We start from the raw sequence: 113850 nt of genomic DNA on the forward strand, positions 1-113850 counted from the left end.
ACCCGACCGGCTGCTCGAGGGCTTGCGGACTGAGGCCGCGCGATGAGCGGCCTCACGATCCTCACGGCTTACGACGAGCGGCCCTCGGGCACAGGGGACTTCGTCTACCGCGCGGGCGGCACCGACCTGCAGGAGCGGCTGCGGACGACCGGGGCGACTCCCCACGTCCTCGACCTCACCGGCGTGCCCGGCTTCGCCGGCATCGAGCGCACCGACGCCGGCACGGCCATCGGCGCCGGCACGACCGTGGCGACCCTCGCGCGTGACCTCGCAGCTGACTACCCGGCGCTCGCGCTGACCGCCGCTGGTCTGGCCACGCCGCAGGTGCGCGCCACTGCGACGATCGGCGGCAACCTGCTCCAGCGCACCCGCTGCTGGTACTTCCGCCACCCGCACACCACCTGTCTCAAGTCCGGGGGCGACAGCTGCCCGGCGCGCGAGGGGCGCCACCTCTACGGCGTCGCGTTCGACACGGCGCCGTGCGTCCACCCGCACCCGTCGTCCCTCGCGATGGCCCTGCTGGCGTATGCCGCCACCGTCGACACGACCCAGCGCGTCGGTCTAGCGGTGGGGGCCGTCCTCGGGGATGGGTCCGACCCGAGCCGTGACCACCTGCTCGCCGATGACGAGGTGCTGACCCGCGTCACGCTGCCGCCTCCCATTCACGGCGAGCGGGCGGCCTACTTCCGCTCGATCAGCCGCTTCGAGGCGGAGTGGCCGCTCGTCGAGGCGGTGTGCCGGGTGGTCCGGGACGACGCCGGGACGGTCACGTCGTGTGCGGTTGCGATCGGTGGTGTGGCGCCGGTTCCCCTGCGCCTCGACGCTGTCGAGGAACTTCTGTCGGGCACCGTGCTCGACGACGACACGGTCTCAGCGGCCGCCGTCGAGGCGACCCGTGGCGCGACACCGCTGCCGGAGACCGGCTACAAGGTCCAGCTCGTCGAGGCGACCGTGCGCGAGGTCCTCGAACGCGTGCGGTCCTGAGGCGAGGCGGCATGGCGAAGGAGCGGACGGTCGAGCGGTCGATGCTGGGCGCGTGGCTGCTCAAGTGCAACCCCGCCCTGTGGGACCTGCGCGGCCTGCTCGACTCCGGCGAGGGCCGGCTCACGTCGTGGGCGGTGCAGCCGGGCTACCGGGCCCGGCTCATCGCACCGGGTGACCCCCTCGTCTTCTGGGTGTCCGGTGACGGCCGCGACGGCCTCCACCGCGGCATCTGGGGCCTCGGGCACGCCACCGCCGAGGCCGAGCCGTGGGTCGAGACGAGCCGAGGACGGTGGCGCAGCTCGTCGCACCACGGCGTCAGGGCGCGCGTCGAGGTGGACGTGCGGCTGCTGGACGAGCCGGTGACCGACGAGGAGCTGCGGGCGGCCGGCGTCGACGGCCTGGAGGTGCAGCGGCAGCCGTTCATGTCGAACCCGTCGTTCGTCTCGCGCGACCAGCTCGTGGCACTGCGGGAGCTCCTGCCCGAATGGCCGTCCGCATGAGGGTCCTCGTGCTGTCGGACACGCACGCGCCTCGGCACTGGAAGGCCTGCCCACCCGCGCTGCTCCCTCACCTGTCGGCGGCCGACGTCATCCTGCACGCGGGCGACGTGTGCACCCCGGACGTCCTCGACCTGCTGGCCACGTTCGCGCCCGTGCACGTCGTCATGGGCAACAACGACGGGCCGGAGGTCGCCGAGTGGGGTGCGCCCGAGACGCTCGAGGTCGAGCTGGAGGGCGTGCGCATCGGGATGATCCATGACAGCGGGCAGCGCCAGGGGCGTACGGCCCGGATGCGGCGGCGCTTCCCGACCGCCGACCTCGTCGTCTTCGGCCACTCGCACATCCCGCTCGACGAGGCGGGCGACGGCCTGCGGATCCTCAACCCCGGGTCCCCGACCGACCGGCGGCGGCAACCGGCCGGCACCGTGGCGCTCCTCGACCTGCGCGACGGAGCGCTCATCGAGGCCCGCATCGAGCAGCTGCCGCGCTGAGCGAGCTCGGAGTCCCGGGCCTGCCGGGAGAAGTGGCTCCGCCTGCGCGTGACCGGCTCAGTGGGCGCCGAAGGTCTCCATCATGACCTGGCGCTCGCCGGCGGTGAGGTTGGTGGTGACGAGCTTGCTGTGCATCCCGTGGAAGCGCTCGCCCACCCGGTCCAGGTCGCCCTCCTCGGTGACGAGGAAGAGGGCCGAGGTTCCGGGCGTGAGCCCCGTGCGGATGGTCTTCAGCTGCTCCTTGGTGATCCCGGCGTCCTCGGTCATCTTGCTGATGGCGCCCAGGGACGCGCCGACGACACCGCCGATCACCGGGACGAAGAAGAGGGCGCCGATCAGCACTCCCCACAACGCGCCCCACCCCGTGCCGCGCCACTTCTCCTCGTTGCCGTGGATCGTCGTGGGATGCGACTCCCCCTCGGGCCACGTGACGATGGCGTGGTCGACGATCTTGAGGAAGCCCTCCGCCTGGCAGCCGTCGAGGACGGACTCGGCCTGTGCGGCGCCGCCGGTGCTGTCGAACTTCCATACCGTGAAGGCAGCCATGTGATGCTCCTCTGCGTGCGCCGCTGGTCGGTCGGCCGGCGCGCCTGGTCGAGTGGTGTTGTCAGGCCGCGCGCATCGACTGGCCCGTCCCAACCACGACTAGCCTGCCGCTGGTGGCCGCGGCGATCCTCCCCCTCAGAGAGTGAGGTGTGAGGTCACCAGCCCCAGGAGCCGGGGCCGCCCTTGAACGGCCCGACGACGCGGTCGGTGATCCAGCCGCCGTAGAAGCCGCCGTCCTGCGGCCGCACCTGCGCACCGTCGACGAAGCACCCGTCCACGAGCCCGGGCATGACAGCGACGTGACCGGCCAGGACGGCATACGTCGGCACGGGCTCGGGGTAGGTCCACGCGGCCCGCGCCGCGCGCCGGCCACCGCCGGCGAGGTCGTAGTAGGCCGCTTGCCCCTTCCACTCGCACACGCTGCTGCCCTCGACCGGGAGGAGGGCGCCCTCGACGAACGCGTCGAGCGGCAGGTAGTACGTCGGCGGGTGGCTCGTCTCGAGGACGCGCAGCGAGGAGGTGGTGCGGGCCACGACCTCGCTGCCGAGGTGCACCTCGACGAGCTCGTCGCTCGGATCGACGGCCGGCGGGCGCGGGTAGTCCCAGACCGACTCCTGGCCCGGGCCGGCAGGCAGCGGTACCGGGCGGCTCACCGGGCAACCGCGCAGATCTGCTCGAGGCCGGTCGCGAGCCGGTCGATGTCCTCGGCGTTCGTGTAGGGCGCCAGGCCCATCCGCAGTCCGCCGGCGGCGCCGAGGCCGAGGTGGTGGCTGCACTCCCAGGCGTAGAAGTGGCCGGCCGGGGCGTTGACGCCGCGCTCGGCGAGGCCCGCGCGCAGGTCCTGCGGGTCGTGGCCTTCGACAGTGACGAGCAGCGTCGGGGTGCGCCGCTTCGCGTTGCTGTATGCCGTGAGGCCGGGGATGGCGCGCAGCCGCTCCTCCAGCGTGGCGAGGAGTGCGTCCTCGTGCTCCTCGAGCGCGGCGAAGGAGGTGGCCAGGCGCTCGCGGCGCGGCTGCGAGGGGTCATTCAGCGCGAGGTCCGCGAGGAAGTCGACGGCGGCGGTCGTGCCGGCGAGCAGCTCGTAGGGCAGCGTGCCGAGCTCGAACCGCTCCGGCACGGCGTCGGACGACGGCACCAGCTTGGCGGGGTGCAGTGTCTCGAGCAGGGCCGGCGACGCGGCGAGGACGCCGAGGTGGGGCCCGAGGAACTTGTACGGCGAGCACACCCAGAAGTCGGCGCCGCTGGCCGGCACGTCGGTCAGCACGTGCGCGGTGGCGTGCACGCCGTCGACCCAGAGCAGGGCCCCGGCCGCGTGGGCGATGTCGGCGACGGCCGGGATGTCGGGACGGGTGCCGATGAGGTTCGACGCGGCCGTGACGGCGACGAGCCGGGTGCGCTCCCCGACCACGGCCGCGACGGCCTCGGGCGCGAGCTCGCCGGTGTGGGGGTCGAAGTCGGCCCACCGGACAGTGGCGCCGTGGGCCTCGGCCGCCAGCACCCAGGGCCTGACGTTGGCGTCGTGGTCGAGGCGGGTGACGACGACCTCGTCGCCGGGACCCCAGCCCGTGGAGAGCGTCCGCGCGAGGTGGAAGGTCAGCTCGGTGGCCGAGCGGCCGAAGACGACGCCGCCCGGGTCGACGGCGAGCAGGTCGCCCATCGCGGCCCGCGCATCGAGGACGATGCGGTCGGCCCGGCGCTCTGCGGGCGTCACGGCGCCACGGTTGGAGATTGCCGCGGTGAGCGTCTCGACGACCGCCGTCGCGACCGTGTCGGGCACCTGCGACCCGCCGGGCCCGTCGAAGTGGGCCGCCCCCTCGCGCAGGGCCGGGAAGTGCCAGCGGATGCGGTCGACGTCGTGAGCCGGGATCGCCTGGGGTGCCATGGGGCCATCTTCGCCGAACCGGGGCCGGTAGTGGCGATCGGGGCACGAAGGCGGCCGTTCCGTCCTACCGTCGGATGGGGTGGTCGCACGTCGATCTGTCCGCATGACCTCATGGAGGTGACCCGTGACGCGACCCCTGCTCCTCGTCGTCGATGCCGACCTGGACGGCCTCGCCCGCACGGAGGGCGAGCTCGCCCGCCGGTTCGGCTCGGACTTCCGCATCCGCGGGGAGTCCGACAGCGCCGTCGCGCTCCAGCTGCTCCGGGTCGCCGCCGAGCGCGGCGACGCCGTCGCGCTCGTCCTGGCGAACCCGTGGCTGCCCGGGGTCGGGGGCGCCGAGCTGCTCCGCGCGGTGCGCACGCTGCACCCGGACGCCGGGCGGGCCTTCCTCGTGCCGTGGGGTGCGTGGGCCGACCGGCGCACCGCCGAGCAGATCCTGCAGGGCATGGCGAGGGGGGACATCAACTACTACGTGCTGGAGCCATGGACCTCGCCCGACGAGCTCTTCTGCCGCACCGTCTCGGAGTACGTCCAGATCTGGTCGAGGACCGTCGCGGACGGTCGGCGTGAGGTGGTCGTCGTCGGGGCTGCACGTGACCCGCGCGGGCACGCGGTCCGAAGCCTCCTGTCGCGCAACGGGATCCCGCACGCCTATCTGGACCGCGGCACACCGGAGGCGACCGCGGTGCTCCAGCGCGTCGACGCACCAAGGCCCGCCGAGGCCTCCGGACCGCTCGTGATCTGGCTCGCCGCGCTGGGTGGGCGGGTGCTCGTGGACCCGACCGACGTCGAGATCTGCCAGGCCTGGGGCATCCACACCGACCTCGGCGACCCGGGCAGCGACGACGAGGTGCGCGAGGTCGACCTCCTCGTCGTCGGCGCGGGCCCTGCCGGTCTCGCGGCTGCGGTCTACGGCTCCTCGGAGGGCCTCTCCGTGCTCTGCGTCGAGGAGCAGGCGCTGGGCGGGCAGGCGGGCACGAGCTCGCTCATCCGCAACTACCTCGGCTTCTCCCGCGGTCTCTCCGGTGCGGAGCTGGCCCAGCGCGGCTTCCAGCAGGCCTGGGTCTTCGGCGCGCGGTTCGTGCTCACCAGACGGGTGACCCAGATCGAGGCGGCGTCGGACGAGGCCGGCGTCCCGGGATTTCGCGTCACCCTCGGCGACGTCGGACAGGTGTTTGCCCGGGGCGTGCTGCTCGCGACCGGGGTCGCCTACCGACGGCTCGGGGTGCCGGCGCTCGAGGCACTCGTCCGTGCGGGCGTCTACTACGGGGCCAACGTCTCCGAGGCCCACGGGCTCATGGGCGCGCACACCGTCATCGTCGGGGGCGGCAACTCGGCCGGCCAGGCGGCCCTGCACCTGCAGCGGTATGCCGCGGACGTGACCATCGTGATCCGGACCCCCGACCTCTCCTCGACGATGTCGCGCTACCTCATCGACGAGATCGAGGCATCGCCGACGATCACGGTCGTGGGCAACGCCGAGGTCGTCGACGGCAGCGGCGACGGGTGGCTGTCCGAGGTCGTCGTCGCGGACCGGACGACGGGTGAGCGGCAGTCCCTCCGCGCCGACGGCCTCTTCGTCATGATCGGCGCCGAGCCCCACACGGAGTGGCTGCCCGAGGCCGTGGCCCGCGACCGCTGGGGGTTCCTGCTCACCGGGGCCGACGTGCTGAAGACCGCTTGGCCCCTCGAGAGGTCGCCGTGCTCCCACGAGACGTCGCTGCCGGGCCTCTTCGCGGTGGGCGACGTCCGGGCCGGGTCGGTCAAGCGCGTCGCATCCGCCGTCGGCGAGGGCTCGGTCGTCGTCTCCGAGGTGCACCAGTACCTCGCCCTGAGCGATGCCGAGGCCCGGGTCGAGTCCAGTGGCTGAGCAGGTCGCCGGGCCGGCAGCCACGCCGGCGCGACGCGGCCGGGAGGCACGGCCCGGGGTCCGCCGCCGCGTCTCCGTGGGCGCCGTCGCGCTCGCCGTGCCGATCCTCGGCCTCGCCCTGCTCCGGTCCGCCACGGCGCTCGACCGCCAGTGGCAGCACGAGTCGACGCACTTCTGGATCGTCCTCGGCGCCGCGCTGCTCAGCGCCGTCACGGCCTACGGGACCGGCGCTGCGGCCGTGCGTCGTGGCGACGTCCGGGTCATGTACGTCTCCCTCGCCTTCCTCTCTTCCGCCGGCTTCCTCGGGCTGCACGCGCTCGCGACGCCGCACATGCTCCTGGAGACCGCATCGGCGGGCTTCAACATCTCCACCCCCGTCGGCATCGCGATCGGCTCGCTCTTCGCGGTCGTCTCCGTCCGCGAGGTGGCGGCGGACCACGCGGCCGCCGAGATGCGTCGGGCCAAGGCGCTGCGGGTCGCGCTGCTCGCCCTCATGGTGGTGTGGGGGATCGTGTCGCTCCTGCGGCTGCCGCCCTTCGACGTCGGCCCCGGCCCCGACCGGCTCTCGCCGCCGATGGTCGTGACGGCGGTGCTCGCCGTGCTCCTCTACGGCGCGACCGCCGTGACGTACGTGCGGCTCTGGTGGCGTCGCGGCGGGCTGCTCCCGGCGGCCATGGCGGCCTCGATGGTGCTGCTCGCCGAGGCGATGGTGGCCATCGTCTTCGCCCCGAACTGGCACTACACGTGGTGGGAGTGGCACCTGCTCATGCTCGCGGCGTTCGCCCTCGTCGCGTGGGGGGCGCAGCAGTCCTGGCACGAGGAGCGCTACGCCGACCTCTACACCGCCGACACCCTCGCCGGGCGCCGCGAGATGTCGATCCTCTTCGCCGACCTCAAGGGCTTCACGACCTTCTCCGAGGCGCACGACCCGGCGGAGGTGACGGAGATGCTCAACGCGTACTTCACGGTGGCGATCCCGGCCGTCGTGAAGCGGCACGGCGGCACCATCGACCGCCTCATCGGCGATGCGATCATGGCGACCTTCAACCGGCTCGGCGACCAGCCGGACCACGCCCGCCGGGCGGCGCAGGCAGGCCTCGACCTCCAGGCGGAGACGGCCCGGATCGCCGACGCGCACCCCGGCTGGCCCCGCTTCCGGGTCGGGGTCAACAGCGGCGAGGTGCTCGTCAGCGTGCTCGGCAGCGAAGGCGGCCGCACCCACACCGTCATCGGGGACGTCGTCAACGTCGCGTCGCGCATCGAGGGCCAGGCGCCGGTCGGCCGCGTCGCCGTCACGGCAGACACCCTCGCCATGATCCCGGACGCGACGACCGAGCCTCTCGGGGCACTCGAGCTCAAGGGCAAGGGTCAGCCGACCGAGGCGTTCGTCCTGGTCGGCTTGCCTCCCGCGGGTTCGAGGTGATCCCGACAGCCACGTCGGCGTCGGGATCACCTCGAACGGAGAGCCGGCCGCTGGGTCACGCGGTGACCTGGCCCTCCTCGAAGAGCCGGGGCACGCGGTGGTTGGCCAGGAAGCGGTCGTCCGGGTCGTAGGCCGACCGGATGCCCTTGAGCTGCAGCCACGTCGTCTCCGTGTAGCCGGTGCGGGCGTCGACCGCGTTCTCGGCGAAGTTGAGGTAGCTGCGGCCCGTCGACCACGGCTCGAGCGAGCCGGTGAGCCGGTGGGCGTCGAGCTCCCCCTGCGCCGCCAGCTCCGGCGTCGCCGCGATGGCAACCCCGAAGACGGCGTATGCCGCGTCGATCGTCGCGAGGGCACCGTGCTCCTCCGGCTCGCGGCCCAGGGCTCCGCCCAGCTGGCGCAGCTCTGCCGACAGCAGCGACGAGGTCGAGCCCGGACCGACCTGCTCGAGGAGCGTGTCGATCGTGACATCGGCGAGCTCACCGATGAGGGTGCTGTCCGACACGCCCGGGGTCGGGCCCTCGGGGTCCAGGTGCAGCCGGGTCAGCGTCCGGGTCGGCACGCGGTCGAAGGTGTCGATCTCCGGCTCGAGGCCACGGAGCAGGCCGAGGATCGAGCGGGCCTCCGCGTCGCAGCCGAGGACGGCGCCGTCGATGACGACGAGCGAACGGCCCCGCAGCGGCGCGGGGATCATCGGCAGCGGCGGCAGGTTGAGGAAGCGGAACGACGTCGTGACGGCGTCAGGTGCCTCCGGCGCCCAGTCGGCCCAGCGACGCAGCACGCGCTCGGCGTCGTCACGGTCCCAGACGAGCATGCCGGCATACGCGGTCTCGATCGGGTAGAGGCGGAATTCGAGCGCCGTCACGACGCCGAAGTTGCCGCCGCCGCCGCGCAGCGCCCAGAAGAGCTCGACGTTCTGCGTCGCGTCGGCGCGGACGTGCTCGCCGTCGGAGCTGACGAGCTCGACGGCCGTGAGGCTGTTGGCGGCCAGGCCCAGCTTGCGGGCGTACCAGCCGATGCCGCCGCCCAACGTGTAGCCGGCGATGCCGACGTCGGGCGAGCTGCCGTGCAGCGCCGCGAGTCGGTGGTCGGCGGCAGGCTCGGTCGCGTCGATCCAGAGCGCGCCACCCTCGACGCGGGCCATCCGGCGGGTGGGGTCGATCGTGACGCCGCGCAGCTGCTCGGTGCGTACGACGACGACGTCGTCGAGACCCCGGGCGACGAGCGGGCCGGCGTTGTGGCCGGTGGTCTGCGGCGCGACGCGCAGGCCGGCGGCTGCTGCGACACGAACGACGTCCTGGATGTCCTTGACCGAGCGCGGGAGGGCCACTGCGGCGGGTCGCTGGTCGAGGGCGACGTTCCACGGCATACGCGCCGCGTCGTAGCCCGGGTCGCCGGGAAGGTGGACCGCACCGTCACAGAGTCCGGCGAGGCTCGTGGCCCGTCGGGCGGTGGGGGCGAGGCTGATCGTCATGCTGGTCTCCTGGTTCGTGATCGGCCCTCGTGGTGGGCACGGCTGTTCAGAGCGCCGCTGCGCTGCCCAGATACATCGACGCCGAAACATCCGGTTCGTCCGGGGCCGCATCACTGCATGCTGGGTAGATGGACGACATGACGACCACCGACCCTGCCCGTGACCTCCTGCTCGACGGCTTCGGCCGCATCCACGACGGCCTGCCGGTAGTCGTCGACGGACTGTCCGTCGACGAGCTGCTGTGGCGACCTGATGCCGACGCCAACCACATCGCGTGGTTGCTCTGGCACCTCGCGCGCCAGCAGGACGACCAGGTGGCGCAGCTGGCGGACGCCGACGACGATGAGGGCTCGGTGTGGCGCGGCAACGGCTGGGTCGACCGGTTCGACCTGCCCTACCCGGCGGAGGCGCACGGATACAGCATGAGCTCCGCCGACGTCGGCCGGTTCACCGTGGCCGATCCCGACCTCTTCGCGGGATATCACGCGGCGGTTCACGAGCGCACCGTCGAGTTCGTCGCGGAGCTCGACGACGCGGCCTACGCCCGCGTCGTCCACGACAGCTGGGACCCGCCGGTCACTGTGGGGATCCGCTTGATGTCAGTGGTCAACGACGCCGCCAAGCACCTCGGCCAGGCGGAGTACGTCCGCGGCCTCGTCCAACGCCGGCGCTGACCTCAGAACGTCCGGTGGTACCTCTGTGACAGCTGTGGTCGGCGGTGCCAACGACCGCCCGACGCAAAGGTCCTGCACAGGTTGGCGTGCGAAAATGGTTTCGATGAGCGCCCCTTCCGTGAGCCCCACCACCGCCGCCGTGTCCCCGACAGGCGGCGGCTCCGCGAGGTCCCACGCGGTCGTCCGGAGTCACCGGCCGGCGCTCGTCACCCGTGGCAAGCGTGCCCGGCTGGCCGCCACGGTGGCCGTCGTCGTGGCGCTCGCCGGCGTCAACGTCGCCGACCACGTCCTCGGCTGGGACACCATGTGGCTCGGCCCGGTCGGGGCCCTGGCGCTGCTGGCCTTCGCGCGGTGGCAAGGCCTGACATGGCACCAGCTCGGCCTCGCCCGGCACACCCACGCCCGCGGCATCCGGTGGGGACTCGGCGTCATCGCGGTCGTCGGGCTCGTCTACCTCGTCGGCATCCTGCTGCCGACGACCCGCACCGCCTTCCTCGACGCGCGCTACCACCTGCCGCCGGCGGGTGCGCTGCTCACGGCGTTCGTCATGATCCCCGTCGGCACGATCCTGCTCGAGGAGGTCGCCTTCCGCTCGGTGCTCTGGGGCTTCCTGTCCCGGCACGCGCGGATGTGGCAGGTCCTGGCCGGCTCGTCACTGCTCTTCGGGCTCTGGCACGTCCTTCCCGCGATGGGCTCGGCCACCGGCAATGCCGCGATCGGCTCGGCGGTCGCCGGGCTGGGCGCGTTCGCCAAGGTCGCCGTCGTCGGCGGCACGGTTCTCTTCACGGCTCTCGGTGGCGTCCTGGCCGGCGAGCTGCGCCGCCGCAGCGGCAGCCTCTTCGCGAGCGTCGGCATGCACTGGGCGACGAACGCCCTCGGCGTGCTGTTCGGCGTCCTCGCCTGGCGCCTCGCCGCCTGAGGATCTCGCCGCACCAGGCCCGCGAGACGTCGCCGATCAGAGGACGACCTGCGCCCCCCTGACCACGGTGCGGTGCTCCGGCAGGCTGAAGTACTGGCTCGGGTTGGCGGCGTTGTGCGCCAGACCGATGAAGAGCCGCTTGCACCACGTCGGCATCCCGGGGGCCGTCCCGCGGAGCACGCTGATGCGGGAGAGGAAGTAGAACGCCTCGTCGCACTCGAGCTCGAGGCCCTTCGTGCGTGCGACGCCGAGTGCGGCTGGCACGTCCTGCTCGTCCTGGAAGCCGAAGCGCAGCCGAACCCACGTGATCACCCCGTGGGCGCTGTCGAGCTGGTCGAAGGTGCTGCGCTCGGCGTTGCGCCGCCGTAGCGGCGTGGCCACCCAGCGGGGTGCTGGGTGGCCACGACACGGCATACGCGATCGGTCAGTGGACGAGCTGGCCGACGAGGTTCGAGACGTCCGGTGAGCCGAGGCCGGTCGGGTCGTCGTAGCCCGCCTTGGCGTCGAGCCCGGGGCCGTCCCAGGCGTTGTTGCCGGTGGTCACGTCGTGGAACGCGAGCCCGCTGGTCGCGCCGGTGCCGATGGCGTACAGCGCCGGGTTGAGCGCGCCGAGCCGGTGACCGGCCTGCTGGTCGGCGAGGGCGCCGATCGCGGCCCACTGCGGGGAGCCGGAGCTCGTGCCACCGTAGAAGTAGAAGCCGTTGTCGGCGGGGTCGGCGTTGAAGCCCTCGTAGACGAACACCGACGTGTAGACCGACGCGTTGTAGGACACGTCGGAGGTCGTGCGCATCGGGTTGCCGTTGACGCCGGCTTGGTAGGAGGGCGCGGCGAAGATGGTGCTCGGGGCGCCGCCCGTCGCGCCGATCGGGCCGAGGGTGCACCCGAAGGGCTGGTGCACCGCGCACGACGCCTGGTCGCCCCAGACGGTCTCGGCCTGGTAGGCGCCGGTGTCGCTCGCGAAGAGGTTCGTGCCGCCCACCGCCGTGACGAGCGGGTCGGATGCCGGGTAGCCGGCTGAGAGGCGCGGCCCGCCGTTGGAGGCGCCGTCGTCACCGGAGCTGGCAAAGAGCGAGATGCCCTTGGCTGCGGCGGCCGCGAAGTTCTCGTGCGACTGCTGGAGCTGCAGGTTGTTGCCCTTGCCGCTGATCGCCGCCTCGTCGGCCCCGTAGCTCATCGACAGGACGTCACCGAGGTCGTGGTCGACGGCGTACCGCACCGCGACGTTGAGCGCGTTGCCGTAGTTGTTCGGCGCGACGACGAGGTTGATCGTCGCATCCGGGGCGATGGCGTGGGCCCACTGCAGGTCGAGGCTCGTCTCGCCGGCCCAGCCGAGCGGCTGTCCCTTGTGCGCGGTGCTCGTCTGCGGGCTGCCGCCGGGGTAGTAGATGTTGAGGTCGGCCTTGGGCAGGCCGAAGGTCTGGCTGAAGACGTCGAGGTCCTGGCGGGCCGTCGGGCTGCCGTATGCGTCGACCACGACGATGCGCTGTCCCTCGCCGGTCCAGCCGTCCGGGATGTCGTACGCCTTGCGGGTCAAGGCGGGGGTGTAGCAGGCGAGCCCGATCGCGGCGACGCACTGCGAGGGGGTGGGCAGGGCGCCCGGTTTCGTGCCGGTGGAGAACTGCCGCGTGAGCGGGTGGACGGTGTAGACGATGTCGCCGTTGTCCGCGCCGGCTGCCGTGGCCGCGGACCCTGCGGCGAACGTCGTCCCGAGGACGAGGGCCGTCGAGGCGAGCCCGACCCCCGCGATCGTTCGTCTGCGCGTGCTGTGTGTGCGCATGGTGCCCCTTGTCTGATAGCCCCCGAGCCGGCTCGCTCGAGCCGAATCGGAACGTAGGTGCGCTTTCTGGGAACCCTCTGGACACAACCTGCCGAATCCATGTAAATGCGGACGCGACTGTCTGGGACGGGTCCGTCCGGCTGCGCCCGGTTCTGCGGCCGGTTCTGCAGCCGGGTCCTGCAGCCGGCGGACCGGCTGCGAGACTGCGCCGATGGACGAGTTCATGATCCGCGCGGCCGCGCCGGAGGACTACGAGCGGCTCGGTGAGCTGACCGCCGCGGCGTACCTCGACGACGGCCTGCTCGACTTCGGCGCCGAGGATTCCTATCTGGAGGTGCTGCGGGACGTCGGCCACCGGGCGGAGCACGCAGAGGTGCTCGTCGCGGTGGGCCCGGACGGCGCGGTGCTGGGCGGCGTGGCCTTCGTCGGTGGGTCCGGCCCGTTCGCCAACATCGCAGGCGAGGGCGAGGCCGAGTTCCGGACGCTGGCGGTTGCTCCGGCCGGGCGGGGGCGCGGCGTCGGGACCGCCCTTGTCACTGAGTGCATCGAGCGGGCCCGGGCCCTGGGCCGACACCGTCTCGTGCTCTCGACGCAGACGATGATGCACTCCGCCCACCGGATCTACGAGCGCCTCGGTTTCACCCGGGCGCCCGAGCGCGACTGGTCCCCGGTGCGTGACCTCTTGCTGCTCGTCTACGTGCTCGAGCTCGACCGGGACTGAGCCTCCGCGGCCGACTGGTCGATGAGGTCGCGGACAGCGGTCACCATCGTCGGGTCCAGCTCGACGTGCGCCTCGAGCAGGGCGAGAAGGGTCGCGGCCGCGTGCGCGTTGCGCTCGTAGCCCGGCACGAGGTCAGCGAGCGGCAGCAGCTCGGGGCCGAACCGGCCCTCGACGCCACGGTCGACCACGAAGACGTCCTGCTGGAGGCCGCGGCCCAGCCCGAGATGGCCCAGCACGGTGACCCAGCGGTCGACGGCATACCCCTGGATGAAGCGGGTGGCGGTGAGGCGCTCGCCGCGGAGGTCGCGGTGCAGCCCGACGTAGAGGTTGGTGATCGCCTCGCCGACCTGGTGCTCGAGCGAATCTGGCTGGGGCACCGGGACCTTCGGGTTCTCGAGGCCGGTGGGTGCGTCGCCGCGGCTCCAGTGCACGCGGCCCGGCGGGTAGCCCGCGCTGTCGAGCTCGGCGAGCGAGAAGACGGCGTACTCGGCGAAGAGCCCGTCCTCGAGGAGAGCCTTGCGGCCGGCGTCGCTGTTCTCGAACGACCAGACGACGGGCTGCACGGCCTCGAGCCAGTCGAGGTCGGCGAGGTAGCGGTCGCGCGCGGCCGTGTCGTCGACGACGACGAAGAAGTCCGCGTCGGAGTGCTCGTCGAGGCGGTGCAGGTCGCGCCCGACCGAGCCGAGCCCGAGCAGCGCCACGGCGTCGCCGCGACGGTCGAGCTCGGCGCCGAGGCGGTCGAGGAACGCGAGCAGGCGTTGCGGGACGGTGGGCGGGATCGGCACAGGGACGGTGGGCTGGCTCTGCTGTGACGGCATCCGTCGTCTCCTTGTCGCGTCGTGGAGTCGACGTTTCAGCCCGCCCGGCCCGGAGGCCGTCGAGGTCGCGACAGCGGCAGGGTATGCCGTCGGGCATGTCGGCGGAAGGGGTGCGTCGGGCGGCCAGGCGGCGCGGTTCACGATCCTGTCCATATGTGCTCGATCGAGTCGTCACCCGCGCACGAGCGCTCATAGACTGCGCGTCGTGAAGTGCGAAGCGGTGGTCGGGATCGACGTCGGCGGCACCCGGATCAAGGCGGTCCTCGTGACCCCGCAGGGCGAGGTCCTGGCCGAGGCCGTGCGGCCGACCCCGGAGAGGGTCGGCGACCAGCTCGGCGAGGTCGCCGCCACGGTGGCGGCGGAGCTGACCGGCCGGGTCGGCGAGGCGGCCGAGCTGCTCGCGGTGGGCGTCGTCGTGCCCGGCCTGGTCGACGAGGCGAACGGCATCGGCGTGTGGTCGGCCAACCTCGGCTGGCGTGACCTGGACCTGCACGGCGCCGTCGCGGCGCACGTCGACGTCCCGGTCGCCATCGGGCACGACGTGCGCGCCGGCCTGCTCGCCGAGCACCGCCTCGGGGCGGCCCGGGAGGCGGACAACGTGCTGTTCCTGCCCTTGGGCACCGGGCTCGCCAGCGCGCTCCTCAGCCGGGGCCAGCTCGTCACCGGCTCGCGCTGGACCGGCGAGATCGGCCACGTCATCGTCGTGCCCGACGGCCCGCTCTGTGGCTGCGGCCAGCGCGGCTGCCTCGAGGCGCTCTCCAGCGCCGGCGCGATCGGACGTCGCTGGTCGGAGGCGACCGGCCTCGTCGGCGACGCCGCGGAGGTCGCTCGCCGCGCCGAGGCTGGAGAGCTCGAGGCTCGCCGCGTCTGGCAGGAGGCCGTCGACGCACTCGCGTCCATGGTCGCCCCCGTCGTGGCGGCAGCCGGCACCGAGGTCGTCCTCATTGGCGGCGGCCTCGTCCGGGCGGGCGAGACCCTCCTGTGGCCGCTGCGCACGGCCCTGACCGCCCGCCTCGGCGGCCGCGACGACGTCGCCGTCAGGGCCGCCGCCCTCGGCGACCGGGCCGGCTCGCTCGGCGCCGCCACCATCGCGCTCGACCTCGTCGGCCGATGATCCTCACCCTGACGCCGAACCCGGCACTCGACATCACGTATGCCGTCCCGTTCGTCGCGCTCGGGGAGTCCCACCGCGTCGCCTCGGTGAGCGAGCGGGCGGGCGGCAAGGGCCTCAACGTGGCCGCCGTGCTCGCGTCGATGGGCCGGCAGGCGGTGGCGGTGGCGCCGGTGGGCGAGATGGATGCCGGCCTGTTCCGCAGCGACCTCGGCGCGCGGCGCGTGCCGCACCGTCTGATCGCGTCGCCGTGCCCGACCCGGCGCTCGGTGGCGGTCGTCGAGGCGACCGGGCGCGCGACCCTGCTCAACGAGCCGGGCTTCGGCCAGTCGCAACGCGTCTGGGACCGGGTCGTCGACGAGATCGCGGCGCTCGCCGCGGACGCGTCGGTGCTGACGGTCTCGGGCAGCTTCCCGCCGGGCACCGACGCTGAGCTCGTCCGGCGGGTGACCCGGGTGGCGCACGAGGCCGGCCTGCGGGTGGTGCTCGACGTCAGCGGCCCCCACCTGTCGCGCGCGCTCGGCATCGGTCCGGACCTGGTCAAGCCGAACCGCGTCGAGGCGGCACAGACCGTCACCGGGCTCGGCCGCGGCGAGGTGCCGTCGGTCCTCGGCGCGGCGCGGGCGCTCGTGGCCGCCGGTGCCCGCGCGGCCCTCGTCAGTGACGGCATCAACGGCCTCGTCCTCGTCCACGGCGAGGTCGCGCTGCGCGCCTTCTTGCCGCGTCCGCTCTCGGGCAACCCCACCGGCGCGGGGGACGCGCTCACGGCCTCCCTCGCGGCGGACCTCGACGAGGCAGGCGACCTGCCGCCGGGTCGGGACGCATGGGCGGGCGTGCTGCGCCGCGGCGTCGCCTGGTCTGGCGCGGCGGTGCTGCAACACGTCGCCGGCGCCGTCGATCCGGACGACGTCGACCGCCTGCTTTCCACCGTCGAGATCGAGGAGATCCGTTCGTGACCCGCTCTGCCCTGACGCCCGTGCTCGCCGAGGCGTCAGCCGCCGGGCGTGCCGTCGCTGCCTTCAACGTCATCCAGCTCGAGCACGCGGAGGCGTATGCCGCGGCGGCCGAGCGGGTCGCCCTGCCCGTCGTCATGCAGATCTCCGAGAACTGCGTGCGCTACCACGGCTCGCTGGCCCCGATCGCCGCGGCGACGCTCGCCATCGCCGACGGGTGCGCGCAGCCCGTCGTCGTGCACCTCGACCACGCGGAGGACGTCTCGCTCGTCGAGGAGGCGGTCCGGCTGGGCTTGACCTCGGTGATGTTCGACGGCTCGACGCTGCCCGACGAGGAGAACCGTGCCGTCACCCGTCGCGTCGTCGAGCTGTGCCGCGCCGCAGGGGTCAGCGTCGAGGCCGAGCTCGGCGAGGTCGGCGGCAAGGACGGCGTCCACGCGCCGGGGGTGCGCACCGACCCGGGCGACGCGGCGCGGTTCGTCGCCGACACCGGGGTCGATGCGCTCGCCGTCGCGGTCGGCAGCAGCCATGCGATGACCGACCGCACCGCAGAGCTGGACACGGATCTCATTGCGGCACTGCGCCGTTCGGTCCCCGTGCCGCTGGTGCTGCACGGCTCGTCCGGCGTGCCCGACGATGGCCTGGTCGCAGCGGTGCGGGCCGGCATGACGAAGGTCAACATCGCGACCCACCTCAACCAGGTCTTCACCCGGGCGATGACCGCGCGGCTCGAGCAGTCGCCGACCGTCGACACGAGGAAGTACCTCGGCGCCGCCCGCGACGCCGTCACCGACGAGGCCGCCCGCCTGATGACCCTCCTCGCCCTCCGCTGACACGACTCAACCGTCGAAAGGCCACAAACCGGGCTCCCAACCGTCGAAAGGCCACGAACCGGGGCCTAATTCGTGGCCCTTCGACGGTGTCGGTGTCGGATGCCGCCAGGTGCGGTCAGGTGAGGACGATGCTGCGGGTGAGGTTGCGGGGGGCGTCGGGGTCGAGGCCGGCGGCGTCGGCCTTGCCGAGGCACAACCGGTGCAGCCGCACGAGGTCGGCGAGGGGGTCGACGCCGCGGTGCTCGAAGTGGGCACCGGTCGCCCGCACCTGCTCCTCCAGCCCCTCCGGCACCTCGCCGAACGCCCACACGGCCCGACCGGGCGCGGCGATGCTGATCGGCCCGTGGCGGTACTCCATCGCCGGGTAGGACTCGGACCAGAACTGGGCCGACTCGCGCAGCTTGAGCGCCGCCTCGTTGGCGAGACCGACCGTCCAGCCGCGCCCCAGGAACGTGACCTGCTCGGTGTCGACGAGCGGGCCGTATGCCGTCGCCGCGTCCTCCGCGAGCACCGCGCGGGCCTGCTCGGCCGCCGGCGAGAGGTCCTCGCCGAGGGAGGCGCGCAGCAGGGCAAGCGAGGTCGTGGCGAAGCGGGTCTGCACGACGCTCTGCTCGTCGACGTCGTCGAGCAGGATCGTGGCGTCGGACCTCTCGGCGACGGGCGTGCCGGCGGTGGCGACGATCGAGACGTGCGGCGTGCCGGCGGTGCGCAGCTGCTCGACGACCTCCATGACCTCCGTCGTCGTGCCGGACCGGCTGATCAGCACCACCCGGTCGTAGCCGCGCGCGAGGTGGTGCTCCGAGGCGGCATACGCGTCGGTGGGGCCTTGGCCGAGCTCCTCGCGCCGGGCGGCATACGCCTGCCCCATGAACCACGACGTGCCGCACCCGATCGTCGCCACGCGCTCACCCGGACGGGGCAGGTGGCCGGCGACCTCGTCGAGGCGTGCGATGACGCGCTCCCAGTCGTCGGGCTGGGTGGCGATCTCCTGGGCGAGGTGAGTGGTCTGCGGCATGGCGGCTCCCGGCGGTGGTGAGGGCGGCGGCACCAGCCGCCGCGCTGAGGCTCTGACTGTCTGTGCGCGAATCACAGCGTATTCGCGCACAGATGGACATGTCCATTGCCCGATGCGAGCGGTATCGTCAGCGCGTGACCGATGAGATCGATCTCGCCCCCAACCGCGCCAGCCGATGGTCGATCATGCTCGACCGCCTGGCGACGACCGGTCGCCTCGGCGTCGGCGAGGCCGCCGAGCTGCTCGCCGTCAGCGAGGCCACGATCCGGCGCGACTTCTCCGAGCTCGCCAAGCGCCAGCTCGTCGCGCGCAACCACGGCGGCGTGGTCGCGACCTCGGTCGCCTACGAGCTGCCCTACCGCTACCGCAGCAGCATGGGCGACGACGACCGCACCCGGGTGGCCGAGGCTGCCGCCGGGCTCGTCGAGCCGGGTCAGGTCATCGGCCTGAACGGCGGGACGACGACGACCGCCACCGCCCGAGCCATCACCGCTCGCGACGACCTCGCGGTCGAGGGCGAGCTCACGATCGTCACCAACGCGCTCAACATCGCCGCGGAGGCGGTGCTGCGTCCGCACGTGCAGTGCGTCTCGCTGGGCGGCGTCGCCCGGCCCGAGTCCTACGAGGTCACCGGCCCCCTCGCGGCGCTCGTGCTCCAGCAGCTGTGGATCGACGTCGCGATCGTCGGGGTCAACGCCCTGTCGGTGCGCGAGGGTGCGACCTGCCGGCACGAGGAGGAGGCGGCGATCATCCGGAGCATGATCGAGCGCTCCAGGCAGGTCATCTGCGTCGCGACGGGCGACAAGCTCGGCACCCGGACCTTCGCCTCGATCTGCCCCGCCGAGCGGATCGACCACCTCGTCACTACGGTGGGCGCAGACCGCGACGAGGTGGAGGCGCTGCGAGAGGCGGGCGTGCGGGTCCTCCAAGTCTGAACCGCAAAACGCCTGCGTGATTGTGATCGAATTGATGAAGATCCGGTCATCATTGCTCTTGAATGACCCGGGGCCGCCGCTCTAGGTTGGGCGTCACCGCGTGGCCGGGTCGGCGTGTCACCACATCGCCACCAGTTCCGGCACCGAACCAAGGGAGAGACATGAGGACGACGAAGAAGTCCGTGGTCGTCGCAGGGATGGCCATCGCAGGCCTCGCCCTCGGCGCGTGCGGCGGAGGCAGCGGCGCCGGGTCGGCAGGGGGCGCCGGTTCCACCGGTGGCAGTGGTCAGGACGTCAAGACGATCAAGCTCGTCGCGGCCGAGTACTCGAAGGACCACACCAAGGCGTTCTGGGACGCCTTCGCCAAGACGTACAAGGAGAAGACGGGCTACACGCTCGACGTCCAGGTCGTCAGCTGGGACAACATCGACCAACAGTCCTCGACGATGATCCAGAACAACCAGGCGCCCGACATCCTCAACCTCAACGCGTACGCCAGCTACGCCAAGGACGGGCTGCTCTACAACTCCGACGAGGTCCTGCCGGCCGCGGCCAAGAGCGACATCCTCGACACGTTCGTCAAGTACGGCACCTACCAGGGCAAGATGTACGGCTTCCCCGACCTCAGCTCGGCGCGAGCGCTCTTCTACAACAAGGCGATCTTCAAGCAGGCCGGGATCAACGAGCCGCCGAAGACGTGGAACGACCTCGAGGCGGATGCCAAGAAGATCGCCGCCACGGGCAACGTCGGTTACGCCCTCCCGCTCGGGCCCGAGGAGTCACAGGGTGAGTTCTCCATGTGGCTGTTCAACAACGGCGGCGACTGGAAGGCCGACAACAAGTGGACCATCAACTCGGACAAGAACGTCCAGACGCTGACCTTCCTCAAGAAGCTCTCCGACGAGAAGGTCACCCAGAACAACCCCGCCCGCACCAACCGCGCTGACGCCTTCGACCTGTTCAAGTCCGGCAAGGCCGGCATGGTCATCGGTTTCAGCCCGCTGGCCGGCGCCCTCGACCAGGACAAGAAGGTCGACTACGGCGTCGCGCCGTTCCCGACGAACGACGGGACCGAGAGCAAGACGTTCGGCGTCACCGACTACCTGATGGCCTTCAAGAAGCAGGGCAACGAGAAGGCGGTCAAGGCGTTCTACGACCTCTACTACCAGCCCGACCAGGTCAACACCTTCATCAAGGCGGAGGGCTTCCTGCCCGTCACGAAGTCGGGCGTCCAGCAGTTCCAAGGTGACCCGAAGCTCAAGGTCTACCTCGACACCCTGCCCAACGCGCGGCTCACGCCGACCGACGACCCCGCCTGGGACAAGGTCAAGCTCGCCGTCCAGCAGAACCTGGGCAAGGCCATGACCGGTGACCCCAAGGCCGTGCTCGACGATCTGCAGAAGACCGCCGAGAGCGCCGGCTGAGGCCGAGTCCCGAGATGAGCGAGAGCACTGCCGTGACCCCCGACCCCCCCCCCCCGGCCGGGTCAGCGGGTCGGCGTCAGGCGGAGGATGACCCGGGCCTTGTCGTCGGAGACGAAGACCCGATGCGCCCGATCGACGAGCAGTCCCTGCGGTTCCAGCAGCCCGCCGCGTACGAGCACTGTCGGGGTGCCGCCGGTCACAGGCCAGCGGCGCACGTCGTGCCGGGTGTGCCGCACGTCCGTGACAAGCAGGGAGCCTGATCCGTCGAGGGCCACATCGTCCGGCATGACGGCGGTGGCCACCCGGATGTGGCTGCCGGCCGAACCCAGGCGCCACACGCCGCCTCCGCACTCGTCGGCGATGTAGACCCGGCCGTCGGGTCCCACGTCAGCACCGACCGGGTGGACGAAGCCCGTCGACAGCACCTGCTGTGAGCGCCCATCCGGCGACAAGCGGTAGACGGTCCCCGTGACGGGATCGGGCACGACCAGCGTCTGCGTGCTGGCGTCCCAGGCGATTCCGTCCACGCCCTCGTGGCAGGTGCTCCTCACCGGACGACCCGGCAGGGTCACCAGCACGGTGGCGGCGCTCCTGCCCGGCGCGAACGCGAGCAGCCGGTTGGTGTTCTCCTCAGCCACCACGAGGGTCCCGTCGGCAAGCAGCGCCATCCCCTCCGGACCGTCGATCCCGCGGTGCAGCACGGTTCGCGTGCCGTCGGAATTCAGCCGGCTGATGGTTCCGTTCGTGTAGTCGCTGTAGAGCAGCGAGCCCGAGCGGTCGAGGACGAGGTCGTCCGGGTGGTCGCCGCCGTGGTGCAGGACGCGGGTCCGGTACGCGACCGGCGGGCCGCCGTGCGCGGCCGTGGTCCGGCTCGAGGGCGTCGTGAGCGGGCGCGGCGTCGTCGTCGCCGGCGTGGTCGGCGCTCCAGTGGGAAGAGGCGATGCTGTGGCCGGTCTCGTGGCCGAGGCGGACCCCGTAGGGGCCGGCACTGCGGCCGAAGAGCAGCCGGTCAGCGCGATGACGACGCACGCCTCGGCGGTCAGCGAGGCGAGACCCCTCATGCGCCGAGAGTAGGTGGCGCGAGCCTTCATGCGCCGAGAGTAGGTGGCGCGCCTGTGACGAGGGCATAGGCGGCCGCAGCGGTGGCCCGGCGAAGGCGCGCACACGGCATACGGCATACGGCACACCGCGGACTCTCCACCCCTGGGTGGAGGCGCGAAGGTCCACCCGTGAGGCGATGCCCGGCCGGTGGGGGTCTCTACCGTTGCGGTGTCGGCTCGAAGTGAGCCGCCTTCTACCGGAAGGGAACGCCCAACCGGGGCGGCGGTGGCGGCATGAACCGTGGGACGGGTGCACGGCTGCGGCGCTGGTCCACGTTGACCTCTCCACGCACTGGGCGGCAGGCGCTCACCGACGGCCGGGCATCAGTCGCCGGGACCCTCGCCGTCACGGTCGTCGGCGGCCTCGTGACCAGGCTCCTGATGCCCGACGCCTCCGGCATGCTTCGCGCCCTGGTGGTCGTCGCCCTCCTCACGGCTGTCGCCGTGGCCGTGCCTCCGCGTTACGGCTCCTGACGACAGCTGGCGTCGCGCCCTCGACGCCTGGATCGGGCTCGCGCGCCTGGGCAACGTGCTCCATCGCGACAGCGTGGCCCTCGTCCTGGGCCGAGTGACCGCGGCCGGCCTCAGCCCGCCAGGGGGCACACCGCGGTCAGGGCTTCGTGCGCGACCGCGTCATAGGGAGGCAGGGTGTCCAGACCGGTCTTCCACATCACCCGCCACGCCGCCTCAGCCGCCGCTGCCGTCATCATGCCCATGGCGAAGTGGGTCTGGTCCTTCAGGTGGCGCTCCCATGGGGCGATGGCGACGCGCGCCTTGACCAGGGCGTCGTCGACAACCTTCATGGACGCCGCGCAGCCACGGATTGCGTCGGCGGCGCGTCCGGTGGCCGAGTCGTCGACGGCGCAGATGGCCGGCGAGGAAGCAAGGGCAGCATCCGCGGAACGGAACGCAGCCTCGTGGTCCACGGCCTTGTACGTCGTGATGGGCCATTGAGCTTTCGCCGTTGCCAGGCTGATCCGGCCATCCTGGAGCTCGTTCATGATCTCGAGGTGCCGCCGCCACTGTGAGAGCGACCGGTCTGCGTCCGCGAGAGCGACGGACTCGAGCCGCCACCGCGTCTGACAGGAGGACACCGACGCTGCCAGCTTCGACGGGATGCTGCCGACGGCCGCCGCCGACGTGTGCGCCGACTTCGTGGTCGACACCTCTGGCGGAGGGGCCCCTGTGAGGGTTCCGTTCATGGCCTGCACCAGGTCGGGAGCGGTTGAGGGCTGGACCGCGCTCGTCGGCGGGGGCAGGTTGGGGCGTGCCGCCGGAGGTGACGTGTCGCCGAAGACGGCTGAGCCGAAGTACACGGCAGCGCCGACCAGCACGATCGCCACCACGACGCCCGCCCGCCGGACGGTCGCGGCGCGGCGCTCCCTCACGATCAGGGCGTGCCGCGTCGGCGGTTGTTGCACCCCCATGGTGACCCCCCGCTTGCTCGACAGGTCGCGGCGGAAGCTGGTGTGCCCCTAGTTGTCAACGATAGACCGCCGACCAGCCGTTTGAGTCGGAGCAGCCTTTCCATTCGGCGCACGCGACACGCCGGCGTCGGCCGTGTGTCCCGACCCGCTGGGCCGCGCAGGTCAGAGCCCGTTCCACTCCGGTTGAAAAGGGCGGGACTCAGATGTCGCGGAAGACCTCGATCGTCGCGCCCAGGGCGTTGAGGCGCTCGGCGAGGTCCTCGTAGCCACGGTTGATGACGTAGACGTTGCGCAGCACCGACGTGCCGGGCGCTGCCAGCATGGCGAGCAGCACGACGACGCCGGGACGCAGCGCCGGCGGGCAGACGACCTCGGCGGCACGCCACCGCGTGGGGCCCTCGACGATGACGCGGTGCGGGTCGAGCAGCTGCACCTTGGCGCCGACCTTCGTCAGCTCGGTGAGGTAGATGGCGCGGTTCTCGTAGACCCAGTCGTGGATCATCGTGCTGCCCTCGGCCGCCGCCCCGATGAGCGCGAAGAACGGCAGGTTGTCGATGTTGAGGCCGGGGAAGGGCATCGGGTGGATCTTGTCGGTCGGGGCGTGGAGAGGCCCCGCGATCGTGGTGAGGTCGACGAGGCGGGTCTTGCCGTTGGCCGAGGTGTACTCCGGCGTCAGGTCGTACTTCATCCCCATGCCGTCGAGGGTGGCCAGCTCGATCTCGATGAACTCGATCGGCACCCGCCGGATGGTGATCGAGCTGTCGGTGACGACGGCGGCCGAGATGAGGCTCATTGCCTCGATGGGATCCTCGCTGGGGGAGTACTCCACGTCGACGTCGATGTCAGCGACGCCGTGGACCGTCAGGGTCGTCGTGCCGATGCCCTCGATACGGACGCCGAGCTTCTCGAGGAAGAAGCAGAGGTCCTGCACCATGTAGTTGGGGCTGGCGTTGCGGATGACCGTGACGCCGGCGTGACGGGCGGCCGCCATGAGGACGTTCTCGGTGACGGTGTCCCCACGCTCGGTCAGCACGATCGCACGCTGGGGCCCGACCGAGCGGTCCGAGCGAGCCTCGTAGAAGCCGTGGGTCGCGGTGACCTCCAGGCCGAAGGCGCGCAGCGCGGCCAGGTGCGGCTCGACGGTGCGGGTGCCGAGGTCGCAGCCGCCGGCATACGGCAGCTGGAAGGCCTCGTGCTCGTGCAGCAGCGGGCCGAGGAACATGATGACCGTGCGCGTGCGGCGGGCGGCCGCGACGTCGATGTCGTCCAGGTTGAGCACGGCCGGCGGGATGATCTCGAGGTCGTTGCTGTCGGGCAGCCAGCGCGTCCTGACCCCGATCGAGGCGAGCACCTCCAGGATGCGGTTGACCTCCTCGATGCGGGCGAGGCTGCGCAGCGTGGTGCGACCGCGGTTGAGCAAGGAGGCGCACAGCAGCGCGACAGCGGCGTTCTTGGAGGTCTTGACGTCGATCGAGCCGGTGAGCTTCTGGCCGCCGACGATGCGCAGGTGCTGGGGGCCCGAGTGGCCGAGCGAGACGAACTCCGAGTCGAGCGCGTCACCGATCTTGGCGAGCATGTCGAGGCTGAGGTTCTGCTTGCCCTGCTCGATGCGCGTCACCGCGCCCTGCGAGGTCCCGAGCAGCTCCGCGAGGTCTGACTGCGTCATTCCCTTGTGTCGACGAGCGTCGCGGATGAGTCCGCCGATCCGGGTCAGGTAGGTCTGAGGCACGACCACGAGGCTAACTCATATATGAGTTACGGCAAATCCGGTGCCGGCGGGTGCGGCGCCCGTCATGACCTCGCCAGGTCGGAGAGAGGCGTGAGGGGGAGCCATGGGTACTCGGCGTGCGCAGGTCCGGGGTCGGTGCCCATCGGGATGCGCTCCATGACGAGCGCCTGCCGCGCCACCCGGGCGAGGCTCGGGCGGAACGGTCGCAGGACCTGCCCGACGGCCCACACCACGGGCGTCGGAATGTGTGCCGGTCGCTTGCCGGGCGGAGTCACGAGGGCAGCCAGATCGGTCTCGCTGAGGTCCTCGCCCGCAACCTCGATGATGCGTCCCCGGAGGGAGAGGTCCGTGGCGGCACGCGCTACGGCCACGGCGACGTCGGAGGCCACGACGAAGTTGACGGCATTGCGGCCGGGTCCCATGACCTTGGGTACGCCGGTACTGCCCGCCGTGCTCCGGAACACGTCCAGCCACATGTCCGCGAACGCAGTCGCCCGCACGATCGTCCACCGGGGGCGCGAGGTCGAGACTTCCTCGCGCACAGCCGCCTCGGCGGCGGCCTTCATGCGGAAGAGCTCGATGGGATGGTCCGCCCGGGCGCCGACGATGGACACGAGCACGATGTCAGCGCCGATGTCTCGCGTGGCCGCGACGAGGTTGCGGTTGCCGTCGCGGTCGACAGCTGCGGGCGACTCGCCGGCACCCGGATCCATGCCGTGCATGGCGGAAATCACCACGTCGGAGCCGGCCACTGCAGAGGCGAGTGCGGCAGGGTCTCGGACGTCGGCCACCACGAACTCGGCGCCAGGCACAGGGATGCGAGGTGCGGATCGCCCGACCACCCGTACCGCCCGACCGTCGGAGACGAGCCGAGCACTGACGAGACGGCCCAGCCTCCCGGTGCCACCCACGACGGTGATCATGGCTTCCCCGGCACGTGCTCGGTGGCCTCGTCGGCTTGAGACCTTCGGGCGGGGATGGCGCCGGCCATGCCCGCGAAGACGGCGTCGATGCCGGGCCCGCCCGGTTCGACCGGAGCCGCATACATGTGTGCACTGGTGATGCGACCGCCATGGACGGCCGCGATGAAGACGGTCCGGGTCTCGAGGTGCAGCCCATCCCGTCGTGTTCCCGCCTGGGCGGCCTCGAGCCAGAATCCTCGGTCCGTCAGGGCGTGGTCCTCCACGTCGAGGTGGATGTCGGGCACGGCGGTGAACATGGTGGTCCAGTTCTTGCGCACCTGCGCCGCGCCGGTGAAGGACCTTGCCGGGTGAACCGGATCGGTGAGCTCGTAGTCGCCGGCGAAGCAGTCGACGAGGCCGTCGATGTCGTGGGCGTTGGTCGCGGCGACCAGTCGGTCGAAGACCTGCGCGGGAGTACGAGGGGTCTCCATGGTGCTCTCCCTTGATTCGATACAGTGATCTGCATCTGATTGAAAGGGTGCTCCTGATGCCGCCATCCGTCAAGGGTCCGGCCGCGAGCCGGCCGCGACGCCGTTATGACGCGTCGGGCCGTCGGGCGCGTGCGGTCGAGCGCCGCACTGCGGTCGTCCACATGGCTCGCAGCCGCTTCCTCACCCAGGGCTTCACCGCCACCACGGTGGCCGAGGTGGCGGCCGATGCCGACGTCTCTGTGGAGAGCGTCTACAAGTGGTTCGGGTCGAAAGCGGGACTTCTCAAGGCGGTCTGGGACCGGTCCCTCGCTGGCAGCGGAACCACCCACGCCGAGGGACGAAGCGACGCCGCAAGTTCTCAGGCGCCGGATGGGGCTGCCATCATCCGCAACTGGGCGCGCCTGGCCGTCGAGGTGGGCGCCGTGGGCGACCCCGTGCACCGCCTCATCGAGAGGGCGGCGCTCGTCGATCCCGGGGCCGCCGAGCTGTACGCCACGATCGAGCGGGAGCGAGCGTCACGCATGGAGCACAACGCTGCCTATCTGGTCGACCGTGGCTACTTGCGTGACGACGTGACCGCGGAGCAGGCACGCGACGTGCTGCTGCTGTACTCGACGTTCTACGAGCGGCTCGTGACCGGCGCGGGGTGGACGCCGGAGCAGTTTCGCGCCTTCGTCGAGCGCGGGCTCTCCGCGCACCTGCTGCCCTGACCGACGCCTGCCCTGGCCCACCCCCCACGCGTATCGCCGCGTCCGGGAAGGGCCGGCGGAAGGCCCCGCCCGGTGGGCTCAGTGGGACGCGTCGGCGACGCCCGGCGGCAGGAAGCGGGCGCCCGTCACGGCCTCGGCGACCCCGGTGCGGTCCAGCAGCGGCGTGATGCCGCCGTTCCAGAACTGGAAGCCGGCGCCAGTGATCATCGCGAGGTCGATGTCCATCGGCGCCTGGGCGACACCCTCGTCGAGCATCCGTCGCGCCTCGTCGGCGAGCACGGTGAGCACCCGCTGTCGCACCTGCGCCACGTCGAGCACGACCGGCTCGGCCGGCTTCTCGATGAGCTCGGCGACCTCCGGGTCGAGCACCGGCCGGCCGGAGCTGAAGTCGTAGAAGCCGCGCTTGCCGGCCGCGACGATCCGCTGCAGCGTCGGCGACGCGTAGAAGCGGTCCGGGAACGCCCTGACCAGCGTCTCGCCGTTGTGCAGCGCGATGGCCGGGCCCACGAGCCCGATGAGGACGAAGGGCGGCATCGGGGCGAGACCGCCGAAGGCGCGGTCGACGACGTCGATCGGCGTGCCCTCGTCGAGGATCCTCGCCGCCTCGCCCATGAAGCGGCCGAGGAGGCGGTTGACGATGAACGACGGCCGGTCGGCCGCCCGGACACACGTCTTCCTCAGCGCCTTGCCGACGGCGAAAGCCGTTGCGAGAGTGGGGTCGTCGGTGCGCTCGCCAGGGATTATCTCGAGCAGCGGCATGACTGCGACCGGGTTGAAGAAGTGGAAGCCGACCACCCGCTCCGGGTGCTGGAGCATCGAGGCCATCTCGGCGACCGACAGGCTCGAGGTGTTGGTCGCGAGCACGCAGGCGGGCGAGACGACGGCCTCGACCTCGGCGAAGACCTGCTGCTTGACCGACATCTCCTCGAAGACGGCCTCGATGACGAAGTCGGCGTCGGCGAAGCCCTCCTTGCCCGTCGACCCGGTGACGAGGGCCTTGTAGCGGTTCAGCTTGTCGGGGCTGAGCCGCCCCTTGCCAGCTAGCTTGTCGAGCTCGGCGTGGACGTAGCCGACGCCCTTGGCGACACGCTCGTCGTCGATGTCGGTGAGCACGACGGGCACCTGGAGGCGCTGGACGAAGAGCAGCGTCAGCTGGCTGGCCATGAGCCCGGCGCCGACGATGCCGACCTTGGTGACCTTCCGGGCCAGCGCCTCGTCAGGGGCGCCGGCGGGACGCTTGGCCCGCTTCTGCACGAGGTCGAACGCGTAGAGCCCGGCCCGCAGCTCGTGGCTCATGAGCAGGTCCGCGAGCACCTCGTCCTCGGCGGCGAAGCCCTCGTCACGGGTCGCGGTGCGAGCCGCCGCGAGCAGGTCGAGCGCCGCATACGGGCTCTTGGCCTGTCGGCCGGTCTTGACGTCGGCGACACCCCTTGCCTTGGCGATCGCGGCGTTCCACGCCGTCTCGTCGCGGTCCACCTGGGGACGCTCGACGCTGAGCTCGCCGGAGAGGATGCGGGCGGCCCATGCGATCGACTCCTCGAGGAAGTCGGCTGGCTCGAAGAGGGCATCCGCCACGCCGAGCTCGTGGGCGTCGACTCCCTTGAGCATCCGGTTCTGGCTCAGGGGGTTCTCGATCACGACGGTGACCGCCTTCTCGATGCCGACGAGGTTGGGCAGCATCCAGCAGCCGCCCCAGCCGGGGACGAGGCCGAGGAAGACCTCGGGCAGCGCCACGGCCGGCACGCCGGCGCTCATGGTGCGGTAGGTGGCCGACAGCGCCAGCTCGACGCCCCCACCCATGGCGGCGCCGTTGACGAACGCGAACGTCGGGACCGGCAGGTCCGCGAAGCCGGCGTATGCCGTGTGGCCGGCCCGGGTGATCTCGAGCGCCTGCGCGCGTGAGCCGATGAAAGGCACTCCCGTGAGGTCGGCGCCCACGGCGAAGACGAACGGCTTCCCGGTGACGGCCACGGCGGCGATCTCACCGGCCTCGGCGCGATGGCGCAGATCGGCGATCGTGGCCGAGAGGCCGGCGATCGACTGGGGGCCGAAGGTGTTGGGCTTGGTGTGGTCGAAGCCGTTGTCGAGCGTGATGAGCGCGAGGGTGCCGACCCCGCCGGGCAGCGAGACGTCGCGCACCGGGGTGTGCGTCACGACTTCGGAGGCGAAGTCGCTTGCAGCCGTGGGCTTTTCAGTCGTGGCAGTCACGCGACGGACTCCTTCTCGTTCGTGGTCATCGAGGACACGTAGGCCTCGTGGTGGGGGTTCTCCCAGATGACGGCGCCCCCCATGCCGATGCCGATGCACATGGCGGTGAGGCCGTAGCGGACCTCGGGGTGCTCCTCGAACTGGCGTGAGAGCTGGGTCATGAGGCGCACGCCGGAGCTGGCCAGCGGGTGGCCGATGGCGATGGCGCCGCCGTACTGGTTGACGCGCGGGTCGTCGTCGGCGATGCCGAAGTGGTCGAGGAAGGCGAGCACCTGCACGGCGAACGCCTCGTTGAGCTCGAAGAGGCCGATCTCCTCGATCGAGAGGCCCGCCTTGGCGAGGGCCTTCTCCGTGGCGGGCACCGGGCCGACGCCCATGACCTCGGGCTCGACGCCGACGAAGGAGAACGACACGAGGCGCATCCGCACCGGCAGGTCGAGCTCGGTGGCGGCCTGCTCCGAGGCGAGCAGGCAGGCGGTCGCGCCGTCGTTGAGGCCGGCGGCGTTGCCCGCGGTGACGTTGCCGTGGGCACGGAACGGCGCTTTGAGCAGGCCGAGGTCGTCAACGGTCGTGCCGGGGCGCGGTGGCTCGTCGGCAGTCGCGAGCCCCCAGCCCTGCTCGACGTGCCGCGTGGCCACGGTGACGAGGTCGCGCTGGATCTTGCCGTCGGCATACGCCTGCGCGAGCTTGTCCTGGCTGCCGACGGCGAAGGCGTCGGAGCGCTGCTTGGTCAGCTGCGGGAAACGGTCGTGCAGGTTCTCGGCGGTCTTGCCCATGACAAGCGCGTCCGGGTCGACGATCTTCTCGGCGATGATCCGCGGGTTGGGGTCGACCCCCTCACCCATCGGGTGGCGGCCCATGTGCTCGACGCCGCCGGCGATGGCGATGTCGTAGGCGCCGAAGGCGATCGAGCTGGCGGTGTTGGTCACGGCGGTCATGGCACCGGCGCACATCCGGTCGACGGAGTAGCCGGGGGTCGTGTTCGGCAGGCCCGACAGCAGTGCGGCGGTGCGGCCGAGGGTCAGCCCCTGGTCGCCGATCTGGGTCGTCGCAGCGATGGCGACCTCCTCGACCCGGTCCTTGGGCAGGCCCGGGTTGCGGTGCAGCAGCTCGCGGATGCACCGGATGACGAGGTCGTCGGCGCGGGTCTGGGCGTACATGCCCTTCTCGCCCGCCTTGCCGAACGGCGTCCGGACGCCGTCGACGAAGACGACCTCATTGAGTGCGCGGGGCACAGTGCCTCCTGATGTGGTTCTCCAACGGTCAGGTCGAGACTACTGCTGGGTAACTTCAGCACCAACAGGCCTCTGGGTGACCATGCTCACGACCGTCCGGCTGGGTCACCAACCGAGCACGCAACCCGAGGAAGTGCTCTCGATCGAAACAGCAGCGCGGTCAGGTGGGCGGGTTCTCGCTGCACGCCAGCGAGACGAGCGGTGCAGCGATCGTCGTCTGCCAGCGGCGAGCGCCCATGCTCGAGAGCGCCTCGGCCACCTCGGTCGTCGCCGGGGCCGCCGGCCCCTCCCACAGGAAGCGGCGCAGCAGGTCGGGCGTCAGGAGGTTCTCGACCGGGACGGCGAGCTCTTCGGAGACGGCGCCCAAGAGCTCGCGCGCCCGCGTCAGCCGCGCGGCAGCGACGGGGTCGCGGTCAGCCCAGGCCTTCGGCGGCGGCGGCCCGGTGGGTGGTAGCGAGAGCACGGGCAGGTCGGCCTCGGGCAGCTCGAGCGCTCGGGCGACCACCTCGATGATCGCCTCCTGGTGGCGCTTGACGGACCGGGCGAGGCGAGGCTCGCTCGAGGTCACCGTGCGCGGAGGCTTGGTCGCGCGCTGGTTGGCGATGGCGATCTCGCTGATCGCTGCGTCGGGCAGCACCCGGCCGGGGGAGGTGTCCCGTTGCTGGGCGACCGCGTCACGCCACAGCCACAGCTCGCGCACGATCGCGAGTCCGCGGCGCCCACGCACCTTGTGCATGCCGGACGTGCGGCGCCACGGGTCGACCCGCGGTTCGGGGCCGGTGAAGTCGAGCAGGTGCGCGAACTCCTCGGCGGCCCAGGTGGCCTTGCCCTGGGCGGCGAGCTCCTGCGCCACCGCGTCACGCAGCTCCACGAGCACCTCGACGTCGAGGGCGGCGTAGCGCAGCCACGGCTCGGGCAGCGGCCGCACCGACCAGTCGACGGCCGAGTGCTCCTTGGCCAGCTGCAGCCCGAGGTAGTGCTCCACCATCGCGCCGAGCCCGACCCGCGGCAGCCCCGCGAGGCGGCCGCCGAGCTCGGTGTCGAAGAGGGACCGCGGTCGCAGACCCACCTCTGCGAGGCACGGCAGGTCCTGGGTGGCGGCGTGCAGCACCCACTCGGCGTCGCCGATGGCCTCGCCGACGGGGGACAGGTCCGGACAGGCGATCGGGTCGATGAGCCAGGTGCCCGACCCCTCCCGGCGGATCTGCACGAGGTAGGCGCGCTGCCCGTAGCGGTAGCCCGAGGCGCGCTCGGCGTCGATGGCCACCGGCCCGGAGCCGGCGCCGATGGCCTCCGCCGCCCGCATCAGGGTGCGCTCGTCGACGACGACGTCCGGGACGCCGTCGCTCGGGTGGGTCAGCGGGACCAGATCGGCTGCGGTGTCGACGGACGGGTCGGCAGCAACGCCTTCTGCGTGCTGGTCGGTCGCCTGATCGGTGGCCCGTTCGGTCGCCCCTTCGTCGGGCTTGTCGTTGGGCTCGCGCGGCTCTGCCGTCACCGTCGCTGCCCCGGCAGGGGGACGACACCCTCGGGCAGGGGAGGGATGCCGGCGATGGTGCACAGCAGGTCGGCCCACGCGCGCAGGTGCTCGACCACGTCGCCCTTCACCGGCGTCCACGAGGCGCGGATCTCCATCTCGACGCTGGCCTCCCGGTCGGCGAGGCCGGCGAAGCTCTCGCTGACCACGCGGGTGACCGTGCCGGCCTCGGCGGTCCAGGACAGGTTGCGGCCCGTGAGAGAGTCGCTGAGCCACGACCATCCGACCGCCCCGAGCATGGGGTCGCCGGCGAGCTCGGGCTCCAGCTCCGCGCGCGCGAACGTGACGACGCGCCACTGCCCGTCCCACGTCTCCGGGGCCGCGGGGTCGTGCAACAGCACGAACCGGCCGGTGGCCAGGTCCTCCTCGGGATCCACCACGTCGATGACGTCGGCGGTGAGGGCAGCGGCGTACGGTGCGATGCGCGACGGGGCCGGCACCTCGGTCAGGCGCACCTCCGAGCGCAGACGGACGTCCCGCAGCGCGCTGAGCGTCTGCGCGAAGACAGCGCCGTGGCTGCCCGGCAACGTTCTCGTGTGCACCCGACGAGGGTATGCCGCGTTCGGCCGATCTGTCCTCAGGGCGCGCCGGATGTGCGTGGCGCGGGCACACCCGGGCGCCATGGCAGGATTGACCGGTGCCGACCACAGCCCCACCAGACACCCGCCAGAGCGACCTCGTCCGCGCTGCGCGCCGGGAGTCGGTCACCCGCACACCGGTGTGGTTCATGCGTCAAGCCGGTCGTTCCCTGCCGGAGTACCGCGCCGTCCGCGAGGGAATCCCGATGCTCGAGTCGTGCATGCGGGCCGAGCTCGTCACCGAGATCACCCTGCAGCCGGTACGGCGCCACGGCGTCGATGCGGCCATCTTCTTCAGCGACATCGTCGTGCCGCTCAAGGCCATCGGCGTCGACCTCGAGATCGTGCCCGGCGTCGGTCCCGTCGTCGCGCACCCGATCCGCATCGCGTCCGACCTCGACCAGCTCGTCCCGTTGACCGCGGACCACGTCCCCTTCGTCACCGAGGCCGTACGCCAGCTCGTCCGCGAGCTCGGCGGCATCCCGCTGATCGGCTTCGCCGGGGCGCCGTTCACCCTCGCGTCCTACCTCGTCGAGGGAGGGCCCTCGAAGAACCACGAGAAGACCAAGGCGCTGATGCACGGCGACCCCGAGCTGTGGGACGCCCTGTGTGCGCGTCTCGCCCAGATCTCCGGGGAGTTTCTCAGAGTGCAGGCGCAGGCGGGTGCCAGCGCCGTCCAGCTCTTCGACTCGTGGGCCGGCGCATTGTCCAAGGCCGACTACAAGGCACGGGCGATGCCGCACTCCGCCGTCGCGCTCGCAGCCGTCGAGGACCTCGACGTCCCCCGCATCCACTTCGGGGTGGGCACCGGTGAGCTGCTCGCCCTGATGGGGCAGGCCGGTGCCGAGGTCGTCGGCGTCGACTACCGCGTGTCGCTCACGGACGCGGTGGAGCGGCTCGGCCCGAGGTATGCCGTGCAGGGCAACCTCGACCCGGCGCTGCTCTTCGCGCCGTGGCCGGCCCTCGAGCGGCGGGTGCGCGAGATCGTCGAGGAGGGACGGCACGCGCCGGGCCACATCTTCAACCTCGGGCACGGCGTCCTGCCCAACGTCGACCCCGACGTGCTGACCCGCGTGACCGCGCTCGTCCACGAGTGCTCGAGCCGCCGATGACGACCGTGATGGCGCCCTCGGTCGCCCGCTCCAGCCTCACGATGCTCGGTGGATCCGTCGCGTCGCGAGTTCTCGGGGTGGTGCGCAACGCGCTGATCACCGCGATCATCGGCGCCGAGCTGGCCGGCGACGCGTTCTCCCTCGCGAACACGTTGCCCAACGTGCTCTACGTCCTCGCGGCGGGCGGCATCCTCAACGCGGTGCTCATCCCGTCCCTGGCCCGCGCGATGAAGCTCGAGGACGGCGGGCAGGAGTTCACCGACCGCGTCATCACGGTCGCCCTGGCGGCCATGGCGCTCATCACGGTGGTCGTCATGGCCGGGGCCGGCGTCTTCGTCTGGCTCCTCGCGAGCAACTCCTCGCCGCAGTTCAAGGACCTGGCGCTGGCGTTCTCGCTCATCTGCCTGCCGCAGATCTTCTTCTACGGCCTCTTCGCCCTGCTCGGTCAGATCCTCAACGCCCGCGGCCGGTTCGGCGCCTTCGCGTGGGCGCCCTTCATCGCCAACGTCGTGGCGGTGGCCGGCCTCGTGCTCTTCCTCGTCGTCTTCCCGCAACCGGGTGGGCCCGGCCGCCACGCCGGGCCCCGCGACCCGAACCAGTGGACCGGGCCGATGATCTGGCTCTTCGCCGGGTCGGCCACGCTGTCGGTCGTCGTGCAGGCGCTGTCTCTCGTGCCCGCCCTGCGCCGCACCGGATTCCGCTATCGGCCGCGGTGGGGCCTGCGCGGTGTCGGGCTGGGCGGCGTCAGCCGACTCGCCCTCTGGGCCTTCGGCGGTCTGGCGGTCTCACAGATCGGCTTCTTCATCAGCCAGGGCGTCCTCAACAACGCCACGGCGCAGGCCAGCGTGCTCGGGCTCAAGAGTGCGGCACGTGGGCCCATGGCCTACAGCATCGCGTTCACGCTCTTCATGCTGCCGCACGCGTTCATCACCGTCTCGATCATCACGGCGCTGTTCCCCCGTTTCTCGGCGGCGGCGGCCGCCGGAGACAAGCCGGCCCTGCGCCGCGACTTCCGCACGGGTCTGACCATGCCGCTGGTGGCCAACGTGCCGGTCATGGTGCTCGTCATCGTGCTCGCGAACCCCATCGTGGCCCTCCTCTACCCCGGCCTCGAACGTCGCTCCCTCGAGGTCTCGGCCAGCGTCCTGGTCATCATGATCCTGGGGCTCGTCCCGTTCGGCCTCGACCTGCTCTGCTACCGGATGTTCTTCGCGCTGGAGGACGGCAAGCCCACCGTCGTCATGCAGGTGCTGCTGACGGGCACCAGTGCTGTCGCCGGTGTGGTGGCGATCTTCAGCAACCCGGTGTGGGCGATCGGGATCATGGCCATGGGCCAGACCGTCGGAAACGTCGTCAGCTCCGGAGCCGGCCTCTTCCTGCTGCGCCGACGCACCGGGACCCTGGGACTCACGAACGTGCTCGTCACCGCGTCACGGGTGGGCATCGCCGCAGCCGTCGCGGGCCTCGTCGGCTGGGGCGTCACCCTCGTGCTCCACCCGATCACCGGCGCTGCGATCGACGAGTCGTCGTCCACCATCAGGCGCATGTTCGCCAGTGCCCTCGAGATCGGCCTCGTCGGGCTCGTCTTCGGGGTCATCTACCTCGGCATCGCCCACGCCCTGCACGTCCGGGAGGTCCGTCAGGTCGCCGACATGGTCCGCTCGCGGCTCCGCCGCTGACCGAGCGAACCCTCGGTTGCTCGGCTAGTCGCCGGACGGGGATGTGCCCGACGTGCTCGTCGGCGGCCCGGGCGCAGCAGCGGCGGGTTTGGCGGCGGCGGGTGACGGCAGGTCCGCTCCGGCCACGCCCCGGCGCCGCCACAGGCGCAGGCCCAGCAGGGTGACCGGCACCAGCACGACGAGCCACGGCAGCAGCACTGCCAGACCGGTGACGATGACCGTCACGGAGGCGAGCAGGCCGTCCCACGCCCCGCGCAGGCCATCCGGGACCGAGGTGTCGCTCTGGGCCGGCTCGGTGGCGTCGGTCCACATGCTGACGGTGACGTCACTCATGGTCGTCATGGCGTCGAGCTGCGCGAGCCGCTGCGTCAGTGAGTCGAGGTCGGCCTGGCGGCTGCTGAGCTCGGTCTCGAGGGTGATGACCTGCTGCAGGTCGGTGGTCTTGGCCAGCAGCGCGCGGATGCGGTCGATGCCGGCCCGCATGGGCTCGATGCGCGCCCTGGTGTCGACGTAGGCGTCGGTGACGTCCTGCGACTGCGACGACCGGTAGCTGACGGTCCCGATCTTCGACAGCTCGGTCAGCACGTCGTCGAGTGCCTTGGCGGGCACAGTGAGGACCATCCGGGCCTCGTTGACCCCCACGGTGCCCAGTGACGGATCGGACTCGACACGGGGACCCACGGATGATGAACCAGTCGAGCCGCCCGTCGATCCACCCGTCGAGCGACCCGTCGAGCCGCGGCTCAGGCCACCCGTTGGATCGATCGAGGTGACGACGTTCTCGGACGTCACCTGGCCACCGACGCCCGTCGCGACGACCCGGGCGCGAGCTGCTGCACCGCTGAGGTCGGTGACCTTGATGCCGACCCAGGCCAAGCGTGCGATCTTCGTCCCGAGCAGGACGTCCTGGCTCGCTGCCGCCCCGGCCGTCCCGGATGGCGTGCCGGGCGCAGCCGAAGGCGCCTTGGAGGCGGTGTCGGCCCGCGCCCCGGGGCCGGCTTCCGGCCCACTGAAGGCCGCGCCGGACGAGCCGGTGGCGCCGGCGCTGGAGGAGCTGCTGCCCTGCAGCGTCCGCAGGCCCAGGGCGACCGCGAGGCCGATCACGACGAGGGCGATTGCGAGGACGGCGAGGGGCCGACGTGTCGCGGGCCGGTGCGAGGTGAGGCGGGGCAGGTGCGAGGCAGCGCTCATGATGGGCCTTTCGTGCGGTCGCCTGCCGCGCCGGGCCCGGATGGTGCCAGCCCCGCTGCTGCCGTGTCCGTGGCGACGTCCTTGCCACCTGAGACACCCGAGGGACTCCGATCGTTGCGCGGTGCTCACCGCACGGCCGCATCACCCGACCTCGGCCGGCACCTCACCGTGGGGCGGCCGCTCAGCCCTGCCCGGGCGTACGGGCCCGGCGGCCGTCGTCACGACGCTGGCCGGACGGCCGGTCTGGTATCTCGTCCGAGCCGCTCGGATGCGTCCCGCCGGCCTTCTGGACGCCGTCACGGCGCACCCGGCGGATGACGAGCCACGCCACGAGCGCGGCGACGAGGACCACGACGACCCAGTCGAGGACGGAGGAGTATCGGTCGACCAGCTCGTAGCGGGAGCCGAGGACCCAGCCGAGACCGATGAGGAGCCCGTTCCAGATCGCGCTGCCGGCGATGGTGCAGACCGAGAACCGTCCGATCGGCATGTGAACCGCGCCGGCGGGCAGCGACACGACGCTGCGCACGCCGGGCACGAGCCGCCCGAAGAAGACCGACCGACGGCCGTGCTCGGTGAACCAGGCAGTCGCTCGCTCGAAGTCCCGGCGGTCGACGAGGGGGAGTCGCGACATGACGCCGACGGCACGGTCCTGTCCGAGGCGGCTTGCCAAGAGGTAGAGCGTGAGCGCCCCGAGATAGGAGCCGACCGTGCTGGTCACGAGCAGGAGACCGAGGCTGAGCCGGCCCTGGCGGGCGATGAAGCCCGAGAGCGGGAGCACCACCTCGCTCGGGATCGGTGGAAGCACCGTCTCGAGGAACGTCAGCGCGCCGACACCCCATTCTCCGAGACCCTGGATGACCCGGTAGGCGACCCCCACGAGGCCGGAGAGCTCCGCCGTGGGCTGGGCGACGAGCAGGGCGGAAGGACTCATGGGTCTCATGTTCCCCGATCGGCCGGCCCGCTCAGGCGCCACCCTCGATGGGATGGAAGAGTGGCGGCATGGGCAGGACGGTCGCGGTCATCGGCGGGGGGATCAGCGGACTGGCGGCGGCCTGGGAGCTCAGCCGATCCCATGGCGACGTGTCCGTGACGGTCCTCGAGGGTTCGGCTCGCGTCGGCGGCAAGCTGCGGCTCGAGGAGGTGGGCGGCGCGTCCATCGACGTCGGCGCGGAGTCGGTGCTGGCTCGCCGGCCCGAGGCGCTGACGCTCTTCGAGGAGCTCGGTCTGACCGGCCGCATCACCCACCCGGGCCCTGCCCCCGCTGCCATCGTCTCCGGCGGGACCCGCTGGCCGATGCCCCGCGGCACCCTCATGGGGGTTCCGGCCGACCCCGAGTCCGTGCGGGGACTGCTCTCCGACGCCGAGGTGGAGCGGGTCGCCCACGAGACCGTCGGGCTGGCCGTTGAGGCGGACGTGTCGGTGGGTGACCTCGTCGACGCCCGGCTGGGCGCCGCCGTCACCGACAAGCTGGTCGAGCCCCTGCTGGCGGGCGTCTACGCCGGGCATTCCCGCGAGATCTCCGCCGAGCAGGCCGTGCCCGTGCTGGCGGCAGCAGCCCGTGACGGCCGGCCCCTGCTCGAGGTGGCGCGTGCAGCCGCGGCAGCCGCGACGAGCGGCCCCAGGGCGGGGTCTCCGGTCTTCGCCTCGCTGACAGGGGGTTTGGGCACGCTTCCGGAGATCCTGTGTCGCGAGCTGCGTGGGCGCGGGGTGGAGGTGCGCACCGGAGCCGTCGTGCGTGCGCTTCGCCGTGACGGCGACGCTTGGGTGGTCTCGACCGGCCCTACGACGGACGTCCTCGAGGAGCGCTTCGACGCGGTCGTCGTCGCCACGCCGGCGGCCCCGGCCGCGAGGCTGCTGCGCGAGGTAGCACCCGCGGGGGCGGCGGCGCTCGCGTCGGTCGACTACGCCTCCATGGCCATCGTCACGCTGGCCCTCGACGGCCCCGCGCCGGCGCTCCTCGACGGCAGCGGCTTCCTCGTGCCCCCGACGGAGCCGCTGACGATCAAGGCGTCCACCTTCAGCTCGGTCAAGTGGCCTTGGCTGGCGGCGGCCCACCCGGACCGCACCTTCCTGCGGGCCTCCGTGGGGCGTCACCGCGAGGAGGCGTCCCTCCAGCGCCCGGACGACGAGCTCGTCGCCGTCGCCCTGCGTGACCTGCGCGCAGTCCTGGGACCTGCGCTGCCCGACCCGATGGCCAGCCACGTCCAGCGCTGGGGCGGCGGTCTGCCGCAGTATGCCGTGGGGCACCGCTCGCGGCTCGCGCCGACCCGCGACCTGCCGCCGGGGCTGGCACTGTGCGGGGCGGCATACGACGGGGTCGGCATCCCGGCCTGCATCGGCTCGGGGCGCGCCGCCGCCCGCGCGCTGCTGACCCCGTGACGCGACGGTCTGACGCACTTGGGATGATGGGGGCATGAGCGAGCGCCTGACCCCGGCCCAGATGCGAGAGATAAACGACTCGATCCGCTACTGCATGTGGTCTGTCTTCAGCACCGTCACCCCGATCGGCGAGGACCGTGAGAAGGTCACGGCCGAGCTCGAGGCCTTCCTGGAGCAGATTGCGGGGGAGGGCGTCGTCGTCCGCGGCATCTATGACGTGGCGGGGCTTCGCGGCGACGCCGACTTCATGGTGTGGTGGCACGCCCCCACGATCGAGCAGCTGCAGTCGGCCTACCACCGGCTGCTTCGCACCGAGCTCGGGCAGCACCTCGAGCCCGTCTGGAGCAACGCCGCACTGCACCGCCCGGCCGAGTTCAACAAGAGCCACGTGCCGGCCTTCATGGCCGACGAGGTCGCGCGCAAGTACGTGTGCGTCTACCCCTTCGTCCGGTCCTACGAGTGGTACCTCCTCGAGGACTCGGAGCGCCGGGACCTGCTCCGCGAGCACGGTCAGATGGCTCGCGACTTCCCGGACGTGCGCGCCAACACCATCGCGTCCTTCGCGCTCGGCGACTACGAGTGGCTGCTCGCGTTCGAGGCGGACGACCTCTACCGCATCGTCGACCTCATGCGCGAGCTGCGGGCCTCGCGGGCCCGCCGGCACGTCCGCGAGGAGATCCCCTTCTTCACCGGTCCCCGGGTCGAGCCGGCCGAGCTCGTCGCCAACCTGCGCTGAGACGGGCCGGCTGGCCCGCCTCGTGGGACTCCGTCCGACTCCATGCGTCTCAGTCGTCGATTGACCGGGCGACGATGGCGATGATCGGGACGAGGAGGAACGCCAGCCACTCCTTGGTGACGAAGAACGCGCCGAGAGCGATGAACGGAGCCAGGCTCAGGAGGGTGCGGGCCACCTTGGCGCGCGGGGTGCTGGCGACCGAGGGGGGCTGACTGAGGCCTCCCTGCGGCGGCCCTGCGCTGCGGGTCGGCGTCTCGAACGTCGGCCGCGGCTCGGGCAGGTCGGCGAAGAGCGCTGTCAGGTCCCGCCGCACGACGGCATCGGTCGCACGGCCCCGGCGGTCCTCGTACTCGAACGCATCGAGCCGACCGGCGGAGTGGTGCTCGGCCAGCGCCGCCAGCGCCTCGTCACGCTCGACCCTGCTCACGCGGATGTTCGCGTCGTCCATGCCTCAAACCTAGGTGACGAGGCGCCGGTCCGGACCCGGTGCGTCAGCCCCGGGCGTCCGTCGACTCGTCGGGCTGCAGGCGCAGCGAGATCGAGTTGATGCAGTAGCGCTGGTCGGTCGGCGTGTCGTAGCCCTCGCCCTCGAAGACGTGCCCGAGGTGCGACCCGCACGCGGCGCAGCGGACCTCGACGCGCTTCATCCCGAAGGCGCGGTCCTCGATGTACTCCACCGATTCGCCCGCGAGCGGCGAGTAGAACGACGGCCATCCGCAGTGCGACTCGAACTTCGTGTCGCTGCGGAAGAGCTCGGCTCCGCAGGCGCGACAGGAGTAGACGCCCTGCGTCTTCGTGTCCGTGTACTCGCCCCGGAAGGCCGGTTCGGTGCCGGCCTGGCGCAGCACCTTGTACTCGGCGGGCGTCAGGGCTGCACGCCACTCCTGGTCGGTGCGCTGTACGGCATACGGCTTGTGGGAGGTGCTGTGGTGGCTCATGCCTTGCCCAACGCCACGTCGGCCGCGTTTGTGCCCGTGACCGTTTCCACGGCAAGCCCTGCAGCGCCGGGAGCGGTCTTTTGCCACGATGGGGCCCGTGCACGTTCGCCGACTCGTCTCGCGCCCGGTGCTCGTGGCGGCCGCCGCGGGAACCGGCTCCCTGCTGGGCGCGGCCGGCGGCTCGGTCGCGGCAGCGGCCTACTTCGCGCGCAGGGTGATCACGCCGGACGAGCTCCAGCCCGACGACGTCGAGATCCTGCGTCACGACGGCGACAGCGTCACCTTCGGCGCGACCCCCGACACGAGGGCGGCGGGGCGCTACGGTGTCTGGCTCGACGGGGGAGCCGGTCATGCCCGCGTCGGTGGCGTCCTCGACTCGGACGGCACGACGGTGACGCGCCGGCTCCTCGCGGTCGACCGTGGGCTGCTCGAGGCCGGCTCCGCGCGGTGGAACCAGTACTACTACTGGGACCGCCCGTCCGTGAGCTTGGGGCTGCCCGACCGTGACGTCAGCATCCACTCCGACGTGGGGCCCCTCCCCGGGTGGCTGGTGCGTCCCGAGGGCGGTGCGACGAGTGACTGGGCGGTGCTCGTGCACGGCCGGGGAGCCCGCAAGGAGGAGACCCTCCGGGCCGTGCCGGTGCTGCGCGACGCCGGGTGGACCAGTCTCGTGACGGCGTACCGCAACGACCGGGACGCCCCGCGGGGGCCGGACGGGCGCTACAACCTGGGCCTGTCCGAGTGGCGCGACGTCGAGGCGGCCATGGGGTATGCCGTTTCGCACGGCGCTCGTCGGATCCTGCTCCTGGGCTGGTCGATGGGGGGCGCCATCGTGCTCCAGGCGCTCGACCGGTCCTCCCTGTCCGACGCCGTCGTGGGGGTCGTGCTGGACTCTCCCGTCATCGACTGGGGGGTGGTGCTGCGCCACCACGGGCGCCTGCGCCGCGTGCCCGCGCCCCTGGTCCAGGTGGCCACGGATCTCATGAGCTCACGACGGAGCCGTCGGCTTGTCGGTGTCCACGAGCCGATCGACGTCGCGCGCACCGACTGGGTCTCGCGTGCCGACGAGCTGCGCCACCCGATGCTCGTCATCGCGTCCGACGCGGACGGCTTCGTGCCGATCGGGCCCGCAGTGGCCCTGGCCGGTCGGCGACCGGACCTGGTCCGGTTCGAGCGCTGGGCCGCGGCTGGCCACTGCCGCGAGTGGAACCAGGACTCGCAGCGCTGGGAGCGCGCACTGCGCGAGTTCGTCGAGGGCCGATGACGATTGGCCGTGGCTGGTCCGGGACGTCGTCGGCGCGGAGAGGTCGTCAGCGCCGTACGAGCCAGCGGCCCATGAGCGTGCCGTCCTGCTCGACGAGCACCTCGAGGTCCAGGTCGGCGGGCGTGCCGTCGGAGGCCACGGGGCGCGGGTGATCGCCCCCGACCACCTGCGGGGCGATGGTGAAGCACAGCTCGTCTACCCGTCCGGCGGCGAGGAAGGTGCCCAGCAGGCTCGGTCCGCCCTCGGTCAGCACCCGGCCCCACCCACGGTCGTGGAGCGCATCGAGCAGGACGGCGACGTCGACCTCGTCGTCGCCGCAGACGATGACGTGTTCGTCTCCGAGGTCGCGCCGCGCCGACTCGAGTGCGGGCGCCGAGGCAGGGACGGCCATCAGGGCGCGCCCGTCGCGGCACCCGCTCAGGGTCGGTGGCACCTGCCCGCGGTGGCTCACGGCCACGAGCGGCAGCTCGTCACCGAGGCCTAGGCCGCGGCGCAGTGGGACCAGCGAGTCTGCAACGGACAGAGGGGGGTAGCCCTCGGTGCGGATGGTCCCGGCGCCGACGACGATGACGTCGCTCAGGGCACGCAGGACCTCGAACACGACGTGGTCGGCCTGGTTGTTGATCGACCCGGAGCGCCCGTCTGCGCCGGTCGCGGCCCCGTCCAACGAGGAGATCATGTTGCAGCGCACCCATCGGTCTCGCGGTGCCGCGTAGGCGGCGAAAAGGCCCGCGTCGTCGAGGTCGTCAAGGGCAGGATGACCGGAGGGGCCGGGCACGAGCAGGCGCATGCCGCCAGTATCCGTGACCAGCAGCCGGTTTCGGGTCACGGCCGCGTCGCGGATCGGCGAGTGCTCCCGGGCCCGTTGAGCCGGCACGTCGGGCAGGATGACGCCATGGGCAAGGGCGCGAAGGGCAAGAACAAGAAGTCAGGCAAGAAGTCGGGCAAGAAGTCGGTGGCCGCCTCCGCTGCGCTCTCGGCCGAGGTCGTGGAGAAGCAGGCGGCGCAGGACGAGCTGCTCGCCGAGCACGAGGCGGCGGCCATCGAGGAGATTCAGGACGTCGCCAACGCGCTGCGCGTGGGCAAGGGCTTCCTGCTGGCCGATGTCGACACGTCCGGCACTCCTGGCTTCACCGGGGACAAGATCGCCGGCAAGGCTGCGCTCAGGGCCTGTGAGACGGAGCTGGCCGACCTGCTCGAGCGGCTCTTCGCCGAGTCGGTGGCGGGATCCCGGCGCTCCGTGCTGCTTGTCGTGCAGGGCATGGACACCTCGGGCAAGGGCGGGATCATGCGCCACGTCATCTCGGTGAACCCGCAGGGCGTCAAGGCGACCGGCTTCAAGGCGCCGACGGAGGAGGAGCTCGCCCACGACTTCCTCTGGCGCATCGAGAAGGCGCTGCCCGGCCCGGGCCAGCTCGGCGTCTTCGACCGGTCGCACTACGAGGACGTGCTCGTCGTCCGCGTCCACGAGCTCGTGCCGGAGTCGGTGTGGTCCAAGCGGTACGCCCAGATCAACGCCTTCGAGCGCAAGGCGGTCGCGGCGGGCACGACGGTCATCAAGGTGATGACGCACATCTCCAAGGACGAGCAGAAGTCGCGCCTCCAGGAGCGTCTCGACCGGCCGGACAAGTACTACAAGTACAACCCGGGCGACGTCGACGAGCGCGGCCGTTGGGACGCGTACATGGAGGCGTACCAGACCGTGCTCGACAAGACCTCGACCGTCGGCGCTCCGTGGCATGTCGTCCCGTCCGACCGCAAGTGGTACGCGCGGCTGGCCGTCCAGCAGCTGCTGCTCGAGGCGCTGCGCGGGATGAATCTCCAGTGGCCGCAGGCCGACTTCGACGTCGAGGCGGAGAAGAAGCGCCTCTCGGCGAGCTGACGCACGTGCCGACCTCCGCCGCGTGGGCGGCGTACGCCGTGCGGGCAGACGCGCGGGCCGGGGGCGGCTCGTCAGCCGGCGCGGTCGATGACGGCCGAGGCGACGCCGGCGAGGTCGACGTCGAGCGAGCCGAACGTGTGACCGTGTCGCCCCGCGATCCGGCTGGCGACGAACGCGTCGGCGACCGGTCCGGGGGAGAACTGCACCAGCAGGCTCGCCTGCAGGGCGAGGGCGAGCCGCTCGACCACGGCCCGCGCCCCGAAGGCCGTTTCGGCCGAGGTGGCGTCGAGCGAACGCGCTTGTGCCAGAGCTGAGTCCACGAAGATGTCAAGCTCTCGGCTGCGTCCGCGTGCCTGATGCAGCTCCTTCGTCAGGCCCTCGAGGCAGCCCGGTTCCTTGGTGATGGCCCGGACGACGTCGAGTGCGTTGACGTTGCCCGAGCCCTCCCAGAGCGAGTTGAGCGGCGCCTCTCGGTAGAGGCGCGCGAGACCGTTCTCCTCGACGTAGCCGTTGCCGCCGAGGCACTCGAGGGCCTCGGCCACCATCGGGGCGGTGCGCTTGCAGACCCAGAACTTCCCGAGCGCCACCCCGAGCCGGGCCAGCTCGGCCTCACCGTCGTCGACGGCGTGCGCCAGTCGCAGGGCCAGGAGAGTGGCCGCCTCGGCCTCGAGGACCAGGTCGGTCAGGACGTTGCGCATGAGTGGCTGGTCGACGAGCAGCGCCCCGAACGCCGAGCGGTGACGCGCGTGGTGCACGGCCCGAGCGACGGCGTCGCGCATCGTCGCCGTCGACCCGAGAATGCAGTCGAGACGCGTCGCGCCCACCATGTCGATGATGGTGCGCACGCCCTTTCCCTCGTCTCCGAGCCGGCTGCCCCACGTCCCGTCGAGCTCGACCTCGCTGGAGGCGTTGGAGCGGTTGCCCAGCTTGTCCTTGAGCCGTTGCAGCGCAAAGGAGTTGCGGGTGCCGTCGTCCAGGGCGCGGGGCACTACGAAGCACGTCAGCCCGCCCGGGGCCTGGGCCAGCACGAGGAAGACGTCACTCATCGGCGCCGAACAGAACCACTTGTGCCCGGTCAGGCGGTAGGTCTCGCCGGGCAGCGGCCCGCCTGGGCTCGACACCGCCCGAGTCGTGTTGCTGCGCACGTCCGAGCCGCCCTGCTTCTCCGTCATGCCCATGCCCGCGATGGCGCCGGTCTTGTGGGTCACGGGCCTGATGCCGAAGTCGTAGTCACGACTCGCGAGGGCGGGAAGCCAGCGGGCGCCCAAGGCGGGGTCGTGGCGCAGGGCCGAGCCCGCGGCATACGTCATCGAGACCGGGCAGCCGTGGCCGGCCTCGACGCGTGACCAGAGGACGAAGCCGGCGGCGCGGCGCACGTGCGCGCCGGTGCCCGCTGCTGACGTCCACGGCTCGGCCGTGAGGCCGGCGCCCACCGCCTGGCGCATCAGCCAGTGCCAGGAGGGGTGGAACTCCACCTCGTCGACGCGGTGACCGCGGGCGTCGTGGGTGTGCAGCACCGGCCGGTGCGTGTCGGCGAGTCGGGCGTGCGCCTGCGCCTCCGGCGTGCCGGCGAGGGCCCCGAGCGGGGCGAGGTCTGCGACCGCGGCGGGCCCTGACCACCGCTCCACCGACTCGCACAGGGCGGCGTCGTCCATCAGGAAGTTCTGGCCGACGAAGGGCGGGACCTGGTTGGTGACCTCGTGGGTGCTCACGCCGCCGAGACTAGGCCGAGAAGGCGGGTGGCGAGGCGTCGCGGGCATGTCGGGCAGGTCACCCGGCGCGCGGGACCCGACCACGGTTAGCCTCGGAGGCAATGAGTGCACGGACGAGGATGCGGGCAGTGCTGGCGAGGGTGCCGTGGGGTGTCCCGCTCGCACGGCTGGTCCGCGAGACCGTGCGGGTCTGTCTGCGCTACCGCGTGACCGGCCTGGCGGCCGAGGGCGGCTTCTTCATGCTCCTCAGCCTGCCGCCGCTCGTGCTCGGCCTCTTCGGCGGGCTCGGGTTCGTCGGAGACTGGATCGGGTCGCAGACCGTCCACAGCGTCGAGTCGGCCATCGAGGTGTACGCGTCACGCTTCCTCTCGGAGTCGAGCATCAAGCAGCTGCTCCTGCCGACCATCAACGACGTGCTACGCGACGGACGTGTCGACATCGTCTCCGTCGGCTTCCTGCTCTCGCTCTGGTCGGGGTCCCGGGCGCTTAACGTCTTCGTCGACACGGTCTCGATCATGCACGGGCAGAGCGGCGCCCGCGGCATCGTGCACATGCGCGCCTTCAGCCTGCTGCTCTACACGCTGGGGATCCTCTCCGCCATCGTCGTGCTGCCCCTGCTGCTGCTGGGTCCAGGACTGATGGCGTCCTGGCTGCCGGATGCTGCAGCCTCCGTGACGAAGGCGCTCTACTGGCCGGCTCTCACGGTTTTCGGCGTCGTCCTGCTCGCGACGATGTACCACGTGTCCACGCCGCAGCGCAGTCCCTGGCGGCGCGACGTGCCGGGCGCCGTCCTCGCCATGGCGATCTGGACCGGGGCGTCCTTCGTCGTGCGAATCTGGCTCGAGGCCTCGATGGGGGGGTCCTCGATCTACGGCCCGCTGAGCACCCCCATCGTCCTGCTCGTCTGGCTGTACGCCCTCGCCATCGCGATCCTGATCGGTGCCGGGCTCAACGCGGCAGTGAGCACGCTGTGGCCGGTCCAGCTGCACGACGGTGCCGACGTGCGCCTGGTCAACTGGGCGAAGGAGGGCGCTGGTGGCCTGCTCGGTCGCGGTGAGGTCGACGAGGAGACGAACGTGGGTGACAGCGTCAGCCTGCAGACGGTCGGTGACGGAGGGGCGACGCAGGCACAGTCGCGGCGTGGTCGCGAGCAGCAGTTCGAGCGCAGGGCTCGCCCGAAGCGACACGACCGGCAGGTGGCGTCCGACGCCGTGGGGGGTGGGTCACGGGGGTCCGCCGACGGTCCTGCCGACGGTCCTGCCGACGGTCCTGCCGACGGTCCTGCCGACGGTCCTGCCGACGGCTCACCGGCGGATGCAGACGCCTCCGGGCAGGCCTCGCAAAGGGCCTGATCAAGGCGCCGGAGCCGGTTTTGTATCTGGTGGACCGATCGGCTAATGTCTACCAAGCACGAGCGGGGAAGTTACACCGCTGGTGTTCCCGCGGACGTAGCTCAGTTGGTAGAGCGCAACCTTGCCAAGGTTGAGGTCGCCGGTTCGAGCCCGGTCGTCCGCTCGGAGGCAAAGATGTCCTTGCCTTCCACGGTGGAGTGGCCGAGAGGCGAGGCAGCGGCCTGCAAAGCCGCGTACACGGGTTCAAATCCCGTCTCCACCTCGGTTGAGACACCACGAAGTACCAGCAACACCCCACGGGCGATTGGCGCAGCGGTAGCGCGCTTCCTTGACACGGAAGAGGTCACTGGTTCAAACCCAGTATCGCCCACCAGCACAGAACAGCCCCTGACCAGCGGAAACGCCGGTCAGGGGCTGGGTTCGTTTCGGGTCCGATCCGGCCGAATGGCCGCTGCTTGACTAACTGCTTGACTAAGGATCCGGTTTCGAGGGCTCGTCGGGGCGGTCAGAAGATCTGTCGGGCGCCCGGAAGAGGCGGTCCATCGCCTCGGTCCCTTGGGTCAGTATGGGGCGCAGCTGCTTGCGGTAGACGGCCTCGGTCACGCTCGTGCTGCGGTGGCCGACGAGGCGCGAGATGTCCTCCAACGGCACTCCGGCGTCTGACATGAGTGACACGAAGCTGTGGCGCAGTTCCCGAGGCGTCCACGCCTGGTCATCGAGGGCGGCTCTGCTCACCACCGCACGGAAGGATCGCCGCACATTGGCGGGATCCAGCGACAGGCCCCCACGGGTGCAGAACACGAGATCGTGCTCCGGCCAGGCGTCCCCGATCTCGCTACGCCAGGCGTTCTGGGCATCGAGGTGGCGGCGGAGGGAGTCCACCGTCCGGTCCGGGAGCCGGAGGGTACGGCGTGAACGGCGGGTCTTCGTGTCGCCTCCTTCATGGACTGAACGCCACACTTGGATGCTTGGCGGCGGCGGAGGGTCGGCGTCGGGGTCTCCTTCGAGGTCGAGATGCGCCCACGTGAGGGCTCTGAGTTCTTCGGTGCGGGCGCCGGTCAGCAGGCTGACGGTCACATATGCCTCCATCTCGCTGCCCCCGACAGCCGCTAGGACGGCCGTCGCCTGGGCGAGGGAGAGGGCCTTTGACGGGAGGCCGGCCCTGCCATGCGGGACCTCGCAGTGGAGGGCGACATTGCGGCGGAGCCGGTCGCGAGCGACCTGTCGAGTCAAGGCTCGTCGCAAGATTGACAGCAGGCGTTGCAGCGTCGATCTGGCCAGGTCCGAGGATTTCCCCTTGAGCCATTGGTCCACGTCCTCGGCGGTCAGCTGGTGCAGTCTGCGCGCACCCAGGTCCGGGATGATGTGTTTCTCGGCAAGGATTCGGCAGGTCGTCACCGTCTTCTCGGATCGACCGCTCAGGCCGAACTCGAGCCAGTCCTCGACTGCGGCAGCTACCGTCGTCTGCGCAAACGCCGGGATGCCATCCTCGCGGTCCCGCAGCAGTTCCTTGAGCTTCGCCTTTGCCTCCGTCTTGGTCTTGCCAGTACCGGTCTTGACGATGCGCTTGCCGTTGGGCAGGAAGCCCACCTGGGCGGTCGCGACCCAGCGTTGGCGGCTCTCGGAGTAGTGGACGCCGCCTTCGCCCCGGCTACGCCGCGCCGCCATGGTGCTCGGCTTCGGACTCAAGCAGGGCCACGTAACGCTCCATGGCGTTGGCGGTCACGTAGCAGCGGCGGCCTTGGTGCACGGTCTCGAGGCGGCCGGCGCGAATTTGTTCGTAGATGACCGAGCGGCTCATGCTGAGCCGCGCCATCACGTCGGGGATGTTGTACAGGACGCGGTCGGCAACGGCTGTCATCAGGTCTCCTTCAAGTGGTCCTGCGATGCCAACAGGATCGACGGGCCACTACTTCCCAGCAGCGTCTTCTCCGATCAGCTCCTGCTCGAGGAGCCAGTCGACGGCGCGGCCTTTGGCGCGCATGTCGCGGAAGCCATGCCAGTGGGGGATGAGATCGGGAAATCCTCCAAGATCTGTTTCTTGAACCGACGAAAAGGCTCCTCGCCCTTCGAGCGCGGTGGCCAGACGCCGCCGGGCAGCTCCGTTGCTGAGGCCGTCGGCAAAGTCGACCATGTCCTGATACCAGATGTAGGACGGGAGGGTTCGATGAGGATGAGGTCCAGCTCGTCCACCTCGATGGGGTTCTCACCGTCGATGCCCGTGTCGCTGGTCCAGAAGACGACCTGGCCCGTGCGTGGATCCAGAAGCCATCGATGGTCATGGTTCGTCTGATCCGCCAGTGCGGCGGCGAATCTCCTCAACGTCCATGCTGTCCAAGTCGAGCACCCATTTAGCGTAGAACTGCGGGCCAGCGCTTCGGGCCTGTGACGCCCGTGAGCCCGTGGCACCGTTCTCGCGGCGGAGTCACGCGTCAAGTAGGCCGTTCCCTTCCGTCGGCTCAGAGGAGCGCCGAGACTGAATGTGTGCCGAACGTCGACGTTGTGTGGTCCCGGAGCGTCCAATATGCGGAGACACGTTCACGACCGCTACAGGTCTCGAGTTCACGTATCGAGTACCCGGCCAGTACCTGAGAGTGACTCGACGGGCGCGAGATCAGCCGCTCGCTCTCCCGCACCAACTTCGCTAGAGCCCTCGACGCGATGCCAGCCGATCGTCCGAGCGATATCTCGGACCGATAAGGCTCCGGCTACACCTGGGCAATCCCCATGGATCCTCGTGTGCGAGGCACCGACTGGTAGGCGCCCGGCCAGCCTCCGACGCCCTTCCGTCGGCGTCCTCGGCAGTCGTCGGACAAGTGACGCACTCAGCGAAGGCATGCCGGTCACGCAATTGGCGAACCACGGCAAGGACGCATCAGAACTGAAAGCGGGTCAGGCCGCCCGGTTCCGTCGCTAGGACGACGGTGGCCGAGCGTGGCTCGATGCGATACACATTCCACGGCGGCGGTCCCTGCGACGGTGCGTTGAACGGCGCAGTGATGCCCGACCCAGTCTCGTCGGGCTCCGCTGGCCAACCGCTGTCCGCCCAGGCCTTGGCGATGCGTGCCACTTGGCCAGGCTCGGTCACCCGGGTTGCGTCACCCTCGATGACCACGTCCGCGTCGCGGATCGACACCGCAACAGAACACCGAGGATCACGCGCGACGTTGCGCCCCTTGCGCGTACCCGCGCCTGTCTGGAACCAGAACGAGTCGTCCACCCAGACTGCACCGACCGCAGTCACATGGGGGCTGCCGTCCTCGTTGATGGTGCACAACCACGTCGTGCGCGTGTTCGCTGCGTCCGGAGCCGGGGCCGAACCCGCGTCGAGCTTCGCCACAACGGCGGCCCAATCCACCGGCGGCAGCCCATCCGCCTTTCCCAGATTGATGGTCTGCATCTCCCCAACGTACTGCCCCCTGGCGCCCCGGCAGGCCCCAATTTGCGACGAGAGGCCCGGGCATCGTGGAGGCGTTGGAGGCGAGCTAACAGGGATCCATGTGTCTCGTCTGGCTGGTCATCGGTGCGGGTCAGGCGGCCCGCTCCAAAAGTTCACACCTGACGCGGCGAATGACGCACGTTGGGGCTGGCGGCTCATGCCCGCAGATGGATGGCTTTGCGCTGTGTCTCATCTCGACGACAACGGCGCGGATGTTCTCGTGATGTTGGTTTCGTTGCCGGTCACCGTCAAGGCCGTGGCGACGAAGGTGGCGAGGTCGAAGCCCGTGCCGAGCCGTCCGGGGTCGCGACTGCCTGAGGTCGTTGGGTGGGAAGCCTTGATTGGAGCGTCCCCTGGGGCGGATCGCGACAACGGCTCACGGATTTGGAGGCGTACCCACGCATTCGCCTTGCACGGCCGGCTTCAACCGCAGGTGAAAGTGGCTCAATCTCGAGTCTGATTCCCCTGCGCGCCGCCCGGCGTGGCGTTTAACCATGACAGGTGGGAAAGCGAGCCGGGCCTATGCCCTTGCGATCCTGGACCCCGCACCAGCGGGTCGACGCCTCATCGCCGAGACCCACTGGAAGGCGGGCGTCGCCGGCGCCGCGATCCTCGACCTGGTCCGCAGCGGCGCCCTTGTGCTAGCCGAGGGCGCCCGGGGCCCAAGCTGGTCCGCGCGGTTCCTGGCCACCGGGCGCGGCCCGACAGAAGGCCCCGTCTGGGACGAGGTCCTGCGCCGCGTGGACGGTCACACGCCCAAGAGCGCCGTCGCCCGGATCGGGGGCGCGTCGAGCTGGACCGACCGGCTGGCTCTCTGGGACGAGATCACGGACCTTCTCTGCGCCGACAGTCTGGTCCGCCGTGACGAGCATCGGGTCCTGGGGCTGTTTCCCTCCGCCCGGTGGCCGGTGACCGACACTGCTGCCAGGTCGACCCTGCTGGACCGGGTTCGGGCCACCTTGGCCCGGGGAGCGACCAGCGATGACGTCGGACGGCTCTGCCACCACTCTGCTGTACGCGACGGACGCCCTCCCGAGAGTGTTCCCGCACGAGCCCAAGCGCTGGCTCAGGGACCAGGGGGAAGTCGTCTCGCGAGGGGATTGGGCCCCGGACGCGGTCCGGCGTGCCGTCACCGATGTGCAGGCCGCGGCCGTCGCAGCCGTGGCCGCCTCGTCGGTGTCCATCGCATCCACCTCCTGACGGCCTCGCTCACGCACGAGCGTTGCCCGCCTGTGGACGGTCCTCGACGATTGTGCCGACCGCTCGAGAACCGGCAGGCGTCCCGAGTGCCGGGGGCAGTGGGTCTCACTGCTCTCGAACATGCCGTCTTGCTGCTGTGGGTAGTCGGTATCGGCGCCATCGTGCATACCGGGCTCCAGAGGGGCTTCAGTATCCGGACCTGGGCCGCTCTTGCAGTGGGGGAGGCACTAGTCCAGCACGGGAAGCACAATGAGTTGTGGTCCCGTCGCGGTTTCTCGTGGTCGCCATCGACGGCGGCGGCACCCTGCCGCCGTTGATGGGCGTCGCCGCCGACCTTGTCAGGCGCGGGCACCCGGTCCGCGTCCTGGCCGATCCCACCGCGGAGGAGTCTGCCCGGGCCGCGGGCTGTGCCTTCAGCGCTTGGCGGACGGCGCCGCATGTCGGCTCCGTCGCGGAGCAGACCGAGTTGGTGGCTGACCTCGAGCGGGGCAGCCCGTTGCGCCAGCTGCGGGAAGTGAGGCGGCGATTGCTCGTTGAGCCCGCCGGGCTCTTCGCGCGTGACCTGCTGGACACGGTGGCCAGTCACCCTGCAGACGCCCTTCTCGTCGAGGGGATGGTGCCCGGGATCCTCGTTGGCGCGGAGGCTAGCCGACTGCCCTTTGCTGCCCTACTGGCCAACGTCTACGTGCGTCCGACCGTCGGCCTGCCACCCTTCGGTACCGGCTGGTCGCCGGCCAAGGGGCCGCTGGGCCGGGGTCGCGACACGGTGGCCCGGTACGCGATCCGGCGCGCCACTCGGGGAATGACGCCACACCTGAATGCGGTTCGCCTCGCCTACGGTCTCGATCCGGTCGAGGGAATGTTCGAGATGCTCGACCGCTGCCCCAGGGTGCTCGTCCTGACGAGCCCGTCGTTCGACTTCGCCACACCCCACCTGCCCTCGAACGTCCGCTACGTCGGGCCCCAGCTCGACGACCCCAGCTGGGCGGGCGACTGGCAGGACGCCGCGGATCAGACCCGTCCACTCGTGCTCGTCGCCCTGAGCTCCATCTACCAGGACCAGACGGAGACTCTCAACCGCATCGCCGCCGCTTTGGGTCGTCTGCCCGTCCGGGGCCTGGTGACGACCGGCCAGGCGGTCAGTCCCCGCGCCGTCTCCGCACCGGCCAACGTGCGGGTGGTTCAGGCCGCCCCGCACGGACAGGTCCTGCCACGGGCGGCGGCGGTCGTCACCCACGCAGGCCACGGAACCGTGCTCAGGACGCTCGCGGCGGGAGTGCCCCTCGTCTGCCTGCCGATGGGAAGAGACCAGAAGGACAACGCCGTCCGGGTCCTGCGGCTGGGGGCGGGCGTCCGGGTGGACCGGTCCGCAGCGCCGGAGCGGATTGCCGCAGCGGTGCTCACCGTGCTTGAGGACCCGCAGTATCGAAGGGCAGCGAGAGACTTCGCCGCGGTGCTTGCCGAGGAGGCCAGGACGGATCGGTCAGCGGCCGACGAAGCCGAGGCACTCGTCGGGTCGGGCTGACGCGTCCGGAGGACGAGCACCCCTGGTGGCTCGCATTCCGCCGAGCACAGACTCGGGGCGGACTGCACTGCGACACGTCAGGTCTTCCGGCGCGAGCTGGGATCTGTGGTGCCGGTGTTTCGCCGGCTTCCCTGCGACCGGCGCCCGTGCTGTTGTCGCCAAAGCACCCATCAAGCAGGTGCGGCAATGCGTACACATCCCTGCCAACGCGGCTACTCATGAGACGCGCCAGCCGCCGAAGCGCGACGGGCATTTCGCGCCGTCAGGCGTGCCCGGACCTGGCGAGCGCGACAAGGTCTCGCACACCCGCCTCCGGTAGATATGCCCGGCTCAGGGCCAGCCCGATTCGCGGCAGGGCCGCCTCATCGGGGAACACCAGGTACAACGGTTCGGGCCGCGGCTGGAACTTTGCCTTGAACGCGTGCAGCGACCGGAACCCGTAGTACGGCTCCAGTGAGGCCCCGAGCCGATTGAGGAACGTGTCGAGAGTCCCGGGGTCGAGACCTTCGTCGCCCCAGCCGGGCGCGGTCCTCGCGAGCGGCGCCCCGGACAGCGAAACGACGGTGCACCCCTCCTGTTTGAAGGTTTGGCAGGCCGAGGCGATGAGGAACTCCATGGAGTAGCGGAAGCCGCCCGGAAGTCGGCGCATGACGTCGAGCGTCCACCCGGCCGCTTCCCCGCCGCGCGCGGGGACCGGCATCCACGACGTGAGGCCGTGCACGGTCCCGTCGTCGTCGATCGCGAGCCCGACACGCACGGCGGGGTCGAGTGCCTCCTCGACTCCGCCGAGGGTGAAGCCCATCTCGGGCAGCCCCTTGTCCTCCACCCATTCGGACGAGATGGCTTTGACCTGCATCTGGATCCCGCGGGGCATCTCGGCGAGGGGGCCCAGCCGGAACCGCATGCCGAGCCTGCCCGCCTGGTTGAGCGCCGTGCGGACGTCCTGCCAGGCCTTGCCGACGAACTCCAGCGTCGGCAGGTCGATCCAGGCCTCCTCGGCGACTTGGAGGCAGTGCCACCCCTGGGCTTTCGCGCTGTCCGAGGCCTCCGAGGTCACCGTGAACAAGCACGGCACGAGTCCCTGGGCGTGGACGGTGTCGGCGAACGCCCCGAGGAGGGCCGATCGGTACTCCGCGGAGGCCGCCACGGGATCGCAGAGGCCGATCGCCACTCCCGCGTGCAGCCGGTAGGCGATGAAGCCCGGGGCGACAGCGGACTCGAACCACCGGTTTTCGGGCCAGGTCGTCATCCAAGCGAGCCGGTTGACCGTGCCGTACTCGCGCAGCAACGTTGCGGCGTGGGAGCGCTGCTCGTTGTCCGCGGGCGCGACGAGGCTCCCCGTCGTGCGACGCGCGCGGCGCGGCGAGGGGTTGCGGAACGCGCGACGCCCTACGAGGAGAACGGCCAGTCCCAACCCGTTCCCCGAGAGCTCCCAGACGGCCACGAGGAGCCCCTGCTCACGGCTGACGACCATGATGACGAGGGTCGCGACCTGGATTCCCATGACGACCACGAGCAGGCCGACCGCCCAGCGCCACGCACGTCGACGCCCCTTGTAGAGCGACCGCCCCAGCCACAACCAGAGCACAGCCTGAATCACGGCTGGGATCAGGTCTTGGTCGGCGAGCGCCTCCGCCCGCCCTTGTTCGGACAGCAGCGACACCCACGGTCCCTCGGCCGAGGTGAACGGCTGCAGAAAGACCTCGACCGCAGCGATGAGGAAGAAGCCCGATGCCAGGAGTCGGTAGTCGCGGCGCGTCAGCTGGCGCGCGGTCAGGGACGGTGCGCGGCCCAGCAGCATCGGACCGAGCGCCAGGCCCCACGCGACCGCGAGGACATGCTCAAGGTCGGCGAGTGAGCCCAAATGCATGGCCAGGAGTACGACGGCCGTGACGAGACCCGTACGCAACCGACCCCGCCACGGGGGTGTCAGAGTGACGGATGCCGCGGCGGCCGCACCGAGGAAGCCGGCTGTGGGGCCGGCATCGAGGCCGTGAGCGAGCGATGTGGTCCAGTGGTAGCCGTGGTCCCGGGTGAGCCAGAGCAGGCCCGCGGCCCCCACGACGCCCACGACGTGAGCGGTCACGAGAGCGATGGCGTATCGCCGCGTGCTGAGGCGCCACTCAGCGAAGCCGCCGAACACCACCAGCCCCAGCAGGATCGGCACGTACTGGATGGGCCGAGAGGCGAAGAAGGCCCCGGTCGCGACCGTCCACCAGCGCCCCTCATCGAACGCCGGGAGCCCATAGGCCGCGGAGGCGCGCAGCTGCTGGTCGAGAAGTGGGTGCCACAGGGTCCGGGTCACCACCGAGAGCGCGAGGATGGCGACGACGAGAACAGTGGTCAGTGGCAGGCGGGCCGTCACCGTCCAGGGACGGGACATGCCTCCATGCTCCCGCGCTCGGAGCGCGAGCGTCACGCAATCGGGAGACTCGTCAGCCAGGGCAGTGCGATCCAGGCACCGAGCGCGGCAACGCGATCATGATCGGCAACAGCAACCAGCTGCGGGAAGATTCTCTACGCCCACGAAGGGCACCGCGCTGCTCGATTGACTTGTCCGACGAGCGTACGGGTTCGACAACTCGGGCTATACGGAAACTCCGATTCAACTCCTTGAATAAGTTCTCCAAAACGCCCAACGTTAAGCGCCTGAAAAACCCTTCCACCAGCCGCACCATCACGGCATGGTCGGCCCCTTGGGGCGCGTAGGCGCGGCCGGCGATAACGCCGCCATGGAGTCGTTCTTCGCGCTGCTGCAGAAGAACGTCCTGAACCGTCGCTCGTGGGCCACCCGCGAACAGCTGCAGATCGCGATCGTCACCTGGATCGAACGCACCTACCACCGCCGCCGGCGACAAGCCGGTCTCGGGCGGTTGACCCCCGTCCAGTACGAGTTGATCATGACGACAACCGCCACCCTGGCGGCCTAACCGAAACTGTCACCCGTTCGTGCAGCAGACCCGAGCCACTGCCTGCCAAAGAGACTCTCGACGTAGCTCGAGAACTTGTGGGGGCGGGACGTCCATTCTCCGCCCACGAGGTGCTGGAGGCGCGTGGCCGCTGCGGCAGGCGATCCCTATGCGCAGCGCCACTGTCGCGGCGGAGTGACGCAAGTGCCGAGTGGCGCAGGTGCACATGGCTCCACCCGATGATGTGTCCGTCCGGGTGCGCGTCGCCGCTGGCCTTTGCCGCGCGAAATGACTCGGCTACCTCCGCGAGCATCTCTGCAAAAGGGAACCGGCCGTCGGACTGTTCGTCGTTCGTGCTCTCAATCACCTGAGTGTGAGAGGAAGACCCAACAGGCAGCGGTAACGACACGATCCTGTCGCCTCGGCAGAACTGGTTACGGCATGACCGGTAAACGCCTCACGCGGATCAAGGGATGCCAACTCCCGACAGGCGGACGTGGGCAAGGGTGACGGTGCCCTACTTGCCGAGGTACTTGTTGAACCGCTCGATCGCTTCCGGGGAGACTGGTGTGAAGAGATTGACGAGATTGCCGTCCGGGTCGCGGAAGAGGATTGACTTGTTGCCCCACGGCATCTGGGTCGGTTTCTGTTCCCACTGGCTCACGATTGGCTCGAGCCGCTCGAACTCGGCGTCGACGTCGTCGACGATCCACTCGATTATCACTGTCTCGTTGGTGGCCGGCCGGGCGGCGTCGTTGAACAGCGCCGCGGTGCTCGCATCGCCCAGAGCCAGGGTGCAGGAGGGGAATTGCAGCTCGGCGAACACTGGTGCCGGCCGGGAGGCCTGCACGCCGGTCACCTGTTCGTAAAAGGCGACCATGGTGTCGAGGTTGGCGGTGATGATTCGAACCGAACCGAGGTCCATAGACGTTCTCCACTCTGTGTTTTCGGGGCAGCGTGCCCTCAGCATGAGGTGCGCAACGCTACAGTAGCGTAGCGAACGTGTCATCGACGAGGAGGGAACCAGTGACGGGCAAGACTTCAAGAACTCGTGTTCGCGACACTGGGTTAGCGCAGGTCGAGAAGCCCAAGGCCGCGAAGGGAGCGGCCGCCCGGCCCGTGGAGGCGGAAGGTGCACCGTCAAAGGATCCGCGGGTGCTCCTGTCGCGCGAGCGGGTCCTGTCCACGACGCTGGAGCTGCTCACCGAGTCCGGCCTTGGTGGCCTGACCATAGAGGACGTGTCGAAGCGCTCCGGCGTGGCCAAGACGACGATCTACCGCCACTGGAGCAACCGGAATGCGCTCATCATCGACGCGTGCCGGCGAATGACCGACGGCGACCAGGCCCCACCGGACACCGGCTCGCTCGAAGGCGACCTGCGCGCCATTCTCACCGAGCTGGCGGACCTGCTCGCCACCGCCAGATGGTCCTCGATCATGCCTTCGATCATGGACGCCGCCGAGCGCGAACCCGAAATCGCCGAGCTCCACAGCCGGTTGCAGCTCTGGCACGCCGCGCCGATGCGCGCGGCCCTCGAGCGCGCCGTCGAACGAGGGCAGATCTCGCCCGACGTGGACATCAACGCCATGGCCTCGGCCCTACGCGGGCCGCTGTACTTCCGTCGCTGGTTCACGCGCGAGCCCATCAACGCGCCCTTCATCGAGCTCATGGTGCGTGGCGGCATGGTCGCCGTCGACCCGGGGTAGCAGGCAGTGCCGGCGACTCCGCGACCACATGATCCGGCGTGCGCAGCCGCCCTCAATGCGGCTACTTGTTTCATTGACGGTAGGACCGATGCCTGCGCAGGCTTCGGTTGAGGTGTCCCGGCTCGTCGCTCGCAAAACGCGGCTGCCCACGCCTTGTCGTGCGGCTCTGACATGGGTTGCGTCGCCCGGGCACCGCCGGGCAGGGGAGGCTCAAGAAGGGATTGCTCTGCTCGAAGTAGCGGTGCCCTCCACGCCCCACCATCCACAGGTTTGAGGGCAACGGAGGACGTCATGGAAGAGCAGGTGCAGCAGGCTCAACGGGTCGTGATCGGGATGGACCCGCACAAGCGCACGGTGACGATCGAGGCGATGACGGCCGACGAGAGGGTCGTGGGCGGTGGCCGGTTCGACACCACGGTCGAGGGCTACGCCTTAATGCTCGAGCACGTGACGGCGTGGCCGGATCGGGTGTGGGCGATCGAGGGCTGCGAGGAGATCGGTCGGCACATCGCGCATCGGTTGATCGCGGATGGGCAGGACGTGGTGGACGTGCCGGCGAAGCTGTCCGCACGGGCGCGGGTGTTCGCCACCGGGCAGGGCCGCAAGACCGACGCGACCGACGCGCACTCCGTCGCCCTGGTCGGCACCCGGATGGCCGGGCTGCGTCCGGTCGTGTCCGATGCGCAGCTCGAGGTGCTGCAGCTGCTGGTCGACCGGCGCCGTTCGATCGGGGACGAGCACACCCGCAAGGTCAGCCAGCTGCACCGGATCCTGTTGGAAATGCTGCCTGGTGGCGCGAAGAAGTACCTCTCCGCCGCCCAGGCCAGGACGATCCTGGCCGGGGTCCGACCGCGTGACGCGGTCGGGAAGACCCGTAAGCGTGTGGCCATGGAGCTGGTGGTCGACCTCGAGCGGATCTACGCGCGGAAGAAGGCCGCGGACAAGGAGCTGAAGGAGCTCGTCGCGGCGACCGGCACCTCGTTGCTGGGCCTGCACGGGGTCGGACCGTCGGGTGCCGCGCGGTTGCTGGTCGAGGTCGGGGACCTGTCCCGGTTCCCGGACCGCAACCACTTCGCCTCCTGGACCGGGACCGCCCCGATCGACGCGTCCTTGGGCGAGCACGTGCGGCATCGGCTCTCTCGTGGCGGGAACCGTCAGGTCAACCGGGTGCTGCACATCATGGCCACCGTCCAGCTGCGGACCGCGACCGAGGGCCGTGCCTACTTCGACCGGAAGAAGGCCGCTGGGACGAGCTCGATGGAAGCGATGCGCTGCCTCAAACGGCGCCTGTCCGACCTCGTGTACCGGACGATGCTCGGCGACTACGTCGCCGGCCGGATCACCACAGCGACGGGGCAGGTGACGGGCCCGGGAGGGCACCGGGGCAACGACTCTGACTCCAGCGCGGCCGGCTCACAACCCCACACCAGCTCTTCGGACAAGCCACTTCCCGGACCCGCCACCACCCACCCTAGAACCGTGCTTCCCGCCGCGTCTTGACACAGAGGGGAGCCATGACAGGAAGAGCGCTTCCGCGTTTCACGAGCGCAGTCATCGCGACCCGCTCCAGCCGACCAGGCGGCCACTCGCTCACCACGCGCAGGCGGCGACGGATCAGCTCACCACGGCGAAGGACTGGTCGTTCACATGGCCGCCGCGGAAGGACCTGTTCGAGCTGGCAGTCTTGTGCGGAGGTCTGAATGCGTAATCGCCGGCGCCGTCCAACGTTTCTGAGGCGCGGCGGCGGCGAAATGTCATTGTGACCGTCGAACGGCCATCGTTTGACCGATTACGGCTGGGCGCTGCAGAAACTGGGTGTTGGGATCGAACACGGCGATCGTACTGGCCTAGCCGACTCACGTGTTTGACGCTGCCGTGTACTGAAGCAGCTGCCGCGTGCTCCCCTCAGGTTCCGGATGAGTCGCTCGTCATCGGCCGGCTTCGAGAGCTGGCCTGTCGCCCGCGGCGTCCCAACACTGGGGCGGCTGAGTCCATACGGGGGTAGCGTGGCCACACGTGAGCGGGCATCCCTCCGACGTCGTCGACGCGCTCGCCGCAGCCGGACGGGAGCCGGGCGGTGCGGTGGCAGTCGTCCGTGATGGGGCCGTTGAGATCGACCACTGCGCCGGCACTCGCGACGGGGCTTCACCGTGGACCCCGGACACCCTTGTGATGACGTTCTCGGTCGCGAAGCCGTTCGCTGCGCTGGCGTTTCTCGACGCCGTGGCTGAGGGCCAGTTCGGGCTGGAGCGGCCGGTCACCTCGGTCTGGCCCGCGTTCGGACAGTCCGGCAAGGAACGCACGACGATGCGTCACCTGCTCTCTCACCAAGCCGGGCTGCCCGCGTTTCCCGAGGATGCGGCGCGGGTTGAGTACGACGACCGCAAGTCGCTCGTGGAGCTCCTGGCCGCTGCTGCCCCCATCCATCCGCCCGGTGCGGGGGTCGCCGAGCACGCCCTGACCTACGGTCACCTGCTCGACGAGGTCCTGCGCAGAGCTAGCGGTGAGCCTCTGGCGGAGCGGTTCGCCCGAATCGCGGCCGCCGCCGGATGGGACCTGCACCTGCGCGTCGAGGACCACGACCTGTCGCGCGTGGCAACTCTGGTGGACGACACGGGCGCGTGGGGGTCCGGCTACCTCGAGGACCCCCGATGGGGCCCGGCCCTGGGGCGACCACCCGGGCTACTGGAGCCGGAGGTGCTGAACTCTGATCGCTTCCGGCGTACCCCGTTCCCGGCCGTTGCCCTGCACGCCACCGCCCTGGCCCTGGCGTCCTTCTACGACGATGTGACCAGGGCCGAGGGCCTGGTCGCCACCCGCCTCGGCCACGACCTGTGGCGGGCTTACATCGGGCCGGCGGCGACCGGGCATGACCTGGTGCTGAACCGGCCTGTCACCTGGACCCTCGGGTTCCAGATCAGCCATGAGAACGGACGGGTCGAACTCGGAATGGGAGGCGCCGGGGGTTGCTCGGCATTGGCAGAGCCGGCAAAGAACTATGGAGCCGCGTACTTGACCAGGGGACTGGGTGGCCACGACCGCGGCGACCTCGTGTGGGAAGCAATCACAGGCAACTCCCCAGCGTCAACCGACTGACCGATCATCGGAACCAGATGGACTCGCAGGTCAGATCGCCCGAACGGCCGGGCGCGCACGTCCATCCGTGTCGAACAGACGCTCGAGGACGCGCCCACACTGGTGTGCGCCACACTGGTGCCTTGGGGCGCGGATCTGGGCGTGGACACGAGCATCCCATCCCGCCGGTGCCACCCAGCCGCCGGCACTGCTGGGTCCGCGGTGGTTCAGATGCCCCCGGCCCGCACCCGGGCATGGTGCTGGACTGGTGGACGTACACCGGGAGAGCCTCCTGCCCTACGTCTACGCCGGCATGTCCACAGCGGCCATCTCGTGGCGCATCCGCGACGCACTATCCACTCTTGGTCGTTCGGACTCGAGCCGAACTAGTCCCCGGGTCGAGAGTCGGAAACTTCTGGTCGAGGGCGATTTCGCTACGGCGTGGGGTCGGGGTAGGAGCCACCGTAAATGTCAGAGTTCCCAAAGGTCGGCGGGCAGTCTTGCTCAGGCGCCGGCGCTGGTGGAGTGAGGCCGTTCTGCAGCGCCTGCCGCCAGGCGTCGATGGCAGGGCAGTCGGCCGCGTTGCGGACGTCGTTCCACACTCCCGCTCCGTAGGTGCGGGTTGCGACCGCGTACACGTAGTCACCGAGGAACTCGGAGAGCAACGCGTTGGCGCTCGAGCCCCGCGGATCCCCGGGAGCACCGCGGTGCAGCTCCGTGAATGCGCTCGTGGGGGCTGCCGGGGTGGCTGAGGAGTCGGCGTGCTTGACCACGCCGACCAGCGCGCGGGGTGTGGATGTCGTCGGCTGGTAAGGGGTGGTGAAGGCGTTGTACACGACGTATACGTCAGTCCCGTTGGGCGAGATGGCCGGAGCGGCAAACAGGCCCCTATCGCCTCCCGACTCGATCGCCCGCGGGGCCAGCCACGAGGACCCTCGGTTTGTCGACTCGGTGAAGTAGACGTGCGGGATCGCCAAGGTTCCACTGACGTACGCCATCACGATCCGGTCTGTCGCACCGGCGCCAGTCGGGGCACCGTTGGCGATGTCGACGCTGGGTGCTGGCGCCAGGTCGCTGCGTGCGCCGGCAACGCCGTCGATCACCGGGCGACCTTGTACCGGGTCGAGGACCCCCGGCTGGGTCACCGGTCCTGCGACCGGCGTTGGCCGCGACCAGTTTGCTCCACCGTTGGTCGACACCGACATCAGCTCGAACGCCTGGTTCCCGGCTGAGGGGACCGTGCCCACTCCGAAGACGTAGGCGTTGCCGTGGCTGTCCGTGCGGATCGTGCATCCGTCGGTCGGGTTGCGCTGGCTGTTGTTCGCGGCAGCTGAGATCTGATGTTGTGTCCACGTGTCACCGCCGTCATGGCTGACTGCCACCTGCAGCGGCGCAGGTGCGGCGTTGCCCTTCTCCTGCCCGCGGAACGATGCCCAGCACACGTACGTCGTGCCGAAGTAGGGGCTGGAAGAGACGTTGTCCGCCCAGATCTGCTCCTTGTCTGAGAAGGTCGTCGAGGACTGCCGGGAGATCACGACCGGCGGCATCCACGCGGCCTTGTTGCTGGCGGCGGCGGCCTGGACGTTATCGGTACGGGAAACGGCGATCGCCTCGAACCCTTTGAAGGTCTGCTCCGAGCGGGTCGCGCCCACGTTGGACGTGAGGTTGGCGTAGTACAAACGGGAGCCGTTCGCCCAGCTGAACCCGCCCGGGCCGGGCCGCGGTCCGAACGCCACGGCAGGGTCACCATCGGAGACGAGGCCGTTCTCGGCGTACCACGGCAACGTCCCGATCGGCCCAGGGTGCGCCGTGCAGCCGGGGTCAGCCGCACCGACCGCCCCGAGGCAGTCTCGCGCGGTCAAACCGGTATAGGTCGGCTGGATCCAGTGGGTGCCGGAGTCGAACGAGAAGTACACCCCGGACACTCCGACGCCTGGAGTGAACGGACAGGTGTTGTCTGCGCCGGCATTGCACGCTTCCATGTCGATCTCGTCGTTTGCCCCCGCAACCAGGATCGACGGGTGGTTGGCGTCAACCGCTAGTGCCGGCTCGTTCTGCTTGTTCTGACTGAAGGGCGTCGGGGGACTTCCCACGCTCACCCGGACGTCCCCTCCAGGCTGAGCCGAACCGGGGGACGCCCCCACGGCCGCCATGGTCAAGGTGACTGCCAAAACCGAGAACACAGATCGCAGACGCATGGAACCCCCACTGCCACTCTGCCCCGACACCCTCAAACGTACTCTGATTGCCCTGCCATGCCAACGGCCCGAGGCGGCCGGACACGGCCCACCGGGGGGCCAGGGAAACGCATCGTGTCAGGACTTCGCAGCCTCGGGGGCCTTCTGGCCCGGCGGTACGCCCAACCCCGCACGCGACGGATCCGCGATCTCGGGCCGTCAACACCGCCAAGTCCGCCAGTGGTCCGGAAACATGGAAGCCACCGGCCGTGTCTGGCTGGTGCGGCTACGCCCACCGACTGGGCTGCCATGAACGCCACGACGCCCTCACGTCACCCAAGCCGAGTACAACGCCCTCGCCCAGATGATCGCCTCCTGCTGGAGCCGTCGGGTGGGCCCAGGCGGCGAAGCCCCCTGAGCAGGACCTTGGACCAGGGGTTGGGTCCCTCGTCGCGCATGACCTGATGCGGGAGGTGGCGCCTGTGGCGGGTCTCCGGGTTCGTTCTACCCGGGCCTGCGGGACGACGGATGCGGCGTCCGTGCCACACCCGCCGCCCCCGTCGCTGCGTGGCGGCAAAACGCCTGTGCGCCGTTGAGTCGCAGCGCCGGCAGATGCAGCGAGAATGGTTCGAACGGCGCGGATCCGCGTGACCTGCTGCGCCCGCATATGGGGGCCCCGCATCCCACAAGGCCCGAGCGTCTGGATGCCCACACACGGCTGAAGCAAGTCGCACGTGAGTCGGCAGCGCGTCAACACTGGTGGCATGGCAGGCGGATCGGGACGAGGGCACGAGCGGCGCTGCCACGGACCGCAGGCCCCAATCCCGGGCGGGCCGGGGCATGGGCGGCCGTATGCCGTCTACGGGGTAATCCGCTGAAGCATGCCGGTGTGCCGGCCCATAGGGCGACCTCGTCCGTCGTCATCGACTCGAGCGCCGAGGAACGCTTCGCATCTCGCCGGGTACCCAAGCGCCGGAAGCGTGCTCAGCGCGCGTCGCAGCTGATCCCCGCCGCGTGGAGTTCGTTCATCGCCGGGTTGTTGTCGAACATCTTGTGGATTTCGTAGTAGGCGGCGTCGAAGGTGTTCTGCCTGCCGGTCGCGGCGGCCGCCGCCATCCTCGCCGTTGCCACGTCGGACACCCGCCGGTATGCCTTGAAGGCTGCGACCGCCGGCCGGTCGGCGTCGGTGACCGGAATGGCGTCCACTCGGGCGTCGAAGGCCCGGTACAGCGAAGTGAGCTGCGGCTGTTCTGATTCGAAGACCTTGATGGGATATGGAGCCGGATGTCCACCGCCACCGTAGATCTCGAGGACCTTCGGCTGGAGCTCCGTGCAGAGCTGATTGGCTTGAGCGACATAGTCGAGTCGGGCGAGGGACGTAGCCGCGACCGTCGGAGGGGCGATCTCCGTGGTGGCCTTGGTGGAAGAGTCGCTGCAGCCCATGGCGACGATGGCGAAGGCGCCGCAGATCAGCGCCGCTCGAGTGGATCTGTTGCCCGTCACCACGACCTCCCGCGAATCTTGGTCGACCTGTGAGCCAGCGTCTGAGGGCTTCCATCCACTTCACCACAGGTCCGGGTCGTGAGGAGGCGCATCGGGCAGGCCGACTCCTGCCGTGCTGGTCGGAGATGGCGGCATCCTTCGCGGCTCGGTCCTCGCCGAGTCACAGCAGCGTGCAACGCCGACAACCACGCCTCGGTCAGAGTGCTCGAGACAGCGGGCATGCGCCGTGAGCAGCAACACTCCGTCGAAGTCCTCTGGCAGGGTCCGTCGTCTACTCGACTGCCGACGAGTTCGAGATCCGTCCCGGACCTGATCGCACGCCGGGGCTGGACTTCGTGCGTCTCGATGAGGCCAAGAAGGCCAAGAAGGCCAAGAAGGCCAAGAGCAGACTGCACCTCGACTTCCGGCCCGACGATCAGGACGCCGAAGTGGCTCGTCTGGTCCCTCATGGCGCCCGTCGTGTGGACTCGCGTCAGGGGGATCCAGCGCGGGTCGTGTCGGCCGGCCCCGAAGGCAACGAGGTCTGCGTCCCCGGTCAATGACCTCCTCGGCTGCCGTCCGTATTGTCTCGGCGCTACGCGAGTGGCCCTGTGGCCGAGTGGCTGGTCCGGGTCCGGGGAAAGCCGCTGGTACCGCCGGGGCCGGGCTTGACGGCGAGCACCTGGTTGACGCCGAGGCGGTTGGACGTGAACGCGAGTGCGGAACCCGCCATGTACAGCCGCCACACGCGGGCCCGCCCCGCGCTCGAGAGCTCGACGGCTTGGTCCCAGTTCTGGTCGAGGTTGGCCACCCACGCGCGCAGGGTGTCGGTGTAGTGCTCGCGCAGCGACTCCACGTCGCGGACCTCGAACCCCGCTGTCTCCAGCACGTCGACCGTCGTCGACAGGGGATGCAGCTCGCCGTCGGGGAAGACGTAGCGCTCGATGAACGAGGTCTTGTCTCCCTTCGGGTCACCGGGCGGCCCGGGGCGACGTGAGATCGCGTGGTTGAGCAGCCGCCCGCCTGGGGCCAGGAGGGAGTGCAGGTGAGCGGCATACCCACCCAGCTGGGACAGGCCTACGTGCTCCGCCATCCCGACGCTGGCGATGGCGTCGTACGGCCCGTCTGGCACGTCACGGTAGTCCTGGACGCGGATCTCGACCCGGTCGGCGAGCCCGTGCGATGCGACGGCGGCGCGGGCGAAGGTTGCCTGCTCCTGCGAGAGGGTGACGCCCACGGCCGTCACGCCGTACTCGCGGGCCGCGTGGATCACGAACGCCCCCCACCCACACCCCACGTCGAGCAGCCGCATCCCGGAGGCCAGACCCAGCTTGCGCGCCACCAGGTCGAGCTTGGCGCGCTGCGCGTCCTCGAGCGTGTATGCCGCCGAGGGCGACTCCTCGAAGTACGCGCAGGAGTAGACCATCGACGGCCCAAGGACGAGGGCGTAGAAGTCGTTGCCCACGTCGTAGTGGTGGGAGACGGCCTTCACATCACGTCCTCGCCCGTGCCGGTGACCGGAGAGCCGGATCTCCTCGGCGGGCGGCCGAGGTGGCGGCCCCAAGGCGCCGAGACGCACGACGGCCTTGGCCACAGCGGCCGTGGTCTGTCGCCCCACCTGCACGCCCGGTCCCCGCGCCGGGTCGGCCAGCGCGTCGAGGCGGGCCAACACGTCGACGAGGTCTCCCTCGATCGCCACGTCTCCGGACACGTAGGCACGGGCGAAGCCCAGCTCGTTGGGTGCCCAGACGAGGCGGCGCAAGGCGCGTCGCGACCTGAAGCGAACAGCCACTGCGGCATCCGCGGGCCCGGCGGAGCTGCCGTCCCAGCACTCGATGCGTACCGGGATCTCGGTGCCGAGCGCCGCGTCGACGACGGTTCGGAGTACGGCGGCGACGTCCATCGCACCCTCCCTTCGACGTCCAGAGTCAACGTAGCGCCACCGGGTGTCCGTGCGGGTGGCCTCACTGCAGCGGGAACGGCGACTGCGACCACCAGGGTTGTGGGTCGACGCTCACCTGCGCGACCCACTTGACCCACCAGAAGCCGCGACGCCCGGGGGCGACCAGCCTGACCGGCGCGCCGTGCCCCGGAGAGAGCGGGGCGCCGCCGACATGGGTGGCGAGGAGCAGCGCCGGGGCGTCCTCGGATGGGAAGCGTCTGGTGTAGCCGGTCAACGAGCGCACGACGATCGATCCGGAGTCCGGCGTCCCGATCAGGGTGTCCAACCGGACGCCGCGCCAGGCTTGCTCGGCCCACCAGCCGCCTGTGCAGTCCAGCACCGCCGACTGGGTCGTGCTGGTCATCGCGAGCAGCCGGCTGTGTGCGATCCGCAGCGTCGGCTCGCCTGGTCGCTCCACGACCAGCTCGTACGCGTCCAGGTCGACGCGAGGCACGTCGTCGGTGAACCACTGTGTGACCGGCATCGTGGAGGGTGCGCCGGATCCCGTCTCGTAGGACCCGGTCGCTCGCCGGTGGGCGCCGGGCAGGGCGCCCAGCGACGTCACGGATTCCACCGCCCCGTATGCCAGTGCCGCGGTACCGCCGAGGGCGATCGCTCTCATCGCCGTCCGTCGAGAGACGTCACCGGCACGGAGCCGTTGGCGTCGGCCGATCACATGCACGGCGGCAAGCGGTACGGCCGCGACGGCCGAGGCGACGTGCACGGTGAGCACGGTGACCCCGGCGACCGCCAGCGGACCGAGCATGGCGTGCACGATCCCGGAGAGCAGGCTGACGGCGACGAGCACGGCGAAGACGAGCGCCGCCGTGTGTGGCCGTCGACGGTGCAGTCCGCGTCGCACGATCACGGTCTTCCACGGCGCGAGCACCACGATGCCGAGACCCAGGATGCCGTGGAGCACGCCCACAACCCTGGACGCCGGCCAGCCCTCGACCCCGAAGGCCAGCCAGCCGGTCAGGAAGGCTGCCACCAGCAACAGGAGGAGCGCGAGGTTGGTCCGCCGGCCCGCCCGGACCAATACCGCCACCGCTCCAGTGTGCCCCCGCGAGCCGGGAACGACGTCGGCTCCGGCGTCAGCGCCAGAAGTCGACGAGCTCTTCCGCGAGGGCGCGGCCCTGGTCGTAGCCACCCCGCGCGGCTTGGGGACGCGTTGACGGGTCCAACGCATTGGCGCCGAAGACGTCACCCGCGCCGGCGTCCGGAAAGACGGTCCGGACCGTGCTGCCGCCCGCGCGCAGCTCGGCGACCTGGGCTGCAAGGTCCATGCCCCACTCGAGCGGCATGCGCGACCTGCCGCTGAACGGTGACAGCACCAGCACCTGCCGGTAGCCGGCCGCCAGGTCGGCGTTCTCGCTGCGACGGTAACCGCCGTTGAGGTACCGGCTCTGGCCGATGCGGTAGGGCGTCATGGCCGACGTGCTGGCGGCGACGGCGTCGACCAGGTCGATTCTGCTGTGACGGTCGAAGACGACCGGTTGACCGGTGTGGGCATCGACAGCCGGGATGAGCACACGTTGCTGTGGCCATTGCGGGCTGGGAAGCCGCGCCGCGACGATGTCGCGCCAGCGCGCCGGGTCGGAGCCGTTGGCAGCATCCAGCTCGAGCGCCGCTAGGCCCATCCTGCGGCGCATGTCGGCCGCGTCCTCAGCAGAACCGATGATGTCGTTCGACCACTGCAGGTAGCTCGGTCCCGAGAGGCCCGAAGGACGTCTTCGGCCCGGCCCGGCGCCGGCCTGTGACTGGGGCGGCTCGGCGAGGATGGCGGCATACAGCTCGGCCGGCTCTGTCCCGCTGGTGACCTGGGCAGCCACCGTCGATCCGGCCGACGTCCCGACGACGAGATCGGCCTCGGTCAGGTCGACGCCGGCAGCCGAGAGACCGGCGATCAGACCGAGCTCCCACGCGTTGCCTGCCGCTCCGGCGCCTGCGAGAACCAGGGCTCGCCCATGCGAGGCGATGCGCGGAGTGGAAGGTGTCGTGTCCATGCGAGTCGCCTTTCGGGAGTGGCCTGTCGGGCGCTCCGTACGCCGGAGCCGCCAGGGCTTCAGAAGGTGGGCAGCTCGCCCTCGCCGGGAGTGACGCGCCGCTCGGACTCCTCGATGGGCACGTCGTTGATGCTGGCCTCACGGCGCCGCATGTAGCCCAGATCGTCGAACTCCCACTGCTCGTTGCCGTAGGACCGCCACCACTGGCCTGCCGCATCGCGCGACTCGTACTGGAAGCGGACGGCGATGCGGTTGCCCCAGAAGGCCCACAGGTTCTTGCGCAGCCTGTAGTCGAGCTCGCGTTCCCACTTGCGAGTCAGGAACTCGACGATGGCCTCCCTGCCGACAACGTGCTCGTCGCGGTTACGCCACTGGGAGGTCTCGGTGTACGCCCCGGCCACCCGCGTGGGATCACAGGTGTTCCATGCGTCCTCGGCCGCCTGCACCTTCCGGCGGGCCGTCTCCTCGGTGAATGGTGGGAGTGGAGGTCGTGGATCCATCGGCTGCTCCTGGGGACGTATGCGTCTTCGCACCCTATCGACGCGCGGGGGCCGTAGCCGTTCAATTGGGTCCAGTGCGCGCCCGCACCCGCTCTCAGAGCCAGCGACGGACCCGGTGGGTGTAGTCGTCGTAGGGCGCACCGAAGCGCTCGTGGAGGAACTGTTCTTCCGGGCGGATCGCACCCCACAGAAGGAGCTGCACTGCAACCGGCAACAGCACGAGCCCCCAGAACGTCGGTGCCAGGAACACCACACCGAGGTAGAGCGCGAGGAGGCCGACGTACAAGGGGTTGCGGGACAAGCGGTACGGTCCCTCCTCGATCACCGAGTGGGTCGCCTGCCCGGGCAGCAGCCCGGTGCTGTGCCGGCTGAAGAGCAACAGCGACCAGCCGTTCCACAGGGCGAAGAGGCCCACCAGCACCCAGCCGACCGGGATCCGCCAGCCACTGAAGGCGACAGGGTCGCCCCCGACCAGCGTGGCGAGCCAGCCGAGAACGAGGGGGGCGCCGACTGCGACGGGCGGCCAGAGCCGGAACGCGACAGATTCCGTGGAGCCGTGAGCCATGACCTGATTGTCGCTGGCCGGGTGTTCAGGTCAACGTATGCGTGTGCAGCGCGCTCACGTCGCGGCGTCGGGGGTCGGTTGGCAGGCATCGACGGCTGCACTGACGGTGCCGTGGAAGTGGTCGGCCCCGATCGCCCGTGCGAGGCCGACGGCCTCGAGGTGGTCGCGCAGCTCCACGGTGGCACGAGCCAGATGGAGCTCGATGTTGCGCTCACGCAGACCGTCGATGACCTCGCGCAGCGCCTCCTCGGCGCTGGCGTCGACCTCGCTGATGAAGGAGCCGTCGAGCACGACGTGTCGCAGGGGTTTGGGCGCGCCGTCCACGGCCGCCCACAGCCGCCGTTTGAAGAAGTGGGCGTTGGCGAAGAACAGCCGGTCCTGAATCCGGTAGACGACGACGCCGCCGGTGATGCCGGCATCCGGGTCGTCGCCGACGTCGACGTAGCGGTCCTGCTGCGCCGACCAACCGAGGACGGCGTCCGCGGGACGGGCTGCCCGGCGGACGATGTCGGCAATCGAGAGCACGACTGCGATGGTGATCGCCTCCAGCACTCCGACCCCGACGACGCACACCACGGTGATGGCGGCGATGACGACCTCGGCCTTGCTGCTGCGGGCGAGGTCGCGCCACTGGGCGGGGTCGATCAGCTTCGCTCCGGCGTAGACGATGACGGCGCCGAGCACCGCGGCCGGGAGGAACTGGATGGGTCCGGTGAGGAAGAGCAGGATGGCCGCGATGGTGGCCGCGGCGGTGAGCCCGCTCAGCTGGCTCGTCGCGCCCATGTCGTCGTTCACCGCTGTGCGGGAACCGCTGGCGCCGACGGGGATTGCCTGGGTCACACCCGCCGTCATCTGGGCAACCCCGAAGGCGAGCAGCTCCTGGTTGGCGTCGACGACCTCGTGGTGCCGGGAGGCGAAGGATCGCGCGGTGAGGATGGCGTCGGAGAACGCGACCAGGGAGACAGCGAGCGCAGCGACCACCAGGCTGCCGACATCGGATCGGGTCAGATCGGGGAAGGCAGGCCGTGGGAGTCCGCTGGGCACCGGGCCGGTGACGGACACGCCTCGGGAGGCCAGGTCGAACGCCCAGGAGCCGGCGATGCCGAGCACCACGAGAAGGAGCGCGCCCGGGATCCGCTTGCTGACCGCTCCGGCCACGACGAGGAGCGCGAGGGAGAGGGCGCCGACGACCACCGTCGCCGGATTGGCGTCGCCCAGGTGACTGGCGATGTCGACCGCCTCACGGACGGCTCCTGCCTGGTCGGTGGAGACGCCGACCAGCTTGCCGAGCTGACCGAGGATGAGCACGACGGCGACACCGGTGATGTATCCGACGAGCACCGCTTGTGAGAAGTAGTCGGCGATCCAACCGAGCCGGGCTGCGCGGGCGAACAGGAACACGATCCCGACGATGATCGCGAGCATCGCCGCGAGGGCCGCATACTCCGCACTGCCGCTGGCGGCCAGCGGCCCGATCACGGTCGCGACCAGCAGAGCGACGGGGCCCACGGGGCCGATGACCACTCGGGGAGCCGACCCCAGGAAGGCGTAGGCCACGACGGGCAGCAGGAGGGCGTACAGGCCCCCGCTGACCGGCACGCCGGCCAGCTGGGCGTACGCCATGGATGCCGGTAGCGCCACGGCTGCCACCGTCACGCCGGCAACGACATCGGTGCGCAGCCGAGCCGCCGAGTACGACCCGAAGGAGCGGGCGAACGGCACGTATCGGGTCGTCATCGGTGGACGACTCGCCGAGGCGAACGCCTTGCGACCCTGATAGGCCTTCGTGAAGGGCTGCACGTTCACAACCAACCGGACCGGACCGCATCCGTCATCGCCCGCCGGGAATGACCGGTGTTGGTGAACGGCGAGACGCAGGATGGTTGCGCTGCGTTATCACGGCCACAGTCCCGGAGCACGGGACCAAGGTCCCGGCGAAAGCGGCCCTTCGCACCTGTTCGTCCCCGGGTGCGCAGGGCGAGCGTGGGAGTGGTAAGGCACCGCATACAAGGAGTTGCCATGCTCTCGAGAGCCGGAGTGCCCGTCACGGGCCCCGTCCACCACACCGCGAGCGCCGAGAGCGCCGATAGTGCAGAGAGACCCGACCGGCCGGTGGTCGTCGGGGTCGACGGGTCGCCTGCGAGCCTCTCAGCCCTGAGGTGGGCCTGCGAGGACGCCGCTCTCCGGGGGGTGGCGCTGCGTGCCGTTGCGGCCTGTGGGCTTGTGCCCCTCGGGCGCGGGATCCAGATGGGCGCGCCCGCGGCGTGCGTCTCCAACGACCCGGAGGTCCTCACCGGGGAGTACCTGAGGAGGGTGGTGGCGCCTGTCGCCGAGGGATTCCCGGGCGTGCCCGTCGAGCGGGACGTACGCTCGGGCCGGATCGAGGACGCGCTGGAGTTCGCATCGCACGCCGCGACCGTCGTGGTCGTCGGGATGACGGCGGCCCAACAGCTGCTGCGTGGGTCCGCCACGGCCGTGGTGGCCCAGCGAACGGCGTCGACGTTCGTGACGGTTCGCGAGGACAGCGCTGGCCGGCCGGCCAGGGCACCGGTCTCGAGAAGGCCCGTCGTCGTCGGTGTCGACGGGTCCGAGGCGAGCAGGCGGGCCCTGGCCTGGGCCTACGACGAAGCGCTGCTGCGGGGTGTCGGCGTGAGGGCCGTCGCTGTGTGCGCGACCCATCCTGCGTCGTCGGTGGTCGCACGGAGCGGCGCCGCGCTGCACGCCATCCCCGGGCAGGAGTTCGCCGCGTCTGCCCAGCTGCAGAACGCAGTGGCCGCACTCCACACGACCCAGGCCGGACCGCCCGTCGACCAGGTCGTGATGCAGGGGGATGCCGGCGCATGCCTCGTCGAACAGGCTCGCACCGGGCAGCTGCTGGTGCTGGGCACCCGCCACCGTCAGGAGGAGCGCCCCGAGCGTCTGTCCCGGACGGGCAGGTGGCTCGGTTCCACCACGACCCGGGTGGTCGGCCATGCTCGAAGCGCCGTGGCCATCGTCCGTTGAGGCGCACTGACCCGGTCGTCGTGCGTTTGACGAAGTGAGCTCCGGTCCTCGACCCCTCCACAGCCATCGAGGACCGGAGCTTTGCCGGCTTGCGCAGCAGCCCACGGATCTGCGGGCGCGCACCCCCCTGGATGTGCTCGAACTGCCTCTGGCGTGCTCGAGGGCCCGGAGCCTGATCTGCTGACGCGATGGCTGGCCCGGACAGTCTCGAACGTCGCGCCTCATGCCGGGAATCCGCCCGTGGGGGAGTCCGCCCCTCATCCTCCGGCGGAGGACGGCCGCTCGCTCAGATCGGCGCAGCGCCGTCGTCGGGCGCTACGGTGGCTCCGGGCGACACGGAACCAGGCTGGAACCGTGTCGCACGGAACCACCCGCCGTTCACCGAGGAGGCCCCGTGGAACTGAGCGATGCCGCCGTCCGCGCGCTCCGGCACGCGGACCAGGTGATCCACGAGGCGGACCGGGCAGACGTCTTCGCCGTCTACGACGCGTGTCGTGCGGCGCTCGGAGCCATTGCGCAGGTCGACGACTTCTACGTGGCGCTCCTGCGGCAGCAGGAGCCCCAGCTCTCCTACCCCTATCTCTTCAGCAACGGCCGTTACCTGGAGGGCGGCACCCTGGCCTACGGCCCCGGGGGAGTCGTGGCCTGGGTCATGGCGTCGCAGAAGCCCTACCGGTACAGCGATGACCAAGGCGCGCTCCTGAACCGGGGAGTCCGGTTCGGCGACGAGGAGCTGTCGGCGGATGCGGCCGTGGTGCCCATGGTGGGGGAGGACGGGGTGGTCGGGCTCCTGGGAGCGCTGTCCGACACTCCGGGAGCCATCACGGACGAGGCCGTGACGGCGATGACCTGGCTGGCGGCCGTGGTGCTCGACCGCGTCCTGGCGGTCAGCCCGAGCAGACGGCTGAACCTCGGGCTGGTCTACCCGGAGCTGGCTGACTCCGGTCGGGCAGGCACCTTGACGGCCGTCAACCAGGCCGCCTCCGCACTGAGCCGGCTGGCGTCCGAGATCGACGACGTCCGTCGACGGCTGACGGAGAGCCCGAGCGACGACTCGGCGCTGGACCAGCTGGAGGCCCTGAGCCGCCGGTGTTTCGAAGTGCAGGCCGCTCTCGTCACGCGCCTCGGCACGCAGGCCGGCCCCGACGCCGGCGCACCGCAGGACCAGAACCCGCTCGAGATGCTGTCGCCGCGGGAGCGCGCGGTCGTGGCCCTCGTCACCGCCCCCGACGGCGATCCCGGAAACGCCGGCATCGCCAGAGAGCTGAACATCGGAACGGCGACGGTGAAGACCCACATGGCCTCCGCGCTGGCCAAGCTCGGTCTGCGCCACCGCAGCGAGCTGCGCTGGCTCGTCCCGGACGGCTCGGTCGCCGACTCTCCCGGCGACCGAGGGGCCTGACCGCGGCTACAGGCCCGTCTCCGCCTCCAGGCGCCCGGAGGCGACCGCGTCGACCAGAGCCTGGTAGTCGCGCTCGTTCTGGTCGGCGTAGGCGACGGAGAAGTCCGTGATGGCCTCGTCGAAGGACTCGCCCGCTCCCAGGTAGGACGCGATCGCGATGCGGTCGCCGGAGCGCGCGTGGGCCCGGGCCAGCGTCGCGCCGCAGAGCTGCGCGTATGCCGTCATCGCGTCCGAGTGCATCGCGTCGACGTCGGCGGAGCCCTTCCAGTCACGCAGCTGACGAAGGTAGAAGTCACGCACCTGGCCGTCCAACCCGTTGACGCGCTGCCAGCCGAGGAAGATGTCGCTGGCCGCCTGCATCAGCCGCTGCCCGGCGACGACGCGCTGCCCGTGGTTGGCGTACCTGCTCTTGCCCACGAACCTTTCCAGGACCGACGCTTCGGCCTCCTTGGCCTGCAGGAAGAGAGGGTCCTGGTCGTCCCTGCCGAGCAGGAGCAGGATCCAGGCACGTGTGCCGACACTGCCTACGCCCACCACCTTCCGGGCGGCATGGACGTAGTGGAAGGCCTCGAGCAGCTCGCGCCGGTCGGTCTCCAGCGTCCGTCGATAGGAACGAATGAGGGCCTGCAGCTCCCCTTCGAGGTCGTCGCGGCGCGCGCCCGCGGGCATCAGCTCCTCGATCGGCACGATCAGGGGGACGTCGGAGACGATGCGCGGTTGTCCGTCGACCTCGTGGGTGAGCTTGGCGAAGGCCTGCATGCTGTCACGGGTGCGTGCCTTGGCGAGGTTGGCCTTCGTCCTGGCCCGCTGCTTCTTGGAGACGCTGCTCTTGAACGTCTCGAACGCCGTGTCGACATCGATGTGGGCGTACCAGACGTCCAGATTGCGAGCCGACGCGAACAGCCGCATCCGGGTGCGGTACTCCTCGACGCATGCCCGGACGACCGCCCGGCGCTCTGCAGGCGCGAACCCCCGGTCCCGGCCGGCGATCTCGAAGCTCGCCGCGAGCCGCTTCACGTCCCACTCCCAGGGTCCGGGAAGGGTCTCGTCGAAGTCGTTGATGTCGAACATCATGCGACGTTCCGGGGAGGCGAAGATCCCGAAGTTCGACAGGTGGGCATCTCCGCAGAGCTGGGTGTTCAACCCAGACCGGGGGGTGGCGGAGAGGTCGTTGGCCATGATCAGGGCCGCACCCCGGTAGAACGTGAACGGCGAGACCAGCATCCTGCCGTAGCGCACGGGCACGAGCTCGGGGACCCGGCTGAGGCCTTGCCCTTCCAGCAGCGCGATCGGGTCGGCTCGGTTGGGGTGCGGCTCCCAGCGGCCATGGCTGCTTCTCGACGTCTCGTTGCGGGCGGCCTTGCCCCTGGCCACACGCTCAGCGACGCTCAGGTGGGTCAGCCTCCGGGCAGGCTTGCCCTCGCCCAGCTCCGCAGGCCTCGTCGTCGGTGTCGTCAGAGTGCTCATCGTCTCTCCTCACAGGCGTGACGCCTCCGGGACGGTGGGCGTCGCAAGCTCCTCCCGACGTTGTCACCAGGAAACGCCTCTGGCATCACCTCCAGAGGGCGATGTCGGCCCGATCGCGAGCCCTCTTGCAGGGTGGGCTCCGGCCACCGATCCTTGGCGTGTGGAGAGCGGTGGCGTGACCGTCGACGTCTGGGTGCGCGAGACGAGCGACGTGGGACCCTGCGACCCGGCCATGCTCGATGTCGAGGAACGCAAGCGGTGGGCGCGCCTCGTGCGCCCGGACGACGCGGCGGCGTACCTCTCGTTGCACGTGCTCGCCCGCTCCGAGATCGGCCGTGTCGTCGGCCGATCAGCGGCGTCGCTCACCTTTGACCGCACGTGCCCCGACTGCGGCCGCCAGCACGGCGCCCCACGCCTGCTCGACGAACCCGCGCTGCACGTGTCGCTGAGTCGCACCCGGTCCCTCGTCGCGCTCGCGCTCAGCCGTTCGGGCCGGGTCGGTGTCGACGTGGAGGACCTCGACGGGGCGCGCTTCGCCGGCTACGAAGCCGTGGCCCTGCTCCCGGACGAACGAGCCTGTGCAGCAAGGGGACCCGCTGACGTGACCGCGTGGGTGCGCAAGGAGGCCGCCCTCAAGGCGCTCGGGAGCGGCCTTCGTCTCGACCCCACGACCTTCGCGACGCCGTCGCCCGGCGTTCCGGCCCAGGTCGCCCCCCGTATGCCATGGGTGACCGTCGTCGACCTCGACGTGCCGGCACCGTATGCCGCCGCCGTCGCTCTCGAGGCCGCCACGGGACCGGTGACGATCCGTCGCCACTGACCCTGCCGGGACAACGGGTCAGCCGGCCCCGACGAGCGGGGGTAGGGGAGTGGTCCAGAGCCACCGCTCCAGCAGCTCACGCGCCCGTCCTGCGGCCGCGTCGCCGTCTCCCGAGGTAGCGCCACGGACGAACGACTCGACGTGCCCGACGAACTCGTCCGTGCTCACCGAACCGTGCCGGTGCAGGGCCACCCACTCGCGCAGCAGGCGGAAGAAGGCGTCGTCGCCGACCTGCAGCCGTAGGGCGTGCAGGGTGAGGGCTCCGCGCTTGTAGACGCGGTCGTCGAACATGAGGTCGGGCCCGGGGTCCGCGAGGACGATGTCCCGTGGCAGCCGGGCGAGCCTGGTCCAGTGGGTCTCCGCGTTCACCCGGACGTGAGTCCGGTGGGCATGCTCGGCCCACAGCCACTCGGCATAGCAGGCGAATCCCTCGTTGAGCCAGATGTCGGCCCACGTCACCGGGGTGAGGCTGTTGCCGAACCACTGGTGAGCCAGCTCGTGCGCGACGAGGCGTTCGTGCCGACGGCGGCCGTCGAGCCAGTTCGGCCCGAACGTCGCCATGGCCTGGGCCTCCAGGGGGATCTCGAGGTCGTCGGCCGTGACCACGACGGTGTAGTCGTCGAAGGGGTAGGGGCCGAAGAGCGACGCGTAGAGCCGCGCCATCTCGGCGAGCGGGGCCAGGTCGTGCATGACGTCGCGCTCCCGCTCCGAGGGCAGCACCACGGCCATCGGCACGTCGGCCGTGGCCAGTGTCCGCCGGACGTACCGGCCGACGTGGACGGTGGCGAGGTAGGTGGCCATGGGGACGTGCTGCTCGAAGACCCACCGAGTCCGGCTCCCACTGGCGCGAGCCGACTCCAGGGTGCCGGTTGCCACGACGTCGTAGGGGGAGTCGCACTCGAAGGCCAGCCGGTAGGTGGCCTTGGTCCTCGGGTGGTCGTTGCACGGAAACCACGTCGCTGCGCCGTTGGGCTGTGCGGCCACGAGCGCTCCCTCGGTGAGCTCCTCCCAGCCGATGTCGCCCCAGCGGGTCGCCACGGGACCGGGCGTGCCGGCATACGTGATCGCGACGAGGGTGCGGTCGCCCGGCGCCAGCGGCGCCCGCGGAGTGACGACGACCCGCGGCCCGCGATGCACCCACCTGGCGGCGGCGCCGCCGACCGACACCTTGAGGACCCGCAGCCCGGCGAGGTCGACGACGAGGCGTCGCACGTCCTCGAGGGCCGTGACGTGGAGGACCGCGCGCCCGGAGAGGCGGTTGCTCGACACCTTGTAGTCCAGCTCGAGGTCGTAGTGGGTCACCTCGTATGCCGGGTCGCCGCGGTCCGGGGTGTACGGGTCGGTGAGCGTGTGCAGGTGCTGGGTGTTGCCACCCGTCATCGCGGGCCGCCGGAGACGTTGCCTGAAGGCCGGCCCACGGGGGCGGCGCCGCTCCACGCCGCGATCGGGTTGCCCGTCCAGCGCGTCCCGGCCGGCACGCTCTCGCCTCGGAGCACGAGCGAGCCGGGCCCCACGGTCGCGGCCGCTCCGATGCTCGCCGCCGGCAGGATCACCCCGTTGGGACCCAGCGTGGCTCCGTCCTCGAGGGTGACCGTGTCCATGCTCATGATTCGATCATGGAAGAGATGGGTCTGCAGGACGCACCCCCGGTTCACGGTCACGCCGTCGCCGAGCGTCACGAGGTCGGCCTCCGGCAGCCAGTACGTCTCGCACCAGACGCCCCGACCGATGCGGGCGCCGAGGCTGCGCAGCCAGACGTTGATGGCGGGCGTGCCCGTCGCCGTCCAGGCGAACCACGGGGCGGCGACCATCTCGACGAACGTGTCGACCACCTCGTTGCGCCACACGAACGAGCTCCACAACGGATGCTCGACGGCGCCGATGCGCCCGACGACGGCCCATTTCGCCAGGGTGGTCACGCCGGCGGCGACGGCGCCGGCAGCCGCGAGGACGATCCCGCCGAGAGCCGCCGCGCCGGCGAGGCCGGTCACGTCGACGAGCCACTGGAGTGCGACGAGGACGCTGACGGCGATCGCGACGGTCACCATGACCGGGATGATCCGGCACAGCTCGACCAGGCCGCGGATCACCTTCAGGCGCAACGGGGGCGCGAAGGTCCGCTCGTCGTCGGAGCCCTGCGGAGGTCGCCTCAGCCGCACCGGCGGGCTGCCGATCCAGCTGGAGCCGGCCTTCGACTTCTCCGGGGCAGCCGACAGCACCGCGACCAGCCCGTGTTTCGGGACCCGCCGCCCCGGGGCCGTCATCCCGCTGTTGCCGAGGAAGGCCCGCTTGCCGATCTTGGCCGGGGCGATGTGTACCCAGCCGTGGGCGAGCTCGTAGCCGGCCACCATCGTGTCGTCGGCGAGGAAGGCCCCGTCGGCGACGGACGTCATCGCCGGCAGCAGGAGCACGGTGGAGGCCTCGACGTCACGGCCCACCTTGGCGCCCAGTGCGCGCAGCCACACCGGCGTCACCAGGCTCGCGTAGACCGGGAAGAGCAGCGTGCGGGCCTGGTCGAGGAGGCGCTCGGTCGCCCACACCTGCCACCCGACCCTGCTGCGCACCGGGAAATAGCCCTCGCGCAGCCCGACCCCGAGCAGGCGCACCAGCACGATCGTGATGACGACCAGCGTCGCGAGTGAGAGCACGGTGAGGAGCGGCACCGCCGCGTAGGCCGTCAGGACCGCCTCCCCCGAAGCCGTGGCCCGCGCGACGGCGCCACCGAGGAGGAGCACTCCGGGGAGCAGGGCCAGGAACGGCATGAGCGACAGGACGATCCCGGAGAGCCCGTAGACGGCCAGCCACGCCGGAGCGTTCGGCGGCCGCGCCGCGGGCCAGTCCGAGTGTGGCGAACCGAGGACGCGGGCGGCGGGGGACCCGGCCACGACGCGCCCGGGTCGGACGGACTTCAGGACGGTCGACCCGGCCTCGACGACGACGCCGCGCCCGATGTGGACATCGGGTCCGATCGTGCTGCGGGCACCGACGACCGCCTCCCGGCCGATGTGGATCTCCCCGAGGTGGACGACGTCACCGTCGATCCAGTAGCCGGAGAGGTCCACCTCGGGCTCGACGCTGCCACCGGCCCCGATCGTCAGCATGCCCGTGACCGGTGGCACCGAGTGCAGGTCGACCCCGGCCCCGACCGAAGCGCCCAGTATCCGCGCGTAGTAGATGATCCACGGCGCGCCCGCCATCGAGACGGCCCCCATCGCGTCGGCGAAACGCTCGGCGGCCCAGAGCCGCATCTGCACGCTTCCCCCGCGCGGGTAGCTCCCGGGGCGGACACCGGCGAGCAGCGCCCGCGCAGCCAACGCGGACAGGCCCATCCGGCCGAACGGGGTGATGAAGACCAGCCAGCCGACCGCCAGCGCCCACCACGAGACGGGCTGTGACCAGTCCGCGAGCCCGGCGAGACGCAGCACCTCGGTCAGGGTCGCGAGGCCGACGAGCCACTGCAGGCCCTTGACCGTGAGCAGGACCACGGACACGACCGTCTGCACGAGCTGGGTGCGTGGTGGGATACGGCGCACCGTGCGGTGGGTCCGCGACCCGTCGGTGGTCTCCATGGTCTCGAGAAGGTCAGCCTGTGCGCCGAGCCGGGGATGGGCGTGCACGTCGGCCACGGTGACCGTGGGGTAGCGCTCACGCAGCAGGGTCACGAGACGCGCCGAGGAGAGGCTGCCGCCGCCGTGGTCGAAGAAGTCTGCGTCGAGCGAGCCCACGTCGGTGCCGAGGACGGCAGCCCAGTGGCCGGCGACCCACCCGGCGGTGTCGGAGAGCTCGCCGGCCTCGTCCGGAGCGGTCCGGGGCAGCGGCCACGGCAGCGCCGCCCGGTCGACCTTGCCGGAGGTGCGGGTCGGCAGCCCATCGACGAGCGCGAGTACCGGGACGAGGGCCGCGGGCAGCTCCTCGTGCAGGCGGGCGAGGGCCCGGTCCCGGTCGAACTCCGCCGGCGCGTCCGGTGACTCGCCTGTACCGAGCGGTTCAGGCACCACGTAACCGACGAGGACCTGGCTGCCGGAGGGCGTCGTCTTGACCGCCGCCGCTCCGCCGGACACCCCGGGCAGGGACTGGAGGGCAGCGTCGATCTCGCCGAGCTCGATGCGCCGGCCACCCAGCTTCACCTGCTCGTCGGCACGCCCGACGAAGACGAGCCCGTCGGCGTCGTTGACGACGAGGTCACCGGAGCGGTATGCGCGCTCCCATCCGAGCGTCGGCATGGGGGCGTACTTCTCCGCGTCCTTGGCCGGGTCGAGGTAGCGGGCCAGGCCGACCCCCCCGATGATGAGCTGACCGGTCTCGCCGGGTGCGACGGGTCGCTCGTCGGGGCCGACCACGGCGAGGTCCCACCCGTCGAGGGGCAGGCCGATGCGGATCGGGCCCGTCCCGTCGAGCCGTGCCCCACAGGAGACGACGGTGGCCTCGGTCGGGCCGTAGGTGTTCCAGACCTCACGTTCCGGGTCGACCAGCCGCGCTGCGAGCTCGGGCGGGCACGCCTCGCCGCCGAAGATGAGCAGGCGCACCGGCTCGAGGGCCTCCGCCGGCCACAGGGCGGCGAGGGTCGGGACGGTGGACACGACCGTGACCTCCTGCGCCACGAGCCACGGTCCGAGGTCCATGCCGGTGCGTACCAGACTCCGGGGTGCGGGGACGAGGCAGGCGCCGTGACCCCAGGCGAGCCACATCTCCTCGCACGAGGCGTCGAAGGCGACCGAGAGCCCGGCGAGCACGCGGTCGCCGGGACCGATCGGCTTGTCCTGCAGGAACATCCGAGCCTCGGCATCGACGAACGCCGCCGCTGAGCGATGAGAGACTGCGACGCCCTTGGGGACGCCGGTCGACCCGGACGTGAAGATCACCCAGGCGTCGTCGTCCACGCGCACCTCAGGGAGGGCGGCCCGCCGGCGCCGGCCCTGTCGGGCGTGGCGGGACGGCGCATGCCGCGTCGTCCTCGTGGGCGCCGGCACCGTGATCTGCCGGCGAGCCCCGACGATTGCCGTGACCCCGGCCTCGGAGAAGACGAGCTCGGCACGCTCCGGCGGGTCGTCGACGTCCACGGGCACGTAGGACGCGCCGGCGTGCAGGATGCCGAGGATGGCGACGTAGAGGTCGACCGTCCCGGAAGGAACGTGGACGCCCACCCGGTCACCACGGCAGACGCCTGCAGCCACCAGCCCCGCCGCCATGCCCCGCGCCTGCTCGGTCAGCTGGAGGTAGGTCAGGACCTCCCGGGTGTCGTCGAGCGCCGGCTCGTCAGGATGACTCGCGGTGACGGCCGCCAGCGCGTCGACGAGCGTCCTCGGCGCGGCGGCACGGTCACCGGCAAGCAGGGGATCCACCACGCGTCCTCCTCCTCCGGGCCGACACCCGTACATCGACCATCACCCTGCCGAACCTAGAGCCGCCGGGTGAACGATTGGGGCTGATCCGCCGAGTCGACCGGGCCGGGTCGGTCTCACCCAGCCGATCTGGCGGGGTCATGGCCGCCCGGTTCCTCGATGAGGTGACTCGATGTCACCTCGAGGCCCAGGGCGGTCAGGGAGGCGAGCACGCCGACGAGCTCCTGGCTGTCGTGCACGCGCACCGTCAGCGTGGTGCTGGCACCGTCGCTGTCGGACCACACCGCATACGGCCAGACGTCGCGTTCATCGACGTCCCCGGTCACCACAACGACCGCACGCATGCTCGTCCGCCTCTCCCGTCGGAGGGTGTTCAGGTCCTCACCGCAGCATCTCGTGACGTCGGCCGGGTCGCGTCACCCGCCGAGGGGGAGATGCGCCGAGCACCCCTAGTACAGCTCGAGGTCGGCAGCCCGGCGGATGGCGGCACGCCGGCTGCCGACGCCGAGCTTCTGGTAGATGTGGGCGATGTGCGTCTTGGCCGTGTGCAGCGAGATGAACTCGGCCTCGGCGATCTCCGCGTTGGTGAGGTTGGTCGCGAGGTACTGCAGGATCACTCGCTCCCGGTCCGTGAGGTGCTCGCCCCACCCCGGCTGGTTGCGCTGGGGCCCCTGCGTGAGTCGTCCCAGCACCTGCGTCAGGGCGGCCGGGTGGGTGGTGCCGTGGCGCAGGTGGCTCTTGAGCAGCTCTGCCATCTCCTTGCCTGCCGTGAGGAAGGGGCCGAAGAGCTGGTACGGCTCGGCCGCAGCCAGGGCGAGCTCCAGGGCGGCGTGGGTGCCCGGCTGACCCAGTGCCTCCCGCGCCTCGGCCTCGATGCAGTGGGAGAGGCAGGCGACGTGCACGAGCGTGTCACCGGTCGGCACCCGCCCGAGCTCGACCAGCGCGGCAGCTGGATCTCCAGCCTGCAGCAGGACACTCGCCCGCTGGGCCGGCGCCAGCCGGTACTCCTGCTCGGTCACGGGGGCCGAGGCGAGCGCCACGGCCTCTCCCGTCCTCCCTTCCGCCATGAGCGCCATGCCCTGCACCCCGGCGAGCATCGACGGCCACCACGGCGGCACGGGGTCGGACGTGATCATCGCGGCGATCTGCGTGAGGCTGCTGCGAGCAGCCTTGGTGTCGCCGAGCGCCAGGCAGGTCTTCGCGTGGAAGCCCAAGGTCAGGCCGCGCAGCTCCCAGTCGAAGGGGAGCACCATCGACAGGCTCCGCTCCAGCTCGGACCTCGCCTGCGTGAAGTTGCCTCGCCAGTAGTCGAACCAGCCGAGATAGGCGACGGCCGGAGCCAGCGTCGCGAGCCCGACCCAGCCCCGCTCCTCCGCCCGAGCGAGCACGTCGAGAGCCAGGTCGTGCACCTCGCCCAGTCGCCCCTCCGCGACGGCCGGGATGCATGACTCCGCCAGCGCGGTCAGCTCGAGGGCGAGCAGACCGGTGTCGTGGGCAGTGGAGGCCGAGGCTCGCAGCATCTCGAGGGACAGCTCGGCATGGCTTTCAAGGCGCGCCTCGCCCATGCCCACGAAAACCTGGACGGACGCCTGCATGGCCGGGTCCGGGATGTGGTCGCTCCCGTCGATGCGCGCCAGCAGGGCAGTACCGGTCTCGACCACGGCACCCAGACCGTGGTCGTAACCGGAGAGGAAGAGCTCGACGACCGCCGCCCGCTCCTCGAACCCCGCCGGCGCCGACTCAGACAGCAGGCCGGCCTCGGCCCGGGCTGCGACGACCTCCGCGTGGGCGCGTTCCAGCTTGCCGCGACGCACGAAGACGAGGGCCTTGGCCAGATGCGTGTCGTTGCACGACGCCGCGATGTGCGAGAGCTGTTCGATCGCGTCCAGGACGGCGTCGACCCGGCCTTCCAGGAAGAGCTCCATCCAGCGTTCGGAGAAGATCCGCGCCGCCAGCTGCCCGTCGGCCGCCGCGACCGCATGCTTGATCGCGGTCGGGGCGTCGACGTCGCTCCACCACCTGGCTGCAGACGCATTCAGGACGGCTGCCCGCTCGGGCAGGCTGGTCGACAGGCGGCGTCGGAGGTGCGCCGCGAAGAGCGGATGCCAGCGGTACCACGCCTCGCCCCCCGAGATGTCACCCCTCGTGAGGAAGAGTCCGTCGGAGAGACACCGTTCGAGCATCACCTCGGCGGTGTTGGTGCCGCGGATGGCATCGAGGAGGGAGGGGCAGACCTGCTCGTCGAGGCAGCTGTCGAGGACGAAACCGCGCATCTCGTCGCTGAGGGATGCGAGGACCTCCGTCGCGAGGTAGTCCGAGAGTGCCTGGTCACGACGAAGCTCCGTCGGCACGTAAGGGGACCGGTCGTTCCGGCGCGCAGCCAGGATCGCCATGCGCACTCCCGCGGGCCATCCTCGCGTCGCCCGATGGATGGAGTCGACCGTCTCAGGGTCGAGATCGAGACCGGACGCCCACACGGCAGCGGCGGTCTCAACGGCGGTGAACGCCAGGTCGTCGTGGGCCAGGTACGCGAGACGGTCGTCGAGCCTGAGCCGCTGCAGTCGCAGCGCCGGTACCACCCGGGCCCCGATGAGGATGCGCATGTTCGCGGGTGCCCACCTGAGCAGGTGGTTGACCACGGCAACCGACGCCTTCGACCCTGTGAGGTGCTGTGTGTCGTCGAGGGCCAGGGTGAGGGGTTCCGCGGTGTCGTAGAACGCCTCGAGCAGCGAGTCGACCAGGGTCAGCGGCTCGGCTCTCAGCGACGAGGCACGTAGCGGTCCGAGAGCGGCGGTCAGCTCCTCGATACCGGCGAGGCCGGCGGCGGAGACGAGGTCCGACACCAGGCGGGCCGGGTCCCTGTCGAAGTCGTCGAGGGTCAGCCAGAGTCCGGCGCCGTGGGCCTCCTGCCGCCGCACGGCCGCGGCGAGCAGGGTGGACTTGCCGAAGCCCGCCATGCCCGCCAGCACGGCGACCGGCCGCCGGTCGAGCAGGGGCGTGAGCCGCGGGCGGTCGATGATCCCGGCCGAGGGCAGTGGAACAGTCATGCGCGCGTGACGTGGACCGACCATGGGTTTCCCTGCTGGTGCGATAGGTCATCCCTGCTGGTGGATGCGTGCGAGTCCCTGACACCACGAGAGTAGCCACGAGGTACCGCGCCGTAAGCGGTATCCGCGGGTTCGGGGAGGTTGGGGTCACCATGCGGGTGTACGAGATCGTCGTCGACGGTGAGCTGTCGGCCGACGTCGCCGACTCGCTTGGTCCGATCAGCCGCCGCGACGTCGACGGCTCGACCGTCCTCAGCGTGCCGATGGCCGACCCGGACGCGCTGGCGCGCGTGCTCGCACTGCTGGAGACGCTGGCGATCGGTGTGACGGCCATGCACAGCGTCGGGGACGCCTGATCGGAGCTGGTCCGGGCAGGCCCGGGGGGCGCCTCACAGGCGGGTGCAGCTCCACTGATCCCCGCGTGAGTAGGCGAACGAACCACTAGGAGAGCGGGTTTCGCACCTGACCCGACCGTCCGCTATGGTCTACCTCGCACCCACGGGGTTTCGGCTCCACAGGGTTGGCAGGCGGACGTAGCTCAGTTGGTAGAGCGCAACCTTGCCAAGGTTGAGGTCGCCGGTTCGAGCCCGGTCGTCCGCTCCGCCGAAGGGCCCGTCGACACCTGTCGACGGGCCCTTCGCCTGTCTGCCTCCGGCGCTGGGACCCGGCGGTCCGTAGGCTGTCGCCATGGCTGCGTCCAGCAAGGCCCCCGCCGTGGAGATCGAGGTCGGAGACCACCCCGTGCGCCTCTCGAGCCCCGACCGCGTCTACTTCTCCGAGCGCGGCGAGACCAAGCGCGACCTCGTCGACTACTACCTCTCCGTCGGTCCCGGCATCGTCAACGCCCTGCGCGAGCGGCCGTGCATGCTGCACCGCTTCCCCAAGGGCGTCGACGGCCCCAAGGTGCACCAGAAGCGGCTGCCCGCCGGCGCCCCGCCCTGGGTCGAGACGGTGCGCCTGCACTTCCCGCGCTACGGGCTACACGCCGACGAGCTGTGCGTGACGCGTCTGGCCGACGTGATCTGGGCCGTGCAGATGTCGACGGTCGAGTTCCACCCGTGGAACAGCAGGCGCGCCGACACCGAGAGTCCAGACGAGTGGCGGATCGACCTCGACCCGATGCCGGAGTGCGGCTTCGACACGGTGCGCCGCGCCGCCGAGACCACCCACGAGATCCTCGAGGAGCTCGGCGCCGTCGGCTGGCCAAAGACCTCGGGCGGCTCGGGCCTGCACGTCTACGTCCGGATCGCCCCCGACTGGGGCTTCCAGGACGTGCGCCGCGGAGCCCTCGCCTTCGCCCGGGAGGTCGAGCGGCGCCTGCCCGACGAGGTGACGACGACCTGGTGGCGCAGGGACCGTTCGCCCGAGGACCTCTTCGTCGACTACAACCAGAACGCTCGCGACCACACCATCGCCGCCGCCTACAGCGTGCGGGGCAACCCGCGTGGCACCGTGTCGGCGCCGCTGGCCTGGGAGGAGATCCCCGACGCGGAGCCGCAGGACTTCACGATCGCCACGATGCCGGGCCGTTTCGCGCGTCTCGGGGACCTGCACGCCGGCATCGACGACGCCGTCTTCGACTTCAGGGTCCTGCTCGAGTGGGCCGACCGCGACGAGCGCGAGGGGAAGGACGTGCCACCGGAGCCGGAAGAGGCCGAGATCCGGTGACCCGCCCGAACCGAACGGCCCGTCCGCTCGTTCCAGCACTGTGAGCCCACACCGACGAATCACCCCCAGGGAGACATCGTGACCGTCCTGCACGACTTCAAGGCCACCACCATCGACGGCCGGGAGGTGTCGCTGACCGAGTACGCCGGCGATGTCGTCCTTGTCGTCAACACCGCCAGCGAGTGCGGCTACACGCCGCAGCTGGGCGGACTCGAGAAGCTCTACGAGACCTACCGCGAGCGGGGTCTCACGGTGCTCGGCTTCCCGTGCAACCAGTTCGGCGGCCAGGACCCCGGCAGTGACGAGGAGATCGGCGCCTTCTGCCAGAAGAACTACGGCGTCAGCTTCCCGATGTTCTCCAAGGTCGACGTCAACGGCCCGGGCGAGCACCCCCTCTTCACGTGGCTCAAGTCCGAGAAGGGTGGATTGCTGGGGAGCCGGATCAAGTGGAACTTCACCAAGTTCCTCGTCGCCCGCGACGGCACCGTCATCGGCCGCTGGGCGCCGACGACAGAGCCGGCCGACCTCGCCGACGACATCGAGAAGGCGCTCGGCACGTAGGCCCTACGATCTGCGGGTGGATCACGCCCGCTTCGCCGACCGGGACGCCCACGGGGTCGTGGACGTCCGGCACGGACCCGAGGCTCTCGACGCGATCACGCGCGAGGGCTTCTGGGCCGTGGTGGCCACCTTCGAGGGCGACGTCACCGCCGTCCGCTTCGAGCAGGTCACGACGAGGGCGTATGCCGTGGGCCCCGGTCCCGATGCCGACGCGGCTCGAGCGGTGGCCTGGGAGCCGCTCGACCGTCACTGGCACAGCTCGCTCGACCGGACGGCATACGTCGCCGCCGTGCAGGAGGTCCGTGAGCGCATCGCGGCGGGCACCGTCTACCAGGTCAACGTCTGCAGGGTCCTCAGCCACGAGCTGCACGACGAGGCCGACCTCGACGGACTGGATGTGCTTCTGCGACAGGGTAACCCGGCGCCGCACGCCGCGCGGATCCGGTGCGATGCGGCAGGGGTGGACGTCGTGAGCGCCTCCCCGGAGCTGTTCCTGTCCCGTCGTGACGGGCGCATCGTGACACGCCCGATCAAGGGGACGGCTGCGACGGCGGCGCAGATGCTGCCGAAGGACCACGCCGAGAACGTCATGATCGTCGACCTCATGCGCAACGACCTGTCCGCCGTGTGCGACCCGGGCAGCGTCTCGGTCGACGAGCTCTGCGCCGTCGAGGAGCATCCCGGGCTCGTGCACCTCGTCTCCACCGTGAGCGGCCGGCTGCGCGACGACGTCGGCTGGCGCGAGGTCTTCGCGGCCGCCTACCCGCCCGGATCTGTCTCGGGAGCACCGAAGTCGAGCGCGCTCGAGGGGATCCGCGACCTGGAGACGGCGCCGCGCGGTCCGTACTGTGGGGCGCTGGGCTGGGTGGACGCCGACACGCGAGAAGCGGACGTCGCCGTCGGCATACGCACCTTCTGGGCCGAGCGCGACGACGCCGGGCAGCGCTGGCTGCGGTTCGGGACGGGGGCCGGGATCACGTGGCACTCGGACCCCGAGGGAGAGTGGGCCGAGACCGAGCTCAAGGCCGCTCGCCTCATCGGCCTGGCCGCCGGCACTGTGACACCATGAAGCCCCCCGTCGGGCGCCTTCCGGGCGGTCGCCGAGCCATAGGAAGGGACCATGAGCACCATCACGCGCGTCTGGGTGAACGGCGACCTCGTCGACCCGACCGGGCCGTCCGTCTCGGCCCTGGACCACTCGGTCACGGTCGGCGACGGCGTCTTCGAGACGGCGAAGATCGCCGCAGGGCGGCCCTTCGCCCTGACCCGCCACCACCGACGCCTCGAGCGCTCGGCCGCCGGCCTCGGGCTGCCCCAACTCGACCTCGCCGTGCTCGACAAGGGCCTCGCCGCGGTGCTCGACGGGCCGCCCATCGAGTTCGGCCGGCTGCGCTACAGCGTGACGGGCGGCATCGGACCGCTGGGCTCCGACCGCGAGGACGCGGAGCTGACCTACATCGTGCTGGCGGCTCCGCAGCCGCTCCCGCCCGAGAGTGGGAAGCTCACCGTCGTCCCCTGGACGCGCAACGAGCGCTCGGCCGTCGTGGGGCTCAAGACGACGTCGTACGCCGAGAACGTCGTCGCCCTCGCCCGCGCCAAGGCGGCCGGCGCCATCGAGGCGGTCTTCGCCAACACCCGGGGCGAGCTGTGCGAGTGCACCGGCAGCAACGTCTTCGTCGTCGTCGACGGCGCCGTCCTCACACCCCCTGCCGACTCGGGGCTGCTGCCCGGCATCACCCGCGAGCTCACCATCGAGTGGGGGCGGGCGGCCGGCATCGAGGTGCGCGAGCAGGCCCTGCCCCTCGAGGTGCTGCGCAGCGCCGACGAGGTGTTCATCACCAGCTCGACCAAGGACGTCCTGCCGATCCACGCCGTGGACGACCGGACGCTCCCGTCGGAGCACCCGGTGACGACTGAGCTCCAGCGGGTGTTTCGCAGCAACGCCGAGCTGGACGCCGACCCGTGAGCGGGGACGAGCGCGCGGACCGGCGCCCGCCGGTCGACTACTCCGACGACAACGTCACCCTCGACGCGTCCGAGGATCGGTGGGCCTGGCGGGCGCGCCTGCGGCGCAACCGCGTGACCCATCTCGTCTGGCGCACCGCCGTCGGGGTCGTCGGCGGGGTCGTGACGATCGCCGGCCTCATCATGGTGCCGGCGCCCGGACCTGGTTGGCTCGTCGTCTTCTTCGGCCTGCTGATCCTCGCCAGCGAGTTCGAGTTCGCCCAGCGCTGGCTCGACTTCGCCAAGCGCCACGTGAGCCTCTGGAACGACTGGATCATGGCCCAGGCCGTCTGGGTGCGTGGCCTCGTCGCCCTCGGCACCTTGCTCATCGTGTGGGGCGTCCTCTGGGGCTATCTCGCCCTGGCCGGCATCCCGCAGTTCGTTCCCGAGTGGGCCGAGCAGCTGCTGACGCAGGTCCCGGGGGTCGGCTGACGGTTGCGGCGGCGCGGCCCGGCGCGCGCCGCGGGGGGCGATTACCGCCAGCCTGTCGCTACCGGCTATTGTTTCCCTCCGTCACCCCGACGCCGTGTCGGCACAGGGGTGCCCGGACGTGTAGCTCAGTTGGTTAGAGCGCTCGCTTCACACGCGAGAGGTCAGGGGTTCGAGTCCCTTCACGTCCACCACCACCCCGCGAGGCGCGTCGCCTCCGCTCAGACGGGCTCCGGCCGGCGCTCCGGGGCGCCGGGAGTCCTCTGGAACGCCGCGACGGCCTCCTCCACCGAACCGAAGATGTGCTTGGCGTCGACGTCCTTCAGCACGTCGAGCTTGGTCAGGGTCGCGAGCAGCTGCGGATCCGTCGCCGCCATGGCGAACGTCGCGCCGCGGGTGTGCACGAAGTTGACCAGGCCCCGTAGCGCGGCGCCGGCGGAGTAGTCCACGTCCGAGACCGACGAGCAGTCCAGGACGAACCACGACACCGGGTCCGGAGTCTTCTCCATGAGCTCTTGCACGTCGTCCGAGAACTGGTTGGCGTTGGCGTAGAACAGGTCTGCGTCGTATCGGAAGACGAGCAGTCCGGGGGCGCTCTGCATACCGGGCTCGGCGAGCGCGTAGGTCTCCTCGCCCTCCTTGCTCACCCCGACCACGAACTGGTGCGGGTGGTACTGCCGGCGGATCACGTCGACGACGGACAGCACGATGGCCAGCACGATGCCCTGCTCCACCCCGATGGCGAACACCGTCACGGCGGTGATGAGCGCGATGTAGAACTCGCTCGTCCGCGTGGCCCGGACCCGGCGCAGGCCGGACAGGTCGACCAGGTCGATGCCGATGAGGAAGACGATGGCCGCCAGCACGGACTTCGGCATGTCGGTCAGGAGGCTGGTCAGGAAGAGCAGCACGAGGAGAACGGCGGCAGACATCGTCATGTTGGCGACCTGGGTCTTGCCATGCTGCTCGTCGAGGATCTGCGTCTTCGTGGGGCTGCCGTTGACCACGAAGGTCCCGGAGAGCCCGGCTGCGATGTTCGCACCACTCAGGCCGACGAGGTCCTGGTTGACGTCAACCCGGTCCCCGTGCCGAGCCGCGAAGCTTCTCGACGTCGCCGCGCTCTGGGCGATGATGAGCACGAAGCAGGAGAAGGCCACCCCGAGCAGGAGTGGCACGTCGGACCATCCGACGCCCTGCGGCAGACCGATCGGTGGGAAGCCGCCCTGGACCTGACCGATGACGGTCACCCCGTGGGCGGACATGTCGAGCCAGGCCGACAGGGCGATGGAGAGCACCACGGCGATGATGGCGCCCGGCACGCTAGGGAGAAACTTCTTGAAGCCGACGATGATGGCGAGCGTGCCGACGGCGAAGGCCAGGGTGGGCAGACTCGTCTCGCCGAGATGGGTCAGGGTGTACCACTGCTGCTCGAACCAGCCCCCGGTGCCCTTCGAAATGCCCAGCATGCCCGGGATCTGACCGCTGAAGACCTGGATGCCGACGCCCGTGAGGAATCCGATCAGGACGGATGACGAGAGGAAGTCTCCCAGGAAGCCGAGTCGTAGGAGTCGGGCGAGCATGAGCATGGCCCCGCAGATCAGTGCCGTCAGCGAGGTCAGGGCCAGCCACTGCGGCGAGTCCGGCGTCAGGCCGGCGATGCCCAGGCCGGCCAGGCCAGCGGCCAGGATGGCCGCGGTCGCGGAGTCGGCGCCCACGACCAGGAGCCGCGATGAGCCGAGGAGGGCGAAGGCGAGCGCGGGGAACACGATCGTGTAGAGACCGGTGACCACGGGCACGTGGGCGATGGACGTGTAACCCATCGTCTCGGGGATGGCGACGGCGGTCAGGGTGAGGCCGGCCACGATGTCCCCTCGGAGCCAAGACCGCCGGTAGCCGCGCAAGGCGGGTGGCACTGGACGCCGGGAACGCCTGGTGGGCGCACTCATCGGGCGCCCTCACGCTTCGGCACACACTCGGTCAGCGGCATCGGTCCACCCTCTCCACGCGGTCGTAGCAGGCCTCCCGCACAGTGAACTGCTGCGACCACGGTGCTGTCCCCACCCGTAGAGGGTGATAGCGAAGGCCGTGGCCCGGCGCCGGCGTGCGTGTCACGGTGGGTCTGACGGGCTAGCGTGGGGCCATGATCGCGACGGTCTCGAGCCTGTTCATCTACCCCGACTCCGACGCACCCGGGCAGCAGCTCGACTCGGTGGAGGTCACCGAGAGCGGCCCCGAGGGCAACCGCTCCAAGAAGCACGCCGTCCACCTCGTGTCGGTCGACGACTACGTCCTGACCCATCCCAAGGCCAACATCGTCCTCGACATGGACTCCTCGATGCTCGGCAAGCTCGTCGGGCGGGTCGTCCGCCTCGGCGAGTGCACGCTCGAGATCACCCAGACACCATCGCAGTGCGCCGGCGTCTACGCCCGGGTCGTCGAGCCCGGCGAGGTGTCGGTCGACGACGCCATGCTCGTGGCCGCGGACGAGTGAGCGTCGCCGACGTCTCGCCGGAGCGGGGGCGGGCGTGAGCGTGGCATGACGATCCACACCGAGCACCCGTTCGACACCCCGGACGACGAGCGCGACCCGGTGCGGCGCCTCCGGGGTCGTATCGGCGGCACCGTGTCCCTCTGGACCTCGGGGGAGGGCATCGAACGGGCGGGACTGACGGTCTCGTCCTACCTGGTGGCCACCGGTGATCCCGGCCGCGTGGTGGGGCTGCTGCACCCCGACGCGGACCTGCTCGACCAGCTCGAGGAGACCGGGACCGCGGTCGTCACCCTGCTGGGTGCGCCCGACCAACGGCTCGCGGACGCCTTCGCCGGGGTCATGCCCGCTCCCGGCGGGCCCTTCCGGCTCGCCGAGTGGGAGCAGACCGAGTGGGGCCCGCGTCCGAGCCACGCGACGACGTGGATGGGCGTGCGCCTGGACCCGGCCAGCCGGCACGACGTGGGGTGGTCGGTGATTGTCGAGGCGACCGTCGAGCACGCGGTCGTCGGTGTCGAGGACAGCCCGCTCGTGCACCGTCGGGGTCGCTACCAGCGCCCCGCCACCTGACCAGCGGACTCAGGCGGTGCCGGACATCTCAGTCGCGAGCAGGCCCTCGGGGATGCCGAACCCGTCGACGAGCGTCTGGGCGTGCGGGCGCAGCTCCGCGCAGATGGCGTTGACGAGGGCCGTCAGAGCCTTGGTGCGGGCCGGGCTCAGCCGGTCGTGCTCGAGGTACCACGCCTTGTGCCGCTCGATGGTCGAGAGGGCGTAGAGGTCGCACACGCGCGCCAGCAGCGTTCGGGCCTCCCCGTCGGCGCTGGAGGCGACGGACGCGGCGAACGACTCGGCGACCACCCGCTCCACGTGCGCGGTCGCGGCGTCGACGAGGTGGTCCTGCGTGGCGTTGAAGACGGCGAAGGCGTCGACGCCCGGGGCGGTGGCCCGACGCAGCCGTCGGGCCAGGCCCTCGATGAGGTGGTCCTCGCGCTCGCGCAGCAGGCGCAGCTGGGTGCCCCGGATCCCGAAGACGACGTCCTCCTCGCGACCGGGCGCCGCGTCCACGAGTCGCTGGACGAGACCGCGCGCCGAGGCGCGTTCGATGACGGTGCCGCCCACGAGCCGGGCGCCGAAGCGCACGATCCCAGCGGTGTCCAGGTCGCCGAAGGTCGCCTGGTAGTCCGCAAGGAGCGACTTGGCGACGAGCTGGAGCAGGACGGTGTTGTCGCCCTCGAAGGTCGTGAAGATGTCGGTGTCGGCCTTGAGCGCCGCGAGGCGGTTGGCCCACAGGTAGCCGGCCCCGCCGCACAGCTCGCGGCACTCCTGGATGGTGTCGGTGGCGTGCCGGGTCGTCACCACCTTGATGCCGGCCGCTCGCGTCTCGAGCCGGCGCTGGTCCTCCTCGGACGCGGCGCGCCCGGCGAGGACGTCGTCCATCGCCGAGACGAGCTCGTGCTGGGCGAGCTGGAGGGCGTATGCCGTCGCGATCCTGGGCAGCAGCCGCCGCTGGTACGTGCGGTAGTCCAGGACCGTCGTCTCGACGTCGGTGCCCGGGGCGGCGAACTGCCGGCGGCCGGCGGCATACCTCGTCGTGACGGCGAGGGCGGAGCGGGCTGCGGCACCCGCGCCGCCAGCCACGGAGATGCGGCCGCGCACGAGCGTGCCGAGCATCGTGAAGAAGCGGCGCCCGGGCTTGTCGATCGGGCTCGAGTAGCTGCCGTCGTCGCCGATGTCGCCGTAGCGGCCCAGCAGGTTGGTGCGCGGGACCCGGACGTGGTCGAACGTCAGGCGGCCGTTGTCGACGCCGTCGAGGCCCGCCTTGGGTCCGCAGTCCTCGATGGTGACGCCGCGGGCGGGGGAGCCGTCGTCCTCGCGGATCGGGACGAGGACGCAGTGCACGCCGCGGGACTCCCCGTCGACGACGAGCTGGGCGAAGACGGCGGCCAGGTGCGCGTCCCGGGCCGCGTTGCCGATGTAGTCCTTGCGCGCCGCGGGCTCGGGCGAGTGGACCTCGAGCTCGTCGGTGGTGGGGTCGAAGGTGGCGGTCGTCAGGAGGTTCTGCACGTCGCTGCCGTGACCGGTCTCGGTCATCGCGAAGCAGCCCTGGATCTCTCCCGAGATGATGCGCGGCACCAGCTCGTCGTGCCGGCTCGTGCCGAGGAGCGACACCGCGCCGCCGAACAGGCCCCACTGAACGCCCGCCTTGACGAAGAGGGAGAGGTCGGCGTGCCCGAGCATCTCGAAGGCGGCCACGGCTTCGCCGTAGCGGGCGGCCCCGCCCTGGCGCTCGGGGAAGCCGTAGGCGGCATACGGCTGCGTGGCCAGCTCGGCGAGCTGGGACGTCACCCGCTCGCGATGCTCCTCCAGAGCGAGCGGCTGAGGCGGCGGCCCGAAGGCGGCTGGGTCGAGGGCCCGGCTGTGGTCGCGCACCTGCGGGAAGGGGCCGTCGAGATGTCTGCGGAGCGCGGAGGTGAGCTCGGAGCCGCCGAGCGTGGTGGAGGGCTCGATCGGGTCGAGGTGCTCGTGGTGCTCGATCGAGCGAGCGTTGGGAGTGGGAATCCCTGCAGCCGTGGACATCTGAGTGCCTTCCGGTCCGGACCTCAAGAGGTCGGCGTGGTGGTTGTGGTGGTGGTGCTGTCGGTGGGGTGCGTGGTGGCCTGGAGGACGGGGGCCAGCCCGTGCCAGGCGAGGTCGGTCAGCGACTCGACGACGGCGGCACGCGGCACGCGCTCCGACTCGGGGGTCGCGAGCCAGTCGTCGGCGACGGCACGCACGGACCCCACGAGGGCGATGGCCCAGATCCGGGCCCGGGAGGGGTCGGTCCCCGGCGACCGCAAGGCCTCGAGGAGCAGCCCGGTGAGCTGGTCGGTGACCTGGTCGACGGTGCCGCCGACCGGGTCGTCGGGCAGGGGCCGGTCGACAAGGGGACGATTGACGACGAAGCGGTAGACCTCGGTGTCGGACTCGACGAGCGCGAGGTAGGCCTCGACCGTCGAGGCGACGAGCTCCCGCGTGTCAGCGTGCGGGGTGCTCGAGCGAGCGAGCGCGGCGCCCACGTTGCCGACGACCCGTCCGTCGATGCGGGCGGCGACGGCCCGGTAGAGGCCAGCCTTGTCGTCGAAGTGGCGGTAGATCACCGTTTTGGACGTGCCCGCCTCCGCGGCGATGTCGTCCATCCCCACCGCGGCCCCGTGCGTGCGGATGGCACGGATCGTCGCGTCGACGAGGGCGGCGCGCCGTTGCTCGCGATGTTGCTCCCAGCGGGCGTCGCGCCCGTCCCGCGCCGTGGTGACAGCCTCGTCCATGTCTCGAAAGTAACAGGTACTGCCTGTATCGACTACTGCTGGTTTCGGTTATCTTGGTCGGGATCGGCAGGTCCACACCCACAGCAGGAGAGAGCCATGGCTTCCCCGTCCACCCCGCGTGCACCGCGTCGAGTCGCGATCCTCGGCGGCAACCGCATCCCCTTCGCCCGCGCCAACGGCCCGTACACCAGGGCCTCCAACCAGGACATGCTCACGGCCACCGTGGACGGGCTCGTCGCCCGCTGCGGGCTAGCGGGGGAGCGGCTGGGGGAGGTCGTGGCGGGAGCCGTGCTCAAGCACAGCCGCGACTTCAACCTGACGCGCGAGACGGTGCTCGGCACCCGCCTGGACCCGCGGACGCCGGCCTACGACATCCAGCAGGCCTGTGGCACCGGCCTCGAGGCGGCCGTCCTCGTCGCCAACAAGATCGCCCTCGGCCAGGTGGACGCCGGCATCGCGGGCGGGGTGGACAGCGCGAGTGACGCCCCGATCGCCGTGAGCGAGGGCCTGCGCCAGACGCTGCTCGCGGCCAACCGCGCCCGCTCTGCCGGCGAGCGCGCCAAGGCGCTCGCGAGCCTGCGCCCGGGCCACTTCGTCCCCGACATCCCCGAGAACGTCGAGCCGCGCACCGGGCTCTCGATGGGGGAGCACATGGCCCTCACCGCGGCGCAGTGGGGCATCACCCGTGAGGCCCAGGACGGGCTCGCCGCCGCGAGCCACCAGAACCTCGCCGCCGCGTACGAGCGCGGCTTCTTCGACGACCTCGTGACGCCCTACCTGGGTGTCTCGCGCGACACGAACCTGCGTCCCGACTCGAGCGTCGAGAAGCTCTCGAAGCTGAAGCCGGTCTTCGGCAAGGGCGCCGGCGCGACGATGACCGCCGGCAACTCCACACCGCTCACCGACGGCGCGTCCGCGGTGCTGCTCGCGAGCGAGGAGTGGGCGGCCGAGCACCGCCTGACGCCCCTCGCCTGGTTCGTCGATGCCGAGACCGCCGCGGTCGACTACGTCCACGGCGACGAGGGGCTGCTCATGGCCCCGGTGTATGCCGTCCCGCGCCTGCTGGCCCGAAACGGCTTGAGCCTGCAGGACTTCGACTTCTACGAGATCCACGAGGCCTTCGCCGCCACCGTGCTCACGACCCTCAAGGCGTGGGAGGACCCCGACTTCTGCAAGGCGCGCCTCGCTCTCGACGAGCCCCTCGGCTCCATCGACCGGAGCAAGCTGAACGTCAACGGTTCCTCCCTGGCCGCCGGGCATCCCTTCGCCGCCACGGGTGGGCGCATCGTCGCCTCGCTCGCCAAGCAGCTCAAGGAGGCCGGCGGGGGCCGCGGCCTCATCTCCATCTGCGCTGCCGGCGGGCAGGGCGTCGTCGCGATCCTGGAGGCGTGATCATGGCTGATCTCTTCACCACCCTCGTCAGGTCCCCCCTCGCCCGGAAGGCCGGCATCCCGCAGCCCACCCGGCTGCGCCGCTACGAGCCCGGTATGCCGCTCTGCGAGGGCCCGGTGCTCGTGGCCGGCGATGGGCGTTTCGCCGACGGCATCGCCTCCTGGCTCACCGGTAGGGGCATCGCCACAGTGTCGAGCCTGTCCGGCGACGACGAGAAGCTCGGCGCCGTGGTCCTCGACCTCAGCGGCGCCGTCGACCCGGCGGAGCTCGACCAGCTGAAGGCCCTCGGGGCGCCGGCCGTCAAGGCCCTGCGCCGAAACGGCCGCGTCGTCGTGCTCGGCACGGACCCGGCGACCCTGACGGACGTCGCGCAGGTCACGACCCAGCGCGCCCTCGAGGGAGCCGTGCGGTCCATCGGCAAGGAGCTGCGCGGCGGTGCGACCGCCAACCTCGTTCTGGCACAGGGCGATGCGCAGGACGGTGTCCGCTCCGCGGTCGAGTTCTTCCTCTCCGGCCGCTCGGCGTACGTCGACGGCCAGGTGGTGCGGGTCGACGAGACTGTGCCCGGTGACGCCGAGAGCCTCCGCCCGCTCGCCGGCAAGGTGGCCGTCGTGACCGGCGCAGCGCGCGGCATCGGCGCAGAGATCGCCCGCGTGCTGTCCCGGGACGGCGCGACGGTGGTCACCGTCGACGTGCCGGCGGCCGGCGACGCCCTGGCAGCCATCGCCAACGAGGTGCAGGGCACCGCGCTCCAGGTCGACGTCACCGCCGACGACGCGGGCCGCCGCATCGTCGAGCACGCCGCCTCGCGCCACGGCGGCCTCGACATCGTCGTGCACAACGCCGGGATCACCCGCGACAAGCTCTTCGTCAACATGGACGACAACCGCTGGCGCAGCGTCATCGAGGTCAACCTCCGCTCGATCCTGCGGATGAACGAGGCGATCCTGGGGGACGGCGGCCTGTCCGACGGCGGTCGGATCATCTGCGTCGCCTCGATCGCCGGCATCGCGGGCAACCGCGGGCAGACCAACTACGGCGCGAGCAAGGCCGGCGTGATCGGCCTCGTCTCGGCGCTCTCCCGCCACGTCGCGAGCCGCGGGATCACGGTCAACGCCGTGGCACCCGGCTTCATCGAGACCGAGATGACCGCACGGATTCCCTTTGCGACGAGGGAGATCGGCCGACGGATGAACTCCCTCCAGCAGGGCGGTCACCCGAAGGACGTCGCCGAGACCATCGCGTGGTTCGCACAGCCGGGAGCCGCCGCCGTCACGGGGCAGGTCGTCCGGGTCTGCGGCCAGAGCCTGCTCGGGGCGTGAGATCGCGATGACCAAGGAGATCGCCCTCCAGTCGGCGCCGGACCTGCGCCGCGTCTATGCGACCGCAGCCCTGCGGCGCGGCAACGCCAGCGGCACCCTGCCCGACGTGCGCTACTCACGGGCCGGCATACGCGTCGACCTCGACGGCCTCGTGGAGTACGAGCAGCTCTGCCGGTTCCCCGTCACCGGCGCGCTCCCGCCGACCTACCCGCATCTGGTCGCGTTCCCGCTGCAGATGGCGGTGATGAGCGGTGACCGCTTCCCGCTGCCGCTCCTGGGCGCCGTCCACGTCGAGAACCGCATCGAGGTGGTGCGCCCCGTGAGGGTCGAGGAGCCGCTCGACGTCTCCGTGTGGGCGCGGGACCTCCGGCCGCACCGTCGCGGCCGCCAGGTGGACCTCGTCTCCGAGGTCGGCGTGCGCGGCGAGGTGGTGTGGCGCGGCGTCAGCACCTACCTCTCCCGCGGCTCGGAGCACCCGGAGGCACAGCCGTCGGACGCGCCGTCGACCGAGCCGCTGGCCTCCGTTACGGCCGGGCCGCTGTGGCGTCTCGTGGAGGGCACCGGCAGGGCGTATGCCGGTGTGTCGGGTGACTGGAACCCGATCCACGTGCACGCCCTGACGGCGCGGCCACTCGGCTTTCCGACGGCGATCGCGCACGGGATGTACTCCTACGCCAGGGTGCTGGCCTCGCTCGGGCCCCGGCTCCCTGAGTCCGGGTTCACGAGCCGGGTCTGGTTCCGCAAGCCCGTGCGCCTCCCGTCGACGGTGCGGCTGCGCACGGCCTTCGAGCCGTCCCGGACGCTCTCGCTCCTCGCGGACGCGAAGGGCGAGGTCGAGCACGCCGTCGTCGAGAACACCTGGTGACCCGTCGAGAGGCCACCCTTCGCGCGTGCCCAACCGTCGAAAGGCCACAAACCGTGTCGCCCGGCTCTCCGGCGCCTCGATACCCTTGCTCGAGCCGCACCCTGCGGCCGCAATCCAGCACCCGCCGCCCGCCGGTGGGTCCCTGCCGAAAGAGGAGCATCAACCGTGTCTGCACAGATCACCGTCACCGTCGCCGGAAGCGAGCGATCGGTCGCGGAGCAGACGACGGCGGGTGAGCTCTTCGAGGGTGACCGCGCCGTCGTCGTCGCGCGCGTCAACGGTCAGCTGCGCGACCTCTTCCACGTCCTCGCCGACGGCGACGTCGTCGAGCCGGTCACCATCGACAGCGAGGACGGTCTCGCCGTCCTGCGCCACTCGACGGCGCACGTCCTGGCGCAGGCGGTCCAGTCGCTGCACGCCGACGCCAAGCTCGGCATCGGCCCGCCCATCCGCGACGGTTTCTACTACGACTTCGACGTCGAGACCCCGTTCCACCCCGATGACCTCAAGGCCCTCGAGAAGGCCATGCAGAGGATCATCAACGAGGGTCAGACCTTCGCCCGTCGCGTGGTCAGCGACGCCGACGCGCTCGAGGAGCTGAAGGACGAGCCCTACAAGTGCGAGCTCGTCGGCCTCAAGGGCGGCAACGCCGACGAGGCGGCCGAGGGCGCGGGCGTCGAGGTGGGCGCCGGTGAGCTGACGATCTACGACAACATCCGCCGCGACGGCACCCGCGCCTGGGGCGACCTCTGCCGCGGCCCACACATCCCGAGCACCAAGCTCATCGGCAACGCGTTCAAGCTGATGCGCTCCGCGGCGGCCTACTGGCGCGGCTCGGAGAAGAACCCGCAGCTCCAGCGCGTCTACGGCACCGCGTGGCCCACCAAGGACGACCTCAAGGCCTACCTCGACCGCCTCGCCGAGGCCGAGCGCCGCGACCACCGCAAGATCGGCGCCGAGCTGGACCTCTTCAGCTTCCCGGACGAGCTCGGCTCCGGCCTCGTCGTCTTCCATCCCAAGGGCGGCGTCATCAAGCGCGAGATGGAGGACTACGTCCGCCGTCGGCACATCGAGGAGGGCTTCTCCTACGTCGGCACGCCGCACATCAGCAAGGAGGCGCTGTTCCACACCTCCGGCCACCTGCCCTACTACGCCGACACGATGTTCCCCCCGATGGAGCTCGAGGGCGCGAAGTACCAGCTCAAGGCCATGAGCTGCCCGATGCACAACCTGATCTACCAGTCCCGCGGACGCTCCTACCGAGAGCTGCCGCTGCGCCTGTTCGAGTTCGGTGGCGTCTACCGCTACGAGAAGTCGGGTGTCGTGCACGGCCTGACCCGCGTGCGCGGCATGACGCAGGACGACTCGCACAGCTACGTCACCGCCGAGCAGGCTCCCGCGGAAATCAAGCACCTGCTCGACTTCGTCCTCGGCCTGCTCAAGGACTTCGGGCTCGACGACTTCTACCTCGAGCTGTCCACCCGTGACACCGAGGGCGAGAAGTCCTCCAAGTTCATCGGCTCCGACGAGCAGTGGGAGGCCGCCACGAAGGTCCTCGAGGAGGTCGCCACGGCGTCCGGTCTCGAGCTCGTCCCCGACCCGGGCGGCGCCGCGTTCTACGGGCCGAAGATCTCGGTGCAGGCCCGTGACGCCATCGGGCGCACCTGGCAGATGTCGACGATCCAGTACGACTTCAACCAGCCCGAGCGCTTCGGCCTCGAGTACCAGGCGGCGGACGGCTCACGCCAGCAGCCGGTCATGATCCACTCGGCGAAGTTCGGCTCGATCGAGCGCTTCCTCGGTGTCCTCGTCGAGCACTACGCCGGGGCTTTCCCCGTGTGGCTCTCGCCGGTGCAGGCGCTCGGTGTGCCCGTCGCGGAGGACTACGCCGACTACCTCGGCGAGGTGCTGGACCGCTTGAAGCGCAAGGGAGTTCGCGTGGAGCTGGACGCGAGCGACGACCGCTTCCCGAAGAAGATCCGCAACGCGAGCAAGTCCAAGGTGCCGTTCGTGCTCATCGCCGGCGAGGAGGACCGGGCCGCGGGAGCCGTGTCCTTCCGTTACCGCGACGGCTCGCAGAAGAACGGCGTGCCGGTCGACGACGCCATCGCCGAGATCATGGCTGCGATCGAGAGCCGCGCACAGGTCTGAGACCGAAGAGCCACCGACGACGTATGCCGTCGGGCCGGGCGCCTTTCAGTGGCCCAGGCCCGGCGGCATACGTCCTCTTTGTCCGATGTCTCGCGTCCATCGGACAGGACAACGGCCATCGGTTGACCGACGTGCCGGACGTCACGAGGCTCGGGCGGGACATCGTCGTCGCCCGTGAAGGAAACCCCAGATGCGCACCGTGCTCCGCTCGCTCGGCACCGTCGTCCTCGCCGCCACCACCCTCGGCCCAGTCCTGCCGTCCGGGGCGCCACCGACTGCTGCGGCGGCCGAACCGCTCGTCCAGTCCGTCAACCCGTTCATCGGCACCCAGGACAACGGGAACACCTTCCCGGGTGCCAGCGCCCCGTTCGGCATGGTGCAGGTGAGCCCGGACACCGGGGGAGAGGGCGGCTACGACCACTCGCAGAAGTCGATCTACGGCTTCAGCCAGACGCACCTGTCCGGCGTCGGCTGCCCCGTCGTCGGCGAGCTGCCCGTCATGCCGACGAGCGGGGCCATCACGAGCGTCGACTCGTCCCGCTACGCGTCGGGCTACTCCCACTCCGACGAGGAGGCGAGCCCCGGCTACTACCGCGTCGGGCTGCCGACCTACGGCGTGCAGGCCGAGCTGACCGCAACCGACCGCACCGGGTGGCAGCGGTTCACCTTCCCGGCGGACAAGGCTGCCAACGTCCTGCTCAACACCGGCAAGGCCAACATGCGCGTCTTCGACTCGGAGGTGCACGTCGTCGGCGACCGCGTCGTCGAGGGCCGCATCCACGACGGCAACTTCTGCGCCGGCAAGGACCAGCACACCGTGTGGTTCCGGGCCGAGTTCGACCGTCCCTTCAGCACATTCGGCACCTGGAGCGGCTCCACCCTGACCTCTGGTGCCCGTGACGCGTCCACCAAGGACGGCGGCAACGGCGCAGCCGTGACCTTCCCGTCCGGCACGACGTCGGTGACGATGAAGGTGGGCCTCAGCTACACCGGGCCGGAGGGGGCCCGCGTCAACCTCTCGAAGGAGGCCGGCGACGGCTTCGACTTCGACGCGACCCGTGCGGCGCTCACCCAGCGTTGGGAGGAGCAGCTCGGGCACGCGCGCATCACCGGCGGCACGGCGGAGCGCCGCACGGCGTACTACACCGCGCTCTACCACTCCCTCATGCACCCGAACCTCGCGTCCGACGTGGACGGGCGCTACCACGGCTGGGACGGCGAGAACCATGTCGCCGCCGGCTACACCCCCCGTCAGAACTTCTCGCTGTGGGACACCTACCGGCCGCAGAACCAGCTGCTCGAGGTCCTCGCCCCCGACGTCGCCCGCGACTCCTACCTCTCGGTCCTCGCGATCGGCCGCGAGGGTGGCTGGCTGCCGCGGTGGGCGCTGGTCAACAGCGAGACCAACATCATGACCGGCGACCCCGTGACGCCGTTCCTCGTGGAGGGCTGGAGCAAGGGCTTCCTCGCCGGGCACGAGGCGGAGGCCTACGCCCTGCTCAAGCAGAACGCGACCGAGCAGCCGCCCGCCGACAGCCAGTACAACGGGCGCTCCGGCCAGCACTACTACGAGAAGCTCGGCTACATCCCGATCGGCCTGCGCGTCGGCACCGACTGCGTCTCCCACGGCGGTGACAACGACTGCGCCCACTCTGCATCCGCGACGATGGAGTACGCCGCCGCCGACGCCTCGCTCGCGATCATGGCTAAGGGACTCGGCCACACGGCCGACGCCTCGATGCTCACCGAGCGCAGCGGCTGGTACCGCAACCTCTGGGACGCAGGCACGCAAGCCTTCCGCCCGCGCCTCGCCGACGGCACCTGGCTCGACCCGTACGACCCGGTCGAGGCGTCGCACGCCTTCCACGAGGGCGGGTCGTACCAGTACCAGTGGCTCGTCCCGCAGGACCCCGCCGGCCTGGTCCGCCTGATGGGCGGTCGCAGCGCCACGGAGAAGCGCCTCGACGACTTCTTCGCCTACCCGAAGCTGCTCACCGACCCGGCCGGCACCGCACGCACCGACTGGATCGAGGCCACCTACGCCTACTACAGCAAGCCGACCTACAACCCGAACAACGAGCCCGACCTGCTCGCGCCCTACGTCTACGCCTGGGTGCAGCAGCCGGCGAAGATCGCGACGGTGGCCCGAGCGGCGTTCACGCTCTTCACGGACGGCCCCGACGGGATGACCGGCAACGACGACCTCGGCACGATGTCGGCGTGGTACGTCTTCTCCTCGTGGGGCCTCTACCCGACCATGAGCGGCTCCAACGTCTTCGTCATGAGCTCGCCGCAGTTCGAGCGGGTCGACATCGACGTCGCCCGGCCGAGCAGCGTCGGCCCCACCCAGGGCGGCCGGCTGACGATCACGGCGCCCGGCGTCTCCGACTCGCAGCGCTACGTCCAGACCCTGACGGTCGACGGGAACCGGAGCACCAAGAGCTGGGTCGGCTGGGACGCCGTGCGTCAGGGCGGCACGCTCGCCCACACGGTCGGCACCACCCCGAGCCGTTGGGGCACCACCCCTGCCGACGTGCCGCCCTCCGCGGTGCCGGCAGGGCGTGACCCGCGGCTCTCGCTCTCGGCGGCGGTCTCACCCAGCCCGGTCGTCGTGCCCACCGGGGCACGTGAGGCGCGCCTCTCGGTCGCGCTCGTCGGCCAGGCGCCCAAGAGCCTCCCGGTCGACGTTGCCGTCGACACGCCCGACGGCTGGTCCGCGAGCGTCGGCACGGGCGGTGACGGCGTCAGCGTGCTGCACAGCGACGGCGTCCCGGCCAGCGCGACCGTGCCGGTGACCCTTCGGCTCCCAGCAGGCCTGTCCGTCGGGGACCACGAGGTCGTCGTCACCGCAACCGCGCCCGGTGTGGACCCGGTGACGCGCACAGTGCCCGTGCAGGTCCGCGCGGCGCTCGGCTGCGTCGTCGACGGGCCCGGCTGCGCCGTCGACCTCACGCCCGCCCGCAACCACGACGGCACCGCCACCGTGGCGGCACCGAGCGAGGGCAACTTCGACGGCAGTGGGTGGAGCTACGACGCCGCCCTGCTCCCGGCAGCGGGCGCGTGGGTGCACGACGGCATCACGTATGCCGCCCCGGTCACGTCCGGCACGACGCCCAACTTCGTCGAGGGCCGCGGTCAGACCCTCCTCGTGCAGGCGGCGAGCCGCAGCAGCATCCACCTCGTCGGGTCGACGCACAACGGGGACGTCACGACGGCGTTGCGGGTCACGTACACGGACGGCAGCACTGCCTCGGTCCCGGTCGCCCTCACCGACTGGGCGGCCGGCTCGGGACACAACGGCAACTCGGTCGCGATCGCCATGGACCACCGCATCAAGGGTGGCTCCGGCGTGGACGGCCCTCCCGTCCAGATCTTCGGCACGAGCGTCGCTGTCGACCCTGCGAAGCAGCTGCAGTCGATCACACTGCCGTCGGACGACCGCTTCGAGGTGTATGCCATGTCGCTCGGCTGAGGCGTCCCCACGCCCGCTGCGGCGTGTCCCGACGACACGCCGCAGCGGTGCAACATCCCCGAGAAGGAAAGCAGTGAAACGCCTGCGCGACCGGCGCCGTGGGACTACAACTGAAGTACCGAACCGCTCCGGCGGAACGGCTTCTGAATCGCTTCGGCGAGGCAGAACAGAAGGCCCGGGAACTCATACTTCCCGGGCCTTCACCTTCCCCGGCACGTCGGCGTCGCTGCGCCAGTCGGCTGGAGGACCACGGCCACGGCCCTGCGGCTCTCACACCCGCAGGGCCGTTCCCCGTGCGGCGCGCAGGAAGCCCTGCGGTCTCACACACCGCAGGGCCCGATCCCATTGAACCGAAGGTCGGCGCCCAGAGGCCAACCGACACGCGGGCCGGCGCCCCGGGCACCGGGGCCCGCGCGACCGCGGTGGCCGGGCGTCGTCCTAGGATCAGTCACCATGACGACGCAGGGGAGTGGCCCGACGCCAGTGGACGAGACCTCCGGCGGCACGTCGGCACCCGGTTCGGTCGCGGCGCAGCCCACGGACGACTTCGCTCGAGTCGAGGACGGGTTCGAGCGGCTCTGGACCCCACACCGGATGGCCTACATCCAGGGCGACAAGCCGACCGAGGAGGCCGGCCACGGCTGCCCCTTCTGCTCCGCCCCCAGCAAGAGCGACGAGGAGGGCCTGATCGTGCACCGCGGCAAGCACTGCTACGTCGTGATGAACCTCTTCCCGTACAACCCCGGTCACGTCCTCGTCTGCCCCTACCGGCACGTCTCGCTCTACATCGACCTCACCGACGACGAGACGGCCGAGTTCACGGCGCTGACCAAGCAGGTGGTCCGCGTGCTGCAGGCGGCGTCCGAGCCGCACGGCTTCAACCTCGGGATGAACCAGGGCACGGTGGCCGGCGCCGGCGTGGCGGCGCACCTGCACCAGCACGTCGTGCCCCGCTGGAGCGGGGACTCCAACTTCCTGCCGATCGTCGCGCAGACCAAGGCCCTCCCGGTGCTCCTCGAGGACACCCGCTTGCGCCTCGTGGCCGCCTGGCCGACCGACTGACGGTCCCAGCCCCCACAGGTAGCCACGCCGCGCCGACGCTGTGTGTGCCGGGGCCGGGGACGCGAAGCCGGTCAGTACGCTGTCCCCACCATGCTCAACAGACTCCTGCGCGCCACCATGACCAAGCTCCTCGGTCCGGTCGCCCACCTGTTCCTCCGCCTCGGGATCAGCCCCGACATCGTGACCATCGTGGGCACGGTCGGCGTGTGCGTCGGCGCGCTGGCCTTCTTCCCCCGCGGGCAGATCTGGGTGGGCGTGCTGGTCATCACCGCCTTCGTCTTCTCCGACACGGTCGACGGCATCATGGCCCGCGAGTCAGGGCGGTCCAGCAAGTGGGGCGCCTACCTCGACTCGACGCTCGACCGCATGGGCGACTCTGCGATCTTCGGCGGCCTCGTGCTCTACTACGCCGGCAAGGGCGAGAACCAGCTGATGGCCGGCCTTGCCCTGGCCTGCCTCATCCTCGGCAGCGTCGTCTCCTACGCCAAGGCCCGCGCGGAGGGCCTCGGCTACACAGCGAACGTCGGCATCGCCGAGCGCGCCGACCGGCTCGTCGCGGTCCTGGTCGCGGCCTTCTTCGCCGACCTGCTGAACTCCACGATCCTGCTCGGCGTGGTCCTCGGCCTGCTCGCCGTCGCCAGCTTCGTGACGGTGCTGCAGCGGATGCTCACCGTTCGCCGCCAGGCCCACGCGTCCGGCGAGGTCGGCGCGTGACCGGCGTCGTGCGCCGGGCCACCGACACCGTCAGCCTGCTCGGGTTCCGGCTCGGGTGGTCGGTCGTACGCGCCCTGCCCGAGCGGGCGGCATACGCCCTCTTCGACCGGGTCGCCGACGTGGCGGTCCGGCGCGGCGGCAAGGGGATCGACCGTCTGCGCTCGAACTACCGCAGGGTGCGTCCGGAGCTGTCCGAGGCCGACCTGGACGCCCTGGTGCGCGAGGGCATGCGCTCCTACATGCGCTACTACTGCGAGGCCTTCCGGCTGCCGTCGCTCTCCCGGGCCCAAATCGACGGTGCCGTGGTCGTGCGCGGCGACGCCGAGATCCGCGAGTTCTGCGCCCGCGCTGAGTCGGTCGTCGTCTTCGTCGGCCACCTCGGCAACTTCGACCTCGCGGCCGCCTGGTCGGCCGGCAACCTCATGCCCGTGACGACGGTCGCCGAGCGCCTCAAGCCCGAGGAGGTCTACCAGGAGTTCGTGGCCTTCCGGCGCAGCATCGGCATGGACATCATCCCGCTCACCGGTGGCGACGACCCCTTCCACGGGCTGCTCACGGCTGCCCGCAGCGGGGGGCGCATCATGGCCCTCGCGGCCGACCGCGACCTCACCAACGGTGGGGTCGAGGTCGACTTGCTCGGCCACCGCGCCCGCATGGCGAAGGGGCCGGCCGTCCTCTCGCTCATGACCGGCGCCCCCCTCTACGCCGCACGCCTCTGGTACGAACCGGCTCCGCGAGGCGAAGGTCTGGGCGGCCACCGCACCGTCATCGAATTCAGCCGACGGCTGGTGCCGCGGGTCCAGGGCACGACCTCCGTGCGCGCCGCCGACCTCGTGCAGCAGTGCGCCGACCACCTCGCCGTCGCGGTCCGGGAGCACACCTCGAGCTGGCACATGCTGCAGCGCGTCTTCGTCGACGACCTCGACGCGCCGGCGGCCCCTTCACCGGCCGCCTTGGGGGAGAACGACGCTCAGACCCCTGTCGCGGAGACGGCGCCGTGAGGATCGGGATCGTCTGCCCCTACTCGTTCGACGTGCCCGGCGGAGTGCAGTTCCACGTCCGCGACCTGGCCGAGCACCTCATCGGCCAGGGCCACGACGTCTCGGTGCTCGCACCGGCCGACAGCGAGACCGAGCTTCCCGACTACGTCACGTCGGCCGGACGAGCCACGGCGGTGCGTTACAACGGCTCCGTCGCGCGCCTGAACTTCGGGCCCGTCACCGCCTCGAAGGTCGGCAAGTGGCTCGACGCGGGCGACTTCGACGTGCTGCACCTGCACGAGCCGGTGACCCCGAGCATCAGCGTGCTCGCCCTGATGGCCGCCGAGGGCCCTATCGTCGCGACGTTTCACACCTCGATGCTGCGGTCGCGCACGATGCAGGCGGCCTACCCCATCATCCGGCCGAGCCTCGAGAAGATCGCCGGTCGCATCGCCGTGAGCGAGGACGCCCGTCGCACCGTCACCACGCACATCGGGGGCGACGCGGTGGTCATCCCCAACGGCGTCTACGTCGACCGCTTCGCCGAGGCGCCCCGGCGAGCGGCCTGGATCGGCACCCCGGCCTCGCCGACGATCGCCTTCCTCGGCCGGATGGGCGAGCCCCGCAAGGGACTGCCCGTCCTCGCCGCCGCCCTGCCGGACGTGCTTCGCGCGGTTCCCGGCCTGCGAGTCCTCGTGGCCGGCCCCGGGGACGCGGATGAGGTCACACAGGGCTGGCCGCCGGAGGTGGTCGCAGCCTGCAGCTTCCTCGGTTCGGTCTCGGACGCCGACAAGGCGTCGTTGCTGGCCTCCGTCGACGTCTACGTCGCCCCCAACACCGGCGGCGAGAGCTTCGGGATCATCCTCATCGAGGCCATGAGCGCGGGGGCCTGCGTGCTGGCCAGCGACCTGCCGGCCTTCTCCCGCGTCCTCGACAATGGCACCGCGGGAGCGATGTTCGCCAACGAGCGGTCCGCGGAGCTGGCGCGCACGCTCGTCGAGCTGCTGCGCACCCCCGGCCGCCGCGCCGAGCTCTCCGCGGCAGGGCAGCACCGGGCCCGTCTCTTCGACTGGTCCGTGGTCGCCGACGAGATCCTCGCCGTCTACGAGACCGTCATCGAGGCACATGCTGCCGCGACACCGCTGCAGGGTCGCTGGAACCGCTTCCTGCGCGGGGGTGCCCGGTGAGCGAGGTCTTCTCCTGGGTCTTCGCGATCCTCTTCGTCCTCGTCGTCGTGGCCTGGTACCTCTCCTACACCGCTGCACGCCTGGACCGGCTGCACGTGCGCCTCAGCGGCACGCTGGCGGCCCTCGAGGCCCGCCTCGTGCGGCGCGCCGAGGCCGCCGTGGAGCTGGCCAACAGCGGCCTGCTCGACGGGGCCACCTCGCTCCTGCTCGCCAACGCGGCCGCCGAGTCGCTGGAGGCCCCTTCCGAGCACGGCGACGCCCGCGAGCTCGCCGAGAACGACCTGACCGAGGCCCTCGACCTCGCCCTGACCCCCGAGGCCGTCGCAGACCTGCGCTCGACCGCCCTCGGCCAGGACATCCTGGCCCGCCTCAACTCCGCGTGCACCCGCGTCCAGCTCGCCCGGCGCTTCCACAACGACGCCGTGACCGACGTGCGCCGCGTGCGCCGCAAGTGGGCCATCCGGATGTTCCACCTCGCCGGCTACACCCCGATGCCGCACACCGTGGAGTTCAACGACGAGGCGCCCGAGCACCTGGCGCCCGCCTGACGCCGACCGTGTCGTGCTGTCGGGCGCGGTGGGCCTACCCTGTGTGGCAACCCCATCTCAACCGCAGAACACGGGAAAGCAGGACATCGTGAGCACCACCTCGTCCACGGGCAGCACGCCCGCGGCTGACCAGCACATCGGCTCGAGCTCCACCGGCACGACGCGCGTCAAGCGCGGCATGGCCGAGATGCTCAAGGGCGGCGTCATCATGGACGTCGTCACGGCCGAGCAGGCCAAGATCGCCGAGGACGCCGGCGCCGTCGCCGTCATGGCCCTCGAGCGCGTCCCCGCCGACATCCGCGCCCAGGGCGGTGTCTCCCGGATGAGCGACCCCGACATGATCGACAGCATCATCGGGGCCGTGTCGATCCCCGTCATGGCCAAGGCTCGAATCGGGCACTTCGTCGAGGCCCAGGTGCTCCAGAGCCTCGGCGTCGACTACATCGACGAGTCCGAGGTGCTGACCCCGGCCGACTACGCCAACCACATCGACAAGTGGCAGTTCACCGTGCCCTTCGTCTGCGGCGCGACCAACCTCGGCGAGGCCCTGCGTCGCATCACCGAGGGTGCGGCGATGATCCGCTCCAAGGGTGAGGCCGGCACCGGCGACGTCTCCAACGCGACCACCCACATGCGCAAGATCCGCCAGGAGCTGCGCCGTCTCCAGAACCTCCCGGAGGACGAGCTCTACGTCGCCGCCAAGGAGCTGCAGGCGCCGTACGACCTCGTCAAGGAGGTCGCCGAGGCCGGCAAGCTGCCCGTCGTGCTCTTCACCGCCGGCGGCATCGCGACCCCGGCCGACGCCGCCATGATGATGCAGCTCGGCGCCGAGGGTGTCTTCGTCGGCTCCGGCATCTTCAAGTCCGGCAACCCGGCCCAGCGCGCCGAGGCCATCGTCAAGGCGACGACGTTCCACGACGACCCCGACGTCATCGCGAAGGTGTCCCGCGGCCTGGGCGAGGCGATGGTCGGCATCAACGTCGACGAGATCCCGGAGCCGCACCGGCTCGCCGAGCGCGGTTGGTGACCTCCGGACCACCCGCCACCCACTGACGTATGCCGCCGCGCCCCCCGGGCGCGGCGGCATACGTCGTCGGTAGCCGGGACTGGCAGCATCGGGTCGTGAACCGATCCGGAACCGAGCTCGCGCGCGCGTACTTCGACCAGGTCGTCGAACCCCTCGTGCGCCGGCGCTGGCCCGGGCTCGCGTATGGGGCTGCCCGCCTCGGCAGCGGCTCTGACGTCCTCGGTCTCGACGACGCGATGTCGCGCGACCACGACTGGGGCCTGCGCCTCGACCTCCTCCTGCCGGCCGACGTGGTCGCCGACGTCGACGCGCACCTGTCAGCCCACCTGCCCGAGGAGTTCGCGGGCCTGCCGACCCGATCCGCGACGACCTGGGACCCGGTCGTGCGACACCGGGTGCAGGTTCGGACGGCGCGCGACCTCGCGGTCTCGCGCCTCGGCGTCGACCCCACCCGCGACCTGACGGTGGCCGACTGGCTCTCCGTGACGGGCCAGGCCGTCCTCGAGGTCACCGGGGGAGAGGTGTTCCGCGACGACGTGGGCGAGCTGAGCGGCATACGCCATCGGCTCGAGTGGTATCCCGACGACGTCTGGCGCTACGTCGTCGCCACGGACTGGGCGCGGCTGGCGCAGGAGCTGCCCTTCGTCGGACGCACCGGCGGGCGGGGCGACGACCTGGGCTCAGGCGTGGTGGCCGCCCGCCTCGTCGGCGTGGCGATGCACCTCGGCCACCTGCTCGAGCGCCGGTGGCCGCCGTACGCCAAGTGGGTCGGCACGAGCTTCGCTCAGCTGCCGCGGGCCGGCGCGGCCGCAGGGGGCCTGCACGCCGCCGTGTCGGCCGCCGGCTGGCGGGTCCGCGAGGCGGGGCTCGTCGAGGCGCTCGGGATGCTGAGCCGGGTGCAGGCCGCGGCCGGGCTACCGACCGTCGGCGACCCCGTCGAGCCCTTCTGGGACCGGCCCTACCGCGGCGTGCGCGAGGCCGCCGTCGCCGTGCTCGAGGAAAGCATCGAGGACCCGTCGGTGCGGGCCCTGCCACGCGGCGTGGGGTCGGCCGAGCAGTGGAGCGACAACGTCGACGTCCTGATGCACGGGAAGCGTCGGTCGCGGGAGTGGTGATGACTGCAGAGCGGGGTGGACTTCAGGTGACGGCTCCGCGCTCGGCGAACTCGGGGCGCTCGAACTCGAGCCCGTCGAGGACCTCCTTGACGTGCCGGGCCGCACGCACCGCCTCGACGTGGGTGACGTAGAGCGGCGCGAAGCCGAGCCGGATGATGTCGGGCTCGCGGAAGTCGCCGATGACCCCGCGCGCGATGAGCGCCTGCACGACGGCGAAGGCCTGCGGCTGGCGCAGCGACACCTGCGACCCGCGGCGCTCGGGCTCGCGCGGCGTGGCCAGCGGCAGGTCCACCCCGAGCGCGTCGAGCGCCTCGATGAAGGTGGCGGTGACCGAGAGCGACGCCGCTCGCACGTCGGCCGGGGAGAGCCCGTCGTATGCGCTGAGCGCGGCCTCGAGCGCGAGTACCGAGAGCAGGGGCGGGGTGCCGACCCTGGCGCGCTCGATCCCCGGCGCGGGCTCGTAGTCGCCACCCATCTCGAACGGGCGCGCGTGGCCGTGCCAGCCTGTCAGAGGCTGGTGGAAGTCGGCCTGGTGCCGTGCGGCGACGTAGATGTAGGCGGGGGCGCCCGGCCCGCCGTTGAGGTACTTGTAGCCGCAGCCGACGGCGAGGTCGGCGCCACCGGCATCGAGGTCGACCTCGAGAACACCCGCCGAGTGGCAGAGGTCCCAGCAGGCGAGGGCGCCCACGGCGTGCGCGGCGTCGGTGATGGCGCGCAGGTCCCAGAGCTCGCCGGTGCGGTAGTCGACGCTGGAGTAGGAGGCGAGCGCGAGGGCGTCGCCGACCTGGGCGATGACCGCCACGGCATCGCGCGGGTGGACCAGCCTCACCTCCAGACCGGCCAGCTCGGCAGCCGACCGGGTGATGTAGAGGTCGGTCGGGAACGAGTCGGGGTCGGTCAGCACGACGGTCCGGCCGGGGCGCAGGCGCCCAGCACCGATGACGGCCTTGAAGAGGTTGACCGAGGTGGAGTCGGTCACGACGACCTGCCCCGGAGCCGCGCCGACGAGGCGGCCCACCAGGTCACCCACCCGGGTCTGCGCGCGCCACCAGTCGGCCTCGTTCCACGACCGGATCAGCCGGTCACCCCACTGCCGGTGCATCACGTCGTCCACGACCGCGGGCACGGCGCGTGGCAGGGCCCCGAGTGAGTTGCCGTCGAGGTAGATGACGTCGTCGGGCAACGTGAACAGCTCTCGGGTGCCGCGCAGCGGCGAGGCGGCGTCGGCCTCCGCGGCGCGGGCGGTCAGGGCGTCGTGGGTGTGCACGGTGGTCATGGCGGCAACGTATCCGGTGCCGTCCGGGCGATGTCAGGCCGACCTCCGCCGGCGTCTCGCATCCGAGACGGTTCTGGGTGGCCCGACCCGTGGCACGGCCACGCTCGTGGGCGCTCTACGCTGACCCGGTGAGCAGCACCAGCACCATGACACCGCCGCGCATCGGCGTCCTCGCCGTCCAGGGCGACGTCCGCGAGCACCTCGCCGTCCTCACGACCCTCGGCGCCGAGGCGCTGACCGTGCGCCGACCCGAGGAGGTCGAGGCCGTCGACGGGCTCGTCATCCCCGGCGGGGAGTCGACCGTCATGGACAAGCTGGTCCGCGCCTTCGACCTGCGCGAGCCCCTGCTCCGTCGCCTGGCCGAGGGCATGCCGGCCTACGGGTCCTGCGCCGGGATGATCATGCTCGCCGACCGCATCGCCGACGCGCGTCCCGACCAGCAGACGCTCGGGGGCATCGACATCACCGTTCGGCGCAACGCCTTCGGCCGCCAGGTCGACTCCTTCGAGCAGGACCTCGACTACGCGTGGAGCGACCCGTCGACGACGGGCACCGTGCACGCCGTCTTCATCCGCGCGCCGTGGGTCGAGCAGGCAGGTCCGGACGTGCAGGTGCTCGCTCGCGTGAGCGAGGGAGCGGCCGCCGGTAGGATCGTCGCGGTTCGGCAGGGCAACCTGATGGCCACGTCCTTCCACCCGGAGGTGGGGGCCGACCGCCGGATCCACGCCGAGTTCGTCTCGATCGTCAGAGGGCACCGACTCCAGCAGTCGGGTGCGCGCCAGTCACCGGAACGCGAGGTCATTGCATGAGCGGCCACTCCAAATGGGCCACCACGAAACACCAGAAGGCTGCCAAGGACGCCAAGCGCGGCAAGCTCTTCGCCAAGCTCATCAAGAACATCGAGGTCGCGGCCCGTCAGGGCGGTGCTGACCCCGCCGGCAACCCGACGCTCTACGACGCCATCCAGAAGGCGAAGAAGACCTCGGTGCCCAACGACAACATCGACCGCGCCGTCAAGCGCGCGTCGGGCGCCGAGGCGGGCGCGGCCGACTGGCAGACGATCATGTACGAGGGCTACGCCCCCAACGGTGTCGCGGTGCTCATCGAGTGCCTCACCGACAACCGCAACCGCGCTGCCGCCGAGGTGCGCACCGCCCTGACCCGCAACGGCGGCCAGCTCGCCGACCCGGGCTCGGTGTCCTACGTCTTCACCCGCAAGGGAGTCGTCACCGTGCTCAAGGATGCCGGCAGCGAGGACGACATCCTCGAGGTCGTGCTCGAGGCGGGTGCCGAGGAGGTCAACGACAACGGCGACACGTGGGAGATCGTCTCTGAGGCCACCGACTTCGTGGCGGTCCGCAGGGCGATCCAGGATGCCGGCATCGACTACGAGTCGGCCGAGGCGTCCTTCGTGCCCAATCTGCAGGTGCCACTCGACCTGGAGGGCGCCAAGAAGATGATCCGGGTCATCGAGGCCCTCGAGGACAGCGACGACGTGCAGAACGTCTACGCCAACGGTGACATCCCCGACGAGGTGCTCGCCGAGCTCGACGACGAGGAGTGACCCTGCGGGGGCGGCCCCGTCTAGCGTTGTCCCGAACACCTGTTCGGATCGTCCAGAGTCCCACGCCCCAGGGAGGTATGCCGTGCGCGTCCTCGCCGTCGACCCCGGGCTGACCCGCTGCGGCGTGGGCGTCGTCGACGGCGTCCCGGGTCGCAAGCTCACCCTCGTCGACGTGGGAGTGATCCGCACCCCGTCCGGTGACCCGACACCGCGGCGTCTGGTGGCGGTCGAGGACGAGATGCGCCAGTGGTTCGCCCGGCACCGGCCCGAGGCGGTGGCCATCGAGCGCGTGTTCGCCGACACCAACGTCTCCACCGTCATGGGCACCGCCCAGGTGACGGGGATCGTGATGATCATCGCCGAACGGCTCGGGCTGCCCGTCACCCTGCACACGCCCACCGAGGTCAAGGCGGCGGTGAGCGGCAGCGGCCGGGCCGACAAGGCGCAGGTGACCACCATGGTCACTCGCCTGCTCGGACTCGACACTCCTCCCAAGCCGGCCGACGCTGCCGACGCCCTCGCCCTCGCGATCTGCCATGTCTGGCGCGGCGGCACCCAGAACCGGCTCGAGGAGGCTCGGCTCGAGGTGCTGGCGCGCAC

The 113850-nt window shown here is 71.0% G+C and carries 101 protein-coding genes, 5 tRNA genes and 1 pseudogene (1 of these 107 only partly in view); 61 read left to right on the forward strand and 46 right to left on the reverse strand.

Annotated elements, in window-relative coordinates:
* The 4 genes in view from AC3WRT_RS05235 to AC3WRT_RS05250 are tightly spaced (at most 11 nt apart) and all read left to right on the forward strand, a layout consistent with a single transcriptional unit that may run on beyond the window.
* Positions 1–46: the 3' end of a molybdopterin-dependent oxidoreductase gene (locus AC3WRT_RS05235; protein ID WP_492719945.1), read on the forward strand. The gene continues 2579 nt to the left of window position 1, outside the view; only the last 46 of its 2625 coding nucleotides appear in the window; its start codon lies off the left edge, out of view; it ends in the stop codon at positions 44–46.
* Positions 43–984, forward strand: a complete 942-nt coding sequence (locus AC3WRT_RS05240; RefSeq protein ID WP_492719947.1) for an FAD binding domain-containing protein — start codon at positions 43–45, stop codon at positions 982–984. Before AC3WRT_RS05235 ends, AC3WRT_RS05240 begins: the two co-directional genes overlap by 4 nt.
* An 11-nt stretch (positions 985–995) precedes the next feature.
* The gene (locus AC3WRT_RS05245; protein ID WP_492719949.1) at positions 996–1484 is read left to right on the forward strand and encodes an EVE domain-containing protein; all 489 of its coding nucleotides are present in this window, start codon (positions 996–998) and stop codon (positions 1482–1484) included.
* Entirely contained in the window at positions 1481–1975 is a 495-nt protein-coding gene (locus AC3WRT_RS05250) for a metallophosphoesterase family protein (protein WP_492719951.1), read from the forward strand. The genes AC3WRT_RS05245 and AC3WRT_RS05250 overlap by 4 nt, the downstream gene beginning before the upstream one ends.
* 57 nt (positions 1976–2032) lie before the next feature.
* Here AC3WRT_RS05250 and AC3WRT_RS05255 read toward each other — a convergent pair whose 3' ends face one another.
* The 3 genes from AC3WRT_RS05255 to AC3WRT_RS05265 all read right to left on the reverse strand — a co-directional run bounded on the left by AC3WRT_RS05255 (position 2033) and on the right by AC3WRT_RS05265 (position 4403).
* A complete protein-coding gene (locus AC3WRT_RS05255; RefSeq protein ID WP_492719953.1) occupies positions 2033–2521 on the reverse strand; it encodes a DUF1269 domain-containing protein in 489 nt (162 codons plus the stop codon).
* Between the two features lie 155 nt (positions 2522–2676).
* Positions 2677–3174, reverse strand: a complete 498-nt coding sequence (locus AC3WRT_RS05260) for a DUF427 domain-containing protein (RefSeq protein ID WP_492719955.1) — start codon at positions 3172–3174, stop codon at positions 2677–2679.
* Positions 3171–4403, reverse strand: a complete 1233-nt coding sequence (locus AC3WRT_RS05265) for a cysteine desulfurase-like protein (protein WP_492719957.1) — start codon at positions 4401–4403, stop codon at positions 3171–3173. The genes AC3WRT_RS05260 and AC3WRT_RS05265 overlap by 4 nt, the downstream gene beginning before the upstream one ends.
* 124 nt (positions 4404–4527) lie before the next feature.
* On the opposite strand from AC3WRT_RS05265, the gene AC3WRT_RS05270 reads away from it, so the two are divergent.
* Complete coding sequence (locus AC3WRT_RS05270) at positions 4528–6273, forward strand: NAD(P)/FAD-dependent oxidoreductase (protein ID WP_492719959.1); 1746 nt, start codon at positions 4528–4530, stop codon at positions 6271–6273.
* Complete coding sequence (locus AC3WRT_RS05275; RefSeq protein WP_492719961.1) at positions 6266–7696, forward strand: adenylate/guanylate cyclase domain-containing protein; 1431 nt, start codon at positions 6266–6268, stop codon at positions 7694–7696. The genes AC3WRT_RS05270 and AC3WRT_RS05275 overlap by 8 nt, the downstream gene beginning before the upstream one ends.
* 55 nt (positions 7697–7751) lie before the next feature.
* On the opposite strand, the gene AC3WRT_RS05280 is transcribed toward AC3WRT_RS05275, so the two are convergent.
* The gene (locus AC3WRT_RS05280; protein ID WP_492719963.1) at positions 7752–9167 is read right to left on the reverse strand and encodes an FAD-binding oxidoreductase; all 1416 of its coding nucleotides are present in this window, start codon (positions 9165–9167) and stop codon (positions 7752–7754) included.
* A 128-nt stretch (positions 9168–9295) separates the two neighbouring features.
* On the opposite strand from AC3WRT_RS05280, the gene AC3WRT_RS05285 reads away from it, so the two are divergent.
* Complete coding sequence (locus AC3WRT_RS05285) at positions 9296–9841, forward strand: mycothiol transferase (RefSeq protein ID WP_492719965.1); 546 nt, start codon at positions 9296–9298, stop codon at positions 9839–9841.
* Between the two features lie 103 nt (positions 9842–9944).
* On the forward strand, positions 9945–10760 hold the full coding sequence (locus tag AC3WRT_RS05290) for a CPBP family intramembrane glutamic endopeptidase (RefSeq protein ID WP_492719967.1): 816 nt from the start codon (positions 9945–9947) through the stop codon (positions 10758–10760).
* A gap of 36 nt (positions 10761–10796) precedes the next feature.
* Here AC3WRT_RS05290 and AC3WRT_RS05295 read toward each other — a convergent pair whose 3' ends face one another.
* Together AC3WRT_RS05295 and AC3WRT_RS05300 are read right to left on the reverse strand one after the other, a co-directional pair.
* Entirely contained in the window at positions 10797–11141 is a 345-nt protein-coding gene (locus tag AC3WRT_RS05295; protein ID WP_492719969.1) for a KUP/HAK/KT family potassium transporter, read from the reverse strand.
* Positions 11142–11184: 43 nt separating this feature from the next.
* Positions 11185–12537, reverse strand: a complete 1353-nt coding sequence (locus tag AC3WRT_RS05300) for a S53 family peptidase (RefSeq protein WP_492719971.1) — start codon at positions 12535–12537, stop codon at positions 11185–11187.
* Between the two features lie 211 nt (positions 12538–12748).
* Between AC3WRT_RS05300 and AC3WRT_RS05305 the strand changes: the two genes are divergently transcribed.
* Positions 12749–13258 carry a GNAT family N-acetyltransferase gene (locus AC3WRT_RS05305; protein WP_492719973.1) on the forward strand — a complete coding sequence of 170 codons (510 nt, stop codon included), beginning with the start codon at positions 12749–12751 and terminating at the stop codon, positions 13256–13258.
* Here the strand turns inward: AC3WRT_RS05305 and AC3WRT_RS05310 are convergent.
* Positions 13231–14076, reverse strand: a complete 846-nt coding sequence (locus AC3WRT_RS05310; RefSeq protein ID WP_492719975.1) for a hypothetical protein — start codon at positions 14074–14076, stop codon at positions 13231–13233. The genes AC3WRT_RS05305 and AC3WRT_RS05310 overlap by 28 nt on opposite strands.
* Before the next feature lie 205 nt (positions 14077–14281).
* On the opposite strand from AC3WRT_RS05310, the gene AC3WRT_RS05315 reads away from it, so the two are divergent.
* From AC3WRT_RS05315 to AC3WRT_RS05325, 3 genes are read left to right on the forward strand one after another with little or no spacing between them, the layout of a single operon-like run.
* Positions 14282–15190, forward strand: coding sequence for an ROK family protein (locus AC3WRT_RS05315; protein ID WP_492719977.1), 909 nt, complete (start codon positions 14282–14284; stop codon positions 15188–15190).
* Positions 15187–16143: a 1-phosphofructokinase family hexose kinase gene (locus AC3WRT_RS05320; protein WP_492719979.1), complete on the forward strand. Its 957-nt coding sequence runs from the start codon at positions 15187–15189 to the stop codon at positions 16141–16143. Before AC3WRT_RS05315 ends, AC3WRT_RS05320 begins: the two co-directional genes overlap by 4 nt.
* Positions 16140–16973 carry a class II fructose-bisphosphate aldolase gene (locus AC3WRT_RS05325; RefSeq protein WP_492719981.1) on the forward strand — a complete coding sequence of 278 codons (834 nt, stop codon included), beginning with the start codon at positions 16140–16142 and terminating at the stop codon, positions 16971–16973. Before AC3WRT_RS05320 ends, AC3WRT_RS05325 begins: the two co-directional genes overlap by 4 nt.
* 115 nt (positions 16974–17088) lie before the next feature.
* On the opposite strand, the gene AC3WRT_RS05330 is transcribed toward AC3WRT_RS05325, so the two are convergent.
* A complete protein-coding gene (locus tag AC3WRT_RS05330; protein WP_492719983.1) occupies positions 17089–17988 on the reverse strand; it encodes an SIS domain-containing protein in 900 nt (299 codons plus the stop codon).
* A gap of 134 nt (positions 17989–18122) precedes the next feature.
* On the opposite strand from AC3WRT_RS05330, the gene AC3WRT_RS05335 reads away from it, so the two are divergent.
* Together AC3WRT_RS05335 and AC3WRT_RS05340 are read left to right on the forward strand one after the other, a co-directional pair.
* Entirely contained in the window at positions 18123–18923 is an 801-nt protein-coding gene (locus AC3WRT_RS05335; protein ID WP_492719986.1) for a DeoR/GlpR family DNA-binding transcription regulator, read from the forward strand.
* A 161-nt stretch (positions 18924–19084) separates the two neighbouring features.
* Positions 19085–20347, forward strand: coding sequence for an extracellular solute-binding protein (locus tag AC3WRT_RS05340; protein ID WP_492719988.1), 1263 nt, complete (start codon positions 19085–19087; stop codon positions 20345–20347).
* 62 nt (positions 20348–20409) lie between these two features.
* Here AC3WRT_RS05340 and AC3WRT_RS05345 read toward each other — a convergent pair whose 3' ends face one another.
* Complete coding sequence (locus AC3WRT_RS05345; protein WP_492719990.1) at positions 20410–21408, reverse strand: NHL repeat-containing protein; 999 nt, start codon at positions 21406–21408, stop codon at positions 20410–20412.
* Positions 21409–21681: 273 nt separating this feature from the next.
* Between AC3WRT_RS05345 and AC3WRT_RS05350 the strand changes: the two genes are divergently transcribed.
* A complete protein-coding gene (locus AC3WRT_RS05350; RefSeq protein WP_492719992.1) occupies positions 21682–21921 on the forward strand; it encodes a hypothetical protein in 240 nt (79 codons plus the stop codon).
* A gap of 110 nt (positions 21922–22031) precedes the next feature.
* On the opposite strand, the gene AC3WRT_RS05355 is transcribed toward AC3WRT_RS05350, so the two are convergent.
* The 4 genes from AC3WRT_RS05355 to AC3WRT_RS05370 form a co-directional block, all read right to left on the reverse strand.
* Complete coding sequence (locus AC3WRT_RS05355) at positions 22032–22835, reverse strand: hypothetical protein (RefSeq protein ID WP_492719994.1); 804 nt, start codon at positions 22833–22835, stop codon at positions 22032–22034.
* Between the two features lie 238 nt (positions 22836–23073).
* The gene (locus tag AC3WRT_RS05360; RefSeq protein ID WP_492719996.1) at positions 23074–24603 is read right to left on the reverse strand and encodes a helix-turn-helix domain-containing protein; all 1530 of its coding nucleotides are present in this window, start codon (positions 24601–24603) and stop codon (positions 23074–23076) included.
* A gap of 62 nt (positions 24604–24665) precedes the next feature.
* Positions 24666–25526, reverse strand: a complete 861-nt coding sequence (locus tag AC3WRT_RS05365) for an SDR family oxidoreductase (RefSeq protein WP_492719998.1) — start codon at positions 25524–25526, stop codon at positions 24666–24668.
* The gene (locus AC3WRT_RS05370; RefSeq protein WP_492720000.1) at positions 25523–25996 is read right to left on the reverse strand and encodes a nuclear transport factor 2 family protein; all 474 of its coding nucleotides are present in this window, start codon (positions 25994–25996) and stop codon (positions 25523–25525) included. Before AC3WRT_RS05370 ends, AC3WRT_RS05365 begins: the two co-directional genes overlap by 4 nt.
* A 56-nt stretch (positions 25997–26052) precedes the next feature.
* On the opposite strand from AC3WRT_RS05370, the gene AC3WRT_RS05375 reads away from it, so the two are divergent.
* Positions 26053–26706 carry a TetR/AcrR family transcriptional regulator gene (locus AC3WRT_RS05375; protein WP_492720002.1) on the forward strand — a complete coding sequence of 218 codons (654 nt, stop codon included), beginning with the start codon at positions 26053–26055 and terminating at the stop codon, positions 26704–26706.
* 78 nt (positions 26707–26784) lie between these two features.
* Here AC3WRT_RS05375 and AC3WRT_RS05380 read toward each other — a convergent pair whose 3' ends face one another.
* The 4 genes from AC3WRT_RS05380 to AC3WRT_RS05395 form a co-directional block, all read right to left on the reverse strand.
* Positions 26785–28914, reverse strand: coding sequence for a 3-hydroxyacyl-CoA dehydrogenase NAD-binding domain-containing protein (locus AC3WRT_RS05380; protein WP_492720005.1), 2130 nt, complete (start codon positions 28912–28914; stop codon positions 26785–26787).
* Positions 28911–30149 carry a thiolase family protein gene (locus AC3WRT_RS05385; RefSeq protein ID WP_492720008.1) on the reverse strand — a complete coding sequence of 413 codons (1239 nt, stop codon included), beginning with the start codon at positions 30147–30149 and terminating at the stop codon, positions 28911–28913. The genes AC3WRT_RS05380 and AC3WRT_RS05385 overlap by 4 nt, the downstream gene beginning before the upstream one ends.
* Before the next feature lie 160 nt (positions 30150–30309).
* Entirely contained in the window at positions 30310–31647 is a 1338-nt protein-coding gene (locus tag AC3WRT_RS05390; protein ID WP_492720010.1) for an HRDC domain-containing protein, read from the reverse strand.
* Positions 31644–32228, reverse strand: coding sequence for a DUF3000 domain-containing protein (locus AC3WRT_RS05395; RefSeq protein WP_492720013.1), 585 nt, complete (start codon positions 32226–32228; stop codon positions 31644–31646). The genes AC3WRT_RS05390 and AC3WRT_RS05395 overlap by 4 nt, the downstream gene beginning before the upstream one ends.
* 95 nt (positions 32229–32323) lie before the next feature.
* Between AC3WRT_RS05395 and hemE the strand changes: the two genes are divergently transcribed.
* The gene (hemE, locus tag AC3WRT_RS05400; RefSeq protein ID WP_492720015.1) at positions 32324–33376 is read left to right on the forward strand and encodes a uroporphyrinogen decarboxylase; all 1053 of its coding nucleotides are present in this window, start codon (positions 32324–32326) and stop codon (positions 33374–33376) included.
* A complete protein-coding gene (gene murJ, locus AC3WRT_RS05405; protein WP_492720018.1) occupies positions 33373–35055 on the forward strand; it encodes a murein biosynthesis integral membrane protein MurJ in 1683 nt (560 codons plus the stop codon). Before hemE ends, murJ begins: the two co-directional genes overlap by 4 nt.
* Before the next feature lie 24 nt (positions 35056–35079).
* Here the strand turns inward: murJ and AC3WRT_RS05410 are convergent, their stop codons facing one another.
* Positions 35080–36246: a DUF4349 domain-containing protein gene (locus AC3WRT_RS05410; RefSeq protein ID WP_492720020.1), complete on the reverse strand. Its 1167-nt coding sequence runs from the start codon at positions 36244–36246 to the stop codon at positions 35080–35082.
* A gap of 181 nt (positions 36247–36427) precedes the next feature.
* Positions 36428–37180 carry a DedA family protein gene (locus AC3WRT_RS05415; RefSeq protein ID WP_492720022.1) on the reverse strand — a complete coding sequence of 251 codons (753 nt, stop codon included), beginning with the start codon at positions 37178–37180 and terminating at the stop codon, positions 36428–36430.
* A 68-nt stretch (positions 37181–37248) separates the two neighbouring features.
* Here AC3WRT_RS05415 and hemG point away from each other — a divergent pair, with 68 nt between their 5' ends.
* Together hemG and hemQ are read left to right on the forward strand one after the other, a co-directional pair.
* A complete protein-coding gene (gene hemG, locus AC3WRT_RS05420; RefSeq protein ID WP_492720025.1) occupies positions 37249–38628 on the forward strand; it encodes a protoporphyrinogen oxidase in 1380 nt (459 codons plus the stop codon).
* A 34-nt stretch (positions 38629–38662) separates the two neighbouring features.
* Complete coding sequence (gene hemQ, locus AC3WRT_RS05425; RefSeq protein WP_492720027.1) at positions 38663–39364, forward strand: hydrogen peroxide-dependent heme synthase; 702 nt, start codon at positions 38663–38665, stop codon at positions 39362–39364.
* A 49-nt stretch (positions 39365–39413) separates the two neighbouring features.
* Here the strand turns inward: hemQ and AC3WRT_RS05430 are convergent, their stop codons facing one another.
* Together AC3WRT_RS05430 and msrB are read right to left on the reverse strand one after the other, a co-directional pair.
* On the reverse strand, positions 39414–39812 hold the full coding sequence (locus AC3WRT_RS05430) for a DUF1707 SHOCT-like domain-containing protein (RefSeq protein WP_492720030.1): 399 nt from the start codon (positions 39810–39812) through the stop codon (positions 39414–39416).
* Positions 39813–39855: 43 nt separating this feature from the next.
* Positions 39856–40302: a peptide-methionine (R)-S-oxide reductase MsrB gene (gene msrB, locus AC3WRT_RS05435; RefSeq protein ID WP_492720033.1), complete on the reverse strand. Its 447-nt coding sequence runs from the start codon at positions 40300–40302 to the stop codon at positions 39856–39858.
* A 97-nt stretch (positions 40303–40399) separates the two neighbouring features.
* On the opposite strand from msrB, the gene AC3WRT_RS05440 reads away from it, so the two are divergent.
* A complete protein-coding gene (locus tag AC3WRT_RS05440; RefSeq protein WP_492720038.1) occupies positions 40400–41566 on the forward strand; it encodes an alpha/beta hydrolase family protein in 1167 nt (388 codons plus the stop codon).
* Between the two features lie 46 nt (positions 41567–41612).
* On the opposite strand, the gene AC3WRT_RS05445 is transcribed toward AC3WRT_RS05440, so the two are convergent.
* Positions 41613–42443, reverse strand: coding sequence for a dihydrofolate reductase family protein (locus AC3WRT_RS05445; protein ID WP_492720042.1), 831 nt, complete (start codon positions 42441–42443; stop codon positions 41613–41615).
* Positions 42444–42461: 18 nt separating this feature from the next.
* On the opposite strand from AC3WRT_RS05445, the gene AC3WRT_RS05450 reads away from it, so the two are divergent.
* Positions 42462–43448 carry a polyphosphate kinase 2 family protein gene (locus tag AC3WRT_RS05450; protein ID WP_492720045.1) on the forward strand — a complete coding sequence of 329 codons (987 nt, stop codon included), beginning with the start codon at positions 42462–42464 and terminating at the stop codon, positions 43446–43448.
* Between the two features lie 71 nt (positions 43449–43519).
* Here the strand turns inward: AC3WRT_RS05450 and AC3WRT_RS05455 are convergent, their stop codons facing one another.
* On the reverse strand, positions 43520–45160 hold the full coding sequence (locus tag AC3WRT_RS05455; protein WP_492720050.1) for an acyl-CoA dehydrogenase family protein: 1641 nt from the start codon (positions 45158–45160) through the stop codon (positions 43520–43522).
* Between the two features lie 101 nt (positions 45161–45261).
* On the opposite strand from AC3WRT_RS05455, the gene AC3WRT_RS05460 reads away from it, so the two are divergent.
* The 4 genes from AC3WRT_RS05460 to AC3WRT_RS05475 all read left to right on the forward strand — a co-directional run bounded on the left by AC3WRT_RS05460 (position 45262) and on the right by AC3WRT_RS05475 (position 46885).
* A complete protein-coding gene (locus AC3WRT_RS05460; protein ID WP_492720054.1) occupies positions 45262–46512 on the forward strand; it encodes a YihY/virulence factor BrkB family protein in 1251 nt (416 codons plus the stop codon).
* A gap of 90 nt (positions 46513–46602) precedes the next feature.
* Positions 46603–46675: transfer RNA gene (locus AC3WRT_RS05465), tRNA-Gly, on the forward strand.
* Between the two features lie 28 nt (positions 46676–46703).
* Positions 46704–46774, forward strand: a tRNA-Cys gene (locus AC3WRT_RS05470).
* Positions 46775–46810: 36 nt separating this feature from the next.
* Positions 46811–46885 (forward strand) — tRNA-Val (locus AC3WRT_RS05475).
* Between the two features lie 98 nt (positions 46886–46983).
* Here the strand turns inward: AC3WRT_RS05475 and AC3WRT_RS05480 are convergent.
* From AC3WRT_RS05480 to AC3WRT_RS05495, 4 genes are all read right to left on the reverse strand, one after another.
* Entirely contained in the window at positions 46984–48201 is a 1218-nt protein-coding gene (locus AC3WRT_RS05480; RefSeq protein ID WP_492720057.1) for a site-specific integrase, read from the reverse strand.
* Entirely contained in the window at positions 48164–48373 is a 210-nt protein-coding gene (locus tag AC3WRT_RS05485) for a helix-turn-helix domain-containing protein (protein ID WP_492720060.1), read from the reverse strand. Before AC3WRT_RS05485 ends, AC3WRT_RS05480 begins: the two co-directional genes overlap by 38 nt.
* Positions 48374–48421: 48 nt before the next feature.
* Complete coding sequence (locus tag AC3WRT_RS05490) at positions 48422–48646, reverse strand: hypothetical protein (protein ID WP_492720063.1); 225 nt, start codon at positions 48644–48646, stop codon at positions 48422–48424.
* Positions 48647–49387: 741 nt separating this feature from the next.
* Complete coding sequence (locus tag AC3WRT_RS05495; RefSeq protein ID WP_492720065.1) at positions 49388–49912, reverse strand: pyridoxamine 5'-phosphate oxidase family protein; 525 nt, start codon at positions 49910–49912, stop codon at positions 49388–49390.
* A gap of 533 nt (positions 49913–50445) precedes the next feature.
* On the opposite strand from AC3WRT_RS05495, the gene AC3WRT_RS05500 reads away from it, so the two are divergent.
* Together AC3WRT_RS05500 and AC3WRT_RS05505 are read left to right on the forward strand one after the other, a co-directional pair.
* Positions 50446–51468 (forward strand): GOLPH3/VPS74 family protein, encoded by a 1023-nt coding sequence (locus AC3WRT_RS05500; RefSeq protein WP_492720067.1) that lies wholly within the window; start codon positions 50446–50448, stop codon positions 51466–51468.
* On the forward strand, positions 51429–52676 hold the full coding sequence (locus AC3WRT_RS05505; RefSeq protein ID WP_492720069.1) for a nucleotide disphospho-sugar-binding domain-containing protein: 1248 nt from the start codon (positions 51429–51431) through the stop codon (positions 52674–52676). The genes AC3WRT_RS05500 and AC3WRT_RS05505 overlap by 40 nt, the downstream gene beginning before the upstream one ends.
* A 262-nt stretch (positions 52677–52938) precedes the next feature.
* On the opposite strand, the gene AC3WRT_RS05510 is transcribed toward AC3WRT_RS05505, so the two are convergent.
* The gene (locus AC3WRT_RS05510) at positions 52939–55059 is read right to left on the reverse strand and encodes a bifunctional lysylphosphatidylglycerol flippase/synthetase MprF (RefSeq protein ID WP_492720072.1); all 2121 of its coding nucleotides are present in this window, start codon (positions 55057–55059) and stop codon (positions 52939–52941) included.
* A gap of 295 nt (positions 55060–55354) precedes the next feature.
* On the opposite strand from AC3WRT_RS05510, the pseudogene AC3WRT_RS05515 reads away from it, so the two are divergent.
* Positions 55355–55606: pseudogene (locus AC3WRT_RS05515) on the forward strand (integrase core domain-containing protein); the annotation flags it as partial.
* 496 nt (positions 55607–56102) lie between these two features.
* On the opposite strand, the gene AC3WRT_RS05520 reads toward AC3WRT_RS05515, so the two are convergent.
* On the reverse strand, positions 56103–56510 hold the full coding sequence (locus AC3WRT_RS05520; RefSeq protein WP_492720075.1) for a VOC family protein: 408 nt from the start codon (positions 56508–56510) through the stop codon (positions 56103–56105).
* Positions 56511–56740: 230 nt separating this feature from the next.
* Here AC3WRT_RS05520 and AC3WRT_RS05525 point away from each other — a divergent pair, with 230 nt between their 5' ends.
* The 3 genes from AC3WRT_RS05525 (at position 56741) to AC3WRT_RS05535 (ending at position 60388) form a co-directional block, all read left to right on the forward strand.
* Positions 56741–57292: a TetR/AcrR family transcriptional regulator gene (locus AC3WRT_RS05525; RefSeq protein ID WP_492720077.1), complete on the forward strand. Its 552-nt coding sequence runs from the start codon at positions 56741–56743 to the stop codon at positions 57290–57292.
* Positions 57293–57583: 291 nt separating this feature from the next.
* Complete coding sequence (locus AC3WRT_RS05530) at positions 57584–58792, forward strand: IS110 family RNA-guided transposase (RefSeq protein WP_492720080.1); 1209 nt, start codon at positions 57584–57586, stop codon at positions 58790–58792.
* A 516-nt stretch (positions 58793–59308) separates the two neighbouring features.
* Positions 59309–60388 carry a serine hydrolase domain-containing protein gene (locus tag AC3WRT_RS05535; protein WP_492720083.1) on the forward strand — a complete coding sequence of 360 codons (1080 nt, stop codon included), beginning with the start codon at positions 59309–59311 and terminating at the stop codon, positions 60386–60388.
* A gap of 413 nt (positions 60389–60801) precedes the next feature.
* Here AC3WRT_RS05535 and AC3WRT_RS05540 read toward each other — a convergent pair whose 3' ends face one another.
* Positions 60802–62292 (reverse strand): sialidase family protein, encoded by a 1491-nt coding sequence (locus AC3WRT_RS05540; protein WP_492720086.1) that lies wholly within the window; start codon positions 62290–62292, stop codon positions 60802–60804.
* Between the two features lie 1236 nt (positions 62293–63528).
* Complete coding sequence (locus AC3WRT_RS05545) at positions 63529–64050, reverse strand: hypothetical protein (RefSeq protein WP_492720088.1); 522 nt, start codon at positions 64048–64050, stop codon at positions 63529–63531.
* A 251-nt stretch (positions 64051–64301) separates the two neighbouring features.
* Here AC3WRT_RS05545 and AC3WRT_RS05550 point away from each other — a divergent pair, with 251 nt between their 5' ends.
* A complete protein-coding gene (locus tag AC3WRT_RS05550; RefSeq protein WP_492720191.1) occupies positions 64302–64589 on the forward strand; it encodes a VOC family protein in 288 nt (95 codons plus the stop codon).
* A 32-nt stretch (positions 64590–64621) separates the two neighbouring features.
* Here the strand turns inward: AC3WRT_RS05550 and AC3WRT_RS05555 are convergent, their stop codons facing one another.
* The 6 genes from AC3WRT_RS05555 to AC3WRT_RS05580 form a co-directional block, all read right to left on the reverse strand.
* On the reverse strand, positions 64622–65929 hold the full coding sequence (locus AC3WRT_RS05555) for a class I SAM-dependent methyltransferase (RefSeq protein ID WP_492720090.1): 1308 nt from the start codon (positions 65927–65929) through the stop codon (positions 64622–64624).
* A 61-nt stretch (positions 65930–65990) separates the two neighbouring features.
* Complete coding sequence (locus tag AC3WRT_RS05560; RefSeq protein WP_492720092.1) at positions 65991–67016, reverse strand: molybdopterin-dependent oxidoreductase; 1026 nt, start codon at positions 67014–67016, stop codon at positions 65991–65993.
* A gap of 46 nt (positions 67017–67062) precedes the next feature.
* The gene (locus AC3WRT_RS05565) at positions 67063–67974 is read right to left on the reverse strand and encodes a patatin-like phospholipase family protein (RefSeq protein ID WP_492720095.1); all 912 of its coding nucleotides are present in this window, start codon (positions 67972–67974) and stop codon (positions 67063–67065) included.
* A 59-nt stretch (positions 67975–68033) separates the two neighbouring features.
* Complete coding sequence (locus AC3WRT_RS05570) at positions 68034–68474, reverse strand: DUF1348 family protein (RefSeq protein ID WP_492720098.1); 441 nt, start codon at positions 68472–68474, stop codon at positions 68034–68036.
* A gap of 94 nt (positions 68475–68568) precedes the next feature.
* The gene (locus AC3WRT_RS05575) at positions 68569–69039 is read right to left on the reverse strand and encodes a methyltransferase family protein (protein WP_492720101.1); all 471 of its coding nucleotides are present in this window, start codon (positions 69037–69039) and stop codon (positions 68569–68571) included.
* A 54-nt stretch (positions 69040–69093) separates the two neighbouring features.
* On the reverse strand, positions 69094–70776 hold the full coding sequence (locus AC3WRT_RS05580; protein WP_492720103.1) for a SulP family inorganic anion transporter: 1683 nt from the start codon (positions 70774–70776) through the stop codon (positions 69094–69096).
* A 282-nt stretch (positions 70777–71058) separates the two neighbouring features.
* Here AC3WRT_RS05580 and AC3WRT_RS05585 point away from each other — a divergent pair, with 282 nt between their 5' ends.
* Positions 71059–72042 (forward strand): universal stress protein, encoded by a 984-nt coding sequence (locus AC3WRT_RS05585; protein ID WP_492720106.1) that lies wholly within the window; start codon positions 71059–71061, stop codon positions 72040–72042.
* 394 nt (positions 72043–72436) lie between these two features.
* Positions 72437–73444: a LuxR C-terminal-related transcriptional regulator gene (locus AC3WRT_RS05590; protein WP_492720109.1), complete on the forward strand. Its 1008-nt coding sequence runs from the start codon at positions 72437–72439 to the stop codon at positions 73442–73444.
* 6 nt (positions 73445–73450) lie between these two features.
* Here the strand turns inward: AC3WRT_RS05590 and AC3WRT_RS05595 are convergent, their stop codons facing one another.
* A complete protein-coding gene (locus AC3WRT_RS05595) occupies positions 73451–74911 on the reverse strand; it encodes a DUF2252 domain-containing protein (protein WP_492720111.1) in 1461 nt (486 codons plus the stop codon).
* Between the two features lie 175 nt (positions 74912–75086).
* Between AC3WRT_RS05595 and AC3WRT_RS05600 the strand changes: the two genes are divergently transcribed.
* Complete coding sequence (locus AC3WRT_RS05600; protein ID WP_492720113.1) at positions 75087–75731, forward strand: 4'-phosphopantetheinyl transferase family protein; 645 nt, start codon at positions 75087–75089, stop codon at positions 75729–75731.
* 18 nt (positions 75732–75749) lie between these two features.
* Here AC3WRT_RS05600 and AC3WRT_RS05605 read toward each other — a convergent pair whose 3' ends face one another.
* The 4 genes from AC3WRT_RS05605 to AC3WRT_RS05620 all read right to left on the reverse strand — a co-directional run bounded on the left by AC3WRT_RS05605 (position 75750) and on the right by AC3WRT_RS05620 (position 84120).
* Positions 75750–77111, reverse strand: coding sequence for a M1 family metallopeptidase (locus AC3WRT_RS05605; RefSeq protein ID WP_492720115.1), 1362 nt, complete (start codon positions 77109–77111; stop codon positions 75750–75752).
* Positions 77108–81109, reverse strand: a complete 4002-nt coding sequence (locus tag AC3WRT_RS05610; protein WP_492720117.1) for a Pls/PosA family non-ribosomal peptide synthetase — start codon at positions 81107–81109, stop codon at positions 77108–77110. The genes AC3WRT_RS05605 and AC3WRT_RS05610 overlap by 4 nt, the downstream gene beginning before the upstream one ends.
* An 80-nt stretch (positions 81110–81189) precedes the next feature.
* Positions 81190–81417, reverse strand: a complete 228-nt coding sequence (locus AC3WRT_RS05615) for a DUF8691 family protein (protein ID WP_492720119.1) — start codon at positions 81415–81417, stop codon at positions 81190–81192.
* 105 nt (positions 81418–81522) lie between these two features.
* Positions 81523–84120 carry a winged helix-turn-helix domain-containing protein gene (locus AC3WRT_RS05620; protein WP_492720121.1) on the reverse strand — a complete coding sequence of 866 codons (2598 nt, stop codon included), beginning with the start codon at positions 84118–84120 and terminating at the stop codon, positions 81523–81525.
* Between the two features lie 152 nt (positions 84121–84272).
* Between AC3WRT_RS05620 and AC3WRT_RS05625 the strand changes: the two genes are divergently transcribed.
* From AC3WRT_RS05625 to AC3WRT_RS05660, 8 genes are all read left to right on the forward strand, one after another.
* A complete protein-coding gene (locus tag AC3WRT_RS05625; protein ID WP_492720123.1) occupies positions 84273–84476 on the forward strand; it encodes a DUF8691 family protein in 204 nt (67 codons plus the stop codon).
* Between the two features lie 171 nt (positions 84477–84647).
* Positions 84648–84720: transfer RNA gene (locus tag AC3WRT_RS05630), tRNA-Gly, on the forward strand.
* A gap of 87 nt (positions 84721–84807) precedes the next feature.
* A complete protein-coding gene (gene ligD, locus AC3WRT_RS05635; RefSeq protein WP_492720125.1) occupies positions 84808–85788 on the forward strand; it encodes a non-homologous end-joining DNA ligase in 981 nt (326 codons plus the stop codon).
* Between the two features lie 78 nt (positions 85789–85866).
* A complete protein-coding gene (locus tag AC3WRT_RS05640; RefSeq protein WP_492720127.1) occupies positions 85867–86349 on the forward strand; it encodes a glutathione peroxidase in 483 nt (160 codons plus the stop codon).
* A 16-nt stretch (positions 86350–86365) separates the two neighbouring features.
* The gene (locus AC3WRT_RS05645; protein ID WP_492720130.1) at positions 86366–87418 is read left to right on the forward strand and encodes a chorismate-binding protein; all 1053 of its coding nucleotides are present in this window, start codon (positions 86366–86368) and stop codon (positions 87416–87418) included.
* Between the two features lie 51 nt (positions 87419–87469).
* Entirely contained in the window at positions 87470–88315 is an 846-nt protein-coding gene (locus AC3WRT_RS05650; RefSeq protein ID WP_492720132.1) for an aminotransferase class IV, read from the forward strand.
* Entirely contained in the window at positions 88312–88785 is a 474-nt protein-coding gene (locus tag AC3WRT_RS05655) for a TIGR02611 family protein (protein WP_492720134.1), read from the forward strand. Before AC3WRT_RS05650 ends, AC3WRT_RS05655 begins: the two co-directional genes overlap by 4 nt.
* Before the next feature lie 114 nt (positions 88786–88899).
* Positions 88900–88976 (forward strand) — tRNA-Val (locus AC3WRT_RS05660).
* Between the two features lie 27 nt (positions 88977–89003).
* Here the strand turns inward: AC3WRT_RS05660 and AC3WRT_RS05665 are convergent.
* Entirely contained in the window at positions 89004–90728 is a 1725-nt protein-coding gene (locus tag AC3WRT_RS05665) for a SulP family inorganic anion transporter (RefSeq protein WP_492720136.1), read from the reverse strand.
* 194 nt (positions 90729–90922) lie between these two features.
* Between AC3WRT_RS05665 and AC3WRT_RS05670 the strand changes: the two genes are divergently transcribed.
* Together AC3WRT_RS05670 and AC3WRT_RS05675 are read left to right on the forward strand one after the other, a co-directional pair.
* Positions 90923–91273, forward strand: coding sequence for a hypothetical protein (locus AC3WRT_RS05670; RefSeq protein WP_492720138.1), 351 nt, complete (start codon positions 90923–90925; stop codon positions 91271–91273).
* Positions 91274–91318: 45 nt separating this feature from the next.
* Positions 91319–91840 carry a flavin reductase family protein gene (locus tag AC3WRT_RS05675; RefSeq protein WP_492720140.1) on the forward strand — a complete coding sequence of 174 codons (522 nt, stop codon included), beginning with the start codon at positions 91319–91321 and terminating at the stop codon, positions 91838–91840.
* A 9-nt stretch (positions 91841–91849) separates the two neighbouring features.
* Here AC3WRT_RS05675 and AC3WRT_RS05680 read toward each other — a convergent pair whose 3' ends face one another.
* Together AC3WRT_RS05680 and AC3WRT_RS05685 are read right to left on the reverse strand one after the other, a co-directional pair.
* Positions 91850–93847: an acyl-CoA dehydrogenase family protein gene (locus AC3WRT_RS05680; protein ID WP_492720142.1), complete on the reverse strand. Its 1998-nt coding sequence runs from the start codon at positions 93845–93847 to the stop codon at positions 91850–91852.
* A gap of 23 nt (positions 93848–93870) precedes the next feature.
* Complete coding sequence (locus AC3WRT_RS05685) at positions 93871–94575, reverse strand: TetR/AcrR family transcriptional regulator (protein WP_492720144.1); 705 nt, start codon at positions 94573–94575, stop codon at positions 93871–93873.
* Positions 94576–94671: 96 nt separating this feature from the next.
* Between AC3WRT_RS05685 and AC3WRT_RS05690 the strand changes: the two genes are divergently transcribed.
* From AC3WRT_RS05690 to AC3WRT_RS05745, 12 genes are all read left to right on the forward strand, one after another.
* Positions 94672–95967 (forward strand): acetyl-CoA C-acetyltransferase, encoded by a 1296-nt coding sequence (locus AC3WRT_RS05690; RefSeq protein WP_492720146.1) that lies wholly within the window; start codon positions 94672–94674, stop codon positions 95965–95967.
* Positions 95968–95969: 2 nt separating this feature from the next.
* Complete coding sequence (locus AC3WRT_RS05695; protein WP_492720148.1) at positions 95970–97289, forward strand: 3-oxoacyl-ACP reductase; 1320 nt, start codon at positions 95970–95972, stop codon at positions 97287–97289.
* Between the two features lie 7 nt (positions 97290–97296).
* Complete coding sequence (locus AC3WRT_RS05700; RefSeq protein WP_492720150.1) at positions 97297–98154, forward strand: MaoC/PaaZ C-terminal domain-containing protein; 858 nt, start codon at positions 97297–97299, stop codon at positions 98152–98154.
* A gap of 165 nt (positions 98155–98319) precedes the next feature.
* Entirely contained in the window at positions 98320–100305 is a 1986-nt protein-coding gene (thrS, locus tag AC3WRT_RS05705; RefSeq protein ID WP_492720152.1) for a threonine--tRNA ligase, read from the forward strand.
* A 190-nt stretch (positions 100306–100495) separates the two neighbouring features.
* Positions 100496–103777, forward strand: coding sequence for a GH92 family glycosyl hydrolase (locus tag AC3WRT_RS05710; RefSeq protein WP_492720154.1), 3282 nt, complete (start codon positions 100496–100498; stop codon positions 103775–103777).
* Between the two features lie 453 nt (positions 103778–104230).
* Entirely contained in the window at positions 104231–104839 is a 609-nt protein-coding gene (locus AC3WRT_RS05715; RefSeq protein ID WP_492720156.1) for an HIT family protein, read from the forward strand.
* A gap of 90 nt (positions 104840–104929) precedes the next feature.
* Positions 104930–105553: a phosphatidylinositol phosphate synthase gene (gene pgsA / locus AC3WRT_RS05720; RefSeq protein ID WP_492720158.1), complete on the forward strand. Its 624-nt coding sequence runs from the start codon at positions 104930–104932 to the stop codon at positions 105551–105553.
* Positions 105550–106554, forward strand: a complete 1005-nt coding sequence (locus tag AC3WRT_RS05725; RefSeq protein WP_492720160.1) for a phosphatidylinositol mannoside acyltransferase — start codon at positions 105550–105552, stop codon at positions 106552–106554. The genes pgsA and AC3WRT_RS05725 overlap by 4 nt, the downstream gene beginning before the upstream one ends.
* On the forward strand, positions 106551–107720 hold the full coding sequence (locus AC3WRT_RS05730; RefSeq protein WP_492720163.1) for a glycosyltransferase family 4 protein: 1170 nt from the start codon (positions 106551–106553) through the stop codon (positions 107718–107720). The genes AC3WRT_RS05725 and AC3WRT_RS05730 overlap by 4 nt, the downstream gene beginning before the upstream one ends.
* Positions 107717–108268 (forward strand): LemA family protein, encoded by a 552-nt coding sequence (locus AC3WRT_RS05735; protein WP_492720167.1) that lies wholly within the window; start codon positions 107717–107719, stop codon positions 108266–108268. Before AC3WRT_RS05730 ends, AC3WRT_RS05735 begins: the two co-directional genes overlap by 4 nt.
* 136 nt (positions 108269–108404) lie before the next feature.
* The gene (pdxS, locus tag AC3WRT_RS05740; RefSeq protein WP_492720193.1) at positions 108405–109295 is read left to right on the forward strand and encodes a pyridoxal 5'-phosphate synthase lyase subunit PdxS; all 891 of its coding nucleotides are present in this window, start codon (positions 108405–108407) and stop codon (positions 109293–109295) included.
* 95 nt (positions 109296–109390) lie between these two features.
* Complete coding sequence (locus AC3WRT_RS05745; protein ID WP_492720170.1) at positions 109391–110410, forward strand: DUF4037 domain-containing protein; 1020 nt, start codon at positions 109391–109393, stop codon at positions 110408–110410.
* 22 nt (positions 110411–110432) lie between these two features.
* On the opposite strand, the gene kynU is transcribed toward AC3WRT_RS05745, so the two are convergent.
* Positions 110433–111686, reverse strand: coding sequence for a kynureninase (gene kynU / locus AC3WRT_RS05750; RefSeq protein ID WP_492720172.1), 1254 nt, complete (start codon positions 111684–111686; stop codon positions 110433–110435).
* 146 nt (positions 111687–111832) lie between these two features.
* Here kynU and pdxT point away from each other — a divergent pair, with 146 nt between their 5' ends.
* From pdxT to ruvC, 3 genes are all read left to right on the forward strand, one after another.
* Complete coding sequence (pdxT, locus tag AC3WRT_RS05755; RefSeq protein WP_492720195.1) at positions 111833–112495, forward strand: pyridoxal 5'-phosphate synthase glutaminase subunit PdxT; 663 nt, start codon at positions 111833–111835, stop codon at positions 112493–112495.
* Positions 112492–113250: a YebC/PmpR family DNA-binding transcriptional regulator gene (locus AC3WRT_RS05760; protein ID WP_492720175.1), complete on the forward strand. Its 759-nt coding sequence runs from the start codon at positions 112492–112494 to the stop codon at positions 113248–113250. Before pdxT ends, AC3WRT_RS05760 begins: the two co-directional genes overlap by 4 nt.
* Before the next feature lie 82 nt (positions 113251–113332).
* A partial coding sequence (gene ruvC, locus AC3WRT_RS05765) for a crossover junction endodeoxyribonuclease RuvC (protein ID WP_492720176.1) occupies positions 113333–113850 on the forward strand: 518 nt, incomplete at its 3' end.

This window comes from Terrabacter sp. FW104-15G4B (assembly GCF_058790095.1).

Bases quoted from the DNA above. Each gene is read 5' to 3' on its own strand.
- AC3WRT_RS05330 (WP_492719983.1), bottom strand. From the start codon at position 17,988: ATGCCGCAGACCACTCACCTCGCCCAGGAGATCGCCACCCAGCCCGAC.
- AC3WRT_RS05620 (WP_492720121.1), bottom strand. From the start codon at position 84,120: ATGACTGTTCCACTGCCCTCGGCCGGGATCATCGACCGCCCGCGGCTC.
- AC3WRT_RS05290 (WP_492719967.1), top strand. From the start codon at position 9,945: ATGAGCGCCCCTTCCGTGAGCCCCACCACCGCCGCCGTGTCCCCGACA.
- AC3WRT_RS05375 (WP_492720002.1), top strand. From the start codon at position 26,053: ATGCCGCCATCCGTCAAGGGTCCGGCCGCGAGCCGGCCGCGACGCCGT.
- AC3WRT_RS05415 (WP_492720022.1), bottom strand. From the start codon at position 37,180: ATGAGTCCTTCCGCCCTGCTCGTCGCCCAGCCCACGGCGGAGCTCTCC.
- AC3WRT_RS05650 (WP_492720132.1), top strand. From the start codon at position 87,470: ATGAGCACCATCACGCGCGTCTGGGTGAACGGCGACCTCGTCGACCCG.
- AC3WRT_RS05410 (WP_492720020.1), bottom strand. From the start codon at position 36,246: ATGAGCGCTGCCTCGCACCTGCCCCGCCTCACCTCGCACCGGCCCGCG.
- AC3WRT_RS05610 (WP_492720117.1), bottom strand. From the start codon at position 81,109: ATGTACGGGTGTCGGCCCGGAGGAGGAGGACGCGTGGTGGATCCCCTG.
- pdxT (WP_492720195.1), top strand. From the start codon at position 111,833: ATGACACCGCCGCGCATCGGCGTCCTCGCCGTCCAGGGCGACGTCCGC.
- AC3WRT_RS05760 (WP_492720175.1), top strand. From the start codon at position 112,492: ATGAGCGGCCACTCCAAATGGGCCACCACGAAACACCAGAAGGCTGCC.
- AC3WRT_RS05365 (WP_492719998.1), bottom strand. From the start codon at position 25,526: ATGATCACCGTCGTGGGTGGCACCGGGAGGCTGGGCCGTCTCGTCAGT.
- AC3WRT_RS05345 (WP_492719990.1), bottom strand. From the start codon at position 21,408: ATGAGGGGTCTCGCCTCGCTGACCGCCGAGGCGTGCGTCGTCATCGCG.
- AC3WRT_RS05605 (WP_492720115.1), bottom strand. From the start codon at position 77,111: ATGACGGGTGGCAACACCCAGCACCTGCACACGCTCACCGACCCGTAC.
- AC3WRT_RS05520 (WP_492720075.1), bottom strand. From the start codon at position 56,510: ATGGACCTCGGTTCGGTTCGAATCATCACCGCCAACCTCGACACCATG.
- AC3WRT_RS05255 (WP_492719953.1), bottom strand. From the start codon at position 2,521: ATGGCTGCCTTCACGGTATGGAAGTTCGACAGCACCGGCGGCGCCGCA.
- AC3WRT_RS05570 (WP_492720098.1), bottom strand. From the start codon at position 68,474: ATGGATCCACGACCTCCACTCCCACCATTCACCGAGGAGACGGCCCGC.
- AC3WRT_RS05670 (WP_492720138.1), top strand. From the start codon at position 90,923: ATGATCGCGACGGTCTCGAGCCTGTTCATCTACCCCGACTCCGACGCA.
- AC3WRT_RS05580 (WP_492720103.1), bottom strand. From the start codon at position 70,776: ATGACGACCCGATACGTGCCGTTCGCCCGCTCCTTCGGGTCGTACTCG.
- AC3WRT_RS05460 (WP_492720054.1), top strand. From the start codon at position 45,262: ATGAGTGCACGGACGAGGATGCGGGCAGTGCTGGCGAGGGTGCCGTGG.
- AC3WRT_RS05710 (WP_492720154.1), top strand. From the start codon at position 100,496: ATGCGCACCGTGCTCCGCTCGCTCGGCACCGTCGTCCTCGCCGCCACC.
- AC3WRT_RS05500 (WP_492720067.1), top strand. From the start codon at position 50,446: ATGACAGGTGGGAAAGCGAGCCGGGCCTATGCCCTTGCGATCCTGGAC.
- AC3WRT_RS05265 (WP_492719957.1), bottom strand. From the start codon at position 4,403: ATGGCACCCCAGGCGATCCCGGCTCACGACGTCGACCGCATCCGCTGG.
- AC3WRT_RS05695 (WP_492720148.1), top strand. From the start codon at position 95,970: ATGGCTGATCTCTTCACCACCCTCGTCAGGTCCCCCCTCGCCCGGAAG.
- pgsA (WP_492720158.1), top strand. From the start codon at position 104,930: ATGCTCAACAGACTCCTGCGCGCCACCATGACCAAGCTCCTCGGTCCG.
- AC3WRT_RS05530 (WP_492720080.1), top strand. From the start codon at position 57,584: ATGGAAGAGCAGGTGCAGCAGGCTCAACGGGTCGTGATCGGGATGGAC.
- AC3WRT_RS05665 (WP_492720136.1), bottom strand. From the start codon at position 90,728: ATGAGTGCGCCCACCAGGCGTTCCCGGCGTCCAGTGCCACCCGCCTTG.
- AC3WRT_RS05300 (WP_492719971.1), bottom strand. From the start codon at position 12,537: ATGCGCACACACAGCACGCGCAGACGAACGATCGCGGGGGTCGGGCTC.
- AC3WRT_RS05510 (WP_492720072.1), bottom strand. From the start codon at position 55,059: ATGTCCCGTCCCTGGACGGTGACGGCCCGCCTGCCACTGACCACTGTT.
- AC3WRT_RS05615 (WP_492720119.1), bottom strand. From the start codon at position 81,417: ATGCGTGCGGTCGTTGTGGTGACCGGGGACGTCGATGAACGCGACGTC.
- AC3WRT_RS05685 (WP_492720144.1), bottom strand. From the start codon at position 94,575: ATGGACGAGGCTGTCACCACGGCGCGGGACGGGCGCGACGCCCGCTGG.
- murJ (WP_492720018.1), top strand. From the start codon at position 33,373: ATGACGACCGTGATGGCGCCCTCGGTCGCCCGCTCCAGCCTCACGATG.
- AC3WRT_RS05625 (WP_492720123.1), top strand. From the start codon at position 84,273: ATGCGGGTGTACGAGATCGTCGTCGACGGTGAGCTGTCGGCCGACGTC.
- AC3WRT_RS05495 (WP_492720065.1), bottom strand. From the start codon at position 49,912: ATGCAGACCATCAATCTGGGAAAGGCGGATGGGCTGCCGCCGGTGGAT.
- AC3WRT_RS05320 (WP_492719979.1), top strand. From the start codon at position 15,187: ATGATCCTCACCCTGACGCCGAACCCGGCACTCGACATCACGTATGCC.
- AC3WRT_RS05350 (WP_492719992.1), top strand. From the start codon at position 21,682: ATGAACCGTGGGACGGGTGCACGGCTGCGGCGCTGGTCCACGTTGACC.
- AC3WRT_RS05690 (WP_492720146.1), top strand. From the start codon at position 94,672: ATGGCTTCCCCGTCCACCCCGCGTGCACCGCGTCGAGTCGCGATCCTC.
- AC3WRT_RS05490 (WP_492720063.1), bottom strand. From the start codon at position 48,646: ATGGTCGACTTTGCCGACGGCCTCAGCAACGGAGCTGCCCGGCGGCGT.
- AC3WRT_RS05485 (WP_492720060.1), bottom strand. From the start codon at position 48,373: ATGACAGCCGTTGCCGACCGCGTCCTGTACAACATCCCCGACGTGATG.
- AC3WRT_RS05430 (WP_492720030.1), bottom strand. From the start codon at position 39,812: ATGGACGACGCGAACATCCGCGTGAGCAGGGTCGAGCGTGACGAGGCG.
- AC3WRT_RS05565 (WP_492720095.1), bottom strand. From the start codon at position 67,974: ATGGACACGACACCTTCCACTCCGCGCATCGCCTCGCATGGGCGAGCC.
- msrB (WP_492720033.1), bottom strand. From the start codon at position 40,302: ATGAGCCACCACAGCACCTCCCACAAGCCGTATGCCGTACAGCGCACC.
- AC3WRT_RS05715 (WP_492720156.1), top strand. From the start codon at position 104,231: ATGACGACGCAGGGGAGTGGCCCGACGCCAGTGGACGAGACCTCCGGC.
- hemG (WP_492720025.1), top strand. From the start codon at position 37,249: ATGGGCAGGACGGTCGCGGTCATCGGCGGGGGGATCAGCGGACTGGCG.
- AC3WRT_RS05340 (WP_492719988.1), top strand. From the start codon at position 19,085: ATGAGGACGACGAAGAAGTCCGTGGTCGTCGCAGGGATGGCCATCGCA.
- AC3WRT_RS05240 (WP_492719947.1), top strand. From the start codon at position 43: ATGAGCGGCCTCACGATCCTCACGGCTTACGACGAGCGGCCCTCGGGC.
- AC3WRT_RS05555 (WP_492720090.1), bottom strand. From the start codon at position 65,929: ATGGACGTCGCCGCCGTACTCCGAACCGTCGTCGACGCGGCGCTCGGC.
- AC3WRT_RS05450 (WP_492720045.1), top strand. From the start codon at position 42,462: ATGGGCAAGGGCGCGAAGGGCAAGAACAAGAAGTCAGGCAAGAAGTCG.
- ligD (WP_492720125.1), top strand. From the start codon at position 84,808: ATGGCTGCGTCCAGCAAGGCCCCCGCCGTGGAGATCGAGGTCGGAGAC.
- AC3WRT_RS05280 (WP_492719963.1), bottom strand. From the start codon at position 9,167: ATGACGATCAGCCTCGCCCCCACCGCCCGACGGGCCACGAGCCTCGCC.
- AC3WRT_RS05370 (WP_492720000.1), bottom strand. From the start codon at position 25,996: ATGGAGACCCCTCGTACTCCCGCGCAGGTCTTCGACCGACTGGTCGCC.
- AC3WRT_RS05675 (WP_492720140.1), top strand. From the start codon at position 91,319: ATGACGATCCACACCGAGCACCCGTTCGACACCCCGGACGACGAGCGC.
- AC3WRT_RS05680 (WP_492720142.1), bottom strand. From the start codon at position 93,847: ATGTCCACGGCTGCAGGGATTCCCACTCCCAACGCTCGCTCGATCGAG.
- hemQ (WP_492720027.1), top strand. From the start codon at position 38,663: ATGAGCGAGCGCCTGACCCCGGCCCAGATGCGAGAGATAAACGACTCG.
- kynU (WP_492720172.1), bottom strand. From the start codon at position 111,686: ATGACCACCGTGCACACCCACGACGCCCTGACCGCCCGCGCCGCGGAG.
- AC3WRT_RS05250 (WP_492719951.1), top strand. From the start codon at position 1,481: ATGAGGGTCCTCGTGCTGTCGGACACGCACGCGCCTCGGCACTGGAAG.
- AC3WRT_RS05305 (WP_492719973.1), top strand. From the start codon at position 12,749: ATGGACGAGTTCATGATCCGCGCGGCCGCGCCGGAGGACTACGAGCGG.
- AC3WRT_RS05285 (WP_492719965.1), top strand. From the start codon at position 9,296: ATGGACGACATGACGACCACCGACCCTGCCCGTGACCTCCTGCTCGAC.
- AC3WRT_RS05700 (WP_492720150.1), top strand. From the start codon at position 97,297: ATGACCAAGGAGATCGCCCTCCAGTCGGCGCCGGACCTGCGCCGCGTC.
- AC3WRT_RS05245 (WP_492719949.1), top strand. From the start codon at position 996: ATGGCGAAGGAGCGGACGGTCGAGCGGTCGATGCTGGGCGCGTGGCTG.
- AC3WRT_RS05585 (WP_492720106.1), top strand. From the start codon at position 71,059: ATGCTCTCGAGAGCCGGAGTGCCCGTCACGGGCCCCGTCCACCACACC.
- AC3WRT_RS05310 (WP_492719975.1), bottom strand. From the start codon at position 14,076: ATGCCGTCACAGCAGAGCCAGCCCACCGTCCCTGTGCCGATCCCGCCC.
- AC3WRT_RS05595 (WP_492720111.1), bottom strand. From the start codon at position 74,911: ATGAGCACTCTGACGACACCGACGACGAGGCCTGCGGAGCTGGGCGAG.
- AC3WRT_RS05575 (WP_492720101.1), bottom strand. From the start codon at position 69,039: ATGGCTCACGGCTCCACGGAATCTGTCGCGTTCCGGCTCTGGCCGCCC.